A 115,343-nucleotide genomic window follows, 5' to 3' on the forward strand; every position below is an offset into this window, starting at 1 on the left:
TGTCGCGGAACTGCTTCAGGGTGACGGTCTTGCCGTCCTGGTCGGGCAGGGAAAACGCCGGTGCCAGATTACCAATCTTGGGAAATGCCATTGCCTGCTCTCCTTGTGCTTGCGACTGTGCCGACGTTCCGGGTCACTACCCGGGGGGCCGTCTGCGTTCGATTGCCGAAACCCTCACCGGAAACCGGCCGGTGACAACATCGGTGAAATACTCTTTCAGGGTTGCGTGGATCACCGGGAACGCGATCTCGTCCCAGGGGATCTCATCCTCGAGAAACAGGCCACTCTCGGTGCTCTCCGGGCCCACGCCATAGGCGCCGTCAATCAGCTCGCAGCGGTAGAACATGTAGACCTGGCTGATATGAGGCACATCGAAGATGCGATACAACTCGAGGTCACTCACCCGAGCCCTGGCTTCTTCCCAGGTTTCCCGTGCTGCACCCTGCACCGTGGTCTCGCCGTTTTCCATAAAGCCGGCGGGCAGGGTCCAGTAGTCGCGACGCGGTTCAATGGCGCGCTTGCACAGCAGGACCTTGCCCTGGTGGACCGGCAGGCAACCCACAATCACCCGCGGGTTGATGTAGTGGATTGCCTCACAGGAAATACAGACAAAGCGCTCGCGGTCATCCCCCTCCGGAATCCGCAGGCTTACCTCGGCGCCACAGCTGGTACAGAACTTCATCACATCCACTATCCGTTATCAGGCCAGTGCGCGATAGGCGCCACTGAAAAACACCAGTGGCTCCCCTTCCGGGCGTACGTGCATCGCGTCCACACGCCCGACGATGATGAGATGATCGCCACCGGGATGGGTGGCGTCCAGGCTGCACTCGAAACTTACCAGCGCGTCGTGAATAATCGGGGCCCCGCCATTCTCGCCCGGAGTAAAGTGCTCCGGGTCCAGCAGATGGTCACCCTTGCGCGCGTAGCGGGAGGACAGCTCCTGCTGGTTGCCCGCGAGGACATTGATCGCATAGTTTCTGGCGCCGGAATAGGCCCCAAACACCTCCGAATTGTTCTGCAGGTTCCACAGCACCAGCGGCGGGTCCAACGACACGGAGCTGAACGAATTGGCGGTGAGCGCCAGGGCTTCTCCCTCCTCGGTTACCGCGGTAATCAGACACACGCCGGTGGCGAAGCGCCCCAGGGCATTGCGCAGTTCACGTACATCCAACTCCATGTCTTACTCCCGTATAGATACTGTTATCGACAAAAATCGGTTCACCCGGCACCGTCTGTGGAGGGCTGCCAACGCGCTGCGCGCTCCTCGTCACTGCCGCGAGACTCTACCCAGGCCGCACCTGCGGGGCCGTGCTCCTTCTTCCAGAACGGCGCCCGGGTTTTGAGAAAATCCATGATAAAGTCACAGGCCGCAAAGGCCTCACCCCGGTGCGCAGCGCTGACCCCGACCCAGACAATGGGCTCCCCCGGCCCCAACCGACCCACCCGGTGTACCACCGCGGCTGCCAGCAGGGGCCAGCGCGCCGCTGCATCCTCCAGAATCGCCAGCAGGCTGCGCTCGGTCATGCCCGGGTAGTGTTCCAGTTCCAGGCAGGTCACGGCCGCTGCGCCCGCGCCACCGCGGACGTGACCGGTAAACGTCACCACGGCCCCGCTGTCAGCGCTCGCCAGCGCCTGCTGTAGCGCTCCGGGATCAAACGCCTGTTCCTGAACTTGTACGGTCAGCGCCGCAGTGGCCATTGCTCAGCCGCCGGTCACTGGTGGGAAAAATGCCACCTCGTCGCCCGCCTGCAGCCGGGCTGCGGAATCGGCAACGCGCTGGTTCACCGCGACCACCAGGTTGGGTTGGCCGAGGGCCGCCTGCCACTGCGGGCCGCGCTGACACAAACCGGACAGCAGCCCGTGCACCGTGGCGCGGTCTTCCGACCAGGGCAGCTCGAGGCTGTCGCAGCCGACCTGCTCGCGCACTCGCGCAAAAAACAGGACCCGCAGCATCAGGCCGCGCCATCCTCGCGCTGCCAGTCACCCGATTTGCCGCCGCGCTTCTCAGCCAGGCAGATATCGCGGATGACCATGCCCCGGTCGACGGCCTTGCACATATCATAAATGGTCAGGGCGGCCACCGAGGCAGCGGTCAGGGCCTCCATTTCCACCCCGGTCCGGCCCTCAAGCCGACAGCGCGCGGCGATGTGCACCACGCTGTTTTCCGCGTCCAGCGAGAAATCCACATCGATGCTGCTCAACATCAGGGGGTGGCACAGGGGAATCAGGTCCGCGCACTTCTTGGCGGCCTGAATGCCGGCGATACGGGCCACTGTCAGTACGTCGCCCTTGGCATGTGCGCCGGCTTGCAGCAGACGCATGGTCTCCGGCTGCATGCACACGCGCGCTGTCGCAACCGCTTCGCGCCGAGTTTCGGGCTTGCCCCCCACGTCCACCATGCGGGCCGTGCCCGACGCGTCCAGATGCGTCAGTTCCGCCATTGCCTGCTATTCCCATGTCGCCCATTACAGCGGCGAGAGTGTATCCAATCAGCTGCCAGATTAACACCGGCACTGAGCGCTTGTGCCAGCCAGCATGGCCGTTTTGGCGCCTTGCCGGCTCCCCATAATCGGTTAGAGTAGGCCCCAGTTAAACAATCCATACCCGCACAAGGATACGAGGCATGAGCAAACTCTCTCTGGGATTGCAGCTGGGCTACTGGGGCGCACAGCCGCCGCCAAATCTGGTGGCGCTGGCCCAGGAAGCGGAGCGGCTGGATTTTGACTCGGTGTGGGTGGCGGAGTCCTGGGGCAACGACTGCTTCACGCCGCTGGCCTGGATCGGCAGCCAGACCTCACGGATCCGCCTGGGCACGGCCGTGGCCCAGCTCTCCGCCCGCACCCCGACCGCCTGCGCCATGGCCGCACTGGCCCTGGATCACCTGTCTGGCGGGCGCATGATCCTGGGCCTGGGAGTCTCCGGCCCGCAGGTGGTCGAAGGCTGGTACGGGGCACCCTACAGCAAACCGGTAACCCGAACCCGCGACTACGTCGACATCATCCGCCAGGTGCTGGCGCGGCAGGCTCCGGTTACCAGTGATAGCGAGTTCTATCCCCTGCCCTACCAGGGCCCGGGTGCCTGGGGCATGGGCAAGCCCCTGAAGTCCATCGTCCACCCGCTGCGGGCCGACCTGCCGATATTCATCGGCGCCGAGGGGCCAAAGAATGTCGAGCAGACAGCGGAAATCGCCGATGGCTGGCTACCCCTGTACTACTCCCCCTACCGGCAGGAGGTCTATGCCGATCAGCTGCGCAATGCCAAACCCGGCTTCGAGATCCCCGCCCTGGTGTTGTGCAACATCAATGACAACCTCGATGAAGCACTCTACCCGGTCAAGGCCATGCTGGGGTTCTACATTGGCGGCATGGGCTCGAAGGCGCGCAACTTCCACAAGGAACTGATGGCGCGGATGGGCTTTGCCGATGAAGCCGAGCAGATCCAGGAGCTGTTCTTTGCCGGCAAACGCGACGAGGCCATCGCCCTGGTCCCGGACCAGTTTGCCGACGAGATCTCTCTCTGTGGCCCCCGGGACAGGATCCGGGAAAAAATCCGCGACTGGGAGAATTCGCCCGTCACCAGCCTGCTGATCAACGGCGACAGCACATTGCTGCGAAACATGGCGGAGCTCGTCCTTTGACCTGACCTGCACAGCGGTTATATTGGCGGGACATAAAAAACACAAGGAAGCCACACCGTGAGCCAGACGGCACAGGATTATTCGGCCGGTTACAAACGTTTTGTCCTGGTCATGCTGACCATTGTCTACGCCTTCAATTTCGTCGATCGCCAGATTCTGGTCATCCTGCAGGAGCCGATCAAGGCCGACATGGGCCTGTCTGACGCCCAGCTCGGGCTGCTCAGCGGCTTCAGTTTTGCCCTGATCTACGTGACCGCCGGCATTCCGATCGCCTACTGGGCCGATCGCGGCAACCGCCGCAACATCGTGTCCCTGGCTCTGGCGGTGTGGAGCGGCATGACCGCCCTTTCCGGCTTCGTGCAAAACTACGGCCAGCTGCTGGCGGCGCGCATCGGTGTCGGCCTCGGCGAGGCGGGCGGCAGCCCACCGGCCCACTCCATGATCAGCGACTACTTCCCCCCGGAACAGCGCGGGCGTGCCCTGTCGTTCTACTCCATGGGCATCTACATCGGCATCCTGTTTGGCTTTGCCTTCGGCGGCATGATTGCTGAAGCCTTTGGCTGGCGCACGGCCTTCCTGGTAGTGGGCATTCCCGGGGTGATTTTCGCCGTGGTGCTGCGGCTCACGGTGCAGGAGCCTATCCGGGGGCGCTGGGACACGGCGGCCGAGACCGCGCATCGGCCAAGCTTCGCCGAAACCATGGCGGTGCTGAAACAGCTGCCTTCGTTCTGGTACATCGCCGTGGGCTGTGCGCTCATGGCCTTTGTCGGTTATGGCGTCGGCAACTTCTTTCCCTCCTTCCTGATCCGCAACCATGGCCTCAGCATCGCCCAGGTTGGGGTGGTGCTTGCTCTGGTGTCCGGCATCGGCGGTGCGGTGGGCACCTATCTGGGCGGTTACCTGGGTGATCGCTTTGGCGCTCGCGACCCGCGCTGGTACCTTTGGGTCCCAATGTATGGCGCTCTCATCGCCTTTGGCCCGTACCTCTATGTGTTGCTCACAGACAACACCACGCACCTGCTGATCATTCTGGTTTTCACCAACATCCTCACCGCGCTGTACCTGGGCCCCTGCATCGCCATGTCCCACGCCCTGGTGCCGCCGTCAATGCGCGCCCTGACCTCCGCCATCCTGTTCTTCGTGTTGAACATGATCGGGCTTGGCCTCGGCCCCTTTCTCACCGGCCTGACCAGCGACCTGCTGGCCCCTCGCTTTGGCGACCAGAGCCTGCGCTATGCCATGGTCCTGGCCTCCATGACCGCGCTGGTTGCGATTGCGCTATTCTACCTGGGAGCCCGCAAGTTGCCGGCTGACCTGGCCAAGCGCAAGAGTGACCGGGATGCCCTGGCGGTGGTCTGAAGCTGCGCACCGGCGGCAGCGAACCGTGATTCTGTCGCCAAGCCGCGCGCGGATCCTGGCGTGACCGCGGCAGCTATTTCACAGGCAGCCCTGGACGCCGCGCGCCAGCGCAATCTGGGACACAGGCTGGTGGCGCTCGCCGATGACTTTTCCGGCAGAGTACTGGCGGCCTATCACCTGCAAGGCTACACCGAGATCCGCCCCGTACACGGGGCTGTCCTGCGCAATCTCGAACTCGGTGGCACCCGGCTCACCGTACTGGCCGCTCGCGCCGGCATCACCCACAGGGCCATGGCCAAACTGGTAGCACCTGTGATGGCCATGGGGCTGATCCAGCAGCGACCGGACCCGGAGGATGCACGCGCACGGCTGATCAGCTACACGCCGCGAGGTATCCAGCTGCTGCAACAGTCAAGCGCGATCATTGAAAGTATCTACCGGGTGTATTCCAGGGCCATCGGCGCCGAGGCCCTGCAAGCCCTCGAGCTGAGACTGTATGAATTCCTGACCGCGCTTGATATTGAGATCACGCTCAGTGGCCAGCAGGCCCTGCATTCGGTGCGGCCGGAAAAGCCCCGCAGCAACAGGAAAACCTATGTATCCCACAACATCGGCCGCTATCTGCAGCTGCTTGGGGATGATTATCACCGACGCTGCGCCCGCATCGTGGAGGCTGCGGGGCACACCGGTGTGCGCATCGACCATCTCGCCGTGGTCAGCCACCTGAGCCTGAGCGGCATGACCCTGTCGCAACTCTCCGAATCAGCGGGCATTACACTACAGGCTACGGGCAAGCAAGTTGCGTCACTGCAGCGTCTGGGGTATATCACTGTGGCGGTAGACTCCCGGGACAAGCGGGTGCGTCGGGTCGCTTTCAGCGCTCAAGGTCACGCTTTCATTGCCGCCTTGCTGGCTGCTTTCGCCAGCATCGAGGCAGACTACAGCAGCGTTGTCGGTCGGCGGAAGCTCCAGTACCTGCAGACAAGCCTGGCGCACGCCGCCAGCGCTCTCGGCCTCAGCGTGCCACTGTCCAGTCCGGCGAGGCTTTAACACGGAGATCATGAAATGAATATTGCCCCAATCGAGCGCAGGCACGGGAGCCACCCGGTTTTACGCCTGGTGCTCGCCTGCATGCTCCTGTGCGCTGCAGCCAACAACCTGGCAGCGGCGGCCGCAGATCCGGCACCGCAGGTCGAGGTCAGGCGAGCCCCGCCCGACGCACCCAACGTCGTGGTAATCCTGCTGGACGATGTGGGATTCGGTGCCGCAAGCACCTTTGGTGGCCCCGCCCAAACCCCTACGCTGGAACGACTCGCCCGCTCCGGCCTGCGCTACAACCGTTTTCACACGACGGCGCTGTGCTCGCCGACGCGAGCCTCCCTGCTCACCGGCCGCGACTCCCATGTCGCCAATGTCGGTGCAGTGATCAACTCTTCCAATGCCTACCCGGGCTATCAGGGAGTACTGCAACCCGAGACCGCGACCATCGCCGAAATACTGCGCAGCAGCGGCTACAGCACGGCGTTGTTTGGCAAATGGCATCTGGTACCCGACTGGGAAGCTTCGCCAATCGGGCCTTTCGACCGCTGGCCCGTGGGCCAGGGCTTCGAGAAGTTCTATGGCTTCCTGGGCGGCGAGACCGATCAGTTTGAACCCACGCTGTACGAGGGGACCACCGCGGTGCGCCGCCCGCCGGGAGAAAACTATCACCTGACCGAAGATCTGGCGGAACAGGCCGTACGCTGGATGAAGTTGCAAAACTCCCTGGCCCCCGAGCGGCCGTTTTTTCTCTACTTTGCGCCCGGCGCCACGCACGCACCGCTGCAGGTTCCGCAGTCGTGGATCAGCCGCTACCGCGGACAGTTCACCCAGGGTTGGGACACGCTGCGGGAGGACACATTCCAGCGCCAGAAGGCGCTCGGGGTCATTCCCGCCGATGCGCGCCTGACGCCGCGTCACGAGGGTATTCAGGCCTGGGATAGTCTTGGCTCAAAGGAGCAGATCGTGGCCGCCCGGATGATGGAAGCCTTCGCCGGTTTCCTGAGTCACACCGACGCCCAGGTCGGCCGGATAGTGGATACCCTGCAAGCGCTCGACCTGTTCGACAACACCCTGTTCATCTATGTGGTCGGCGACAACGGCGGCGAGGGCGCTGCCGGCAACAAGGGCAGTACCAATTATCTGGGCGCCCTGCAGGGCATGCAGGAACCGCTCTCGCGGCAGCTTGAGCAACTCGACGACATTGGCGGACCCAACAGCTTTGCCCTGTACCCGGCGGGGTGGGCCTGGGCGACCAACGCCCCCTTCCCCTGGGTCAAGCAGGTTGCCTCCCACCTCGGCGGAACCCGTACGCCAATGGTTGTAAGCTGGCCACAGCGTATCCGCGACCAGGGCGGGCTGCGCAGCCAGTTCTCCCATGTCAACGACATCACGCCCACCATTCTCGACGCTGTTGGCCTGTCGCAGCCTGAGATGGTTGACGGCGCCCGGCAGTTGCCCATGGATGGCGCCAGCCTCTTGCCCAGCTTTGCCGACCCCGAAGCGCCAGAGCACAAGCTTACCCAGTATTTCGAAGTCCACGGCCATCGCTCGATCTATCACGAAGGATGGCTGGCCTCGGCGCGCCACAGCATGCTGCCCTGGGATGTCGGCTTGCCGGTGTCTCCCACGCCTTTCGAGGACGACACCTGGGAGCTCTACCATCTGGAACAGGACTTCAGTCAAAGCAGGGATCTGGCGCAGGAAATGCCTGACAAGTTGCGCACACTGCAGGCGTTGTTTCACAGTGAAGCAGAGCGCGTCGGAATCCTGCCCCTGCGCAACGCGCTGGCGGTTCGCAGCAGCGCGCCACTGCCCAGCCTGCGCAGCAATCGCGAGCGCTTCACCTTTTACGAAGGCGCGGTCGCGATTCCCGAAAGCGGCGCGCCGGGCATGGTCAATCGTTCCTGGCAACTGCAGGCTGAAGTGGTGGTTGCCGCGAAAGGCAACAGACCGCCGCAGGGCGTCATTGCAGCGTTGGGCGCGACCGGCAGCGGCTGGTCCCTGTATCTGGATGGGGACAGCCGACCCGTGTTCGAGTACCGGGTGTTCGAGGTCGCCAGGATCAGGATCGCAGGGCAAGAGCCATTGCAGCCGGGTGAACAGCGCCTAACACTCGTATTCGACTATGACGGCGGCGGTTACGGCCGGGGCGGACAGTTCACTCTGATGCTGGGTGACGACACCCTGGGGCAGCAGCGGACACCCGCCACGCCGCCGGGATTCTTTTCCATTGATGAGACCTTCGATATTGGCGTAGACACCGGCTCGCCGGCGGGAAACTACCCTCCGGGCGCCACTGTCGGTTACCCGCTCGCCGGTGCCCGAATAGGTCGCGTTGAGATCGAACTGCGGTAACAGGCTGAACATCTGAACCGCCCTCAGCCGCCTGCCGACTCTACTTGCAATATACGATACCTGGTTTACTATCAGCGGGTGTGAGCGATGCCTGGTTTGGTGGTTGCCGGGGTATCTCACGACGATTCCCGTTTGACCCGAGCGACCGGAGACCGATGAGATGAATAATAGATATAACAAGCTCAAGCATACCCTGACCCTGGCCAGCTGCTGCCTCGCCGCAGCCCCCAGCCTGGCCCAACAAGACGCGACGGTACGCACCCAGGTACTGGAAGAAGTCGTTGTCACCGCACAGAAACGCCAGGAAAGCCTGCAGGAGACGCCGATTGCAGTCTCCGCCTTCGACATTGGTGCGCTGCAGCAAATAGGCGTCGGGGAGCCTGGCGATGTTGCCCTCTATACGCCCAACCTGGAGATCCGCAAACCGCCGGGCAGCTCCGATAATTACGGCTACAGCATGCGCGGCATGTCCTCCACCGACCCCTCCCTGTTGACCGAACCGACTGTGGGCCTGTACGCCGACGGTGTCTATATCGCGCGGATATCCGGAGCGTCGTTCGATACCGTCAACCTCGAGCGCATAGAGGTCCTGCGCGGTCCCCAGGGAACCCTGTACGGGCGCAACGCCATTGGTGGTGCCATCAATCTGGTAACACGCAAGCCCGGTGAAGAGTTTGGCTTCAGCCAGAAACTTTCTGTCGGCAACTATGACTACTTCCGCAGTGAAACCTCGGTCGATACGGGGATGTATGGGGACTTTGCCGCGACCCTGTCCTACACCCACTGGACCCGGGAAGGCTGGCTCGACAATTCCGAGGCAGACAACAAACTGGGGGAGACCAAAAAGTCCGAGGCGGCGCGGTTCGCTCTACGCTGGCAACCGAACGACGCCCTGACCGCGGACTATGTATTCGATTATTCGGATCGGGACAGCAACGGTGCCATTGTACAGCTGGTTCATATCCGGCCCTTCCAGGCAGGCCTGGGCGGCCCGATCTATGCCCAGGCCGCGGCGGTGGCTTCGCCGCGGCGCCAGAGCAGCCTGCCCATGCCGTTTTCGGATACGGCAGCCAACTGGTCAACCATCAGGGGCCATGCCCTCACCGTGGAATGGGCCAGCGACAGCTTCACCCTGAAGTCCATCACCGCCTATCGCGACTGGGATTCGGGAACAACAGAAAACGAATACGGCAGCTTCCCTTCAGACGGGGTAAACGTGCTCAACGGGATGGGCGGCGTTATTCCCGCAGGTGAGTATGTCCCGCTGTTTATCGCCAGCCGCGACAGCAAGCAGGACCAGTTCACCCAGGAGTTCCAGATGCTGGGCACGGCGCTGAATGAGCGCCTGCAATACACTCTGGGCCTGTATTACTTCGAGGAGGAAACCTACGAGGACAACCCACAGTCTTTCGTGCTACCCGCCATTTTTGCCTATGGTGGACTGGATCAGGGGACGCAATCCTTCCTCTGCCAGGACCCGACCTTTGCCGACCCACTGGCCTGTTTCGGCAAGGATACCTTGCTCGGAACGCCCGTGTTTGTCTACGGCGCTGACAACGACTCAGTGGCGGCCTACAGCCAGTTGACCTACGCTGCGACTGAACAGGTGGATGTCACCGTGGGCCTGCGCTATACCCGCGACAACAAGACCGCGTTCCTGCGCAATTCGAACATTCAGCGCAATGAAGGCATCGAAGAAGTCGTTGGCGATGACTCCTGGTCCAATGTGACCCCGGCTCTCACCGTCAGCTATGCACCGAGTGACACGCTTAACACCTATTTCACTCTCTCCCGGGGGTTCCGCTCAGGCGGCTTCAATGCCCGTGCCGCAAGCTCCAGCGCCTTCGCCACACCGTTCGACGAGGAGAACGTAACCTCCTACGAGTTGGGGGTGAAGTCCGACCTGTGGCAGCAAAAGCTGCGGCTCAACGCGGCCCTCTTCCACTATGTCTACGAAGACAAGCAGGTAACCCAGTTTGAGGCTGGCTCCGGTGGCGCCTCGTCCATTATCGCCAATGCCGGGAAAACGGAAGCCATGGGCGTGGAGCTCGAGGCCGCCCTGATTCCCGTCACCGGGCTGTTGCTGAAGGCCAGTTACGGCTTCATAGACAACGACATCAAGGAGTTCGACACCACGCCCAGCAATCCGGTGACCGGCGTCGGGAGTGGCACGGAAAACGTCGATATCTCCGACATAGCCGAGACGATCCATACACCGCGGCACAATGCCAGCCTGATCGCCGAGTACACCTTCGAGCCATTCTCTTTCGGCCAGCTGGTGTTGCAGGCGGATGCCTCCTACAACAGTGAGCGCTATTTTCACCCCATCAACAACCTGTACGACTCCGCGGGCAAGCAGACGCTGATCAACGCCCGCGCAAGCCTGACGAATATCGAGGTCGGCTCCGGTTCGCTGCGTGTCTCTGCCTGGGGCAAGAATCTGGCGGACAAGGGCTATCGGGAATGGGGCATTGATTTCGGAGCCCTCGGCTTCGCCACCGACTCGTTCATCTTGCCGCGCATGTACGGGCTGGATGTCGTCTACGAGTTTTAACCATACACCTACGGAGCGTAAAAATGCAGGGAAGCAACAATCCCATCAATACCCCGGAGCAGCGCCAGCATGAACTACTGGCGCTGAGCTATTATCAGCACCCGGACATCGTCGCCGCCCGGGAGCAGGTGCGCGAGTTCTGGCTTGAGCACGCGGCTCCCAGCGCAACCATGCGCAGCTGCTTCGACTGGGCCTTCGAGGAAGTGATGTTCGGTGCCACGGTGTGGGCGCTGAACCAGGACCCGCTGTACCCGAAGGTCATTACCATCAGTCGGCTGCCCCACCGGCTCGCTGGCCAGGACATTCCCGGCAGCCGCTGGGGGATCGACAACCCCGACTCTATCTACCGGGTAATACCGGTGAGCCACGAATATCGCTACCTGATCCGCGGCCGGGTCGCCGAGCAACGGCTGGTGGAAAACTACTTCACGCTGTGGGGGCCGGAGATGCAGACCCTCGGCCTGCTCGATGGCAAGGACCTGGTGGTCGACGCCGACGGGCGCTTCGAGGTGACCGTGGACGCCAGCGCCGCGGATGGACGCCGCAACCATGTGCAGACGCCCCCCGGTAGCCACGAGTTCTATATTCGCGATGTGATTGCCAACTGGGGCTCTGATCGGGCCAACGAACTGTCGATCGAATTGCTGGAGCCCGCGCCCCCGCGTCAGCCCTTCAGCGAGGCGGAGAACCTGGAGCGGGTCAAGACCTACATGCAGCGCTGGGCGGAATCCACCACCCGCTGGAACCGGCAGGCAATGGACGGCCCGGTCAACGCCTTCGAGTTCACCATCGACCGCGACAGCGACGGTGCCCTGCGCAACCAGATTTATATCATGGGTTATTTCCGGCTGCCCGACCCAGACACCGCCATGGTGCTGGACGTCAACCTCGGTGGCGCCGACTACTTTATCGCGCCCATCACCAATATCTGGGGTACCAGCAACCAGATCACCGACCGCACCGGCTGCCTGAACCGGCACCAGTCCCGCGCCAATCCGGACGGGACCTACACCTTCGTCCTCAGCCTGCGGGACCCGGGTGTGCATAACTGGCTGGATCCTTCGGATCTCGACGAGGGCATCCTGACCCTGCGCTGGGCAGAGTTCGCCGACGGCACGCCCGGCGCCGACCTTGGCGTGCGCCAGCGTCTGGTAGCGCTGAACCAGCTGCAACAAGAGCTGAGCGGAAAACATCACTGGCTGACACCCGGGGAGCGGCAACAGCAGTTGGAAAAAAGGGCACAGAGTTACGCCTGGCGGCTGGAGGAATAACATGCCGACGCTAAAAGACTCTGTCTGGCTCATCTCGGGCTGCTCCACCGGTTTTGGCCGGGAGATCGCGCTCGCTGCGCTGGAGGGCGGCGCCCTGGTCGCGGTAACCGCGCGCAACCCGACCTCGGTCGCGGACATCTGTGAACGTTTTCCCGAGCAGGCGATTGCCCTGCAACTTGATGTCGGGTCTACAGAGGACATTGCAGTCTGTGTCGCCGCCACGCTCGCCCGTTTTGGCCGCATCGACGCGCTGGTCAACAACGCGGGCTACGGCTATGTGGCAGCCATCGAGGAGGGTGAGGAAGACGCGGTGCGCGCCTTGTTCGATATCAACTTTTTCGGCGCCCTGGCACTGACCCGCGCCGTGCTGCCGGTGATGCGTCGCCAGGGCAGCGGCCACATCATCAACAATTCCTCCCAGGCCGGCATCATGGCCAACCCGGGTACCGGCTACTACAGTGCCTCCAAGTATGCCCTGGAAGGCTTGATGGAGGCACTGCAGAAAGAAGTGAGCCCCCTGGGCATCCGCGTCACCTCGGTGCAACCGGGCGCTTTCCGCACCGATTGGTCGGGCCGCTCCATGCAGCGCTCCGGGGTCAGCATCGATGACTACAAACATGTGCATAAGCGACTGGACATGATTGCGGCCATCGACGGCAAGCAGCCGGGCGATCCAGTGCGGGCGGCGCAGATTTTCGTCGACCTGTACACTATGCCGGAAGCACCGGCACAACTGGTGCTGGGGGCAGGAGCCCTGGCGACTTACCGGGATAAACTGAGGGACGTCAGCGCCGGGCTGGATCGGCTGGAAACGCTCACCACGGCGGCCGACTATCCCGCCGCTTAAGCCTGTAGCCTTACCGATAACAAGAGGAGTCACGATGCGACCGACCACACTGCGTCTGGGTACACTCGTTGCAGCAACCGCACTCGCTGCCGCAGGCGCGGCTGCTGAAGCCCCCGCCGACAATGCAAGCTATTCACCCTGGCAGGGCCAGGACTACCCCAACCAGGTATTCTGGGGCGACACTCACCTGCACACCTCGGTCTCCCTGGATGCCAACCTGTTTGGCGCCCGGGACCTCGGGCCCGAGCACGCCTACCGCTTTGCCCGCGGCGAAACCGTAACGGCTACCAACGGCATGCAGGCCAGGATCAACCGGCCGCTGGATTTCCTGGTGGTATCGGACCACGCCGAGTACCTGGGTATCATGCCCCTGATCCGCGCCGGCGAGCCCGCGATTCTCGAAAACGAAACCGCCCGGAATTGGCGCGAGGTGCTCACTGCCGGTGATGCTATCGGCTTCGGGCGCATGATGCTGGACATCGGTGCCTCGTATGCCGCGGGCAGCCCCCTGGTTACCCTTCCCGACTCGCTGCCCTCCCCCTGGGAGGAAAACAACCGCATTGCCGACGAGGCGAACACGCCCGGCATATTTACCGCCTTTGTCGGTTTCGAGTGGTCGTCGATGCCCGACGGCAATAACCTGCACCGGGTGGTCGTGCTGCGCGACGGCGCCGACCGGGCCAACCAGGTCACTCCGTTCTCCGCCTTCGACAGCGATGATCCGGAAGCGCTCTGGCGCTATCTGGCAGACTACGAAGACAGCACCGGCGGCCAGGCCCTGGCCATTCCCCACAACAGCAACCTGAGCGGCGGACTGATGTTCGCACCGAGCACCTCCAGCGGCGCAGCGATGAGTGCAGACTACGCCCGCGAGCGCATGCGCTGGGAGCCGCTGATTGAAGTCACCCAGATCAAGGGTGACAGCGAGGCCCACCCGCTGCTGTCGCCCACCGATGAATTTGCCGACTACGGCACCTGGGACCAGTTCAATATCGACATGAGTGACCCCCAGCAGGACAGCATGCAGCGCTACCAGTACGCACGCCCTGCCCTGCAGCTGGGGCTGCAACTGGAACAGCGGATCGGGGTGAATCCCTTCCAGTTCGGGATGATCGGCAGCAGCGACTCGCACACCGCGCTGGCCGCGGTAGAGGAAGACAACTACTGGGGCAAGATGGTGACCCATGAACCGTCACCGGATCGCGCCAGCAAACTCTGGGGTATCCCGGAAGCCGAAATGAACAGCGCCATGCAGCTCGCATCCGGCTACGCCGCCGTCTGGGCAATGGAGAACACGCGGGAGGCCCTGTTCGATGCCATGCGCCGGCGCGAGGTGTATGCCACCACCGGGCCGCGTATGCGGGTCCGCTTCTTCGGCGGCTGGGAGTACACGGCGGATGATCTCGCCGGGCCCCACCCTGCCCTGCGCGGTTACCAGAAAGGTGTCCCCATGGGCGGGGAACTGCCGTCGCCAGCCGCAGCCGGCAAGGCACCCGTGTTCATGCTCTCCGCGCTCAAGGAGCCGGACGGCGCCAACCTGGACCGGATCCAGGTGGTGAAGGGCTGGGTGGACCGCTGGGGTGAGCCCCGGGAAAAAATCTATGACGTCGTCTGGGCCGGTCAGCGCCGCAGGAATGAGGCGGGCAAGCTGGAAGCAGTTGGCGACACCGTCGACCTGGCCCGCGCCAGCTATGCCAACACGATTGGCGATGCCGAGCTGGCGACGGTGTGGACCGACCCCGATTTTGACCCCTCCCAGCCGGCCGTCTACTACGCGCGGGTACTGGAGATTCCAACCCCGCGCTGGACCCTGCACGATCAGGTGCGACTGGATGCCAACATCCCACCCGGCACCGAGCTGGTACACCAGGAGCGCGCCTACACCTCACCGATCTGGTACCGGCCTGCACCCTGACCCTGCCTGGCCGGCGCGGCGGGTGCCGGCCCAGGGCCTAACTCCTGGCAGCGGTCTCCAACTTGGCCAGCATATCGGCGTAGATGCCCTCCAGCATGGCCTGCCCATCGGCCTCTTCTATCCCCTCCGGCTTTGCCTCACAGCGCCAGTGAGCCAGGGTCCGTTCGCCGTTGTCCAGCGACTCGAGCGCAACCGAGGCGCGGTATTCGCTGACCGGCATCGGCATCTTCGGAATGGTGTAGCTGAATGAGCGGCTCGCGGCGTCCATGGATTGCAGAACCTCGTCGATCGGATCCATGCCGGTCATGTGAATGCGGCGGGTCATGCCGATGCCGCTGCCGATAACCTCGATCCTGTCCCAGCCAGGGTACCAGTCCAGATTGCCGAAATTCTCCAGCAGCTCCCAGACCTTGCTCACGGGGGCATCCAGCTCCTTTTCTATGTTGACCTTGATCATCAGACTGCTTCCTCACTTGGATAGTTGGTTTTACGGCTGGTTGGTTTGGCGGAGGCCGTTTGTTGCCCGGCGCGGATCAGCCGCCCCGGCAGGGCGCCGGTGGGGACGCCATCTGCCATGATGACTTCCCCGGAAACGATGGTGTAGCGGTAACCGCTGGCACCCTGGAATACGCGGCGGCCACCGGCCGGCAAATCGTAGATCACCGCAGGCGTGTCAATCGCCAGGTGCTCCAGGTCGATGACGTTGATATCCGCCTTCATTCCCGGCTCCAGCGTGCCGCGATCGGCCAGGCCCATGCAGCGCGCGGTGTCGTGCGTGTGCATCCGCACCGCCTGTTCGAGACCGATGCGGGCGCCGCGCGTGCGGTCGCGCACCAGGTAACTGAGCAGCCAGGTGGGGATACTGGCATCCGCCAACACGCCGCAATGGGCCCCGGTATCCGCCAGGCTGATCACCGCGTTCTGGTCCGCCAGCATCTGCATCTGCCGGTCCAGGTTGCGGTTGTCATAACCAAACAGCGGGCAGTACAGCATGCGCTTGCCGTTGTTCTCCAGCAGCGCGTCGTAGGCGAACTCGGCGGGGGTTACCCCGGCCTGTTGCGCCCGGTATTCAATGCTGTCCTCACGGGCGGGCTCATAATCGGGCTGGTCATCCAGCACGTACAAGTTGTCAAAACCGGTGGCGATCTTGTCCATGATGTCGTGGCCCAGGTGCGGCGGCGTTTCGCTGACGATGGCCTGGCGCACCGCCGGCTCGCGCAGCTGCTGCAGGCGCGCTTCCGGGTCCAGCCCTGCCAGCGGCGCGTAGGCCTGGTGGAACATGAACGGATTGACCGTGCCCTCCCAGCCCATGAGAATATTGACCGGGCGCGCACCGACATGGGGGATCAGACGCGCGCCCTCGGCACGGGCGTCCTGCACGTACTGCAACTGCTTGAGCACCCGCGGCCAGTCGTCCTCGGTGCGGTAGAACAGGACGAAGTTCACCTGACAGTTGTTGTCGATGGAGAGGCGCTTCATCCACGCCATCTCCTCTTCCCAGTTGCTGAAATCCGACACCAGGCCGTAGATGCCCTGGCCGGTCTCGCCGATCACCTTGCCGATGCCCAGCAGTTCGCTGGCGTCGGCGTAGGTGCCGGGCATGACTTCACCGTTGCGGGTGGTGTGCAGCTGGGTGCGCGACGTGGTGAAGCCTACCGCGCCCGCGGCCAGGCCGTCGCGGACAATAGCCGCCATCTGCCGGATGTCATCCCCGGTGGCGGGCTCATTGTTCACCCCCCGCTCGCCCATGACATAGGTTCGCACCGCACAGTGCGGCACCTGGGCACCGATATCGATGGCCCGGGGCATACGGTCCAGGGCATCCAGGTACTCGGGGAAACTCTCCCACTCCCAGGTGATCCCTTCCGCCAGGGCGGCGCCGGGGATATCTTCCACATCCTCCATCACCTCGATCATGCGCTGGCGTTCGGCAGCATCCGGCTTGCAGGGCGCGAAGCCGACGCCGCAGTTGCCCATCACCAGGGTAGTGATGCCGTGGTTGGAGGCCGGGCTGCAGTACGGGTCCCATGTGGCCTGGCCGTCCATGTGGGAATGCGTGTCCACCCAGCCGGGCGCCAGCAGCAGGCCGGCGGCATCGAGCACCCGGTGGGCCTCGCCGGATACTTCGCCCACGGCGGCGATGCACCCGTCGACAATGGCCACATTGCCCGTATAGGCGGGCCGGCCAGTGCCGTCAACAATTTTCCCGTTACAAATCAGCAGATCGTACAAAGGGCCATCCTCCAGTATTTGCTTATCCTTTTTGTGCTCACCAGACTAGTGCAATCATTGCCCGCTGGAAAGTTTCCCGGCCCGGGAAGCGTCGCCAGCGGCTGCGGAATCAGCCATTGGTCCAGCCAGTTAGCCTTGCCAAGGAGCACAATCCGACCATGCATCTGCTGCCATCTTACAGCGCCCTTCTCGCGGTGCTGGCCTGCGCCACCCTGCTCCCCGCCTGTGGCAGAGACACGCCCGCCACGGCGACGGTGGCGCTACCCGCAGCCCTGCTGGAAACTCACGGCGGCTGGCCGCACTATGGCGGCGATCTGGGAGGCACCCGCTTCTCGGCGCGGGAACAGATTACGCCAGCCAATGTAGACCAGTTGCAGCTTGCCTGGACCTATAACAGCGGCGACCTGGCGCCCGAGTCCTTCCCCGACAGCTTCAACAGCCCGGCGATGCAGGTAACACCCATCCTCGCCCAGGACACACTGTACCTGTGCTCCCCGCGCAACCGGATCATCGCCCTGGACCCGGCCACCGGCAGGGAGCGCTGGCACTACGCTGCCGACCCCGAGTTAAGCGGCCTGTACAGCGTGACCTGTCGCGGCGTGGCCTACCATGCCGATCAGGAGGCAGCGCCCGGGCAGGCCTGCGCTGCCCGCATCGTCGCCGGCACCCTGGACGGGCGCCTGCTGGCCCTGGATGCCAGCAGCGGCAAGCCCTGTGACGAATTCGGAATTGACGGGGAGGTCGACCTGAAGGCGGCGCTGGGCGATGTAGGCCCCGCGGAATACGCATTGACCTCCCCGCCGCTGGTGGTCAATGGCAGCATTGTGACCGGCGCCCACGTGGCTGACCTGCGCCGCGGCGGGGTCCCCAGCGGTGTCATCCGCGCATTCGACGCGCGCAGCGGCGCCCTGCTCTGGGACTGGGAGGCGGTATTGCCGGAGCAGCAGCTGGCGGATAGCTATACCCCCGGCAGCCCCAACGCCTGGGCGCCGCTCTCTGCCGACGCAGAAAGAGGCCTGGTGTTTATCCCCACGGGCAATCCAGCAGGAGACTATTACGGCGGCGAGCGGGACGGTATCGACGCCTTCGGCAGTTCGGTGGTGGCGCTGGACAGCAATACCGGGGAGCGGGTCTGGCACTTCCAGGCTGTGCACAATGACGTCTGGGACTACGACATGCCCTCACAGCCGGTGCTGTTCGATTTCCCGGGGCCGGATGGGCCCATCCCCGCACTGGTGCAGGCCACTAAAATGGGGTTGCTGTTCGTGCTGAATCGGGAAACTGGCGAGCCCCTGTTTCCAATCGAGGAGCGCGCGGTACCCCAGGGCGGGCCGGCGCCTGAGGCCCTGTCCCCGACCCAGCCCTGGCCGCTGCTGCCAGAGCCCCTGCACCCGACGGAGCTCACCGAGGAGGACATGTTCGGCTTTGCCTGGTTTGACAAGCGGGCCTGCATCAAACAGTTCCGCGAATTGAATTACGAGGGCCTTTACACCCCGATCAGCACCCGGCCGACCCTGGTGTACCCGGGCTTCATGGGCGGCAGCAACTGGGGCAGCGTGAGCTGGGACCCGGTGCGCAAGCTGCTGCTGGCCAACACGTCCCGGGTGCCCGCGATCATTGAACTGATACCGCGGGAGGTTGCCGAGTCGCCGGAGTTTGCCGAACGTGTGGAACCGCAGCTGGACACACCCTATGCCGTAAAGCGCCGCCCCTTCCTGTCGCCGCTGGGCGCTCCCTGCAACCGGCCACCCTGGGGCGTACTGACGGCCATCGACATGACCAGTGGCAAGAAAGCCTGGGAGGTTCCTTTGGGTAGCACCCGCGACCTGGCACCCTTCCCCCTCTGGCTGGACCTGGGAGTGCCGAACAGCGGCGGCTCCCTGGTCACCGCCAGTGGCCTGACCTTTATCGGCGCAGCTACCGACAGTTACCTGCGGGCCTTTGCGACCGAGACTGGCGCAGAACTGTGGAAAGCCCGGCTGCCGGCCGGCGGCCACGCCACACCGATGACCTACACTCTCGCCGATGGCAGCCAGTATGTGGTAATCGCCGCCGGCGGCAACCGCATGCTGGGCTCGAAGATGGGTGACGCGCTGGTGGCGTTTCGCCTGCCGTAGCGGGCGGCTATTTCTGGTCGAAGTCCACCACGATGCGCTCAGTGATGGGGTGCGCCTGGCAGGTAAGGATGAAGCCCTGCTCGATCTCGCCGGGCTCCAGGCCATGGGTGATGTCCATGTCCACCTCGCCTTCCACCAGCTTTGCCTTGCAGGTCGAGCAGACGCCGCCCTTGCAGGAGAACGGCAGATCCAGACCGTGGTTGAGACCGGCGTCGAGGACGTTCTCGCCATCGGCGGCCAGGCTGAACTGGCTGCCGCGGCCGTCCATGACGATGGTCACTTCGCTGGCCTTGCCGGCGTAGTCACGCGCCCGGGCATGGTGCTTGGCGATGACCGCCTCGGCATCCTCCGCCGAGGAGGCAAACAGTTCGTAGTGGATGTTTTCCTCGCTGACCCCGACGCTGCGCAAGCCGCGGGAAACCTCTGAAATCATCGACTCCGGGCCACAGATAAAGTACTCATCGTAACTTTTCAGGTTGATCAGGCGGCGGTTCAGCTCCCCGCCCTTGCGATTGTTCAGGCGGCCGTTGAGGATATCCGCGCCCTGGTCTTCCCGGCTGAGGATGTTCACCCAGTGCAAGCGGGTCAGGTAGCGATTCTTGAGAAAGCTCAGCGTCTCGCGGAACATGATGCTGTTGGCGCGCTGGTTGCCGTAGAGCAGCGTTACCCTGCTTTCCGGTTCCTCCGCCAGGATGGAGCGGATATTGGAAATCACCGGCGTAATGCCACTGCCAGAGGCAATGAACAAATAGTTGCGCGCCCGCCCGGCGTCCAGCGGCACAAAAAAGCTGCCCTGGGGCGGCATCACTTCCAGCGTGTCTCCGGGCTGCAGGGTATCGTTGGCATAGTTGGAGAACAGGCCGCCTTCGACGCGCTTGATCGCCACCTGGGGGGCAGGATCGTGGACGCCGGCGCAGATCGAGTAGGAGCGCCGCACGGGGACACCGTCCAGGTTTTGCTGCAGGGTCAGGTACTGGCCGGGCTGGAACTCAAAGCGCTCGCGCAGTTCTGCCGGAACCGCAAAGCTCACCTTGATGGCGAGATCGGTCTCGGGTTCGACACTGGTAACCTTCAGGGGAAAGAATTGCATGTCTGCCATGGGCTGTTCCTAAATGGGCTTGAAGTAGTCAAAGGGCTCGGCACAGCTGTTGCACTGATACAGCGCCTTGCAGGCCGTGGAACCGAATTCACTGAGCTTGCGCAGGTCTTCCGAGCCGCAGCGCGGGCAGCGGATCACCGCCGCCACATCGGCGCTGCCGCAGCCCGGCGGTGCTATGCCCCACGCTCGCAACTTCTCCTGCGCGGCGTCAGTCATCCAGGTGGTGGACCAGGCCGGGGACAGCCGGGTCTCCACCCGCACCTGATCGTGGCCGGCGGCGTGCAACGCGGCGACCACGTCCTCTTCCATCACGCTCATTGCGGGGCAGCCGGAATAGGTCGGTGTAATGGTCACCACCACCGTCTCGTCGCGCTGCTCAATTTCCTGCAGCACGCCGAGTTCCCACAGGCTGATTACCGGGATTTCCGGGTCCTTGACCTCGTCCAGCAGGTCCCAGAGCTCCGGCACAGCCGACTCTACCCGGCGCTGCCGCCGTGCATACTCCTCGGCGGGCAACGCCGGTATGCGGTTATCCACCGTCACCACGCGCTCACCATTCCAGGCCGGGATAGGCGCGCTGCATGAACTGCAGGTCGCTTAGCATATGGCCCAGGGATTCCGTGTGAATCCCCTGCCGCCCGCCACGTACCGACCAGTCCGCCTGCGGCAGCTCAATGGTGGCTTCTTCCAGGGTGGCTCGCACCGCGGCTTCCCAGTCCGGTCTCAGTGCCGCGCTGTCGACGGCAACACCCGCTGCGACCAGAGAGGTTTCCAGCGCGTCCAGCTCGAACAGCTCCGGGGTATAGCCCCACAGATCATCCACCGCGGTTTGCAGGCGACAGTGGCTTTCCGCCGTGCCATCGCCGAGGCGCAGCATCCAGTCGCGGCTGCGGCGCAAATGGTATTTCGACTCTTTCACGGCCTTGGCAGCGATACCTGCCAGCCGCTCATCTTCGGACTCGAGCAGCGCCTGCATGAACGCCAGGGCGTACTCGTCCACCAGGTACTGGCGCGCCATGGTGAAGGCGAAGTCGCCCCGGGGCAGTTCGTGCAGCAGCAGGTTAGTGAACTCCCGGCAGTCGCGCAGGTAGGCAAAACTGTCCTCGCTGCGGCCGTCACCGCTCAGTTCCGCGGCGTAACTGTAGAACATCCGGGCGCGGCCAATATAGTCCAACGCGACATTGGTCAGCGCCAGATCTTCTTCCAGAAACGGGCCATTGCTGCACCACTCTGAAAGACGGTGGCCCAGCACCAGGGCATCGTCGCCGAGGCGAACAGCGTACTGCAGGACGGCTTCATTCGAATCGGTAGCGGTCATGTCAGCACCTCACATGTTGTTGACTTCGTCAGGCAACTGGTAATGCGTTGCATGACGATAGGGTTTGTCGTCCAGGGGGTCGTAAAAGCTTTCGCAATCGCCTTCCTGGGAGGCGACGATGTCCGAGGAGTTGACCACCCAGATGCTGACGCCTTCGCTGCGCCGGGTATAGACGTCGCGCGCATATTCCAGTGCCTGGGCGGGATCTTCCGCATGCAGGCTGCCGACGTGCTTGTGGTCCAGGCCGCGACGGGAACGGATAAAAACTTCATACAGTTTCATGTGTTCTGACATTGTCGTGCTCCCTATGCCGCCCGACGATCGGCGCGTTGACGTTTTTTGTCCTCGTAGGCCGTGATCGCGTCGCGGACCCACTGCCCCTCTTCGTGGGCCGTGACATGGTGCGCGAGACGCTGCCGGTTGCAGAGACCATCGCCCGCGATCACCCGATTGAACTCCTCCCAGTCGATTTCGCCGAAGTCGTAGTGACCCCGCTCCTCGTTCCATTTCAGGTCCGGGTCGGGCACGGTCAGGCCGATGACCTCGGCCTGCTTCACCGTCTGGTCGACAAATTTCTGCCGCAGCTCGTCGTTGCTCTGGCGCTTGATTTTCCATTTCATCGACTGCGCGGAGTGCGCAGACTCGGCATCGTGGGGGCCGAACATCATCAACGAAGGCCACCAGAACCGGTTCAGTGAATCCTGGGCCATGGCCTTCTGTTCTTCCGTACCGCCGGCGAGGGTCATCATGATGTGATAGCCCTGGCGCTGGTGGAAACTCTCTTCCTTGCAGATCCGCACCATGCCGCGGGCGTAGGGCCCGTAGGAAGTGCGCTGCAAGGAGACCTGGTTGACGATTGCCGCGCCATCCACCAGCCAGCCGATGGCGCCGATGTCGGCCCAGGTCAGGGCGGGATAGTTGAAGATGGAGGCATACTTGGCGCGCCCGGCGTGCAGGGCCTCTACCATTTCCTCGCGACTGGCACCCAGGGTTTCCGCGGCGCTGTACAGGTAGAGGCCATGGCCGCCCTCGTCCTGGACCTTGGCCAGCAGGATGCACTTGCGATGCAGGCTCGGCGCCCGCGTGATCCAGTTGCCCTCTGGCTGCATGCCGATCACCTCGGAGTGCGCATGCTGGGAAATCTGGCGAATCAGGTTCTGCCGATATTTCTCCGGCATCCAGTCCTTGGGCTCGATCTTTTCCTCGGCGTCAATGCGCGTCTGGAAGCGCTGTTCCACTTCCGCCGGACTCTGCTCTGTATGCTCTTTCGTCATAACCGATCTCCTCTCAACTTGCCGTCACACCCGTTCAATGACTATCGCGATACCCTGTCCGACGCCGATGCACATGGTGCACAGCGCATAGCGCCCCCCGCGACGCTGCAACTCGTACATCGCGGTGGTTACCAGACGCGCGCCACTCATACCCAGGGGGTGACCCAGGGCGATGGCGCCGCCGTTCGGATTGACCTGGGGAGCGTCGTCCGCCAGCCCCAGTCCTCGCAGCACGGCGAGCCCCTGGGCTGCAAAGGCCTCATTCAATTCGATGACATCCATCGCCGCGAGTTCCAGACCCGCCAGCCGCAGCACCTTGTGTGTCGCCTCCACCGGGCCGTAGCCCATGATACGGGGCTCCAGACCGCTGCTGGCCATGGCCAGCACCCGGGCACGCGGCGTCAGGCCCTGACTGCGCGCGGCCTCCGCCGAGGCAAGGATCAGCGCACAGGCGCCATCGTTCACCCCCGAGGCGTTGCCGGCCGTCACCGTGCCGTTGTCGCGGAACGGCGTAGCGAGCTTCGCCAGCGCCTCCAGCGTGGTATCGCGGGGGTGCTCGTCCTGACTGACCTGCACCGGATCGCCCTTGCGTTGGGGAATAGTGACCGGAGTAATTTCCTCGTCAAAGTAACCCGCCGCCTGCGCCGCCGCCGTGCGTTGCTGGCTGCGCAGGGCAAAGGCATCCTGGGCAGCCCGCTCAATGCCGAACTGCTCGGCGACGTTTTCGGCGGTCTCGGGCATGGAGTCGATACCGTATTGCTTCTGCATCAGGTGATTGACGAAGCGCCAGCCAATGGTCGTGTCGTAGATCTGCGCGTCGCGGCTGTAGGCTGCATTTGCCTTGCCCATGACAAACGGCGCCCGGGACATGGATTCGACGCCCCCGGCAATGGCCAACTGGGCTTCACCGCACTTGATCGCCCGGGCGGCACTGCCGATGGCATCCATGCCGGAACCGCAGAGCCGGTTCACGGTCACCCCGGGCACCGTCGCCGGCAAACCGGCCAGCAGGCTGCTCATCCGCGCCACGTTGCGGTTGTCTTCACCGGCCTGGTTGGCGCAGCCGAACCAGACATCGTCAACCTGCGCCCAGTCCACGCCCGGATTGCGCGCCAGCAAAGCGCGCAGGGGAATCGCACCGAGGTCGTCGGGGCGCACTGCCGCCAGGGCACCGCCATAACGGCCAATGGGGGTGCGCAGGGCATCACAGATAAAAGCATCTTGCATTATTCAATCTCTCCGGCTGAAGCTTCGACGAGGTGGCCACCAATGCGGTGGGAATTGCCTCGGAACAGGGCAATGGGCTGATGTGTCTGGTTGACCACGGTAACATCGTAGATGCCACTGCGCCGACCCTGCTGAACCTGGTGCGCCGATGCAGTCAGTTGATCGCCCAAACGGGCCGGGGCCAAAAATTCAATGCGGGCACCCGCGGCCACGGTGTTGAAATTCTCGCTGTTGCAGGCGTAGGCAAAGCAGCTGTCCGCCAGAGTAAAGATAAGACCGCCGTGGCAGAGATCGTGACCATTGACCATGTCGGGCTCTACCCGCATGGTCATGGTGGCTGTGCCCGGCGCAATCGACACCAGAGTTACCCCCAGCGCCCTGCAGGCCTGGTCGCCAACCCACAGGGCCTCACCACAGTCACGGGCCAGCTGTTCCGGCGTGCTCACTATTCGCCCTTATACTGCGGTGGGCGCTTTTCCAGAAACGCCGCGACGCCTTCACGGTAGTCCGCGGTCTTGCCCGCGGCCCGCATCAATTCCTTTTCCAGCTCGAGCTGTTGCTCAAGCGTGTTCGCCGCCGAGGCAGCAAACGCCTGTTTGGTAAAGGCGAAACCCCGGGTGGGCTGGGTGGCCATGGTTTCAGCCAGAGTCTGCGCAGTTGCCTGCAGCTCATCGTCCTCGACCACCTGCCAGATCATGCCCCAGGCCAGGGCCTGCTCCGCGGGCACTTTTGGCCCCAGCATGGCCAGGCCTTTGGCCCGGGCCATACCGACCAGACGCGGCAAGGTCCAGGTACCGCCGGAATCCGGAATCAAACCCAGCTTGGCGAAGGACTCGATAAAACTGGCGGAGCGCGCCGCAATCACAATGTCGCAGGCCAGCGCGATGTTGGCGCCCGCACCGGCGGCAACGCCATTCACCGCGCAGATCACCGGTTTTTCCATGCCGGTCAGCAGCCGTATCAGTGGGTTATAGTACTTTTCCACCGAGTCGCCCAGGTCCGGGGGTGCATCCCCGGCGGATACCGAGCGATCGTTTAGATCCTGGCCGGCACAGAACCCGCGTCCGGCACCGGTGAGCAGCACCGCCCGCACCTGCGGATCGCCGGCGGCGCGGGTCAGCACTTCCCGCACCTCCGCATGCATCGCTGCGGTAAAGCTGTTGAGCGAGTCGGGGCGGTTCAGCACCAGCCTCGCCACACCCTTGTCGATGGTGAACTCGATATTTTCCCAGGCCATGAGCAACTACCCTCCTCAGTCTTCCCGGCGTTCCACCAGAGTCAGAATATCGTAGATAGCCACCGGCTCGTCGGCCTGATTGGTCACCTCGATGGCCCACACCACAACGCCATTGGCTTTCTCCTCGCCGCGCCGGGCTTTCTTGATTTTCTTCTTCACCGTGAGCCGGGCGCGGATAGTATCTCCCGGTGCCACCGGCTCGATGAAGCGCAGGTTCTCCAGGCCGTAGTTCGCAATCACCGGGCCGGGGGCTGGGTGGACAAACATCCCCGCCGCTGCCGAAATTACAAAATAGCCGTGCGCGACGCGCTTGCCAAAGAATGAGTCCTTGGCGGCGATTTCATCAAAGTGGGCGTAGAAATGGTCACCGCTGAGACAGCCGAAATTGACGATATCGGCTTCCGTCACCGTGCGCCGGTGCGTCAGCAGGGACTCGCCCACCTGCAGGTCCTCGAAGTACTTTTTAAAGGGGTGCATCTCGTCGGAGTAAGTCCGGGCACCGGCGTGATACTCGGAGGTGATCGCCATCAGCGTGGTCGGTGACCCCTGCAGAGCGGTGCGCTGCATGTAGTGCTTGACCGCACGCAGGCCACCGAGCTCTTCGCCGCCACCGGCGCGACCCGGGCCGCCGTGTACCAGCGGTGCCAGCGGCGAGCCGTGGCCGGTTGACTCCGCCGCACAATCGCGGTTGATGATCAACATGCGACCGTGCCAAGGGGCCGTGCCCAGGATAATGTTTCTCGCCTCGGTGTCGTCGTAGGTGAACAGGGAACCGACCAGGCTGCCCTTGCCGAGGCGGGCAATGGCAATCGCATCGTCGATATCCCGATAGGGCATCAAGGTGCTTACCGGGCCGAAGGCTTCCACCTCATGCGCAAGAGTCTTGCCGTGGGGGTCATCACAGCGCAACAGGGTGGGCGGGAAGAAGGCGCCGCTGCTGTTGTCGGCGCCGGTGAGCGGAAAGGTTTCCTGCCCCCCGTAAATCACTTCGCATTCGCTCGCCAGACGCTCGACGCTGGCGCGGACATCCAGCGCCTGGTCGCGGCCCACCAGCGGCCCCATGCGCACACCCTCCGCGCCCGGGTCGCCGACGGTGGTTTTTTCCAGGCGCGCCTGCAGCGCATTGGCCACCGCCTCCAGAAGCGCGGCGGGCACGATAACACGACGGATGGCGGTGCACTTCTGCCCCGCCTTGGCCGTCATCTCCCGCGCGACTTCCTTGATAAACAGTTCGAATTCCGGGTCGTCCGCGGCGACACTTGCGCCGAGTATGGCGCAGTTCAGCGAGTCGGCCTCCATGGTGAACGGCACCGAGTTGGTCACCAGGTTGGGATGGGTACGCAGTTTGCGTCCGGTTGTCGCCGAACCGGTAAAGGTGACCACATCCTGCTCGAGGAGGTGCTCCAGCAGGTCGCCGGTCGAACCGCAGATGAGCTGGATCGCGCCCTCCGGAAAGAAACCGCCGGCGATCATTTCCCGCACCATGGCCTCGGTGAGAAAGGCGGTCGGCGTAGCCGGCTTCACGATCACCGGAACCCCGGCGGCGAGGCTGGGGGCGATCTTCTCCAGCATGCCCCAGCAGGGAAAGTTGAAGGCGTTGATGTGTACCGACACGCCGGGCTTGGAGGTGAGCACATGCCGGCCGAGAAAGCTGCCGCCCTTGGACAGCCGCTCCACATCACCTTCCACCATGATGACATCGTTGGGCATTTCCCGGCTGACCAGGCTGGCGTACGTAAACACCGTGCCGATGCCGCCCTCGATGTCGACCCAGCCGTCTGCGCGGGTGGCTCCGGTGCGTGCCGACAGGGTGTAGAAGTCTTCCTTGCGCTCCATCAAGTGCTTGGCCATGGCCTTGAGGGCTGCGGCGCGCTCGTGGAAGGTCATGGCGCGCAGGGCAGGACCACCGACGTCGCGCCCGTGGCGCACCATCGCCGCAAAGTCCACGCCCTCGCTGCCGACCTCGCAAACAGGTTTACCGGTGACCGCGTCATTCACTGTGACACCGCTGCCCGTCCCTTCCTGCCACTGGCCGCTGACATAGCTCTGCAACTTCATGAAGCGCTTCTCCTGTATTATGCGTGTTGGGTGCCGTGGCCCGGCTACCGCTCCGGGCCGCCATTTATGATACACAATGATTACATGCTGTAAAGCTTTATGTAATACTTTGAGGCTGTGACCAACAGCCTTCAGGCCGCCACTACAGCAAGGAGAACACATGCAGGACGTCTCTGTTCACTACGAACTGAATAATACCCTGGGTATCATTCGTATCGACAATCCGCCGGTCAACGCCCTGTCCCAGGCAGTCCGGGCGGGTATCATTGAAGCGCTGGAACAGGCGCGGAGTGACAGCAGCCAGATGCTGCTGGTGCTCTGTGCCGGCAGGACCTTCATTGCCGGCGCGGATATCACGGAGTTCGGCAAAACGCCGCAACCGCCCAGCCTCCCCGATGTCATCGCCGCGCTGGAAGGCTTTCCCAAACCGGTTGTTGCGGCCCTGCACGGCACCGCGCTGGGTGGCGGCCTGGAGCTGGCGATGGCCTGCCACTACCGGGCAGCACTGCCCGATACCCGGCTGGGGCTCCCCGAGGTCAAGCTGGGCCTGCTGCCCGGCGCCGGCGGCACCCAGCGCCTGCCACGGCTGGTCGGCCCCGAACTGGCCCTGGAGATGATCAGCAGCGGCGCGCCGATAACTGCCAACAAAGCCCTGGAAGCGGGCCTGATTGACCAGATTCTTGAAGGTGAACTGGAGCCGGCGGCAATCCGCTGGGCCCTAACCTTGCTGGCAGACTCGGCGCCGGTGCGCCCCACGGGCGAGCGCCCGGTAGCTGCCCCTGCCGATACCGATTTTCTGGCACGCCACTTAAAGCAAAACGCGCGCAAGCACCGCGGCCAGTTGGCACCGGGCTATATTGCCGAACTGGTGGAACTGGCACAGAACGCCAGCCTGGAAGAAGGCCTGAAGCGCGAGCGCGAGTGTTTCCTGGCCTGCAAAAATTCCCCCCAGTCCGCGGCCCTGCGTCACGTCTTCTTCGCCGAGCGGGCCACCGGCAAGCTGCCCGACATCCCGGCAGATACCCCCTTGCGCCCGATTAAGCGCGTCGCCGTCATCGGCGCCGGCACCATGGGCGGCGGCATCGCCATGTGCTTCGCCAGCGCGGGTATTCCGGTAATTCTGGTGGAAACGGCCCAGGACTACCTGGACAACGGGCTGGACAAAATCCGCCAGAACTACGCCAATTCGGTCAAGCGCGGCCGGTTCAGTGCCGAGGCCGTTGCCGGCTGGCTGGACAACATCAGTGGCACCCTGGACTACGCCGATCTCGCGGAAGTCGACCTGGTCATCGAGGCGGTGTTCGAGAACATGGCGGTAAAGAAAGAGGTATTTGGCAAACTTGATGCCGCCTGCAAACCTGGCTGCATCCTCGCAACCAACACCTCCTACCTCGACGTCAACGCCATTGCCGCCGCCACCAGGCGGCCAGCGGACGTTATCGGCGCGCACTTTTTCAGCCCCGCCAACGTGATGAAGCTGCTGGAGGTGGTACGCGCGGAAAAAACCGCTGCCGACGTAGTGCAGACCTTCATGAAGCTGGCTCGCACCATCGGCAAGATCCCGGTCGCGGTGGGGGTCTGCCATGGCTTTGTCGGCAATCGCATGCTGCGCGCCTATGCGCGCCAGGCGCAGTTGCTGCTGCTCGAAGGTGCCACGCCCTCACAGGTTGATAAGGCGATGGAAAACTGGGGCATGGCCATGGGGCCGCTGGCGGTCGGCGACCTGGCCGGGCTCGACATCGGCTACCGCTCGCGCCGCGATCAGGGCATCGAGCCCCGCTCGGTGCTGGAGTCCGCGCTGGCGGACACCCTGGTGGACATGGACCGGCTGGGGCAAAAGTCCGGTGCGGGCTACTACCGCTACGACCCCGAAACCCGGGCACGCCAGGCCGACCCTGAAGTGGACAAGTTGCTGCGCGATATCGCAGACGAGTGGCAGGTACCCCAGCGGGAGATCGGCGACGAGGAAATTGTTGATCGGCTGATTCTCGCCCTGGTCAATGAGGGTGCCGCGATTCTGCAGGAAGGTATCGCGGCCCGGCCCAGTGATGTGGACATCGTCTATATCAATGGCTATGGGTTTCCCAGCTGGCGCGGCGGGCCGATGTTCTACGCCGACAGCCTGGGGCTCGACACCGTGGTCGCCCGGCTGCGGGAATTGCGCGAGCTCACCGGCGATGACGGCTGGGAGCCGGCACCGCTGCTGCTGGAACTGGCAGCTGCAGGCAACAGCCTCGCGTCGCTCAACGGCCGGGTCTGAGCCCGGCGCCGCGGATCAGCGGCGCTTGTCGAACACGCGCTTGGCCTTGCCCTCGGAGCGGGGGATGACGCCAGGCGCGTGCGGCTTCACCGCCGTGGATATCCCGATCATGGACTTGATGCGGTGCTGCAGGGCCTGGGCCGCGCGCTGCATGTCGCCGGCGTTGACTTCACTGGCCATCTCCACGTGCACCTCCATCGCATCCAGGTGCCCCTCCTTGGTCACTTCGATAAAGTAGTGCGGCGCCAGCCCCTCCACCGCGAGCAGCTGCTCTTCAATCTGGGACGGGAACACATTGACCCCACGGATAATCAGCATGTCATCGCTGCGGCCGGTGATCTTGGCCATACGCCGCATGGTGCGTGAGGTACCGGGCAGCAGGCGGGTGAGATCCCGGGTGCGATAGCGGATAACCGGCATGGCCTCCTTGGTCAGGCTGGTAAACACCAGTTCCCCCTCCTCCCCATCCGGCAGGACTTCCCCGGTGTCGGGATTGACGATCTCGGGGAAGAAATGGTCTTCCCAGATGGTCGGCCCGTCCTTGCTCTCCAGGCACTCCTGGGCGACACCGGGGCCCATCACCTCGGACAGGCCATAGATGTCGACGGCGTCGAGGTCGAGCCGCTGCTCCATCTCCCGACGCATGGCATCGGTCCAGGGCTCGGCGCCGAAGATGCCCACGCGCAGTGACAGTTTGCGGGTGTCGACATTCTGCCGATCCATCTCATCCGCGATGTTCATCATGTAGCTGGGCGTCACCATGATGATGTCCGGGTCGAAATCAACAATCAGCTGGACCTGTTTTTCGGTCTGGCCACCGGACATCGGTATCACCGTACAACCGAGCCGCTCGGCGCCATAGTGGGCACCCAGCCCCCCGGTAAACAGGCCGTAGCCGTAGGAGACATGGACTTTGTCGGCGGCGCGGCCGCCGGCGGCGCGTATGGAACGGGCCACCACATCCGCCCATACGTCGATATCACCCTGGGTATAACCCACCACTGTCGGCTTGCCGGTGGTACCGCTGGAAGCGTGAACTCGCACCACCTTGTCCATGGGCACGGCAAACATGCCGAACGGGTAGTTGTCGCGCAGGTCGGTCTTGCTGGTGAAGGGAAATTTGGCCAGGTCTTCAAGGGTCTGCAGATCGTCGGGATGCACCCCGTGCTGGTCGAACTTCGCCCGATACACCGGCGAGTTGTCATAGGCGTGGTGAAGGGACTGGCGCAGACGCTGCAGCTGCAGATTGCGCAGTTCATCGACACTTGCGGTTTCTATGGGATGCAGTGGCTCAAGACAGGGGTTGTGGCTCATGGAGGCTCCGTAGTGGCGGATCACGCGGATTATTGTGCTCGCAATATAATACGTTTTTAGTTGATTCAGCAATATTTATGTATCATTTTTGACGGTGCGTCACAGCTGGGTTATCCACTGCAGGCGCTGTATCATGCGACTCCGGGCTGCGGCATAGAGTCGACCCTGACCGTCAATGAACTAGAGAGGTAGACCCGTGGCACAGCCGCCGGCCGTCAAGCGCCTGCTGGACACCTTCAGGGCCCGCAAACCGATGCGCAGCACGTCGCTGATCATCACCCTGTTTGGCGATACTGTGTCCCAGCACGGGCACACCCTCTGGCTGGGAAGCCTGGTGCATGCGCTGGCCCCCCTCGGAGTAAATGAACGGCTGGTCCGGACCTCCGTATTCCGTCTGGTCAAGGAGGGTTGGCTGGAGGCCGACAGGGTCGGGCGCCGCAGCTACTATCGCTTCACCGCCCATGGCAATGCCGAGTACGAACGTGCCGCCCGCCGTATCTACGCCACCGAGGATACCACCTGGGAGGGACACTGGCAGATCCTGATCCCCCTTGCGATTACCGAACGCGACCGCGACGACTTTCGTCGCAGTCTCAATTGGCAGGGCTTCCGCACGATTGCGCCCGGCACCTTTGCCAAGCCCGGCAGCCCGGGGCAAGCCCTGCGGGAAACCCTGGAGGAATTCGATGCCAGCGACAAGGTCATGCTGTTCGACGCCACCAGCTCCACGCTGGGCTCGGCCAAACGTCTGCGCAGACTGGTGCACGAGAGTTGGCAACTCGATGCCACCGCAGCGGCCTACCGCGCTTTCCTGGAGAACTTCCGGCCCCTGCAACGCTGGGCGTCACGGCAGCGGCAGCTGGACCCGGAAGCCGCCTTTATCGTGCGCATCCTGCTGATTCACGATTTCCGCCGGGCCCTGCTGCACGACACCCCGCTCCCGGAAGAGCTGCTGCCGCCGGGCTGGCCGGGCGCGGAAGCCCTCGTCCTTACCGGTAGCCTGTACCGGGCCCTGGCCGCGGCTTCCACCGAGTACATAACAGACAACCTGGAGGGCGGTAACGGCGGCTTGCCTGCGGCTGGTGCCAGCTTCGCCGCCCGCTTCCCCAACATCAGGCGCAGCTGAACTGCCCCACTTGTAGGAGCCCGCTCCGCGGGCGATCGCTCACAGAGTGAGCTCCTACAGGTAGGAGCCCGCTGGCCCAGGCCACCTTCTCTGTCCGCTACGCGGCCATTCACCTTGTCCGCGGGCGAAAGGCACACGAATCGCTCACAGAGTGAGCTCCCACAGATAGGAGCACGCTCCGCGGGCGAAAGGCACACGAATCGCTCACGGAGTGCGCTCCCACAGGGGTGCCAGCAGCCGGCGCTTGCCATCCTGACTCAGGGCAATACCGGGTTCGTCAAGATCCTTGCGGTCCCACAGCTCACAGGTGACCTGCTTGTGTTTCTGGTCCAGCCCCTCGCAGTAATTGCTGTAGCGACAGACGATGACCTCGGCACCGTGGCCGGTCCTGACCTTCTCGAACCAGTCCGGATCCGCCAGGGCCTGGCGTGCGAGACCAATAATATCGGCCTGGCCGCTCTGCAATATGTCCTCTGCGGCCTTGAAGCCGAAAATGCCCCCCGCCACTACCAACGGCGTCGTCAGGCCGGATGCCCGCAGGTGCTGGCGAATGCTCTCGACCGGGCCTATATTGCGCCCGAAGGGTCCCTGCTCATCCGAAATGTAACCCGGCATGCACTCGTAGCCGCTCTTGCCGGTGTAGGGGTAAGCGGCCCACCCCACTTTCGGTTGCTTGGCGTCATCGAACTTGCCGCCCCGTGACAGGGACAGGAAATCCATGCCCGCGTCCGCGAACCGATGGGCGAAATAGCGCGCATCCGCGAGACCGCTGCCGCCCTCAATAATCTCGTCACTGAGAAAGCGGCACCCGACCGCAAACTCGGGGCCAGTTGCCTCACGCACGGCCTGATAGACCTCCAGCGGCACCCTGACACGCTGCTCCCGGCTGCCACCATAACCATCATCGCGAGTATTCGTGGCGGAGAGGAATGACGCCATGGTGTAGGCGTGAGCGTAGTGCAGTTCAACGCCATCGAACCCCGCCTGCTGTGCTCTGGACGCGGCCCGGGCAAACAGGCCGGGCAGTGTGGCCGGCAATTCCGCGATTGCCGGCACCTGGGTGTCGGTCACCCGCTCCCGGTAGCCGTACTGCATGTCTTCCCACTCCTTGACGCTGAGCACCGACTGCAGGGCCTCGGGGTCGAGGCTGCGCAGATGTTCGCGCACGCTGTCCTCCGGCGCATCCTCAAGCTCGAGGGCCCGGCGATGTGCCGGGGTAATCTGCAGAAAGCGGTCGAGAAATTTCTCCGGTTGCGGGCGCCGGCGGATGGTCAGGAAGTCGATGAGCTGGATCAGCAGCCGGGTCTTGCCGCCGCTGGCCCTGTGCACGGTTTCGGCCAGTTTGGCCAGTCCGGGGATATAGCGATCGTCGCCTATACGCAATAGCGGACCGCTGGGGACATCCCGGATGCCGGTGGCCTCCACCACGATAACGCCGGGCCTGCCCCGGGCAAAACGTTCATACCACTGCAGGACATCCTCGGTAACTTCCCCCGCCTCGTTCGAGCGCCAGGGCACCATCGCCGGCACCCAGGTACGCTGCACCAGGCTGAGCGGACCCACCCGCAGCGGAGAGAACAACAGGCTGGCTGCAGCCTCGCTGCGGTCCGGCCAATCATCTTCAACGGCGGTGTACTTGATTCTCTCGGGCGGCTTCCACATGCGGCAGGCTCCAGTTTGCAACTGGAAAACATTTTAGGTCTAAAATGTTTTCGGTGCAAGATCCCCGGTTCGGGCTTACTGCGGACCCTGCTTCACCCGGTCCAGCAGGGCCATGAGCTGGTCCACCTCGCGTGACTCGAGATGCCCCAACAGGCCGATGATCCATTGCTCGTGGCGCAGTGCCATGCGGGCGAAGGCCTTGCGCCCTTTCGGGGTCAGCTTCACCATGAAAGTACGCCGGTTGTCCGGCAGCGGGCTGCGATCCACCAGCCCCTCACTTACCAGCTGCGCCGCTATTCCGGAGACATTACCGCCGGAAACCATCAGGCGGCGGGACAGCTCCCCCATGGTGAGGCCCTCCGGCACCCGCTCCAGCTGCGCCAGGAAATCGAACCGTGGCAAGGTGGTATCGAATTCCTCGCGCAAAGCACCGCGCAGGCGTGTTTCAATGAAGCTGGAACAGGTCAGCAAACGCAGCCAGAGCTTGATCGAATGGTGATCATCTTCGTGCAGGCGGGTTTCATGATTCAGCCGCGGGGCGCTGCCAGACTCATTGATCACGGTACTGTCCATATATTTTAAGCATAAAATGTTTGCGCTATACCGGGGATTCGCTTTAAGCTTAAACTATTGTCATCAACCTGGCGAGCAATCGCCCCGTTCTCACGAACGAGTTGGAGAGTATTATGAAAATAGTCTGTCTGGGCGGCGGCCCCTCTGGCCTGTATCTGGCAATCTGCATGAAGCTGCAGGATCCCTCGCATGAGGTCGCGGTGTACGAGCGCAATCGCCCCGATGATACCTTTGGCTGGGGCGTTGTGTTCTCCGACCAGACTGTCGACAACCTGCTGCAGACCGACCCGGTCAGCGGCCAGCGCATTGTCGAAGAGTTTATCCGCTGGGACATGATCGACTGCCACTTCAAAGGTCAGGTCCAGCGCTCTGACGGCCACGGTTTTATCGGCCTGGGGCGCAAGCGCATGTTGCAAATGCTGCATGAACGCTGCCACGAACTGGGCGTGGACCTGCACTTCGAAACCGAGTTTTCCCCCGAGGACGTCAACACCCGATTCGCCGATGCGGATGTGATCGTGGCCTCCGATGGTCTCAACTCAAAAATCCGCAACAGCGATCTCGAGACTTTCGAATGCAATATTGATGTGCGCAGCAACAAGTTCGTGTGGCTCGGCACCAAACAGACGTTCCGCGACGCGTTTACCTTTATTTTCGAAGAAACTGAACATGGCTGGATCTGGGCTCACGCCTATCAGTTTGACCAGGAAACCTCGACCTTTATCGTCGAATGTAACCCGGATGTCTACGACGCCATTGGTTTCGAGCACATGAGTCACGAGGAAAGCGCGGAAACCTGCCGCCGCATCTTTGCCAACTATCTCGATGGTCACAAGCTGCTCACCAACTCCGCCCACATCCGCGGCTCGGCCTGGATCAACTTCCCTGCGGTTCTCTGCCGCAACTGGGTCAAGGATGATCGCATCGTACTGATCGGGGACGCTGCCCACACGGCGCACTTTTCGATCGGTTCCGGTACCAAGCTGGGGCTGGAAGATGCCATCGCGCTGGCGCAGCATCTGAATTCGGGAGCCCCGGTGCCGGAAGCGTTGCGCTCCTATCAAGAGGAGCGGGAAGTGGATGCCCTGCGGCTGCAGAACAGCGCCCGCAACGCCATGGTCTGGTTTGAAAACGTACCGCGCTACGCCCGGGCGCTGGAGCCGAAACAGTTTTTCTACTCCATGCTCACCCGCAGCCAGCGCGTCAGCCACGAAAACCTGCGCCTGCGCGACAAGGCGTGGCTTGAGGACATGGAGAAACACCTCGCCCGCCAGGTCCTGGGCGAGCAATGCGACGAAGCTATCCCGCCGATGTTCCTGCCCTGGGAATTGCGGGACATGAAGCTGATCAACCGGGTCGTGGTCTCGCCGATGTCCATGTACAGCGCTGTCGACGGCCTGCCCGATGATTGGCACCTGGTGCACTATGGCAGTCTTGCCAGGGGCGGTGCCGGACTCATCTACACCGAGATGACTGATGTGTCCGCCGAAGGTCGCATCACCCCCGGCTGCGCCGGTATCTGGAATGATGAGCAGGAGGCAGCCTGGACCCGGATCGTGAACTTTGTGCACGAGCACACCCAGGCCCGGTTCGCGATGCAGCTGGGCCACGCCGGCCCCAAGGGCGCCACCAAGGAACCCTGGAATTGGGATCCGGCCATTCTTGACGAACCCCTGCCCAAAGAACAGCAGTGGCCGCTGCTGTCCGCCAGCGCCCTGCCCTATGACAGCTACAGCCCGGTTCCCGCGGCCATCAACCGGCAACAGATGGACATGGTCAGGGAACAGTTTGTCGACGCCACCCGGCGCGCCGCCCGCGCGGGCTTTGACATGCTGGAACTGCACGCTGCCCACGGCTACCTGATTTCCGCGTTCATCACGCCGATTCTGAACAAGCGCGACGATGAGTACGGTGGGAGCCTGGAGAATCGCCTGCGCTACCCGCTGGAAGTGTTCCGCGCCATGCGCGAGGCGTGGCCCGCCGACAAACCCCTGTCAGTGCGTATTTCTGCCCATGACTGGATGGGTGAAGACGGCAACACCGACGACGACGCGGTCGCTATTGCCAGCGCCTTCCGCGACGCCGGGGCGGACATCATTGATGTGTCCAGCGGCCAGGTCTCCCACGCGGCGCAGCCCCTGCCCGGACGCATGTTCCAGACCCCCCTTTCCGACCGCATCCGCAACGAAGGCGGGATGGCCACCATGGCGGTGGGCAACATCTACGAACTGGACCACGTCAACAGCATCATTGCCGCGGGACGCGCGGACCTGGTGTGCCTGGCACGCCCGCACCTGGCGGACCCGAACTGGACCCTGCGCGCCGCGGCAGACATGGGCTACCGGGGCACCGGGGTGGTTGAACCCCACCAGTACTTCCTCGGCTTCCGCCAGCTGCACACCAATCTGCAGCGGGCCCGGGAAGCGGCGCCCCCGCTGTGAAGCACGCCCTGGTAACCGGGGCAGGCAGCGGCATCGGTGCCGCGACTGCCCGCAGCCTGCTGGATCAGGGGTATCGCGTCAGCCTGCTGGGCCGCCGCCTGGAGGCCCTCGAGGAAACGGTAGCGGACTACGCGGATGGGCACCACTGCGCTGCCTGCGATGTTACCGACCCGGCGCAGGTCAGCGCCGCATTCAATGCCGCGACCGACGCGCTCGGGGCCATCGACATTTTGGTCAACTGCGCCGGGGCGGCACCCACCAGCCCCTTCCACAAAATGCCCGCCGCGCAGTGGCAGCAGGTCATCGACGTCAACCTGAACGGGGTTTACCACTGTTGCGCCCAGGTGGTTGGCGACATGCGTGAGCGGGGCTGGGGGCGTATCATCAATATCGCCAGCACCGCCTCGCTGAAAGGCTACGCCTACGTCAGCGCCTACTGTGCGGCCAAGCACGGCGTGCTGGGGCTGACCCGTGCCCTGGCGCTGGAGCTGGCGCAGAAGGGCGTGACGGTCAATGCCGTTTGCCCCGGCTATACGAATACAGACATCATACGCACTGCCGTTGCCGGAATTGCCGACAAGACCGGACGCACGGAGGCCGAAGCGCTGCGGACCTTTACCGACACCAATCCCCAGGGTCGCCTGATCGAGCCACAGGAGATCGCTGATACGGTACTCTGGCTGTGCACCGACTCGGCGCGCTCGATCACCGGCCAGGCGCTGTCGATCAGCGGCGGCGAAACCGGCTGAGGCCGCAGACTACCCAACCAGACAGGAACCGACATGCAAACCACGCAACTCGCTGACTACAAAGCCACCCACTTTCTGTGGGAAGCCGCCGACGGGGTCGCAACCATTACCCTCAACCGGCCGGAACGCAAGAACCCGCTGACCTTTGATTCCTACGCCGAACTGCGCGACCTGTTCCGGGCCCTGGTCTACGCCGAGGACATTCACGCGGTGGTAATTCGAGGCTCCGGTGGCAACTTCTGTTCCGGCGGCGATGTCCACGAGATCATCGGCCCGCTGACCAAGATGAACATGCAACAGCTGCTGGCTTTCACCCGCATGACCGGGGACCTGGTCAAGGCGATGCGGGCCTGCCGCCAGCCGGTGATCAGCGCCGTGGAAGGCATTTGTGCCGGCGCCGGCGCGATTATCGCGATGAGCAGCGACCTGCGCTATGCAGCACCGGATGCCAAGGTGGCCTTTCTCTTCAACCGGGTCGGGCTGGCGGGCTGCGACATGGGCGCCTGCGCCATTTTGCCGCGCATCATCGGCCAGGGTCGCGCCAGCGAACTGCTCTACTCCGGGCGTTCACTGAAAGCCGACGAGGGGGAACGCTGGGGCTTTTTCAACACCGTCAGCGACGACCCCTTTGGCGCCGCCATGGCCATGGCCCAGGGGATTACCCGCGGCCCGACTTTCGCCAACGGCATCACCAAGACCCAGCTGCAGCAGGAATGGAACATGTCCGTGGACCAGGCCATCGAGGCCGAGGCCCAGGCCCAGGCCCTGTGCATGCAGACCGGCGATTTCGTTCGCGCCTACAACGCCTTCGTGGAGAAAAAGAGCCCGGTGTTCGAGGGCAACTGAGGAGATTCACCATGAGTGACAGCAGCTACCTGCAGTGGCCTTTCCTGGAACCCGCGCATCGGGAGCTGGCGGCGGAGATCGATGCCTGGGCCAGCGCCCGGATCCCGGCGCTGGTGGCGCGGGAACACGAGGACCTCGACGGCACCTGTATCGGCCTGGTCCGTGCCCTCGGCGAGGCCGGCTTTACCCGCTACGCGGTGCCCGCCAGTGGCGGCGGCAAACTGGACAAGCTCGATGTCCGCAGCCTCTGCCTGATCCGCGAGACCCTGGGCCGCCATCACGCGCTGGCGGATTTCGCCTTCGCCATGCAGGGCCTGGGCAGCGGCCCGGTGTCCCTGTTTGGCACCGCAGCCCAGCAACAGCGCTTCCTGCAACCGGTGGCGGCCGGCCAGGCCCTGGCGGCCTTTGCCCTGTCCGAGGCGGAGGCCGGCTCCGACGTCGCCGCCATGAGCTGCAGCGCCCGCCAGGACGGCGACAGCTACGTGCTCAACGGTGAGAAGACCTGGATTTCCAATGGCGGCATCGCCGATTTCTACACGGTGTTCGCCCGCACCGGGGAGGCACCCGGCGCCAAGGGCATCAGCTGCTTCGTGGTACCGGCGGACACCCCCGGGTTCGAGGTGGTGGAACGGATTGACCTGGTCGCGCCCCATCCCCTCGCCAGCCTGCGCTTCAGTGACTGCCGGGTGCCCGCGGAGAACCGGGTCGGCGAGCCCGGCCGCGGCTTCGGTATCGCCATGGCGACCCTGGACGTATTCCGCTCCACGGTCGCTGCCGCGGCCCTGGGCATGGCGCGCCGGGCCCTGGATGAAACCCTGGCTCATGTCACCACCCGCAAACTGTTTGGCGGCACTCTGAGTGAACTGCAACTGGTGCAGGGCAAGTTGTCGGACATGGCCCTGGCCATCGACAGCAGCGCCCTGCTGGTCTACCGCTCGGCCTGGACCAAGGACTGCATCGCCGACCGGGTCACCCGGGAAGCGGCCATGGCCAAGCTGCACGCCACCGAGTCGGCACAGCAGGTCATCGATGCCGCGGTGCAACTGCATGGCGGCAAAGGGGTGACCAAGGGCAATATTGTCGAGTCGCTGTATCGGGATATACGCGCCCTGCGCATCTACGAGGGCGCCTCCGAGGTACAGCAAACCATTATCGCGCGCCAGGCACTGGCTGCATTCGCCGCTGGCTGAGGCACGAAGGGTGGCTGATGGACGGCACCTGAGGGGATAGTTTATGGTAGCGGCGCTGGGTCCTGCGCTGCCACTCGCGAGGCCCGTTCCCACAGCCGCACAGGAAGGCGCCACCATGACCCGATACTGGCAGGATATCCAGCCCGGCGAGCAGTTTGAAACCGGGGAGCTCAAGCTCAGCAAGCAGGACATCCTGGAGTTCGCCGCCGAATTCGACCCCCAGCCCTACCACCTCGACAGCGACGCCGCGGCGGATTCCATCTTCGGTGGCCTGTGCGCCAGTGGCTGGCAGGTAGCCGCGCTGATGATGCGGCTGTTGACCGATGCCCTGCACCAGCAGGCCGTGCCGGTGGCCGGGCTTGCCGCGGTGCCGGCGATGCGCTGGAAAATGCCGGTATTCGTCGACGACACACTCTCGGCCCGGGTCATGGTCACCGGCAGCGAGGCGACATCCCGCCTCAGCGGCGCCGGCAGCCTGGACCTGGATGTCGTGGTGTTCAACCAGCACAGCAAACCCGTGATCGAACTCAGCACCCGCCTGCTGGTCGCCATGCAGGAGCCCGCCAATGCAGACTAGACCCTATATTCGCAGCCGCTGGTTCGAGGATATTCCCCTCGGCGAATTCCACGTATTTGGCTCCCACACTTTCAGCGAACTGGAAATCATCGAGTTCGGCCGCAAATACGATCCGGAGGTGTATCACACCGACCCGGAGGCGGCGCTGGACACGCCCTACCGCGGTCTGGTCGCTCCCGGCTGGCAGCTCACGGCCATGTGGATGAAGCTGATGGTCGGCTACATGGAGAACTTTGCCCGCGGTGTGCAGGACGGAAGACGCAACGGGGCCGGCATGGGCCTGCAGGACCTGGAGTGGTTCCTGCCGGTGCGGCCGGGGCATACCATCACCTATACCTACGAGGTCATCGACAAGCCCGACCGGGTGATTCGCGACTGCTGGGGCATCATCAAGAGCCGCAACGAGGCCTTCAACCAGTACAACGAGCGGGTAATGGGCTTTACCATCGACATCCTCGCGGAGCGCAACCCGGAAAGCCCGAAGTAAACGCGCCTAAGCAGCCAGGGCCAGGGAAAATGCCCGGCCCTCGTCATCCGCCAGCGCGGCATCGCGCAGGGACGCAACGGCAGCCGCGGATACCCCGCCACCTGCCGCATAAGCCAGTATTTCCTGCATTTGCGCCGTGGTCCGCGCCCGGGTATCCCCGTAGCCCTTGACCAGCCGGCCGCACTCCACCAGTTCCAGGGCCAGGGCATGATCGCTGCCAGCGGCGCGACGCACCGCCTGCAGCCAGCCCTGTATCAGGGCGTGCTCATGGCTGTAGCCCAGGCTCGCCCGGCGCCAGCGACGCATTCCCGCCAGCCCCCGCAGCAAAACAAAAACCGTGATGGTGTTGGTACGCAGGCGCTTGCCACCAGTGAACCAGCCCAGAACGCGCCGGCTGCCCGCTGAAGCCAGCAACCGCCGCCCCAGCGGCTTTGGTAACAGCGCACACATTTCTTCCACCCGGGGACGGAAAAATTCGGTCACCGAGAACAGTTGTTCCGGCTCTGCCTGAACCTCCGTGCGGATCTTCGCCATACGGGTGGGCCGGGTCTTGAGCTGGGCTACCCGGGGAATGTCCTCGTAGCACATCCACAGCACCAGGTAGCGACCGCATTCCCGCACCAGGCTGTAGTCATCAGCGCCGGAATCGAGCGCCAGCAGTGATTCCAGCTCGTCCAGATACTGGTGAGCGTAGGCATAGTCCTGGTAGTCCACCAGCTTCTGCAGCCCCAGGTAGAGGATTTCGTGGCAGCCCGCGGGAAATGCCCGCAGCCGCTGCAGCAACTTCTCGCCCTGCGCCGTGGTTGCCGCGGGCAGCTGAAACCGGTCCGGTCCGGCCGCCCCTGCTGGCGGCTGGAACTGTTCCACGCCCCGCGACCTGGCGCGCTGGTAGCTGGCCTCGAAGGCTGCCAGATTGCTCGCCACCGCCTTGCCGGTGGCGCTGATGACGGCACGGTAACTGTCCGTGGCAAAGGGCAGCACGCCGGCGCCGGCCAGGGCCCCGAGCAGCACTGCCGAAATGACCGTACCGTGTTCATTGGCCAGAGTCAGCATGTCGTAGTGGATGTAGTCCCGGGCATACTGGCCGGCCACGGTTTGCAGCACGCTCGCATCGACTATGCCGTCGGCGAGGTGCTCTTTTTCGGTTATGCCGTAAACTCTGTGGTCCGAGGCAATCAGAGTGGTGCGTTCGGGAGTGACAAAACCGCGCTGGACCATGCGCCCGGCCTCGGCAATCTCCGAGGCGATGGCAATATCGATGTCGCCCTGGGCGGGGAACAGCGACATTACCGGCAGGGCATTGCCCTCCAGGGCTTCCCGGGGAAACAGTTCCAGGTAGTAGATGGTGGCACCGGTACGCTGGGCAACGCCCGCCAGCGAGGTGGACTGACAGAGCCAGCCCTCGCGCTCGGCGACATCAATGACCCAGTTGGTGAGCACGCCGCCGCCCTCGCCCCCGAGCGCCGCGAGAATCAGGTTGATGGTTCCGGAGGCGGCGGTCACAGCGCGGTCTCCAGTTGCCGGCGCTCGGTGCGGGCCTGCAGCCAGCCAATGACCGAACCGCGCAGCCGCGCCGAAACCCGGTCGAGCCAGCGGGGATTGTAGATCAGGTCGACGCGGGCAAAAGACGGACACAGGATCGCCGCATGGGCGTTACTGCCGCAGACGCCGCAGCCGACGCAACTATTGTCGACATAGGTAACCGGATCCCGGCGCAGCGGGTCGGGATTGGGCTTGATGGTCAGTGATGGACAGCCGGAAATCCGAATACAGGCGTGGTCGCCGGTGCAGGTGTCGCTGTCGACCACAAAGCGTGCCCGCAGCGTGCGCTTGCCATCATTGATGGACTGCTTCATCAGGGGCTTGATGCGCCGCTGCCGGTTCAGCATGCATTCACCTTCCGCGACGATCACCTTCAGGCCCGGCTCCCGGGTGGTCAGCGCCTCACGCAGGGTGTCCATCATGGTATCGACGCTGTAGGTGCTCACCGTGCGCAGCCAGCGCACGCCGGCGCCGCGGCAGGCGTCTTCAATGGACTGGGCGTCGGTGCGGCTGGCGGAAGCGGCATCCATGGTGGTGGCGATGATCTGGTTCGGCTCGACCATCGAGGGAATATCCTGGCCGCCGGTGGCGGCGGCATAACCATTGTCGACAATCACCAGGATGCCGTCGTGCTTGTTGAAGACCGCGCTGGTCACTCCACTGGTCAGGCCGTTGTGCCAGAACCCGCCGTCTCCCATGATGCTGATGGATTTGTGCGGCAAGCTGTGGCGGATACCCGAGGAGCTCGCCAGCGACAGGCCGTAGCCCATGATGGTATTGCCCAGATTGAAGGGCGCCAGGGTGGCGAAGGAGTGGCAACCGATGTCCGAACTGATATGAAACGGGCCGAGTTCCTTTTGCACCTGCTTGATCGCGGAAAACAACGGCCGCTCGGGGCAGCCGGTACAGAGGCCCGACGGCCGCGGCGGCACATTCGTCAGCAGCGCCTGTTGGTCCTCTTCCGTGAGCGGGTTGCGCAGGGCCTCGACCTCTGTCGCCGTCAGCGCCAGGGTGAGGTCCGGCAGCGCCTGTTCGAGAAAGCGGGTTGTCCCCTCCAGGGTCACCTGGCCGGTATACTCGCCAGCCATGGGCATGATGTCCTTGCCGCGCACCCGGGTGTCGACTCCCGCCCGCCGCAACACGGTATGGATGCCCTGCTCCACGTATTCCGGCTGGCCCTCCTCGAGCACCAGCACCTGATCCTTGTCGCGACAGAATTCGACCAGCTCATCCGGAACCAGCGGGTAGGCCACGTTCATCACATAGAGCGGAATATCAGTGTTTCCAAACGGGTCTGCAAGACCCTGGCGCTGGAGGGCGCGAATAACCGTGTTGTAGGTGCCACCCTGGAGAATAATCCCGACCTGCTGGTGCTTGCCGGGAAAGAATTCATTGAGCTTGTGTTCCCGAATATAGGCCAGCGCCGCGGGCAGGCGCAGATTGATTTTCTCCCGCTCCTGGGCGTAGACATGCGGCGGCAGGATAATTTTTTCCGGCTCACGCTTCGGCTCTACGGGATTGCGGTCACTGAAGCCGGGCGCGACATTGTCGCGGGCCACAAACTCCCCGGTCACGTGGCAGCCGCGGATGCGCATCATGTAGAAAATGGGAGTATTGCTGGCCTCGGACAGGCCAAAACCGTGCTCCACCATATCGACGATGCTGGGCAGGTTGGGCCGCGGGTCCAGCAGCCACATCTGGGCCTTCATGGCGAAGGCGTAGGTGCGCTCCTGCATGATGCTGGAGCCTTCGCCGTAGTCCTCACCGACGATCACCATGGCGCCGCCGGTGACGCCGGACGAGGCGAGGTTGGACAGGGCGTCGGACGCGACATTGGTGCCCACCGTGGACTTCCAGGTCACGGCGCCGCGCAGCGGGTAGTTGACCGAGGCGCTGAGCATGGCCGCGGCAGTGGCCTCGCTGCCATTGGCCTCGAAGTGTACGCCAAGTTCCGCGAGTATCTCGCGGGCATCATTGAGCACATCCATCAGGTGGGAAATCGGCGAACCCTGATAGCCACCGACATAGGACACGCCGGACTGCAGCAATGCCTTGGTAATGGCGAGAATCCCCTCACCGCGGAAAACCTCGCCGTCACCGGCGCGCAGCTTGAGAACTTCCTTGGCAAACGAACGTTCAGCCATTGCGCGGTCAGCTCCCGGGGACCAGGGCCAGCACCCTGGCCGGGCTGCCTGAGCCCTCGCGAATCTTCAGCGGCGCCGCGATCAGGATGGCTCCGGTGGGCGGCAGCTGGTCGAGATTGCACAGGCTCGCCAGGCCGCACTTGTTGGCGCCGTGCATGAGATTGTGGCAGGGAAAGATGGGCTCCTGACTCGAGGCCTGGCCGCAGTCCGTGCCCACGGTCTCGACCCCGACGCCGATGATATCGCGCTCCTCGGCGAGGAATGCCACCGTCGCCGGCTCCCAGCCGGGGGTGTGGCAGCCATCCCCGTGCTGGTTGAGATATCCCTCAGTGCCGACTTTTTTCGACCAGTCAGTGCGATAAAGAACCCAGGCACCAGCAGGAATTTCGCCGTGGCGCGATTCCCAGTCGCGGATGAAATCCACGCTCATGAGGAAATCGGGGTTCGCCTCTGACTCGGCGACCGCGTCGATAACCACCGCGGGCGCGACAAAGCGCTCGGGTGGCAGTGTGTCGGTGGCATGGTTCTCGTGATCTTTCCCCGTCACCCAGTGAATGGGCGCGTCAAAGTGGGTGCCCGTGTGCTCGCCGCAGCGCAGGTTGTTCCAGTACCAGGCCGGGCCCTTTTCGTCGTAGCGGGAGATGGTCTCCATGCTGAAGGGCCAGGACTCGCCCCAACCGAACTCGGTGGGCAATGGCAGGGTGGGTGTCTCTGGCGAAAGAGTTGCGGTCAAGTCGACAATCCTGACCCCACCGGTCAACAGTGCCGAGGCAAAATCCTTGAGCAGGTCAGCGGTCATGAGTCTTCTCCCTGAGGTCTATGCCTGTCGTTTCCAGCCGGCAAAGATACTTGTGTATGTGGGTGGATTATATTTTAGGCTTAAAATATAATCCACCCCAACGCAGGAAAAATTACGGAGCGCAGGATATGCACACTACCCTACTGCCCGAGGGCTGGCCAAGACCACGAGGCTATGCCAATGGCATACTCGCAAGGGGCACCGACACCATTTATGTAGGCGGACAGATTGGCTGGAACTCGCAGTGCGTATTCGAGACCCACGACTTTATCGGCCAGGTGAAACAGACGCTGCTGAATGTGTGCGCGATACTGGAATCTGCGGGCGCTGGCCCCGAGCACATCACCCGCATGACCTGGTTCATTACCGACAAGCAGGCCTATGTCAGCCGCATCGCCGAACTCGGCCCGGTATACCGGGAAGTCATCGGCAAGCACTTCCCGGCGATGAGCGTGGTTGAGGTGTCGGCGCTGATAGAAGATGAGGCGATGGTGGAGATCGAGGTAACGGCGGTCAAGTGAGCCAGGGACAGGAACAGCTTGTGAACAGCGTCTACCAGGTTTTTGCGGCAACCGCCGCCAGCGCGGGTGAAAACCCTTTCCTGCACATACCGCTGCAGGCATCCCGGGCCTACGCCGACGGCCCGGTGGACCTGAGCTATGGAGAGGCACTGGCGAAGATAGACCGGCTCGCGGCGCATTACCGCGAGGCCGGTTACGGCTACCCGCTGCGGGTCGCGCTGATGCTGGACAACCGGGCCGAGTTCTTCCTCCACTGGCTGGCGCTCAACAGCCTCGGCTGCAGCGTGATTCCGGTGAGCAGGGACATGCAGGACGATGAGATCGCCTACTTCCTGAGCCACGGCGAGGCCTGCCTGCTGGTGGCCCTGCCGGATCTGCTGCCGCGCCTGGAAAGGCTCGGTGCAGGGCTGGACAAACCCGTAGCCGTGGTTGCTTGCGACCGGCCCGATACCCTGGCCGCGGCCACAGGCGCCGAGGCCGGAGGCGAGCGTCCCGCTGACCTGGAGTGTGCCCTGCTGTATACCTCGGGCAGTACCGGCAAGCCCAAGGCCTGCATTCTCAACAACAGCTATTTCCTCTATGCCGGCGAGTGGTACAACGCCCTCGATGGCCTGGTGTCCCTGCGCTACGGCCAGGAGCGGCTGCTGACCCCCCTGCCCCTCACCCACATGAACGCGATGGCGGTGTCGAGCATGGCGATGATCATGAGCGCCGGCTGCATCGTGCAGCTGGACCGCTTCCACCCCCGGGAATGGTGGCAGACCGTGCGCGACAGCCGCGCGACTGTCCTGCACTACCTCGGGGTATTGCCCGCCATATTGCTGGAGCTGCCCCCTGCGGCGGAAGATGACTGTGGCGGCCAGATCCGGTTCGGGTTTGGCGCCGGAGTCAATCCACGCCACCATGCAATCTTCGAGGAGCGTTTCGGCTTTCCCCTGCTGGAAGCCTGGGCAATGACTGAATCCGGGGTCGGCGGCAGCATCATTGCCCATCGCGAACCGCGCCATGTCGGCAGCTGCTGTTTTGGCCGGGCCCCGGACGCCCTGGAATACCAGCTGGTGGACGAAAACAGGCGCCCGGTAGCAATGGGCGAGCCAGGGGAGTTACGGGTGCGCGCTGCGGGGCCGGATCCGCGCCGGGGTTTCTTCTCCGGCTACCTGAAAAACCCGGAAGCCACCGCTGAAATCTGGCAGGACGGCTGGCTCAATACCGGTGATGTGGTGCGCGAAGGCCCCGATGGCAGCCTCTATTTTGTCGACCGGCGGAAGAACGTGATCCGCCGCTCCGGGGAGAACATTTCGGCACTGGAAGTTGAAGCGGCCCTGGTGTCGCACCCGGCTATCAGCCAGGTTGTGGTGACAGCGGTGCCCGACGACCTGCGGGGTGACGAAGTTGCCGCGGCCGTGGTCGTCAATGCACAGGCGGCAGACGCGGACACGCTTGCCGCGGATGTCGTTCGCCACTGCCTGGAGCAACTGGCCTACTACAAGGCACCGGGCTATGTGCTGCTGTGCGACAGCCTGCCGGTGACTGCCTCCAACAAACCGCGCCGGGGCGAGATCAAGACCCTGGTCCGCGAACGGGTCGTCGCGGGCGACTGTATCGACACACGCCCTCTCAAGAAGCGCCAGGTGGGGCCATGAAGGACTACGCCGGGGTTGCGCTGACCACACCGGTAAGCTTCGGCTACGCCAGACAGAGCCCACGGGGGGCCGCCTGGTTCATCGGCAGCACCCTGCGGCAGCTGCTGGCAGAGTCGGGCCTGGGCCCGGATGACATCGATGGACTGGCGGTCTCAAGTTTTTCCCTGGGCGCGGATTCGGCCATCACCCTGACCCAGCACTTGCAGCTGAGCCCGCGCTGGATCGAGCAAATGCCCTACGGCGGAGCTTCAGGCATCCTGGCCCTGCGCCGCGCCGCCCGCGCGATCCAGGCCGGGGACGCCGAGATCATTGCCTGCATCGGCGGGGACGGGGCCGCCCACCGCTCTTTCGAGGCTACCGCCGCCAATTTCAGCAATTTCACTATCGACGCGTCCTTTCCCTACGGCGGCGGCGGCCCCAACGCCGCATTCGCCATGATCACCCAGCGCTATATGGATGACTTCGGTGCCCGCCGCGAGGATTTCGGCGCCATCCCGGTCGCCCAGCGCTACAACGCCAACCACTACCCCGCCGCCCTGCTGGGCCACAAGACCCTGACCATGGAGCAGTACCTGGCGGCGCGCCCCATCGCCGCGCCCCTGCATCTGCTGGACTGTGTCATGCCCTGTGCCGGCGGCGAAGGTTTCCTGATGATGTCGGAGGAGCGAGCCCGCTCCCTGGGCCTGGACTGGTGCAGGATCCTGGCTGCGGATGAGCTCCACAACGCGCACCGGGATGATGACATCCAGCTGCGCGGGGGCTGGACGGAATACGCCGATCGGCTCTGGAACCGGGCCGCCCTGGGTCCTACCGAAATCGACATGCTGCAGACCTACGACGACTACCCGGTCATCAGCATGTTGCAGATGGAAGATCTCGGCTTTTGCGGCAAGGGCGAAGCGCCCGGCTGGGTACGGGATACCGACCTGCGCTTCGATGGCAGTGGCCCGCAAACACGCAAGCTGCCGCACAATACCTCCGGGGGCCAGCTCTCCGTAGGCCAGGCGGGTGCCGCAGCCGGCTACCTCGGCGTGGTGGAGAGCCTGCGCCAGCTGACTGGCAGCGCAGGAGCCAACCAGGTCGCGCAGGCACGCCACGCCATGATCAGCGGCTTCGGCATGATCAACTATGACCGCGGGCTGTGTTCCGCAGCGGCCATCCTCGGAAGGAGTGAGCGATGAGTACCACGCCCACCATGCAGAGCCGGCTCAAGCTGAACCGGCCCTCGCTGCGCAGGCTGGCGCGCCCGCCCAAGCAGCGCACTCCGTTGGGTACCGCTTTCAATGCCGCCAACCTCCCCGTGGCTTTGGCTCTGCAGCACTGTCGCGACTGCGGCAGCGTGCAGTATCCGCCCCGGGAACTGTGCCGACAGTGCCTGGGAGATGCCCTGGTGTGGCGCCCAACTTCCGGCAGCGGCCTCTTGGTCAGCAGGATCGAGCTGCACCACAGCCTGTGGGAATACTTCAAGCGGCGCCTGACCGAGAAGCCCTGGCCGGTGGCCAGTGTGCGCCTGGATTGCGGCGTTATCGCCTTTGCCCACCTGGCGCTCGAAACCTTTGGCTCCAGTTCGCCGGCGATCCTGGCAGCGGATACTCCGGTGCAGGTATTCACCCACACCGACTGTTCACTCAATGCGGTGATGATCGCCGTGGCGGCAGAGACCCCCATCGCCAGCCGCAGCCAGCGGCATGCGATCGCCGCCGGGCTCGGCCTGCTCGAACCCGCCATCAAACCCGAGGGCATCTGATATGCAGCCTGAGCACAAAACCCCTGCACACAAAACCATAGTGGTCACCGGGGGCAGCACCGGCATCGGCGCCGCTATCTGCCACGCCTTTCTCGACGCTGGCTACGAGGTGGTCAACCTGGCCCGCCGCCCGCTGGCACTGGACCACACGCGCCTGCACAACATCGAACTGGATCTCAGCGATCGCGCCGCCACCGCCGCGGTGGCGCAGCAGGTGGCCCGGGAGCACGAGGTCACCAGCCTGGTGCACAATGCCGGGCTGATCCGCCCCAACCTGCTGCCGGAGGTCAAACTGGAGGACTACGACTATTTGTCCCAGGTGCACATCGGCGCGGCCATCACCCTGAGCCAGGCGTTCCTGCCGGGCATGCAGGCCCGCCAGTTCGGCCGCATCATCCTCATTACCTCGCGCGCCGCCCTCGGCCTGCAGACCCGCACCAGCTATTCCGCGACCAAATCCGGAATGATGGGCATGGCGCGCACCTGGGCCCTGGAGCTGGGGGAATTCGGTATCACCGTCAACACCGTGGCACCGGGGCCCATCAGTGCTACGGAGATGTTCCACGAAGTCATCCCCGAAGACAGCCCGAAACTGGACAGCATGGCCCGCAGTATTCCGGTAAGGCGCCTGGGCGTGCCCGGGGATGTCGCCCGCGCCGTCAGCTTTTTCAACGATCCGGACAATGGTTTCGTGACCGGGCAGACCCTGATGGTCTGCGGCGGCGCCAGCCTGGGCTCATTGTCCCTGTAAACGGAGGCACATCATGACCACGCTTATCAGCAAGGAAGAAGTCGCCAGCCTGGTGCGCCCCACCCGGCTGCACAAGCGCCTGTACCTGGACCCGGACGTCTTCGAACTGGAGATGGAGCGGATCTGGGGTCAAGCCTGGATCTTCATCGGCCACGAATCCCAGGTGCCCAACCCCGGCGACTTCTTCACCACCAATATCACCCACAAAATTCCCGTAGTCATGGTGCGCGACAAGGGCGACAGCGTGCACGTGCTGCACAACCGCTGCGGCCACAAGGGCGCCAAACTGGTAGAGAGCCGCCAGGGCAACGTCCGCGGGGCCTTCCGCTGCCCCTACCACGGCTGGACCTTTCGCCACGACGGCGGCCTGCTGAAGGTTCCCAACGAGAGTGGTTACGACAGTACCGGCTTCGACAGCAGCGACCCCTGCTACAGCATGCAGTCCGTGGCCCAGGTCGAAAGCTACCGCGGCTTTGTGTTTGCCACCCTGTCCGCCGAAGCGCCGGACCTGAAGACCTGGCTCGGGGGCGCCATCGACTGCCTGGACAACCTCTGCGACCGCGCCCCGGAAGGTGAAGTGGAAGTAGCCGGCGGGGTCTTGCGCTACGAGCACCAGTGTAACTGGAAGTTCATTCTGGAAAACCTGAACGACACCATGCACCCGATGGTGGTGCACCAGTCCGTGGTTCAGGCGGCGGAGGACTACATCGCCACGCTGCCGGAGTCGGCGGTCGAGCAGCGCAGCGAGGCGGAAATCATTCCACCGTTTGGTTCCTCCTACGAAAAGTTCGAGGACTCGGGTATTACCGGGTTCCGCTACGGCCATCACTACGACGGCGGCAAGACCAGTATTCACGCGGATTACAAGGTGCTCCCCGCCTATCACGACGCCATGGTCAAGGCCTACGGCGAGGAACGGACCCGCGAGATCTATGCCTTCAATACCCACAACACGCTTTACTATCCCTCGCTGACCATCAAGAGCGCGGTGCAGAACATCCGCGTCGTCCGCCCCATCGCGGTGGATCGCTTCGTGGTCGAAACCTGGTCCTTCCGTCTCAAGGGCGCGCCGGACGAGATGCTGCAGCGCACCCTGCTCTATTCCCGGCTTATCAATTCCTCCTTCGGGATGGTCGGCCCCGACGACCACGAGGTCTACCGGCGGGCGCAGGAGGGGCTGGAGTCCAACGCCAGCGAATGGGTCGAATTTCATCGCCAGTACGGACGCGATCAGGTTCTGGAGGACCGCGTCATTGGCGGTGGCACCAGCGACCTGGATATGCGCACCCAGTACAAGGCCTGGCAGGAGTACATGACCGGGGAGGTGTTCCAATGAGCAATCCGGACCTGAAGCAGATCGAGCAATTTCTCTACCGGGAAGCGTCCCTGCTGGATCAACCGGACCTGGACCAATGGATGCAGCTGTTCACCGAGGACGGCAGCTACTGGATGCCGGCCATGGAGGGACAGTCCGACCCCCTGAACCACATCTCGCATATCTACGAGGACCGGGTGATGATGGAGATCCGGCGTCGCAACTTCGTCCACCCCCGCTCCGCCTCGAAAGAGTGGCCAGTTCGCTGTTCACACCTGCTGGGGAATATTCAGCTGCAGAACCAGACCGACAGCGGAGACCTGGTAGTGACCTGCAATTTTCACGTCATCGTGTGGTATCGCGAGGAGCAGCGCGTTTATGCGGGAACCTGCGAGCACCATCTGCTCGCCGAGGGCGATGACTACCGCATTCGCCACAAGCGAGTGGACTTGATCAACCCGGAGGCAGCCCAGCGGTCGATGGTTATCTACCTGTAGGCGCAGAAAGCTTCAATCATCATGTCGAGATAATCACAAAAACATCCATGTATCGACGAAATTCGGGGCATGGGAGGGGATTGAAAAATGCATAGAACAAATGATTTGGCTTTGGGCAACGGCATCGTTTTCAGGCTTCTACGCTGGCTCGGGATACTCGCCCTGGCAGGACTGACGGCCTGCGACAACGAGTCAACACAGCGCGTTGCGGCCAACCCTTCCCCGGACAAAGTCGTCCAGGTGGACGGCGCACGGGTCATTAACGCAGACAGCGAACCCGGCAACTGGCTCGTCCATGGTCGCACCTACGAAGAGCAGCGCTATTCTCCACTGGTGCAAATCAACCGCAATAATGTGTCCCGTCTTGGGCTGGCCTGGGAAGCGCCGATGGATTCCCACCGCGGCCTGGAAGCGACACCCATCGTTGTCGACGGCGTAATCTATACCACCAGTACCTGGTCCCGGGTGCGTGCACTTGATGCGCGATCGGGTGAGCTATTGTGGGAGCACGATCCCGGAGTGGATCGAGCCTGGGGTAAAAAACTCTGCTGTGACGTGGTTAATCGCGGAGTCGCTGTATGGCAGGGCAAAGTGTTTGTCGGCACCCTGGACGGGTATCTGGTGTCACTCAATGCTGCGAATGGCGAACAGCTCTGGCGCGTGGACACGCTAGTTGACCGCGACAAGTTCTATTCCATCACCGGTGCACCGCGTATCGTCAAGAACAGAGTCATTATCGGCAATGGCGGCGCTGAATTTGAAGTCCGCGGCTATATCAGTGCCTACGATGCCGACACCGGAAAACTGGACTGGCGCTTCTTTACCGTACCCGGCAGCGCTACCGGACCTTTTGAAAACCCCGAACTCGAGCTGGCTGCGGCCACCTGGTCACCCGACAGCAACTGGCAGGGCGGCGGCGGGACAGCATGGGACTCGATGGCCTATGACCCGGAACTCGACCTGCTCTATGTCGGTACCGGCAACGGAGGACCCTGGTCGCACTACACCCGCAGTCCGGGTGGCGGCGACAACCTGTACCTCGCCTCGATTCTCGCCCTGCGACCGGATAGTGGACACCTGGTCTGGCACTACCAGACCACCCCGGGCGATTCCTGGGACTATACGGCGACCCAGCACATGATTCTGGCCGACCTGATGATTGATGGCCGGCAACGCCAAGTGTTGATGCAGGCCCCCAAGAACGGGTTTTTCTATGTGCTGGATCGCAGCAATGGTGAGCTGATCTCGGCCGAAAAATATGTCTATGTCAACTGGGCCAGTCATGTCGACCCCGAATCGGGTCGCCCCGTTCTCACCGGTCTTGCAGATTACAGTGAACAGGCCAGGTATGTTTTCCCCTCAGCCGCAGGGGGCCACAATTGGCAGCCAATGTCCTACAGCCCTGACACCGGACTCGTGTACATACCGGCCCGAGACGCAGGCTGGGTACACAACCAGGCAGGCGACAAGTGGTTCGAGCTCGGGGTGGATAACCTTGGCGAGTTGGCCGAAGGCCAGGACATCCCTCCCTCACGAGGCTACTTGAAGGCCTGGGACCCGGTGACCCAGGAACTCGCATGGCAGAAGGAAACCGCCAACATCTGGAACGGAGGAGCACTCGCGACGGCGGGAGGCGTGGTTTTTCATGGTACCGCCACGGGCCACTTCTATGCGCTGAATGACCAAAGCGGCGAAGTTCTACTTGAGCTGCCAATTGGCACGGGCATGATAGCCCCCCCGATTAGCTACGCCGTTGACGGTCGGCAATACATTGCGGTTATGGCCGGCTGGGGTGGCCCCGCCTTCAACACCCTGGGGGGCGACGAGGCACTGCTGGCATTCGAGAATGCCGGCCGCTTGCTGGTGTTTGCGTTGGACGGGGCTGCAGTGCCACTGCCTCCGCCGGCAACGCCGCGGGGCCCGGTTCCACCCCAGCCCGGACTGTCCACAGACCCCGATACGCTGGAAAGGGGGCGATTGCTCTACGTCTACAATTGTGGAGGTTGCCACGGCATGTATGGCAGCACGCCGATGCTGCCCGATCTGAGGCTCATGACCCTGGAAAAACACGCGGTTTTTCAGGACATCGTGCTGGGAGGCCTGCTTGAGAATGCTGGCATGTCAAGTTTTGCGGATGTACTGAGCGAAGACGACAGTGAAGCAATACAGGCCTATATCGTGTCCATGGCCAATGCAAGCCGGGATGATTAGGCCTGCCTCAGTACAAGCGCGGTCCCGTCAGATGGCTGGCGCGCTGTTTAAAAGCAGCGAGATCAGGAACCGCCTTCAGTCCGGCAGCAACATATAGGTAGAGGTACCACTGGCGACCACGCGCTGGTCGCCGGCACCCCGCAGCGTCACTCCACCAAAGATCAGCTGGCGGCCAGACTTCAGCACACGGCCGCTGGCAATAATATTTTGGTCAGTAAACAGGGCCCGCATCTGGGCCACTGCCAGCTGGGCGCCGATGCAGAAGTGGGGGCCGTGGCCAAAGCTCAGGTGCGGGTTGGGGTCGCGGCGGATGTCAAAAACCGCGGGCTCACTGAATACCCGCTCATCGTGATTGGCCGACAGGAACGACAGCAATACCTTGTCGCCAGCCCCAACCCCGACGCGCCGCAGCAGTCGATGGTCATCTACCTGTAGGTACCCGCGTCAGTCCGGCAGCAACATATAGGTAGAGGTGCCGCTGGCGACCACGCGCTGGTCGTAATCGGTTACTCGGCAGACAGGCTCAAAGCGCCGGCGCGAACAGATTCGCTCCTCGGGATGCGAGACGAAACCAAAGCGGCATGTCGGCAACTGCGTTGTCGCCCATCTCGCGTGAGTTGGCGAAATCAACCTCGAACATCTGCTCGACTTCGCCGGCGAATGCGGTATCAGCGACCAGCGCCGTCAGTTCGAAATTCAGTCGGAACGAGCGGTTGTCGAGGTTCACCGTGCTGATGGCCGCACCGCGGTCGTCAATCAGAAACACCTTCGCGTGCATCATTCCCGGCTGGTAGCGGAAGATTCGGACGCCGGCAGCGCTCAGCGTGTCCATGTACTTGTACGCGGCCAGACCGGCCAGGCGGCTGTCGGTGTGTTCGGGGAGCAACAGACGCACGTCCAGCCCTCCCAGGGCGGCGAGCTTCAGCGCCCCCATCACGCCTTCGTCGGGGACAAAATACGGACTGGACATCCAGATCCGCTTCTCCGCGAGATGGATGAACTGCTGCACCATCAGGCTCGCGGTTTCGAAATGGTCGGCGGGTCCGGAAGGAAGAACCAGAACCGGTATCCCAACGCCGCCAACCGGCTGCGGCTGCCATGAGACGACAGGCAATTCGTCCGTAACCCAGCGCCAGTCCTCGAGAAACGACAGCTGCATGTTCAATACCGCCGGACCTTCGACCCGCACTTGCGCGTCTCGCCAGCCGTCGGATTCGTACTCGTCTCCAATGTTCAGGCCGCCAATCCATCCGACCTTGCCGTCGGCGACCACGAGCTTGCGGTGGTTACGAAAGTTCAGCCGGAAGCGGTCTATCCAGCTTTCATGTTGAAAAAACGAGCGAACTTCGACACCGGCTTCGGTGAGCTCGCTTATGTACGATCTGCTTAAATCGAGGCTGCCGATGCTGTCGAACAAGACGTAGACCCGCACTCCTTCCCGTGCTCGCCGGATCAACCGACGTTGCAGATCACGGCCCCGTTTGTCGTCACGAACGATGTAGAACTGTACCAGCAGGTAGTCCTCGGCGGCATCGATGCCGTCGAAGATGCTTTCGAAAATTGCGTTGCCGTCAATCAGCAGCTCGGCCCGGTTACCGTCGACAAACGGGATGCCAGCCAACTGCTCGACTGCGCGGAACGTCGGATCGCGGTCGCTCCACTCCGTCCGGAATGGCGGCAGCTCCGCCAAGTGGGACTCCAAAGAGCGGTTCAACGAAGTCACGCGCTGGCGCCGCAGCTGGATATAATCATCAATTTTGTCCCGCCCGAATATCCAGTAGGCGGGTACGGCCAGGTAGGGGGTCGCGTTTAGCGATACGATCCAGGCAACAGTGCCCGGCGCGGTGCGGGTGTCCATCAGTGCATGCAGCGATGTCGCGAAACCGATCAAGTGCGCGATCAGCACGATCGCGGAGACTGTTACCATTCGCCTGAGTTTTCCATGCATGCTCATGCGATATTGTCGCATGGGTCGCTCTGGATCCTCTGTACGATGTCGAACAGAGCGAGCCAGGTGCGGCTTTGCCTATATGGCTAGGGATCCTTGCGCTGCAAGTGGACTAGCGGACGCACCAGCGCACAGGCAGCGTCTTCACGCCTCGCTGGAAATTGGAGCGCAGGAAAGTCGGGGTGCCCACCAGTTCGAACTGTTCGAACCTGCGCCCGAGCTCGGTAAACAGGGCCCGCATCTGGGCCACTGCCAGCTGGGCGCCGATGCAGAAGTGGGGGCCGTGACCAAAGCTCAGGTGCGGGTTGGGGTCGCGGCGGATGTCAAAAACCGCGGGCTCACTGAATACCCGCTCATCGTGATTGGCCGACAGGAACGACAGCAATACCTTGTCGCCTTCCCGGATGTTCACACCACCCAGCGTTGTATCCTCGGCCGCGGTGCGACGGAAGTTCATCACCGGTGTCCACCAGCGCAGCATTTCTTCCACCGCTCCCGGCATCAGCTCGGGGGCTTCCTGCAAATCGCGCCAGGCCGACGGGTGTTGCAGCAATGCCAGCATGCCACCGGGGATGGCGTTGCGCAGGGTCTCGTTGCCGGCGACCGCAAACAGCCAGAACATGTTCTCGAATTCAGCAATGGTGAGCTTGCCGCCCTCCTCGTCGATCTGCGCCAGCAGGATCGACATCACATCGTCGCCCGGGTGCTCACGCTTGTATTCCGCCAACAGGTGCGCGTAGCGATAGAGGTCGTCCATGCCGTGCCGTGAGCGCGGGTCGGGGAGCTTGCCTTCAGCGTCGGGAACCGGGCGCAGCTTGAGCGCCTCCCTCGCCATGGGGGTGCCGCGGGATACATCAAACCGCGAGGAGCCGGCGTATTCTGGATCCTGGTAACCGATTACCCGGTTCGCCCAGTCAAACATCAGGTAGCGATCCTCGCTGGGCAGGCCAAAGATGTCCGCCAGGCACAGCAGGGGCATGTCGGAAGCAATGTCCTTGACAAAATCGCACTCGCCGGACTGCTTGCCCGCCGTGACCCGGTCGACGATATCAGCGGCGTGCTGACGAATCCTGTCCTCAAGCTGCCTGATTGCGCGCGAGGTAAAGGCGTTGATCAGCATGCGGCGCAAGCGAGTGTGATCAGGCGGATCCATATTCAGCATCATTTGCTGGACATAGGCGAGATCGTCAGGCGACGCCGGATCGCGCAGCTGGGTGCCGCCAACCTGGGAGGAAAAGATTTTTGCGCTCTTCAGCGCCTGCTGACACTCCGCGTGGCGCGTCACCAACCAGAACCCCTTGCCACCCGGCCACTGAGACAGGCGATGCTCATCTACCCACACCACCGGCCCCTGCGCACGCAGGGCTGCCAGCGCCGTAAAGGGTATCCCCTGTTCGTATACCAGAGGATCGTAGACGAACTCCAGCTGTGACTGATCCAATGCCATCATTCGGGTGGTTCCTGTTCCATTATCGTTGCCCGCTGGCGCAACTTGCCCAGCAGATACATGAAATCGCGGTATTCGCTCACTGACAGGCAGTCCAGCAACTCCCCTTCCCAGGCCAGCGCGTGGGGCACAAGATCTCCGTACAGCGCCAGGCCGGCCGCCGTCAGGGCGAGATCCCGTGCCCTGTTGTCCTCTTCCTTGCGGCGCTGGAGGATCAGGCCGCGCGCGGTCAGGTTCTTCACCGCCCGGGATACCTTGCTCTTTTCCATGCCGGTGGTACTGACAATCTGCTTGGCATTGAGCACGCCGTGTTCGGCCAGATTGGCAAGCACGCGCCATTCCGGAATGCTCAGGCCATACTCGCCGTCATAGATGCGTGACAGGCCGGTACTGATCCGGTCTGCCAGATTATTGACCAGATAGGGCAGGAAGCCCTCTAGTTGCAGCTCCCGCCTCGCCGGTTCAGCTACCTGCCGCCTCGCCATATCGCGGCGTCAGTCCTGTAACTGGTCCCAGACCTCCTGGTCGCGCTCCGCGGTCCAGATACGCGGCCAGTCGACCCCATCGAACTCGTCCCACAGGCGCTGCACATCGAACGGCAGGCAATGCTCGAAAATCGGCCAGCGGCCGAATTTCGGCTCGAGGTGGGCGTGGGTGGCCTCGAAGGCTTCTTTCAAAGTCCCACCACCGCGATGGACTTCGCCGACCTTGGCGATCATGCCCTCGAGGAAGCCGCGCGTCTGCTCGATGGCCGCTTCCACCGCGGCCCGTCCTTGCGCCGTGGCGCCGCGGCCACCGATCAGGGTCTCGGCACCAAAGGCCTTGACCTGGTCCAGCGTCCCCTTGGACCAGTCAAAGTGGAACGCGTCACCCGTGTACAGCGCCGCTTCAGCTTCCACCAGATCACCGGCAAACAGGATCTTGTGTTTTGGTAGCCAGGCGCAGATATCGCCCGCCGTGTGGCCACGCCCACAGTACTGCAGCACCAGATCGCCGCGGTCACCGCCCAGGGGAATCTCCAGCCTGTCGTTGAACACGATGTCCGGATGCGTCAGGCCGGGAATACCCTCGGGCTCGCGAAACAGCCGCGGCATGCGCCCGAACTCACTGTCCCAGTCCTGCTGCCCGCGCTCGTTGATCAGGAACCGGGTTTGCTCGTGGGCGATGATCGATTCCGCTTCGAAAGCGGAGGCACCGAGTACACGGACCGCGTGGTAGTGGGACAGGACCAGGTACTTGACCGGCTTGTCGGTGTACTCACGCAGCTTGGCCAGCCAGTCCCGGGCCGCCTTGGGAGTGGCTCGCGCTTCGAACGCGACCACAAAATCCTCGCCTTCAATTGCGCCGATATTGGGGTCACCCTCCGCGGTCAGCGCGTACACGCCCTCCGCGAGGACTTCCAGGGTTTCCACTTTTTCGCCGAGGTCGGCAGAAGATGCAAACGGTTTCTTGGCCATGGATCTGTTCATCCTGTGAGTCAAATAATACATCAAACATACCACAGACTAGTTGCATCGCCAACTTTAATCACAGAGAAATCACGACCTTTGGGCCGCATATATGTTATGTATTACGCGACAAAGCCTGTTGTAAGCGGGAACGCGATACGCTATATTTATTCTCGTTTGCAACTATAAACAGGGCCCAGCTCCCGGAGGAAGCGCGATATGGCAAGCACCTATACCAACCCGGAGTACCCCTACCGCAGAAGCCCCGACCAGGATGCCACCCAGCCGGTACACCACCAGGTCATTATTGTCGGCGGCGGCCCCGCAGGCCTGGCGGCAGCGATGGATCTCGCCCTCCATGGCATCGACTCAGTGGTGCTGGATGACAACAACACGGTTAGCGTCGGCTCCCGTGCCATCTGTATCGCCAAGCGTACGCTGGAAATCTGCGATCGCTATGGCTGCGCCCAACCAATGATCGACAAGGGCGTGATCTGGAAGCACGGCCGGGTGTACTTCGGTGAAGAACAGATTTACGAGTTCGACCTGCTCCCCGAGCAACACCACAAGATCCCTGCATTCATCAACCTGCAGCAGTACTACTTCGAGGAGTACATGGTGGACCGCTGCATGGAAATGCCGCAGATTGACCTGCGCTGGCTGCACAAGGTGGCCGAGGTTGCCAGCACTGCCAATCGGGCCGAGATTGTGGTGGACACCCAGGATGGCCCCTACCGGCTGAGTTGCGACTACCTGCTGGTGGCCGACGGCGCCAACAGTCCAATCCGCGACTCCCTGGGCCTGGAGAGCAAGGGGCAGATCTTCGAGGACCGCTTCCTCATCGCCGACATCGTCATGCAAGCGGATTTTCCGGCGGAACGCCGGTTCTGGTTTGATGCACCCTTTCACCCCAACCAGTCCACCCTGCTGCACAAGCAGGCGGACAACGTCTGGCGCATTGACTTCCAGCTGGGCTGGGATGCGGATCCGGAAGAGGAAAAGAAAATCGACAACATCCGGCCACGGGTCGAAGCCATGTTGGGCGAGGACCAGCAATGGGAGCTGGAATGGGCCAGTGTCTACACCTTCCGCTGTCGCAAGATGGACTCCTATATTCACCAGCGGGTGATCTTCATGGGCGACGCCGCCCATCAGGTCTCCCCCTTTGGCGCCCGCGGTGCCAACGGCGCCCTCCAGGGCGTGGAGAACCTGTGCTGGAAACTGGCGGCGGTTCTCGACGGACGCGCGCCGGCATCGCTGCTGGACACCTACGATACAGAACGCCAGCACGGGGCGCGGGAAAATATCCTGCACTCCACGCGGGCGACCGATTTCATGACCCCGAAGAATGCGGTGACCCGCCTGTTCCGGGATACCGCACTGGACCTTGCCCGGGACTACCCCTTTGCCCGCAGCCTGGTGAACAGTGGCCGGTTGTCGACACCCTGCACCTATGATGACACTCCGCTCAGCACACCTGATAGGGCCGAGTTCAGTGAGCGCATGCGCCCGGGCTCGACCTGTCTGGATGCACCGATTGCCGGTCCTGAAGGCCGGCAGGAGTGGCTGCTGGAACGACTGGGCAACCGCTTCACGCTGCTGCTCTTCGGTGAAGTCGCCGCCGATGCGCGCCAGCAACTGGAAGCGGCCCTGGCCAGTCTTGATCGGGAGGGCCACCACACTCGTGCGCTGTGGGTTCTTCCCCAGGGTCAGCACGCGGGCAGGGACAATGAGGTGGTGGATACCGAGGGGGTTTTGGCGCAGCGCTACGACCTGCGACAGGGCGGCGTCTACCTGATACGCCCCGACCAGCATGTCTGCGCACGCTGGCGCACACTGGACCCGGATGCCGTGGCACAGGCCGTGCACCGGGCCCTGGGAAAAACCCTGGCAGAGGAGCAGGCGGCATGAGCACACTGATCACCGACAGCAACTTTACCGATGCCGACGCGTTCTACGCCGCACTAGCCGATGTCCATCGCGACCGCAGCGATGCCGAGAGCGCGGCGATCAATGCCCGGCTGATTCTGTTACTGGCGAATCAGGTTGGCAACCAACAGATCCTGGAACAGGCGCTGGCGATCGCCGGCCAGGTCCATATTAAAGAGTGATGCCCCATGACAGCGAAAGCACAAACTACCGAACTTAGCTATCTCACCGGTTTTGGCAACGAGCACGAAACCGAGGCTCTCGAAGGCGCCCTGCCCATCGGGCGGTTCAGTCCACAGCGAGTCAACCACGGATTGTATGCGGAGCAGTTCAGCAGCACCGCGTTCACTGCACCCCGCGCGGCCAATCGCCGCACCTGGCTCTACCGCATACGCCCCTCCGTGCTACAGGGTGACTACGAACCCTGCACCAACAGCGGCCGGGGAATCCACACGGGGCCGCTGGCGGGACCGACACCGCCGAACATGCTGCGCTGGGACCCGCTCCCCCTGCCCGGTGCCGGCGTCGATCTGCTGGACGGACTGACCACCATTGCCACCTGCGGCGATGCGCTGGCCCAGACCGGCCTTGGCATTCACCTGTACGCGGCCAGCGAGTCCATGCAGCAGCGCTATTTCTACTCGGCGGATGGCGAGTGGTTGTTCATCCCGGAGCAGGGAGAACTGCTGCTGCGAACCGAGTGCGGGCGCCTGCACCTCAAGCCCGGTGACATCGCCGTGGTGCCACGGGGGATGAAGTTCGCGGTCGATCTTCCGGCCGGCCCGGTCAGGGGCTATGTCTGTGAAAATTACGGCGCTCCCCTCACCCTGCCCGAGCGCGGCCCGGTCGGTGCCAACGGTTTCGCCAACGACCGCGATTTCCAGTATCCGGTAGCGGCCTACGAGGACATTGAGGGCGAGTTCGAACTGCTGTGCAAGTTCGGCGGCCACTTGTACCGCGCCGCCCTCGGCCACTCGCCACTGGACGTGGTGGCCTGGACCGGCAACTCGGCACCCTACAAATACCAGCTGTCGCGGTTCAACGTCATGGGCTCGGTGAGCTACGATCATCCCGACCCCAGTATTTACACGGTCCTGACTTCGCCCTCGGACACGGCCGGCGTGGCCAATCTCGACTTCGTGATTTTTCCCCCGCGCTGGATGGTGGCGGAAAACACCTTCCGTCCGCCCTGGTTCCACCGCAACATCATGAGCGAGTACATGGGGCTTATTGAAGGTGTTTACGATGCCAAGGAGGAAGGTTTCGTGCCGGGTGGCAGCAGCCTGCACAACTGCATGTCGCCGCATGGTCCGGAAGCCGCGGTGTTCGAAAAGGCGAGCTCGGCGGAGCTGGTACCGGACCGTTACCAGAATACCCTCGCCTTCATGCTGGAGTCCCGCTACCTGTTCCAGCCCACGCCCTGGGCGCTGGAGACGGAACTGCGGCAGCGGGACTACGCCCGTTGCTGGGACGGACTGCGCAAAGAGTTCAAGGCCTGAGCGCGGTGGCAACTGCCTCCCGGATGCGGTCGACATCCGGGATCTGCTGCGCCAGCAGCATTGCCAGTTTCGCCAGGAACAGGGCCTCCTGTTCCGGTCCGGCCTCATCGATGGCCTCCGCCAGCAGATCGTAGACCTGTTCCAGTTCGGCGAATTCAAGCGTCTCTTTCATGCGGGTCTCCCAGCGCGCGGTGCAGGGCAGCGGTAACGGTGCTCTCCTCCAGGTGCCGCCAGCGCCCGGCAATATGGCGGTCGGGTCGCACCAGGTAAAGGGTACCCGGCCCGGCGCCATAGCAGTCGGCGAGGTGGCGGCCGGGGTCCGCAATGGATTCGTCGCCCGCAATGGGATCAGAGCCCGCCTCTCCCACCACCAGCACTCGCAGGCGGGGATCAACCTTGCGCAGAGTGGGCAGCAGGTTAGCGGCCGCGGCGTCGAGGTCGGCGTTGCCGGCGAAGTAAAGCAGCGTGAAGCCCGGCCCGATGTAGTCCAGCAGGAAATCACGTTCGCCCAGGCGGGTGTTCTGCAGGGGCGCTCCGGGTGGCGGGCCGGCCGGGAACACCTCCCCCTGACTTGCGGTGCTGGTCAGCGGACTGTCGTCGTAAATCCAGGGTTGTACCTGCCGCGGATCGGCAAATGGCCGCACGAACTTCTCGCTCAACGCCAACTCCAACACCGCCTTGCGCATGAGGCTGTAGCCCCGCGTGGGAGGCGTCATGAACCGTGAGCTTTTGCCGGCATTACGGAATACATCCAGGGTGGCGCCCCGCCGTTCGGGAGTAAAACTGTCCAACAGACCCTCGGCAGCCCCGTGTTGCAGGGTGTAGGCGAGTTTCCAGGCGGCATTGGCGGCATCGGCAATGCCATTGTTGAGCCCGCGAACACCGAAAATTGGCACGATATGGCCCGAATCTCCGATGAACAGGACCCGGCCATGGCGGTAGTCGTCCAGGCACAGGGTGTTGGCAGTGTAGATACTCCACCACTCCAGCTCCCAGTCGCCCCGGTGACCAATCATGGCGAGAATCGCCGCCACCCTGTCACGCACGGTATTTTCGGCTACCGCCTCTTCCGGATCCGCGCCCGCAGGCAGCTGCCAGTCCACCCGCCAGATATTGTCCGGCTGGCGGTGAATGAGAATGGTGGCCTCGGGGTTGGCGGACGACTCGAAAAAGGAGCGGCGCTCGGTGGGAAAATCGTGCTCCATGCGAATATCGGCGATCACGTAGTTGCCCGGCAGGTTGCGGCCATTGAGGCGCAGGCCCAGCAGATTGCGCACCTCACTGCGGGCACCGTCCGCAGCGAGCAGGTATTGCCCGCGCAACGGGTAGTTACCCTGCGGCGTGGCTATACCGAGCTCGACACCCGCTTCATCCTGCGTGACGGCCGTCACCTCTGACAGCCAGCGGATATCAATCAGCCCGGGACAGTCCGCGGCGGCATCGATGAGGTACTGTTCGATGTACTGTTGCTGGAGGTTGTACATCGGCAAGAAGCGCTCGTCCGCCGAATGCGGCATGGAAAACTGATAGATAAGCTGGTCGCGGAAATAGCAGCGGCCGCTGGTCCAGCCCAGGCCCTTGGCCTCGAAACGCGCGACCACACCGAGCTGCTGCAGGGTCTCGAAACTGTAGCGGGAAATGCAGATTGCCCTGCTGCCGTCATTGACGGTGTTTTTCCTGTCCACCACGACCGAAGCCACCCCCAGTTGTGCCAGCGCCAGGGCGGCGGTCAAACCAACGGGGCCGGCCCCGGCAATGATCACCGGGTGCCGGGGGCTGGCACCGCCGAGTTCCGCAGGCGCGCGGAAGGGATACTCGGGATAATCAAAATACAGCGATTCCAGCTCGCCCCGGCCGGCAGGTCTCATGACAACGGTTACACCCGGTTACAGTGATTCAAACAACTTGGCCACAATATGCCACTGGCCATCGATCTCGAGCAACTGGAAGTGGTTCACGAAATCCATCCCCAGATACCCTGTCTCCCGCAATACTGCGGTGGCAATGCGGCCATCCATGTGGACAGTATCAATGCGTGCATCGTAGCGCAAACCCGAGGCAACCGGTGCCGGATTAGCGCCTACCGCAGTGAAAAAAGGCTCCGGGCTGCCGGTAACGAGTTCACCCGCCAGGTAGCCGCTCATTATGGCCGAGGGATGGAACAGCGCACGCAGTGCCAATACGTCGCCCCGGCCGCAGGCATCCACGTAGGACTGGATCACCACCTGCACCGCCGCCAGATGCTCTGAACGCGCCATCAGCGTGGCCCTCCCGATATAGCCCTCACGAGCGGCACGGCAGCGTGTGCAGCAGGGCCTCCGCCAGGGCGATGGCCTCGGCCTGATGCGGCTGCAGGTCCTGCCCACCGAGCGCCCCATGCATCTCCAGGAAAGGATCGACGGTACCGGTTACGGCGCCACTCAGCTCCTCCATGACCGCAAGCCCGAAGAAGGGCACGGTCCAGGTGTTGTAGCCGCCCTCGTGACACATCAGCAGGCGGCCGCCGCAGTGACGCTCGGCAGCCTGACGCAATTTGCGGGCAAGACTGCGGTAGCCATCGCTGTGCATCTGCATGCGTCCGAGCGGATCGTAGGCACCGGCATCGAACCCCGAGGGCACGATGATCAGCTGCGGCTGGAAGCGGTCGAGCGCGGGGATCACCACCCGATCCCAGGCCTCCTCATAGGCACCCACGCCGGATCCGGGAGGCAGCGGCACATTGATGTTAAAACCGGCGCCTGCACCTTCACCATTCTCGTGCCGGTAGCCGGAATCGGGCGGAAAGCAGTTGTCCTGATGCACGGAAATGGTCAGCGCCCGCGGGTCATCGTAGAACGCGCTCTGGGTACCATTGCCGTGATGCACATCCCAGTCGACAAAGGCGATACGCTCGAGCCCGAAATGCTCAAAGGCATGCAAGCCGGCGATCGCCGCATTACCGAACAGGCAGAAGCCCATACCCATATCCGCCAGGGCATGGTGACCCGGAGGCCGCACCAGGGCATAGGCATTATCGACCTCCCCCGCCATCAGCGCCTCCAGCGCCGCGAGTACCCCGCCCGCCGACAGCATGGCAATCTCATAGCTGCCCCGCCCCAGAGGAGTGAAGGGGCCTGCGTCGCCACCTACACCCGCGCTCAACGTCCTGACTTTTTCCAGGTGCTCACGGGTATGAAAGCGAAGGATTTCCTCCTCCGTGGCCTCCCTTGGCACAATGACGTGGAGCTGTGGGGTCAGGCCCGCCACTTCCAGCAGGTTGCGGAAGCGGCGTTTGGTTTCCGGATTTTCCGCATGCGTGTCTGGCTGCACCGGATTGCCATAGGGCATCGGCCCGGCGTAATTGCCGGTGTTGTGCCACATGTAAAGCTCGTGGGCGACAAAGCCCGTCTTGCGCGTAGCGGCCTGCATGCCGTTACCTCCGTGTTTGGGATTTGAATTGGTCCGCGATCAGCGGCCAGGGCTGCGCCTGTTCCAGGCTTGCGGCCAGGGCCAGCAGCAGGTCTTCACGACCCTGGCTGGCGGCAAACTGAATACCGAACGGCAGCCCACTTTCGCTGCGTCCCAGGGGCAGGGAAATGGCCGGTTGCCCGGTGACGTTGAACACGGCGGTAAACGGGGCGTCGCGAAAGACCTGATCGGTCCAGCTGCGGGCTGTGTAATTGCCGCCGGCAGATGCATGCTCACCCACAGGCCAGGGCAACTGGGCCACCGTTGGTGTCACCAGAATATCGTGGCGGGTAAAAAAGTGACCGAAGTCGCGACTGACCAGATTGAAATAGTCCTCCACGTGCAGCAGATCCACTGCCGACAGGTGCATGCCGTGTTCGTAAATTGCCAGCGTTGCCTGCTCCAGACTGTTGCTATTGACCTCGCGCCCGGTGGCGGCGCAGATGTCCATCACCCAGTGGGCGATATGGGCAGACCAGAGATCCGTGTTGGCCTGGGCAAAACGGCCTCCATCAAGTGCCGGCGCGCCTTCCTGCACCTGGTGCCCCATGCCTGCCAGCAGACTTGCGGTAGCCTCGAGCGCAGCGCGAATGGTGGGATCCACCGGCACACCCGACCAGGGCTCGGTGCTAAAAGCAATGCGCAGGCCGCCAGGCAGCTTTAGGGGCTCTGTATAGGGTCGATCCGGTGGCGCGATAACATAGGGGTCACCGATGCCCGGGCCCTGCACCGCGTCCAGCATGGCCGCGCAGTCGCGCACTGTGCGCGTTAACACGAATTCGATACCCAGACCGCCGAGCCCGTCAGCGGCGCCCGGACCGATGGGAACCCGTCCGCGACCCGGCTTGAGCCCCACCAGTCCGCAACAGGAGGCGGGAATGCGGATCGAGCCGCCACCATCATTGGCATGGGCCACCGGCACGATGCCCGCGGCCACCGCCGCGGCGCTGCCACCGCTGGAACCACCGGGACTGCGCGACACATCCCAGGGGTTGCGGGTCGCGCCAAAGGCAACAGTCTCGGTTGCACAGTTGTACCCCATCTCCGGAACCGCGGTCCGCCCCAGGGTCACAAGCCCTGCCTGCCGAAAGCGGGCCATCAGATCGGAGTCAGCAGGCGCAACCAGGCCCCGAGCAAGCCGGGAGCCCATCTCCGAGCACCGGCCCTGGGCCTGCAATACCAGATCCTTGATCAGAAATGGTACCCCGGCAAAGGTCGCTCCCGGCGGTATCGCCGCCAGATCGGCATCGATGTCGTCGAAAACCTCTACCAGGGCATTGATCCGGGGATTCCAATCTTCCGCCAGGGCGAGCGCACAGTCCGCGAGCTCCGTCGCAGTGACTTCGCGGCTACGGACCAGCTCCGCGAGCCCCAAAGCGTCGTACTGCAGGTACTCCGTTACATCCATGCGCCTGCGTCCTATTGCCCGAAGTTGTAGTTCAGCGTTATCCCGACGGTTCGGGGCATGCCATAGCTACGCACAAAGGGACCATTGCCACCCGTGTAGGCGGCGGGATAATAGTCCTCGTCGGTGAGATTTCGCGTCCACACCAGGGCCCGCCACTGGCCATCGGCAGAGCCAACGCCGAGCCGGGCGTTGAACAGGGTGTAGTCTTCGGTCGCATCCTCCGGGGATACGCCACCGGTGGTGTCATCGGTAAAGCTGACATCGCCGGCCACTTCCAGCACCAGGCCGTTGGCCAGGGGCCATTCGTAGCTGACCAGGCCAGCGTAGGACCACTCCGGCGCCTGTGCCAGCTCAATACCCGAGACATCGCGCCGCACCGTCACCGGCCAGCTGCTCTGTACCGGGTCTACCGCGTTCCATTTGGTGACCTCGGTATCCAGCCAGGCAACGCCCAGGTTGACGTTGAGGCCGGTCACCGGTTGCCACTTGAGATCAACTTCGGCGCCGGTGATTTCAGACTCGGGCACATTGGTCAGGCCGGAGATGTTGCCGACAAAAGTTACGGCCGTGTCCTGCTCCTGCTTGTCTTCGTAGTCGTAGAAGAAGGTGGCGGCATTGAGCTGCATCCGGCCCTCCAACAATGTGGCCTTCATCCCCACTTCATAGGAGGTGAGCTTCTCCTCGTCGTAGGGGGTCAGCTGCTGGGTGGTATTGGAGTTGGCACCGTTGAAGCCGCCGGACTTGAAGCCCACCGAGACCATGCCGTACATCAGGAGGTCATCGTTGAGCGAGTAATCGAGGCCCACCTTGCCCATCCAGCGATCGGTACTGATGGAGTCTTCATAGACCTGAAACGCATCGTTTACCCGGGGCGTGCCGATAACTGCAAAAATGTAATCGGGCGAGGTCGGGTCATCATTGATGGTGCCGCAGTCTCCCGGGCCGAGGTTGGCACCGAAGTTTGCGTTGAGGAAATTGCCCAGGCTGCCGTCCTCGGCGACGAAAGTACAGCCAGCCCAATCCCTGTCTTCCTCGGTGTAGCGCGCCCCCAACGTCAACCGCCAGGCGTCGGTAAACTGCCACTCCACATGACCAAATACAGCGGCGGATTCAGTTTCCTGACTGTACTTGGTATCCAGCTCCAAAATCGGGGTCGCCGCAAACAGGTCTACACCCCAGGGAATGGAGCCAAATCCGAATACCGAGTCGGACATGAAGTAATGGTAGTACTCGTCCATCTCATCCTTGGCATAGTAAAGCCCCCCGACCCAGTTTACCGGTCCGGTATCACCCGAGAGACGCAGCTCCTGCGAAAACACCTCCAGGTCCGTGGTATTGATATTGCTGGAATCGTTGTAGAAGCCTCCATCCCAGTCATTGGCTTCCTCGCGCTCAAATTCGTTGTAGCCGGTGACCGAGGTCAGAGTCATGGAGCCGATATCCCACTCCAGGCGGGCGGCGAAACCGGTCAGTTCATTGTCGCGCCGGGGCCTGATGTTAAAGGTCTTGCCGGTGATGGGACTGGTATAATTGTTGGTCCAGTCAGCAACTTCGTTGTCACCCGTGGAATACCAGGGCGGGGTCTCGCCGAAATTGCTGCCAGTGGGCAGCAGGTACTCGTCCAGAGGCGTATAGGGGTTGGTAAACTCGCCCAGCCCGAAAGGGGTTCCACCGTAGGCGGTGTTCGCCTTGTTCTCCGAGTCGTCCTTGACATAATGGGTGCTCAACATCAGGCGCACAGTGTCGCTGATATCCAAATTCACGATCCCGCGCAGTGCGGTCGCATCCTTCTCGCCCAGCTTGTCGTCGCGGGTTGCGCTCTTCTGCCACCCTTTGCTGGACTGGATGGTCTTGAAGGCCAGTCGGCCCTGGGCCAGGTCGTTGCCGCCGGTTACGAAACCCTCCAGGTCCCAGGTGGAATAGCTGCCGTAACTCGCGGTGGCACCGGCGCCGAACTCCCGGGTGGGCTTGTTGCTGATGAAATTGATCTGGCCCGCGGTGGTGTTGCGGCCATAGAGATCGCCCTGGGGGCCCTTCAGGACTTCAACCCGCTCGGTGTCAAAGACCAGGCCCCGGGTCATGACCGTGTAGGGCATGGCGACTTCGTCAAAGTAAATACCGACTGTGGACGACGCCGCAGTGGAGTAGTCCTGGAAGCCCACACCGCGGATGGTATACAGGGGCACGCCAGTAGCCGCGGTCTCATTCACCGTAAGACCGGGTGTGAGCATGGCGATATCTTCCGCCGTCAGCACACCGAAGTCCCGCAGCTGGTCGCCGGTAAAGGCATTGATAGTGATGCCTACGTCATTGGCGCTCTGGGCCCGCTTCTGAGCTGTTACAACCACTTCTTCAAGCTGGGCGTGGGCAACCGTGGCGCCTGTGGCCAGCGTTGCCAGAAGTACCGCAGCGCTGAGCTGGCGGCGTTGTAATCCTGTAGCAGGGTGTATAGGTGCCATGATCATTCCCCTCGATAATTGGTCATTGAATGCGTGCGTTGCTTTGCGGCGCGGACTACTGGACCGTGCCGCTTGTTGCATAGACGGTGTTGCCGGCAAACAAGGTGCGCAGGATCCGGGTTTCGCTGATGTCCTGCGGCTCAATGGCAAAAAGATCCCGATCCAGCACGATCATGTCCGCGGACTTGCCGATCTCGATCGAGCCTGTTGTGTGTTCAAGACGCATTGCCCTGGCCCCCTCCAGGGTCATGATCCGCAGCGCATCGCCCAGGCTGATGGCTTCCTCGGGCCAGAAGCTGCCGGGGAACTGCCCGCGCGGATCCTGCCGGGTCACCAGGGCCTCGATACCCAGCCAGGGGTCGATGGTTTCCACCGCGGCGGGCCAGTCAGAACCCGCCAGCACCGGAGCATTCGCCTTGAGAAGGCTCCTGACGGGGAAATACTGCTCACCCCTTGGCGAGCCTACGGCGCCTACTACGGAATCAATGATTGGTGAGGGATGCCAGAGATAGGGAGAAAGGTCGGCCACCGCGTTCAGCTCGGCAAACCGTGGCAGGTCCTGCGGATCGATATAGCCGGCATGTGCCAGTTCGTGACGCAGGCCAGAATCGCCGTTGGCGACACGCGCGGCCTCGATGGCATCCAGCGCCACGCGCACCGCCCGGTCACCGGCGGTGTGGATCTTGACCGTGTAGCCGCGCTTGTCCAGCTCGATCAGATCCCGTGTCAGCAGTTCGGGATCCAGGTGCAGCATTCCCCGATGCGACTCGGCATCGGCGTGCTCTGGCGTGTAGGGCTCCAGCATCGCGGCGGTACGCGACGCGGTGGGGACTCCGTCCATAAACAGCTTCACAAACGCGGTGTGCAGCCCGGCACTGGCGTAGCGGTCGCGCTGCTCGTCGATTGCCGCGTAGTCCAGCGGCTCGCTGCGATGACCGTAGGGAGTCTGGACCCCCAGGGCCAGGTGCGCGCTCAGATCGCCCGCAACTTCAAGCGCCTGGAAGGCGGCCATGGCGCGGGGCTCGGAGTAGGCTTCCTTGAGGCCGGTGATACCAAAGCTGTTGGCGATGCGCAGGGCCTCCCGGGCGCCGGCTCGCAACTCTTCCTCACTCCACTCCGGTAGCTGATCCGACACTCGTTTCTTGACACCTTCCAGCAGGAGGCCATTGGGCTCACCGGTCACCGGATCACGGACAATGGTGCCGTCCGCGGGGTCCGGGGTGTCCCGGTCGATACCGGCAAGCTCCAGGGCGCGGCTGTTGAGCCAGCCATTGTGGTTGCTGTCATCACTCAGCAACACGGCCTTGTCACCCGAGACTACATCCAGAAACGCCCGGGGCGACTCGATCTGGTGAGTATCGAAAAAACCGCTGTCCCACTGCCCGCCGCGTATCCACACGGCGTCGGGGTTATCGGCCACGCACTCGGCCACCCGCCGGGCAATCTGTTCCGGCGTGGACGAGAACGGGAAGTTGCACTCATAGAGGCTCTTCACACCGCCGCGCTGGGCATGCACGTGGGCATCATTGATACCGGGCATGACCATGGCACCCTGCAGGTCGACCACTGTCGTGGCCGGCCCGCGATAAGCCTCCGCGCCGGCACGATCGCCAACGTGCACAAAGTGCCCATCCCGGATCGCGACGGCGTCGGCCCAGGGCTGGTCGGGGTTTACGGTATAGATACGCGCATTGAGATAGATCGCATCCGCAGCGGTGGACGCCGGGTCAGCGGCGGAGAATTGCGCGACCAGGACCAACAGGCTTCCTGCAATCGCGTTCGCCCAATTTGTTATCGGTCGTTGCATGACGGGCTCCGGGTATGTGTTCGGAGCCTCTGATATTAGTGCCGGCGCTGCTATCGCTTATTGACAGAAGTGGACAAAAGCTTGACCAAATACCACGTGGGAGCGCAGTCCCTGCGCGATTCAGGCCCAGACAACATCGCCCGCGGACAAGGTGAATGGCCGCGTAGCGGACAGAGAAGGTGGCCTGGGCCAGCGGGCTCCCACCCTGTAGGAGCGCACTCTGTGCGCGATCGCCCGCGGAGCGGGCTCCCACAGGAGAGTTTATTCGCCGGCCAGGGGTCCAGCCTGCTCGCGATAGACTTGCGGGGCCTGCCCCACCCAGGAGCGGAAGGCACGACTGAAAGCGCTGAGCTCGGAAAAGCCCAGTTCATAGGCGATTTCCGCGATAGGCATGGCAGTACGGCGCAGATAGTATTTGGCGCGCTTGGCGCGGGCCAGGTTTTTGACCTCCTGAAAACTGCGACCTTCGCTGGATAGCCTTCGGCGCAGGGTCCTCGGGGATATCGCCAGCCGTTCCGCAATCTTCTCAAGGGTAGCCGATTCGTCCGCGCCACAGCGGATGATTTCACGACAAAGGATATCCACAAACCCGTTGCCCGCCTGCTCGGAAACGAAATAGGTCTTCATCGCGTTGACCAGGATTTCGTGCAGCAGGTTGTGACTGGTATGAAAGCGTTCCTGCAGATAGCTCCGATCAAAAAAAAGCCGGTTGTCGGCGCAGGAAAACTTCACCGGCGCCTGAAAAAAATCCTGCAGCGCGCGCGCGTTCTGGTCGCTGTCGTGGCTGAAGCAGACCTGCTTTACTGGCACCGGTATCCGCGTTGCCGTGTTCAGGGCCTGCACCAGGAAACCCAGCAGATACTCGTTCAACTGGTTGGTGGGTACACCTTCGGGAATGATCACCCGAAAGCTGAACTCGGCAAGCGACTTGCAGAAATCGAAGTCGATCGCTATCGCGGTGTCGACATAGCGGTCGTAATGAGAGAGGCAGCGAATTCCATCGCCCACGGAGGGGGCAGCCAGTACGGCCAGAATCAGCAGGCTCGCGGACTCGTAGTGGTAGCGCTGGGCCATGTGCAGGCCCATGCAGGGGTTGTTACTGTACCTGGCTGCCAACTCGAGCAACGTGGTGATCTGCCGTGCGGGCACCGCCGCGTCCAGCTCCTCGCAGCGGCTGGACACAATGCCGCACTCACGGAACACCGGTTCCGGATCGACGCCGTGATCCAGCAGATAGTCACGTACATAGGCGACAAAACGGGGGGAAAGCGATGGCTCCAGTTCGCCCTGTGCCGGCCCGCACAGCGGCTCCCCGGCGGAGGTCTCAGCCTCCGGCCGATTCATTGCGCCCCGGCGTTGGCATTCAGCGCTGCAGCTGGCTGTAATAGGAGGCCAGGGCTTCGAATTCCTTTTCCGCCACACCCGCCAGCGCCGCCTGCATAAAGGGGTGGATCCGCACGTCGTGCTTGTAGGCCAACAGCTGGGCCTGCAGGTAGGCGGCGTGCTGGCCCGCCAGGATTGGCCATGCGTCAGCTACCGGCTTGCCGGCGTACCCGTGACAGGCGGTACAGCCGCCGGAGAGTTGCCTGCCCCGCTCCACCAGATCGGCATCGCCATTGGCCGCGGTGGCGAGTTCCTGCGCCGCATACCATGCCGCGAGGACTTTGATATCTTCATCGCTAAGACCGCGCACAAACGGGGCCATCAGCGGGTTGCTGCGCTCGCCGGAGCGCATGGCCACCAGCTGCTGGGCCAGATAGGTCTCATGTTGCCCCGCCAGGTTGGGCCAGGCAGGGTTGCTGGACACGCCGTTGCTGCCGTGGCAGGCGACACAGGCCTGGGCCTGCGCCGGCGGCTGGGCCTGCACCGTGCCGGTGACCAAGGCCGCAAGGAGGGCGGCACCAAGAATCAAATGCTTTTTCATAAAGGTTTACTCTCTCGCATCCGCGCCGGCGATAGCGCGTAAAACATGTTGCCGGTAGTCGTCGACTTCGTTCAGCGGATGCTTGCGCAAGGGCGCGACCTCCGCTGCGGTATAAGGCGTAAACGGTGACTGCAGGCTGTCGCCAGCGAACTCATACACTATCCAGTTCAGTACCGCGGCCAGGCGCTCGTCACTCAGGGCCGAAGTCGCCGAACCGGGCACCCGCACCAGATATTCACGCCCGGCCTGACTCTGCAGAAACACGCCGACGTGTCCTTGCATGGCCGGTACACTGCCGGCACCGGCGCCATCCGGCGTGTGGCAGCCCTGGCAGTTCATCTGGTAGTCGAACACTACCCGGCCACTGTCGTCGGATGCAGCCAGTGCGGCGGCGGACCAGAGCAGAACGGGCAGTAGTAAAAGCCTGACCATCAGTCGTCGAACGCCACGCCGACAACGATAGCGGTTGAACAGTGATAGGTGACGCTGGAGGTGCCCAGACACCAGTTGAGGTCATTGGTCTTGTCGGGCCGGTAGACCGGGCGATCGCCCTCGTCACGCATGCACAGGCAGGCGCCGCAGGAGGATTTGCCGCAGCAGTCATTGTAGGAAATCACGTAATTGCGGCCGTCCGCCGGGTTGTGGCAGGTGCCTATCCAGGTGACCGGTGACATTTCGGTCCCGGGGGGGCAGGTGTTGGCACTGCCGCCACAGCAGTCGCAGAGAAAGCCGTCTATGGCACAGTAACGCCAGTAGTCACAGCTGCTGGGATCGCCCTCTTCCACCGGCCGACCCGCGCCTTCGGCTCCGGCAGCGCGGGCAACCGGCAGCAAGGGAATACTGGCGCCGCCGACCAGCATGGCGCCCAGGCCTTTCAGCAGGCCGCGACGGGAACTGCGTTGGGCCAGCTGTCTGCTGCGCTGCTCAAATACCTTGTCAAAGAAGTTCATGCCTTGTCTGCCTCCACATAATGCACAGCTTCGCGCTTGCTCATATAGTCCTGTATCGACGCGACCTTCCGTTCCTTGGCTTCAAACAGGCTATCCAGGTGTTCGCGTGAATTGATGATGCCCATTGAGGCGATCGTGCCGTGCTCGTCGATCAACACGCCGTAGGGCAGCTTGGAGACGCCGAAGGCCTTGCCCGCGATTTCCGATACCGCGTAGGGAAACCCTGCCAGCTCCTTGCGCTTCACGTAACCCGCGTGATCCTGCTCGTCACCGTCACTGACCAGCACCAGGTCGACCCAGTCGGCCTCGGCCCGGGCCGCGGATTTCAGCGCCGGCGTAAGTTCATTGCAGATCGGGCAGTCCGGCGACAGGAAAAACAGCAGCTGGGATTTGCCCCTCCCCGCGCCACCGACCTGTTCATTGCGCCCATCAAGCGTCGCCAGTGCGAGCTCGGGTGCTGGAGACCCCACCTTCAGCTTCTGGTTCAGCATCAAGGCACCGGCTGGTGCCACCCGCTCATAGAGAACGCCGATCTGTCGTGCCAGCGCCAGGTTAACCAGAATCATGGCGACGAACCCCAGCCAGAGAACAATGTTCGAGATTACCAATAATTCCATCTTCCTACCTGCTCCTGGCCATGTGCTGGCCATTGCTTATCAGTTGTTCGGCGCCCAGGTACAGGCCGATGAAAAATCCGGCCATACCCAGCGCCAACATCAGGCCAGCGACCGACAAGGTCATTGGCCCCGGAGGCAGCGCCAACAGCAGCGCCAGGCCTGCCGTCAGCAGATTGCGCAGAACCAGTGCCGGGCTCACCAGCACATCCGAAGCCGGGCCGGCACAGCCACAACGCAGGTCGCGACGCCCCTGCAGCAGTTGCCAGGCCATCATCAAGGCGTAGCTGGCCAGCAGCGCTGCCGCCGTCAGCGCTGCCACGCCCCGGCTCTGTGGCAGCAACAGGGCAAGCGCCATGGCAACCTCCAGGACGCCGAGCGGATACACCAGCCCGTCCCGCCACAGCGGCCGCAGCGGCACCGGCAGATACTGTGCCGCGAGCTCGCTGAACTGGGCCGGGTAGCGCAGCTTGTGCACACCAGCCACCACAAAGAGCCAGGCAAGAAAGCCTGCCAGAGCGATGCCCACTACTTCCGGCAGCGCCATGCTACCGGGCACCAAACAGCATCAGTGGCGTGTTCTGCCCCAGATCGGGGATGGTTTTGAGGAAATCACCGCTCTGCGCATCGTAGAGTTCCAGGCTCATGTTCACCGGATTGGTCACCAGCAGTTTTGGCTCTGGACCCCGGCTCACCGCAAGTGACAGCCCCCACTCCCGCAGCGCGATGCGGGCAACCCTCGTTTGCTTCTCGGGGTTATAGATCCAGACTTCGGCACCACCGCCGTTGTGACTGCCATCGGTCGCATCGGGATGCATCAACACATAAAAGCGGCCGAGATCGTCCTCCCCGGTGATACCAATGCCACCGGGAGCCCAGCCCTGCTCGCGCTCGGCTTCGGGCACCAGGTGCCAGGGCTCTCCCACGCGGGCGACCTTGCCGCTGACGTCCACCGGAATCACCTCACCGGCGAAGGTGGGGAAATAGGCCATATCGCCAACATAGGCAGGGCGCTCGAAAATCGGCGAATCGTCGGAGTCGAAGAAAGCGTCGGTGCGAACCTGCGCCACCACGCTGCCATCCTCGGCCAACTCGGTGCTGAGGAAGCGGCCGTCGGCGCAGAGCGAGCTGAAGCCGCGCTTGCCGGCGGGATAGGTCAAAACACAGCCCGGGGTGCCGATATCGCCAATGATCTTGCGTTCCTCGAGATCCACCAGGGTCACCGAAGCGGCCGGACTGAAGTTGGCCACGGCCAGCCAGCGATCATCATTCAACAACAGCAGCGCATCGCGTTCCGGCAGGCCCATGAAACGCTTGCCCTGGGGCAGTACCACTTCTGCCACCGGACTCAGGTTCTCCTGATCCCAGATGGTCAGGACGTCGATGCGCTCGCCGCGGGTACCGCGGGTCTGGAAAGTTTCTGTGGCATAGATCTCGGCGCGACTGGGGGACTGCTGGATATTGCCGATCATCGACACATTGAAAGTGCCCTGGACCTGCCGGGCTACAGTGTCCTCCGCGGTATCCAGCACCCACACCTTGCCGTCGGACATGTGGAAGAAGGCTGCATCGTGCACCAGGAACCAGCTCGCGGGGTATTCCCGCGGCAGGGTCTCGACGATCCCGATCGGTTCCACCGGCAGCGGCGGCGGCAACGGCTTGTCCGCGGCCAGGGCCTGTCCCGCCCCCATCAAGCCGCAGAGGACAGCTGCTACTGCGCGCGTTTCAGATCCATTCCACATAGTCGCTTTTCCTGTTTCAGGTCTTGCTGATATACACCGTCTGGATGTTGGTGTACTCCTCCAGGCCGTAGCGCCCGAATTCTACCCCGATGCCGGACTCTTTGGAGCCCCCGAAGGGGGCGTCAGGCTGAATCATGGCATGGGTGTTGACCCAGGCGGTACCGCACTCGAGGCGGCTGGCGAGCGCCGCCGCTTTCTGCGGGTCGCCGGACCACACCGAGCCGCCGAGCCCGCTGGGGCTGTCATTGGCGCGGCGCAGGGCATCTTCCACGTCGCTGAACTTCATTACCGGCAGAATCGGCCCAAAGGGTTCTTCCCGCACCAGCCGGGTATCATCATCGATATCTGCCACTATAGTAACCGGATAGAAGTAACCCGGACCAGGCATGGGCTCACCGCCGGTGAGGAAACGGGCGCCACTCGCCCTGGCTTCGTCTGCCATGGCACAGACCTTGGCGAACTGGGCCTTGTTCTGGACCGGTCCAAAGTCGGGATCGGTGCTGCCGTCCGCTGTCGTGACGCTGTTGGCCAGCGCCACCAGCGCATCGCACATCTCCTCGTAGATGTCTTCATGCACATACAGGCGTTTGAGGGCGGCGCAGGTCTGGCCATTGTTGAACATGGCCGTGGCAAAGACCTTGGGTGCAATCGCCGCCACATCGACATCCGGCAGCACAATGGCGGCGTCATTACCACCCAGTTCCAGGGTCAGGCGCTTGAGGTTCACCGACGCATTCTGCATGATCTTCTTGCCGGTCGCAGTGGAGCCGGTGAAAACAATCTTGTTGATGTCTGGGTGGTTGGTCATTGCCGCCCCCAGACCGCCGTCACCGGTGACCACGTTGAACACGCCCGGCGGCAACAGGTCATTGATGATTTCGGCAAACCGCAGGGTGGTCAGCGGCGTGTACTCGGAAGGTTTCAGGACCACAGTATTGCCGCTGCGCAGCGCGGGCATGACATGCCATATCGCAATCATGAGCGGGAAATTCCAGGGCGTGATCGAACCCACCACGCCCAGCGGCTTGCGATGCACCTCGATGCGCGCTTCGTCGTTGTCCTGGATCACTTCCACCGGCAGCTCCAGGTCGGCGGCGGCGTGGCACCAGGCCAGCGTGCCCCCGATTTCGAAGGCCGCGCCCATCCCCGCAAACCCGGTGCCGGGCTTGCCCTGCTCCAGGGTCAACAGGGAGACCAGTTCCGCCTGGTGCTCCTCAATCGCCTTCCCTATCTCATGAATGATGGCCCCGCGCTCGGCACCCGGCCGCGCACTCCAGGCGGGAAACGCCGCCCTGGCCGCTGCAACCGCCTGGTCCAGGTGGGCCTCGGTGGCCTTCGGGCACTGGGCAGCAACCTCCTCGGTGGCGGGATTGATGACCGGAAAGGTGGCGTCGGACGCCACCTTCTGGCCGTTGATTATCATCTGATACTCGCTCATGGAAACTCCGTCGATTCTTGTCCGCGTGCTAGAAGTTGTACGTCAGGGTGGCGCCGTACCAGCGTGGCGGTGCAAAGACCTCCTCACTGATTCCCAGCAGGCCGAGATCCAGGTTGTACAGACGATACTCTTCGTCACCGGCATTCTTCACCCAGCCGGCCACTTCCCAGGTGTCGCCGGCGCTGGCCCAGGACAGGCGCGCATTCCAGACCAGATAGGAATCCTCGGCGGAGATATTGGAGTTGGTGGCTTCGATGAACTGGTCGTCATTCCAGACCCCATCCACCTGTGCCGCCATCGTGCCGCCCAGCGCATCCCACTCGTAGCGCGCCAGGGCATTGAAGCTCCACTTCGGCGCATTGGGGAACTCAGCCTCCACCGTGCCGCCGAAGACATCGGGTACCGCGTCGACGGTCGAGTCGATATAGGCTGCACCGAACAGGAGATCCAGCCCGGCCATGGGATACAGGGTCAGCTCCAGCTCACCGCCGCGGGAGTCCGCGTCCGAGTTGGTCACCTGGGGCGTCAGGCCCAGAATCGAGAACGCCTGATAATCCTCGTAGTCATAGTAGTAAATCGCGGCGTTGAACCGCGCCCAGTCCGTCAGATCGGTTTTGACCCCCAGCTCCCAGGAAGTCAGGACTTCCTCATCGTGCTTGAGGTTGCCCGGTTCAATGGCAGCGACCGTGCCCAGCGGATCGATGGACCAGTTGCCCCCCTTGATCCCGCGGTTCCAGGAGCCGTAAAACAGAGCCCCGTTGTCGGTGACATAGTTCAACTGCACCCGCGCGGCAACGTCGTCGTACTCGATTTCATCGAGGCCGGCAATCGGCACAGCGGAGATGTCAAAGATCTGCGCCAGGGGGATGCCGGCATCAGGCTCGGCGTAGTGCTGCAGAAACTCCAGGTCCTTGCTGTCATCGGAGTAGCGCACACCGGCAATCAGGGTCAACTGCTGGGTGAAATCGAACTCCATCTGGCCGAACACCGACCAGTTGCTGGAGTCGAGCTTGTAATCGGTGAACTGCACCGCGGAATCGGAGATCGCCCCGGACCCCTCGAGGATGGCGGCCCCGCGCACGCTGGAATTATTCTCCGTGGTCATGTCGAGGTAGTAGAGGCCGGTCTGCCAGCGCAGGCGGTCGCTGCCCCCGGACAGGCGGAATTCCTGCGAGAAGGTGTCGAATTCGGTGTTGTTCTCGTAGGGGAAGAAAAACAGGCCGCCCCCGGCGTCTTCCAGGTAATCCTTGTCCAGTTCCATGTAATTGGTAATGGACACCAATTCCAGGTCCGTGGACAGGTTCCAGGTCAGGGTCGAGGTGACATTGTTGGAATCGCGACTGTAGCTGCCCTCAATGGAGGAAGCGTGCTCGAGCCCGTCGGTAAGTCGCCCGGGCACGTCGACCCCAAGGCCGGTCTCGGGGTCAAAGTCGGCGAAGTTGATGGAATAGGTGCCGGAGGGCACGTCATCGTCTTTGGAGTTGGTCAGCCGCAGGTCGAACAGCAGATCGTCGGTGAGATCCACTTGCAGCGAGCCGCGCAAGGTGTAGCCATCGGCGCCGTGAGCATCGCGGATACCGGGTACCACGGATTCCGTGTAGCCGTCGTTTTCCTCCCAGCGGCCCGCCAGGCGCCCGCGTACGGTGTCACTGATGCCGCCACCGATGGCGCCCTCCAGCGCGCGCATGCCAAACTCGCCGCCCTGCACACGCAGATAGCCATTCAGCTCCTGGTCCCTGGCGCCATTGGTCAGGTAGTGCACCAGGCCGCCGGTGGTATTGCGCCCGAACAGGGTCCCCTGCGGGCCGCGCAGCACCTCTACCCGGTCGACATCGAACAGCTGTCCGGCGATCGCATTCATGCTGGGAACGTAGGCGCCGTCCACGTAGACCGCGACCGGGGCCTCAAGGTTGTCCTGGAAATTGTTCTGGGAAATGCCGCGCAGGTTGATAATGGTGAAGGCCGGGGTAAACGTCTGCAGCTGCATGGCGGGCACCTGCTGGGTGATATCCACCGAACTGGTCATGCCCAGGGCATCCAGCTGGTTGCCGTCGAACGCGGTGACAGAAATGCCCACGTCCTGCAGGTTCTGCTCCCGCTTCTGCGCGGTGACGGTTACTTCCTCCAGCACCTGCGACTGCGCCGTGCCTGCCAGCAGGCAGAGGGCGGTGCCACTTGCGATGAGCGACAGGGCCTTTGCGATGGGTCGTCTGGTAGTGTTCATATGATACTTCTCCACGTAATTGTTATGCAGTCCTGTAACACATCATTTAAACAGACCTGCCGCGAAAGCGTTTGCGCACCAGCGAACTCGTGGCTTGACTGTGAGCGAAGCCTGTTCAGCCGGCACCGTGCTCGCGCCGGAACTGGATTGGCGAGAGGCCAAATTCCGCCTTGAACGCGCGGCTGAAGTGGGATGCATCCTTGAAACCGAAGTGGTAGGCCACCTCGGCAATCGTAAATCGGGAAAAAGCGTTGTCTGCCAATGCCTGGCTGCAGCCCTGCAGGCGCAGCTGCTGGATGTAGCGACAAATCGACACACTCTCTGCCTCGAACAGCATATGCAGGTAACGCGTGGAAATGTTGTGCGCGGCGGCTATCCAGTCGGGATTCAGGCGCTGGTCACCGAGGTGCTTGCGAATGAACTGGCGGATCCTGTTGAGGTATTCCTGCTTGACCCCATTGCACAGGAGATCGCGGCGCTGGACTTCCCCGGTGTAGCTGAGGGTGGTGGCCAGCAGGTCAATCACATTGGCCTCCAGGCGCTGCGCCAGGACGCCATCCATGTCATCCAGCTTCTGCGCGATGGAGGTCACGAACTGCGAGAACAGGCCGTTGGCCCCGTTCTGGGCAGCCATGCGCACACCCAGGTGTCGCTCGGGCTGGTGCACACATTCCTCCATCAGCGGCGAGGGAATGGCCAGCACCACCTGGGAGTACTCGCTGGCGAAATGCAGCTCGTAGGGTTCTGAACTGAGGCACAGGGTGAAGTCCCCGGGCTGCAGGTGTGCCTCCCGCCCGCGCTGGATCACCTGGCTCTCACCCGCCACCTGCACCTTGACCAGATAGATGGAATCCGTCACCTGGCCGATATGGTGGCGACGCCGGTAGACGTCCAGGGGGGTGCTTTTGACCGCGGCAAATCCAAGCTGGCCGAGCTGGCGTGAATTCAGCAGACCGCTAAATTCGCCGGGATAACCCCGCGCCAGCTCGCAGTCCATGGGAAAAAAGGTCTCCCGGACCTGGTCATCGAAGCTTTCCAGAGATGCGGTCGTCGTCAGCATTGCCTCTCCGACTCTTGTTGCGCTGCCCAACGGCTGCTCAGTGTCTCGCCACCGGCGGGGGCCGGCCAGTCTCACCGAATTCCGAGCGCACCAGCAGTGAATGGTAATTGCTCCGATCGATAACCGCTCGCTCGGAGTTATCGAGCCACGATACTACAGACATTACCAGTACCGCCAGCGGCAGGGTGAACAGGGCCGGGTAGTCGTAGGGGAACAGGGCCCGCTCAAACCCGAGCACGGATACCCACACCTGGGGACCAACCACGATCAGCGCCACGGACGACACCAGCCCGACCAGGGCGCCGGCAATCGCGCCCCGGGTGGTGAGCCCCGACCAATAGAGGGAGAGAAACAGGATGGGGAAGTTGACGGACGCTGCCACCACCATGGGCATGGTGGCAATAAAGGCCACATTCTCGTTCTGGAACAGGATACCCAGGATAATGGCGATGACGCCGATAACAACGGTCGTGATTCGGGTGAGCTGCAATTCCCTGCGGGGATCCGGCGCGCCCTTGCACAGTAGCTCCGCATAGAGGTCGTGGGATATCGCCGCGGCGCCGGACACGGTGAGACCGGCCACCACTGCCAGAATGGTGGCGAAGGTCACCGCCGACATGAACCCGGTCAGCAGGTTGCCGCCTACCGCGGTTGCGAGGTGGATCGCCGCCATGTTGCTGCCGCCGATCAACTGGCCATCGCCGGCAAAAAACACCGGGTTGCCGTAGAGGAAGGCTACCGCGCCGAAGCCGACGATCACCAGTGCCAGGTAAAAATAGCCCATGAACAGGGATGCGTAGAAAGCCGACTTCTTGGCTTCGTGCATGTCGGGCACCGTGAACAGGCGCATCAGTATATGGGGCAGCCCCAGGGTTCCGAACAACATGGATACCAGGATCGTTGCCACCTGTACCGGCGAATCGAACAACACGCCCGGAGCCAGAATGCGCTCACCCTGGGGGTGCTTTGCCACCGCGGTCGCAAACAGGGTCTCCAGGCTGAAGCCGCTCAGGTACATGACCATGAACGCCGTGATCGTGACCCCGGTCATCAACAGGATTGCCTTGATGATCTGCACCCAGGTAGTGGCCAACATGCCGCCGAAGGTCACATAGGCCAGTACCAGCACGCTGATGCCAATGACCGCCACTTCATAGGGCAAGCCGAACAGCAGCTGGATCAGGGTGCCGGCACCCACCATCTGCGCTATCAGGTACAGCACCACCACCACAATGGTGCCGCCCACCGCAACCAGGCGTATCCGGGTTCGCTCCAGGCGCTGGGAGACAACGTCGACAAAGGTAAAGCTGCCCAGATTGCGCACCCGTCGCGCCAGCAGGAACAGCAGCAGCGGCCAGGCGGCAAACGCGCCCAGAGCCAGCACCAGGCCGTCGAAACCGCCCAGGAACATCAGCCCGGTGATCCCCAGGAACGAGGCTGCGGACATAAAGTCGCCGGCGATAGCCGTGCCATTCTGGAGCCCGGTGATCTGGCCGCCCGCAGTATAGAAATCCTGGCTGCTGTGGGTGCGCCGGGATGCCCAGTAGCTGATGCACAGCGTCGCCACCACAAACGCCAGGAACATGCCTATGGCGACAGGATTCACCTAAGACTCCTCCCCGGAACGGGTGGTGGCCTGGTTGAGGACCAGGAACACCAGTTCCAGCAGGATGAAGAAGATCACCAGCGAGACAAACATGAGCAGGGATCCGGTGACATGCGACGCCCCCAAACGCTCCGCAAGGCTGTCGCCGACAGCGGTCCAGTTGAGGACAAAAGAAAAGTACAGTACCAGGGTAATCCCGGTGAACACGAAGCGACGCCGCGTTCTTGCCCTGATCACCCGGAGTTTGGCGGCTTCGTCCATGCGTCTTCCCGGAGGTTTATAGTTTTGTGGCTGGGTCGGCCACGGACTATACCAGCGCAGCCCCGGCAGCCGTCAACGATTCGCGGTAGCAAATGTCCATTCAGCGCTTGATCTGGCTCTCCAGCATTTTGGCGATCTTCTCACCGTAGGGCGGCAGGGTTCCGGCCAGCTTGGCAATATTCACCCAGCCTTCCTCATAGACGCCGCGGGCGTGACTGAAGGTGCGGAAGCCGTCGCGGCCGCGGTAGTTGCCCATGCCGCTGTGGCCGATACCGCCGAAGGGCAGGTCGTCACAACCTACCTGGGTGGCGATCGCGTTCACCGCCACGCCACCGGAACTGGTCCGGCCCAGCACGCGCTCCTTTTCCGCCTTGTCGGTACCGAAGTAGTACAGGGCCAGCGGCTTTTCCCGCGCATTGATGTAGTCGATCACCTCCTCGATGGCGCTGTAGGTCTTGATGCACAGCAGCGGGCCGAAAATCTCCTGGGTCATGCAGGCGAGGTCCTCCGCGGGGTCGATCAACAGATGCAGGGCAATCGTGTGCGCGGCCGGATCGGAAATGTCTTCCCCCGGCGGGCACAGCGGCACCACCCGCACACCCTGGTCGCGCGCTTCCTCGATATAGCCGCTGATGCGGCCAAAGTGGCGCTCGTTGACGCAGGCGACAAAGTCCGGGTTGCCCTGGATGGTGGGAAACATCCCGGCAATGACCGCCTGGCATTGGCGTACGAACGCCTCCAGCTGATGCCTGGGGACGAAGCAGTAGTCCGGGCTGACACAGAGTTGACCGCCGTTCATGGCCTTCCCGGTGATAATGGTTTCAGCGGCCTTGCGCAGATCCCCCTGCGCCGACACTATCACCGGCGACTTGCCGCCCAGTTCCAGGGTCACCGGCACCAGGTTTTCCGCCGCGGCCCGCATGACATGGCGGCCAATACCGGTGGCACCGGTAAAGATCAGGTGGTCGAAACGCAGGCTGCTGAAGGCCGCGCCCACCTCTGGCCCGCCAGTCACCATGCAAATCTCCGAGGGCTCAAAATATTCGGCAAACAGGCGCTGCATCAGTTCGGCCGTGGCCGGCGTGAACTCGGACGGCTTGATCATGGCGCGGTTGCCGGCCCCCAGCACATCCGCCAGCGGGCTGAAGATCATGTTGATCGGCACATTCCAGGGCGTCATGATCCCGACCACACCCTTGGGCTGGTACTGTACGTAGGCTTTGGCACCGAGGAAATTCATCGGCATCAGCGGTGTGCGGCGTTCGGGCTTCATCCATTTTTTCAGGTTTTTTTTCACATGCTTGAGGCTGCCGACGGAGTTCATCACATCCATCATCAGTGTGACGTAGCGCGAGCGACAACCAAAATCCCGTTCCACCGCCTCGCAAATCGCATCCTTGTGATCCACCAGCAGCGCAATGCAGCGGTCGAGCCGGTCGATGCGGGTGGCGAGGGTGACTTCGCCTTCGGCGCGAAACGCCGTGCGCTGGTTGTCCAGCAGAGCCGCAAGCGGCGCGGCAACCGGTTTCGGGGCAAGGGCCTGGTTCATGATGCGAATTCCTCAGCGACAGTGGCTTGTACATGGGTGAGCACCCCCGCATCCTCCAGAACCATGTCCGCGGCTTTCTCGGCAATCATGATGGTGGGGGCGTTGGTATTGCCGGAGACAATGGTGGGCATGATCGATGCGTCTACCACCCGCAGGCCATCGACGCCGCGCACCCGCAAACGTTCGTCCACCACCGCCAGCGGGTCACTGCCCATTTTGCAGGTGCCGACCGGGTGGTACACGGACTCGGCAATCTCGGCTATATAGGCGAGAATCTCGGTGTCGGTCTGCACCCGCTCGCCGGGCAGATACTCCCGGTCGCGGTAGCCGTTGAAGGTGGCGGCGGCGAAGATCTCCCGCACTTTCCTTACCGCGGCAATGATGGCCTGACGGTCGTGTTCCGTGTCCAGGTAGCGGGCGATGATGGCCGGCGCCATCTCCGGCAGACCGCTGCGGATGTGCACGCTGCCACGGCTGGTCGGGTGCAGGTGGCAGACCGTGGCGGTAGTGCCCGGAAGGGTCTTCATCACCCCGCTGGCGTCGGGCTCGCCGGCGGCGGGAGTAAAGTGAATCTGGGCATCGGGGCGCGCCTGCGCCGCCGAGGTGCGGAAAAACGCGCCTACCTGGGAGGCCGGATGCGCCAGCAGGCCGCGGCCAGTGGCAAAGTACTTTGCAATGTTGCCCGCCAGCGCCAGCGGCCGGCTCTCCTCGTAAAAGGTCCTGACCCCCTGCAAACCCTGGATCACGTTAACGGTGAGATGATCCTGCAGGTTCTCCCCCACTCCGGGCAGATCCTGCACCACCTTGATATTAAGCGCGTCCAGACGTTTGCCGTCGCCGATGCCGGACAGTTCCAGCAACTGCGGGCTGTTGATGACGCCGCCACAGAGCAGCACCTCCCGCCGGCTGTGTGCACGGTGGGTCTGCTCTTTTTTGCGCTGCCGGGTTTTATACTCCACCCCCACCGCGCGGCCGTCTTCGAGCAACACCCGCTGTACCCGGGCACCGGTCACCAGGGTAAGGTTGGGGCGCGAGCGGCACAGGGCCAGGTAGGTCTTGCTGGTACTCTGGCGCCGGCCCTTGCGGGTATTGAGCTGGTAGTAGCCTGCGCCTTCCTGCTGCGGTCCGTTGAAGTCCGCATTGAAGGGTAGCCCCGTTTCCATCGCCGCCTGCACGAACATGTCCGCGGGCAGCATTTTGTCTTGCGCGGCAACTTCCTCCACCCACAGCGGCCCGCCGGTGCCATGCAGCGCGTTGCCGCCCTCGGCCTTGTGCTCGGCGCGACGAAAATAAGGCAGCACGCTGTCGAAGTCCCAGCCCTCGCCGCCGGCATTGGCCCAGCCATCGTAGTCCTCGCGCTGGCCGCGCACATAGATCATGCCGTTGATGGAGCTGGTGCCGCCCAGAACCTTGCCGCGAGGCCAGGCGATACGGCGGTTGCCCAGGTGCTGCTCCGGGTCGGTTTCATAGCACCAGTTCACCGCGGGATTCTTCATCAGGAAAGCGAATCCCAGCGGGATCTGGATCATGGGGTTGCGGTCGGGGCCGCCGGCTTCCAGCAGCAGTACCTTGCGGCTGGCTTCCCGCGACAGGCGGCAGGCCAGGGCGCAGCCGGCCGACCCGGCGCCAACAATGATGTAGTCGTACTGCTCTACTGACACCGGTTCAGCCCTCCGGATCGAAGCGAATATGCATGTCTTTCATGCCATTCACGAAAAACGACTGCACGTAGCGCGGCGGCGCCACAAACTGCGGATTGCGCAGGCGCGGGATGATCTCCTCCAGCATGATGCGCAACTCCAGCCGGGCCAGGTGCGAGCCGATGCAGAAGTGCTGGCCAATGCCGAAGGAGCGTAACTGGTTGGCAAGATCCGGCTGGCGCTCGGCGCGGCGCACGTCAAAGCGGGTGGCGTCATCCCCGAACACGTCCTCGTCGTGGTTGATAGTGTGGTAGTGAAGCACGAGCTTGTCGCCCTTGCGCACCTGCTGGCCGCCGATATCCACATCCTCCATGGCGGTGCGGCGCATGGCGGTAAAGGCGGTGTTATAGCGCAGAATTTCCTCACAGGCATCCGGGATACGCTCCGGGTTGTCGACCAGGTATTGCAGCTGTTCCGGGTGCTCTATCAACAGGCGCATGCCGTGGGAAAGCACCGTGCGGGTAGACTCATTGCCCCCCACCAGGATCAGGATGAACATCCAGCCGAACTCTTCCTCGGTGATGGTGCGCCCCTTCACCTCGCCTTCCAGCAGGTCCTGCAGCAGTCCCGGCTGCGGGTTTTTGCGGTGCTTTTCCGCCAGCTGCATGGCGTAACCGATTACCTCCGCGGAGGCGATCTGCCCAGCCTCCTCGGACACCGACATCTCCGGGTCATCGGCGAAGATCATGGTGTTGGTCCAGGTGAAAAACTCCTTGCGGTCCTCAATCGGGACGCCAAGCAGCTCGAGGATCGCTATCAGCGGCAGCTCGGCCGCGACCTCCTCGACAAATTCGCACTCCCCGCGACTCGCAACCGCATCGACAATCCGTTTGGCGTGCTCGCGCAGGCTGGGTTCGTAGGCCATGATCTTGGCCGGGGTGAACGCGGCGCGAACGATGCGGCGCACGATCTGGTGCTCCGGCGGGTCCATGCCGATGATGGTACGGCGATGCACTTCCGCGACCAGCCAGTCATCATACTCCGTGGGGAACGGTGAACGCTCGGCAGAAGAAAACCGTTGCGGGTTCTTGCAGATCTCGTCCAGCTCCCGCTGCCGGGTCACCACCCAGTAGGGCACCCCGGTGAGGGGATCATCCAGCTTTACCAGCGGGCCCGCCTCCCGGATCCGGGCCAGTTCCGCATAGGGCATGCCCTCAACATAGGTGGTGGGGTCGAGCAAATTGGCAAAGGGACAGCCTGACATGGGGAGCTCCGTTCCTGGAAAGTGGTGGCACCACGACAATGCGACATAATTGCACATTTGTATAGTCTTGTGGAGTGTTCTGCTTGTCAAACCGGGTGTTTTAAGCCGGCCTTAAGCTGGCGGGGCTAGGCTGTCCACAGCCGCAACCAACCCTGGAGACAACTTGTTGTTACCATCTGCGCCACCCGCTATCCGCATGTTGCTGAACGCGTTTTTACTGGGGCTTTTGCTCCTGCTCACGGCCCGGCTGGGCCTGGTGCTATGGCACCTGGACCGCGTTAGCGCGTCTGGCCTGCTGCCGCAGGTTTTTCTGCACGGGCTGCGGGCCGACAGCATCATGATGAGCCTGCTACTGCTGCCACCGGCGCTGCTGCTGCCACTGGCCTGGTGGCGACGGAGCTGGCCCCTCTGGCGCCTGCTGGCGGCGGCGTGGCTGGCGCTCTGCCTCCTGTTGCTGGTATTCATGGAGGCCTCAACTCCGGCCTTCCTGGGGCAGTACGAGGCACGCCCCAATCGCCTGTTCTTCGAATACCTGGCGTGGCCCGGCGAGACCCTGCGGATGCTCTGGGGCGGCTTCCGGCTGCAACTGCTGGCCAGTAGCGGGCTCATTGCCCTGGCGGCACTGGTGGCGGCCCTGTGGCTGCGACGGACGGTCGTCGAGCTTCCGTTCCAGAAACCCGCATGGCATACGGTGGCCGCCTGGCCGCTGCTGCTGCTTGCGCTGGTCATGGGCGTTCGCTCCACCCTGGACCACCGCCCGCTCAACCCGTCCTGGTTCGCCTTTGCCAGCGATAACCTGGTGAACCAGTTGATGCTCAACTCCACCTGGTCCCTGGCCCACGCGGTGTACAACCTGCGCCACGAATCCCATGCCGGGGAGCGCTACGGCAAAATGACTGAGGCGGAGATACTGCAGACGGTAAAAACCACGGCTGCGGACTACGGCATCACCGATTTTGCCGACCATACCGGGCTGCCCACACTGCGCCACCAGAGCAGCACCCGTACCGACGAGCGCCACCTGAACCTGGTCATTATCCTGGAGGAAAGTCTGGGGGCGACATATGTGGGTGCACTGGGTGGCATTGAGGGTCTAACCCCTAATCTGCAGCGACTGGGCGAGCAAGGCTGGTGGTTCGAAAACCTCTATGCCACCGGAACGCGCTCCGTGCGCGGCATCGAGGCCGTGACCACCGGGTTCCTGCCGACACCGGCCAGGGCCGTGGTCAAGCTGCTGGGGTCGCGTGGCGGCTTTTTCACCCTGGCGGCCCTGCTCGGGCGCGAGGGCTACCACAGCGAATTCATCTACGGTGGCGAGGGGCATTTCGACAATATGGCGGGGTTCTTCCTCGCCAACGGCTTTGACCAGGTTATCGACGAGCGGGACTACGAGAGCCCGGTATTCGAGGGCAGCTGGGGCGTTTCCGACGAGGACCTGTTCGCCAAGACCGATGAGCGCCTGCAGCAGCACCACGCTACCGGCCAGCCGTCCTTCAGCCTGGTGTTCACCTCATCCAACCATACCCCCTTCGACTACCCCGAGGGCCGCATCGAACTGTATGAAGAACCGGCCGCCACGGAAAACAACGCCATCCGCTACGCCGATTACGCCCTCGGCCAGTTTTTCGCCAGGGCCCGTAGCCGCGACTACTGGCAGGACACGGTGTTTGTGGTGGTCGCCGATCACGACAACCAGGTGGTGGGCGACAACCTGGTGCCGGTAGAGCGGTTTCACATTCCGGGACTGATCCTGGGCGCCGACATCGACCCACGGCGTATCAAAACCGTCGCCAGCCAGATCGATCTGCCAACCACGGCCCTGTCGCTAATCGGCATCAGCGCCAACCATCCCATGCTGGGGCGCGACTTCAGCACGGTCGGTGACCAGGAGGATGGGCGCGCCATGATGCAATTCGGTGACCGCTTCGTGTGGATGGAAAACAGCAGACTGGTGATTCTCGCACCGGAGCAGGCACCGGTGTTCGCACATTACGATTCCGCTAAAAAGCAGGTGACGCCCGTTGCTGGACTGCCACCCGAGGCACACCGACGCGCCCTGGCCCATGCCCTGCTCCCATCCTGGCTCTACCGCTCCGGGGGCTACAGCCTGGAACCGGTCCCGGTCGCAGCCCCGAAACAGGTCGACGCTGGCTGAAGCACTCGCCACCAGCAACAGGCGCAGGGATTCACGCCAGCAGAATCCGCAGCCCGATCAAGACCAGTACCACACCGCCCACCAGCTCGGCCTTGCTCTCCAGCCAGGTGCCACTGCGTATACCGATGTACACCCCGGCCCAGCTAAACAAGGCCGTTGCCACACCGATCATCAGGCAGGCCAGCAGCGGCCCCACTTCCAGCAGGGTCAGGGCGAAGCCCGCGGCCATGGCGTCGATGCTGGTCGCCAGCGCCAACAGCAACATCACCCGCTGGCTGATGCGACGGATGTCCTCCTCCACGCCCTCGCCGAAGGATTCGACAATCATTTTGCCACCGATAAAGGCAAGCAGCAGGAAAGCGATCCAGGGCGCATACACTTCCACCCAGCCCAGCACGCTGGTACCGGCGAGATAGCCAATCAGCGGCATCAACCCCTGGAAGGCGCCGAAATAGACTGCGCACAGCAACGCCAGCCGCCGCGAACTTTCGTGGGGCTTGGAGCCGAGACCGATGGATACGGCGAATGCATCCATGCTCAGTGCGATGGCGAGTAACAGGACTTCGATCACGAGCCTGTCCTATGGCGTCAGGAGGGCGCAATTATAGGCAAGCGGTGACGACTGCGCCATGGCACGGACACGATTGCAGCCGTTATCATTACGCCACTGAAGAGAAGCTGCGAGACGTCAATGCAATTGCCCGACACCTGCCCGGAATTGACTGCGCTTGAGTTGGCGAACCCGCAAGTGCGCGACCTGGCATGGGCCTGCTTTGGCCCTCCCCTGCTGCAGATGGAAATACTGGCACCCGGCAGCGGGGTCACCACCGCCGGCCTGTCCCTGACCGCCTCCCGGGCCGCCTGGTTGCAGCATCTGGACAGAGAACCCGAGCCGCTTGTCGCGTGGCTGGAGGCCGGAGCTGCCAGCCGCCTGGGCCTGTATTTTGAGCAGCTGTGGCAGTTCTTCCTGACTGCCGACAGCGAGACCGAACTACTCGCGCACAACCTGCCGGTGCGCAATAATGGCCGGACCCTCGGAGAATTTGACTGCCTGTACTACTGCCACCAACGCGCGCGGCCGGTACATCTGGAGCTCGCGGTGAAATACTACCTCGGCTGGCGCTGTACATCCGCGGGGCCAGACCCGAGTGCGGCAAGGGAGTGGCTGGGACCCAACACGGTGGACCGCCTGGACCTGAAACTGGAGCGCCTGCTACAGCACCAGAGCAGACTGTCGCTTGATCCAGCGGGCCGTGCACTACTGGCGAGCCATGGACTGGAGCATCCGCTGCGCGAAATCGCCCTGCGCGGAGCCCTGTTCCAACCGGCCGGGGACAGACTGTCGCCGCCGGCCGGTTACAACCCAGCCCTGCCCCTGCTGCGCTGGTATACGCTGGCGGCCTGGCGGGCCCTGGTGCCGGCGGAAGCGCGCTTCGCCGTACTGCCGCGGCTGCACTGGCTGTCACCACTGCGGCACGGGACCAATACCCTGGCGCCGGAAGATCTCAGCGCGCAGCTGGAACAGCGCTTCGCCCGCGGCGGCCGGCCCCAGTTAATTGCCCGGGTGGATGGACAGGGCTGCGAAACCCAGCGCTTTTTCCTGACCGATGGCGACTGGCCGGGCTAGTCGGGCTGACCCTGCAGATCGGCCACGTGCCGTCCCGCCAGCCGACCGAAGAAACTCCCGTCCCCCAGCGATATCCCGGAACAATAGCCCTCGCCCCAGCGCGGCAGGCCACAGCTGGTGCGGCCGGCCGCGTACAAGCCGGGCACCGGCCCGCCATCGGCATTCAGGACTTCGCCATTGGGCCGCGTCAGCAGCCCTCCGAGGGTGAAGCCGGTTGCGGGGTAGTCGTCGGCACCAAAACTCAGGGCGGCAAAGGGCGGTTCCACCAGGGGCTGCATCCACTTCGCGTCCTTGTGGAATACCGGGTCCACGCCGGCGGCCGCGTAGCGGTTGTAGGACTCCACGGTATGCACCAGCTCGCCGCCAGGCAGGCCCAGCTCCGCCTCCACCTCCGCCCAGGTTTCCCCCACCGCAGCGATGTGGATATCCGGGTTGAAATCCGGGCGTGCGAAAATCGCGTTGTCCATCAACAGCCAGGCGCGACCATTGGGCTGGCGCATCAGGTAGCGGGTGGCGCGCCCGTGGTACACATCCTCATTGATGAAGCGCTGGCCGCGCTCGTTGACAAAAATGCCAAATACCAGGTTATCCGGTGGAAAAGAGGGCTTGGTGGCAAAGAACTCCTCCATATGGCTGACCGCGCCACCGACTGACATACCCATGCGGATGCCGGAGCCGTCGTCATTGCCAGCAGTGGTCGGGTACCCCGCGGCCTCCAGCGCCGCGGGCGCGAATCGACGCAGCATCTCCGTGTTACAGATGAAACCGCCCGCACACAGGATCACCCCCTTGCGGGCGCGCAGATAGCGCACTTCCCCATCGATACGGGCTACCACCCCGTGCACCGCATCCACCCCGTCTGCCACCAGGCACAGGGTACGGGCGTTGAAGTGCGCCTCAGCGCCCGCCTCCAGGGCCCGGGCTGCGAACGCATCCATCACTATGCGGCCGGCACCCATGCCCTCCATCTGCGCTGCGTGGGCCCGCGGTGCCGGTTTGGCCGCCGCGGAAAAAGGCCAGGCGGCCTCGCTCCCGGACCAGATCAGGGTGTCGTCCGTGACCGGTTCCAGCCACTTGCCGGGCAGGAAGGTGCCCTTGAACGGAATACCCTGGGCGCGGATCCACGCGAAGTGGTCGACCGCGCCGTCTGCGTACAGACGCACTTTCTCCGCATCCACGCCGGGGCCGCCGCTCAGCAGCAGGTAATTGAACAGTTCTTCGGCGTTGTCGTCGAAGCCGGCGGCGCGCTGCACGGAAGTACCCCCCCCGAGGTAAAACTCGCCACCGGACAGGGCCGCACTGCCACCGTGGGTGCCGGCAACTTCCAGAATGGTGACCTGCGCCCCGGCGCTGGCCGCTTCAATGGCGGCGCAGGCGCCGGCGATGCCGAAGCCAACAATGATGACATCCGTTTCAATATCCCATTGCGGCACCTGGTCAAGGCGGCAGGGCGTGGCGGCGGAGAATCGGGGAGACACAGGCGCATTCCTTTCATTACGGGCGAGGGTGGAGGGCAATATGGCGTCAAAGCCCGGTATTTGCAAAGTCACGCGGCAACCGGCTGGCAACGGTTCAATATGTGATTCCGGAAGGCTGCTACGGCGCTAGCGCCGCCCTCGAAATACCTGCTTGCCGATATGTATCAGGCCCCGGGCCTGGGCCAGTAACTGCGGCAGAGCCGGGCCACGACTGCCCGCCGCTTCCAGGCGCTGGCGATTGAGCTGAGCCGAGCGCGCCTGCCCCGCTGCTTCCAGCAGCAATTCCTGCAGCACCTCGATATTCCAGGTCGGCTGCGCCGGCGGCAGGGCAATGGCCAGAGCGGGCTCCTCCGCCTCGAACCCGACTGCCTGGTGACTGTATTCCAGGGCGTCCAGTATGGCTGTGGCCTTGGGATCGTCCTCTGCAGCCAGATCGTAGGGCGGCTGCCAATCCCCCCGGGGAGGCAGCAGATCATTGTGGGTTGTCACCAGCAGCAGCGGCGGCGGCCGCCGCCGGGGGTTGGCAGCACACCACTCACGCCAGCGCAGCATGAAATGATGGTCCAGCGCCTTGGCCGGTTTGTTGGCTGCGTTCACCCACAACAACAGGTCGGCCTGGAGGGCGGCCGCCAGCAGATTGTCACTGGCCGCATCACTGCCGTCCAGGCCCGGGCTGTCAACCAATACCAGCTCGGTGCCGTTGACCAACTCCAGGGGGTAGCGCCGAAATCCGTCAGTGCTGGGCAGGCTGTCCACCTCCGCCACTGCACCCGCGCGTAACGTGTTCACCAGAGAGGACTTGCCCGCGTTGACCTGCCCCAATACCAACACGGTCAATGGCTGCAGGACCTCCGGCTCCGGCGCTTCCTGTTGCAGGCGCCAGGCAGACAGCTCCCGCTCGGATAACTGCAGGTGGCCGCTGTAGAGGTCGATAGCAACCTGGATGACCTGCTCCAGCAGGTTGAGCTTGAGATTCTGCTGTACCTGCGTGCTCAACTCACCGAGCATACTCCCGGCCAGTCGTGAACCGAGCTCCCGCAGGATCCCCTGTGCGGGATTGAGGCCGATACCGGCCAGGCGCAGCCAGGGCGAGCTGCGCTGGTAGAGGCGATGCGCCTGCTCACCCCGGCGCCAATACCGGCGCAGGTCCGATATTCGCAGGCGCCGCGCCATGGGCAGCTGTGCCAGCACGTCGGCGCGATAGCGATGGGCGCAGGTTTCCAGCATCAACAGGAACTCGGGCGCGCTGAAGGCGTACTCCGCCTCGGCGTCGTCGGCATGGTAGCAGCGCGCGACGAAAAACAGCTGGTCCATGGCCAGCGCGGGCATCTCTTCCCAGGCCACTGCCGCCAGGTCCAGTTGCACAATGCGCTGCCGAGCCCGGTCCCAGACCGCCTCATCCTGGGCTGCCCATTCCGGCCGCGGCGGGAGGTGCGTGACTGCGGCTGTAGCAGACGGCGCGGCCCCCTTCCCGGGACGCAGCAGCCGGCGCCCCCCCAGCGTGAGCAGAGCCAGCAGGAAAAGCCCGCCGCTGAACCACAGCATCCAGCCCTGCTGCCACAACCAGACCAGCCCCAGCACCAGCAGCGCGAGGGCGGGCAGCAGCCAGAGCAACAAGGCGGCGAGGTAGAGCTCCGCGCGGCGCTCACCCAGCTGGGCCCACACTGTGCGCAACCAGTTACTTTTCATGCCGGGCCTGTTCCGCCACCGCCGCACCCTGTTGCCGGCCACTGCCCAGGGCATCACGGTACAGCGCCCGCATTGCCTGCGGGTCCGGTGCCAGGCCGTGCTCGCGCTGGTACAGGTAATAGCAGGCAGCCCGCCCGATTGCCCAGGTGCTGGCGTAGCTCACGGACATCGACAGGGCGGTGCCCACGAGTTGACCGTAGCCGGGGACCAGCTTGCCCAACTGGCGGGCACCGTGGCCCAGCGCGTACTTGAGGGCAACGCTGGATCCCAGGGCGCCGGCAAATTCAGAAAAGCTGCGCCGGTCCCAGACGGTACCGTAGCGCCGCGCCAGGCTGTGCAACAGTTTGCCCTGTACCAGCGGCACGGAGGCCAGTCCGACGACCGGCACCGCGTCGCTCGCAGCCGCGGTGGCGGCGTACCAATGTACTTCCGCACGCAGGCGCTGGAAATTGGTCTGCTCCTTGCTGTCGGCCCGCTGTTGCTGCAACCACAAGCCCAGTTGCGGCAATTTATCCGCTAGCAGCGCGCGCAGTTCGGCGGCGCCGTTGTCCGCCGCAAAATCCTCACCGACTAAGCTGAAATCCACCAGACAGTTGGCCACAGGGTTACCCCAGGCCGCCTCCAGTGCGGCCTGCTGATGCGTCAGCGTGCGCAGGCGTCCGGCCTCACCCGCCACCAGGTCGCGGCCGGTATATACGGCCAGAATGGCGTCGGCACCAATATGCGGGAAACGCTTGCGCATCGCCTGCAACAACTGCAGGACAACGCTCTGCTCCGGATCGTCCAGGCGAATCACGACCAGCAGGGCATGGCTGCCCGTTCCCAGCTCAGCGACATCTGCTTCCGGGTCATACTCCGCCTCGCCCAGGCCGCGGGTATCTATAAACCGCACTATGGGGTGGTCAACCGGGAAATCGTAGGCTCCCGAAGTCGAGGTGCAGGGCCGGAAACCATTGCCGATAGCGGCGCTGCTGTCTCCAGTCAGCTGCCGGATCACCGACGTTTTGCCGGCCCCGGTCTTGCCGAGCAGCCAGATGACCGGCAGCGGCAGGACGTCGTGCACGGCCTCCAGGGTTTCATCCGCTGGCGGGTTGACGACAGCGGCGTAGAGACGCTCGGCAAAACCCTTCAAGGCAGCGACGTCCCTGCTGCGAGCAGGGCCTCCAGGTGCGCCTGCGCACTGTCCGCCAGCGCCTGCAGGTCGTAACCGCCCTCAAGGCAGGACAGCACCCTGCCGCCAGCACTACTGTTGGCCTGCTCCGCAAGCTGTGCGGTCACCCAGCTGAAGTCCGCTGCTTCCAGCGCCATACCCGCCAGCGGGTCAGCCCTGTGGGCGTCAAACCCGGCGGAGATCAGCAGCAGCTCAGGCGCAAAGCTCGCCAGGCGGGGCAGGCACTGTTCCAGCATCACCGCCCGGAAGCCCTCGCCATTACAACCCGCCGGCAGCGGCAGGTTGATGACATTGGCGGCCGCCGGGCCGGTACCCGAATAGGGGTACAGCGGGTGCTGGAACGTGGAGCAGAACAGGATGCGCTCATCCCCCGCGACTACGTCCTCGGTACCGTTACCGTGGTGGACATCGAAGTCGACAATGGCTACCCGCTGCAGGCCCCAATGTTCCAGCGCATACAGCGCGGCGATGGCAACCGAACTGAACAGGCAGAAGCCCATGGCGCGCTGGCGTTCGGCGTGGTGCCCCGGCGGGCGCACGGCACAGAACGCGGCGCGGGCCTCACCACGCAACAACAGATCTACCCCCAGCACTGCCGCACCGGCAGCCCGCCGGGCGGGCGGCCAGGGAATGGGGATTCATGTGCGTATCGGCATCCAGCGGATACAGTCCCGAGGCCGGGCTGCGGGCCTCCAGCCGGCGCACATAGGCCTCTGGATGGGCAAGGAGAAGCTGCGCATCGGTGGCCAGGGGGGCGGCGACCTGGTGCAGGCGGGGGAGCAGCCCACTTTCCTGCAGACGTGTGTGGATGGCCCGCAAACGGGCGGGCTGCTCGGGATGACCACTGCCCATATCGTGCAGCAGGCAATCATCGTGGGTTAGATACGCTACAGTCAAATCGGCGCCCTCCCTCCGTCCCGGTACAAGTTGAAAACCTCCCCCTGGCGATGCTCGATGTCGCTGAAGACCTGTCCCGCGATCTGAGCGTAGTAACTGGTCAGTTCCTGCTTGCGGGCGGTCTTGTACTGATCGAGAGCCTCCAGCAAGTCGTCGCGCATACGGGCCCGGTTGAGCGCTTCATCAACCTCGTTCAGTGCCTTGTCTGTTGCCAGCCAGACAGTGCCGGCCAGGGCCGGAATACAGGCCCAGGCCATGGGACCGCAGAGCGCCCCGGTACCGCCGGCCTGCCCGGCTGTCGCCGCCCTGGCGCCCGCCCGCGTCGCCACCCCGGCCATGACGCGCCGCATGCCCACACGGCTGACGGCCATCGCCCCCAGGCCCGCGGCGGCACGCCTGGCGACAAGGCCCGCGACCGCACCGCCGCCAACCCAGGACTTCTCCGCCAGCCCCGCAAAGCTGGCGTCGGGGCCTGGCGGCACCAGGCAATGCGTACCCGCCAACCCGGCCCTGACAAAAGCCTCGTGCTCCGCATAAGCCGCCAGCACCCGGCTCTGCAGTTCCACTTGCATTCTGGCATCGGCCGCGGCAAGTTCAAGCGCCACGGCCTCGTGCACAAACATTTCCACCCGCCTGCCGATCTGGTCGGCCGCGGAGACGTCGCTCACCTGGGCCGCCAGCAACCAGCCCAGTTGCTGGTACTGTCCAATGATGCTGAAGTTCCAGTCGAGGAAACGTTCGACCCCCTGATCAGCGAAAGTGTAGGCGGCCTCGAAGTTGCTATCGACCAGACTATTCATGGCGCCACTGAAAGCCTGTTCTTCCGCGAGTAGGCGGGCATTGGCGTCGGCGACAAGCCTGGCCTGCTCCGCCTCGCCCACCACCCGACAGGGGTCGACGAGCGCGGCAAACTGGCGCAGGTCAATGCGGGTAAAGCCGAGATAGCCAATGCCGAGGGACGCCACGACCAGCGCGAACGCGGCAAGGGTAGCGCTGTCACTCGACACCTGCCGGGGCCGCGCCTGCAAGCGTACTGCCAGGGTAACCGCCCCCAGCAGTACCGCCCAGAGGGCGGCCACCTTGAGCGCGCTCCAGAGCAGCACGCCCGCCCAGGCCGCCAGGAAAACCCAGCGGTTGGCGCCGGCGACCGTGGTCGTCACCTGCATCAGGTGCCAGATGCCGGCGTCCAGCGCATAGGCGATGCCCAGGGCCTGTCCCACCAGCGGCATCGCGGTGGCCGCCGCGCCGCGTTGGAAACCGCTGCCCAGCACCTCCGGCAGCGTGGCCTGATAGCTTGCCGGGACTTCCAGCCAGACCACCTGCCACAGCGTCAGTGCGATGACCAGCAGTCCGAGGGTGGTCCAGCAGGCCCAGCGCAGGGTGAGCGGAAAATGATAGGGCGTGGCAAGCTGCGTGCGCAGCAGGCGTGAGGCGAACGCAAAGACAGCCAGGAAGACCGGCACGCTGGCCAGCACGACAAGCCACTCCTCGGGCCGGATCGTCGCCCCAAAAAGCAATGCAATTACGGCAGCCGCCAGCGCCGTTACCACCAGCCTCACACGCAGCAGAAAGCCCCGCCAGAACCAGCGTCTGACCCAGCTCTCCTGCCTGGTCAGCGCGGTCAGATAGGCGTGCCGCTGCAGCAGGCGCAACGGTTCCAGGTACTGGTAGACAACCCAGCCAAGCATCAGCACCGTCAGCGGCAGGGTCCACGACGTCATTTTCTGCAGTGGATAGACATAGAGGAACGTGAGGGCAGCGACCATGGCCAGCACAGCGGAGGGCGACAAAATTTGCCTGCCCGGAGCGTCAGCTTCTGGCAATGCATGCCTCATTGCAGCTTGTCCTCGGGCGCCCGGTACCATTGCGCCGGGTCCACCCGGTAGTAGCGCCGCAGCAGTGAAAACAGTTCGGGATGCTGCGCACTCAGTTGGTCCGGCAGCTCAAAGAACGTTTCCGTTATCACGGCGAAAAACTCCGCCGGGGCGCTGGCTCCATAAGGATCGAGCAAGGTCTCTTCCTCCCGTTCGGCCGCGGTCGCTAGGCCCTCATACTCCCGTGTCATCACTCGCACCCACTCATCTGAATCGCTGGCAGACAGTACCGGGGTGCCGTTCTCGCTGCCGCTCTCGCTGTCGAGTTGATGAGCGAACTCGTGGAGCACGACATTGAACCCATCACCGAAGTGGTCCAGATCGCGGTCGACGTCCTCCCAGGAGAGGATCACTTTGCCGGCGTCCCAGGATTCGCCCAGCAGTTCGCTGCTGACTTCACTGACGGTGCCGTCCTCATGCCACTCTTCGCCTTCGCGTACAAACGCACCGGGGTACACCAGAATGTGTTGCAGCCCCGGGAAAATCCGGCTGCTCCGGTTGAGCAGCAGGAGGCACGCCTGGGCGGCGATCAAAACCCGCATCTCTTCCGTGACATCGAGCCCGCCACAACCGTGGAACTGCTTGTCCGCGAGAAACAGACGCACAAGATCCTGCAACTGCCGCCGCTCCGCCTTCTCCAGCCCGGCATAGGGCTCCAGTCGCCGCGCCAGCAGGGCGTCCCAGGCAGCGGGAAAAGGCGCGGCCAGGGCGCGACGACGACGTCGCGCCGGCAGGACGAAAAGCAACAGCGTAGCCAGCGCCACAATCAGCAGCGCTGCCAACAGGCTCATGTAGCCGCGGCTCCGGCCACATCCCTGCCCTGCTCAGTAGCCGGCATTGACATCGACCCGCCCCGCCAGCGGCTCGTCGCGCAGAAAACGCTCCAGGTTGGCAAAAAACAGCGCCAGCACGCGCTCCATCGCATCCGGCTCACACCAGGAAATGTGCGGGCTGAGGCTCACGCCGGGATGCGTGTACAGCCAGTGGCCCGCCGGTACCGGCTCCGGCTCCGCGGTATCCAGGTAGGCATGGGCCACGATGCCTTCGTCCAGCGCCCAGCGCAGGGCGTCGTGGTCGACCAGGCTGCCGCGAGCGACGTTGACCAGCCGCAATCCGGGCCTGGCTTGGGCCAGGCGCGCGCGGTCGAGCAGGTGCTGGGTGGCTGCCGTGGCGGGCGCCGCCAGCACCAGGTAGTCACTGCCCGCCAGCAGGGCCTCGATATCATCGGCGCGCTGAATACCTGCCGGCAGCGTCCTCGGAGAGCGCACCAGGGCGCTGACGGACATCTCAAAGGCCTGGGCCCGACGCGCTACGGCGCTACCGATGGCGCCCAGCCCCACCAGCCCCAGCTGCTTGCCCGCCAGAACCTGGAGCGAAGCGAAGTACCAGTGCGCCGGGGGGCTGTCGACCCAGCTGGCCGGCAACTGCTTGGCATCTGCGAGCAGCATTGCCAGTACCCACTCGGCAATGGCAGTCGCGGTGGAGCCGCGGGAACAGGTCAGCTCGCGATCGCCGACCAAATGCAGGGGGAAACCGTCGACACCGGTACCGTACAGGTGTATCCAGCGCACGCCGACCTCGGGCGCCAGCAGCGCCTCGAGGTGGGGCCCCGGAATAGCCGTGGTAAACAGGGCATCGCCGCGCAGGCCATCTGGTACGCCGGCCTTGGCATCAATCTGGACGATCTCGAGGCCCGGGGCACAAGCGGCAATCCGCGCATGCAGGTCCGGCAGGCGCAGGTCGGTGAGCAATCGCATGGGGCTGGTTTCTCCTTCATTTCCCGCGCCCAGTGTAGCGCAAGCGACGCCTGACGTGCCGACTCGTCACCAGGCTGAGTGAGTGTTAATGTTGCCGCATCTGGAGCCACTACCCGGAATGAGGAAACGCCTGTGAACCAACGCCTGTCGAGACTATCTCTGCTCGCCGCAATACTGCTGGTTGCCGCCTGCGCCAAAGAGCAACCGCCGGTCGCGTCCGAAACTGTAACCGCCGCCGAAACCGCCACCGTTGAGCCTGCCCGGATTGATGCCCAGCGCCTGTCCGAGCAGGTAAAGGTACTGGCGTCGGACGAGTTCGGGGGTCGCGCCCCCGGTACAGCCGGTGAGAGCAAAACTGTCGAATACCTGATCGAGCAGTTCGAGACCATCGGTATCGAACCCGGGGGCCCGGACGGCAGCTGGACCCAGACGGTGCCCATGATCCACACCCTGCTCGGTGACGCGGGCAGCCTGACGATTACCCAGGGCGGAGACAGCTCGGCGCTGCTGCAGGCCGAAGATATCGAGGTCAGCACCGTGCGCCCCGCTACCGCCATCGTGATCGATGAGGCTCCGGTGGCCTTCGTCGGCTTCGGCGTTTCCGCGCCGGAACGCGACTGGGACGATTTCGGCGACCTCGACCTGACCGGCAAGATCGCCCTGTTCCTGGTCAATGACCCGGACTTCGCCGCGGCAGCGGAGGAACCGGTCGCCGGCCGTTTCGGCAACCGCCGGATGACCTACTATGGCCGCTGGAGTTACAAATTCGAGGAGGCCGCCCGACGCGGCGCCCTGGGAGCACTGGTCATTCATGAAACCGAGGCCGCAGGCTACGGCTGGAGCGTGGCCTCCTCGTCCCCCGGTGAAAACTACGCCCTGGCAGACGCCGACGCACAGCCGGTGGCGCTGCAGGGCTGGATGCACGGCGATACCGCGGCACGGCTGCTGGCCGCCGCCGGGCATGATCTGGCACAGCTGCGGGTCGCTGCACGCCACCCCGACTTCGAAGCCTTTGAGTTGGAGGACACCAGCTTCAGCGCCGATTTACAGGTGCAGGTGAAGGAAATCGACAGCGCGAACGTGCTTGGCCTGCTGCCGGGCAGTACCCATCCCGACGAAATCCTGATGGCTTCTGCGCACTGGGATTCCTACGGCGAGGGCGCGCCTGACGCCGAGGGCCGGACCGTGCGCCCCGGCGCCAATGATGATGCCCTGGGAACCGCCGGCGTACTGGAGCTGGCCCGTGTCCTCAAGGCCGGCCCGCCGCTGCAGCGCAGCGTAGTCTTTGCCCTGTGGACGGCAGAGGAAAGTGGCCTGCTGGGGTCCAAGGCGTACGCCGACGACCCCGTCTATCCACTGGAGACTACCGTCGCCAATTTCACCCTCGATATCCTGCAAACCGCCGGCCTGGCCCGCGACGTGATCCTGGTCGGCAAAGGCCAGAGTGAACTGGAGGATGATCTGGCGCGGGTTGCCGCCACCCAGGACCGGGTAGTCACGCCAGAAAATCTGCCGGAAAACGGTCTGTTCTACCGCGCGGATCACTTCTCCATGGCGCGCGGCGGCGTTCCGGTGCTGCTGCTCATGGCCATCGCCGGCGGCAATGATCTGGTAGAGGGTGGCCGCGCCGCCGGCAACCAGTGGGTCGCCGACTATGTCGGCAATTGCTATCACCAGACCTGCGACGCCTGGGATCCGGACTGGAACCTGGCCGGTGCGGTGCAGGACATCGAGCTGTTCCAGATGCTGATTGAGGACCTCGGCAACTCGCGGCGCTGGCCCGAGTGGAAAGCCGGGTCGGAGTTCAAGGCGCTGCGGGACACAAGCAGCTCTGCAAGACTATAACGACCCGCGCTTTTCTCGCGAAAGCTGGTCGCGCTTTGCAGCAACGGAAAAATGGGTACAGACTGCAGTGAATGGGGGTAATAGCCATGAACGAAATCAATCATCTTGCGGTCATTGTCGCGGTATTATCGGCATTTCTCATTGGCGGTCTTTGGTATTCGCCGCTCTTGTTTGCGAAACCCTGGATGGCTGCTGCGGGTATAAGTGAGGAACAGGCAAGACAGGCCAAAATGGCCAAAGTGTTTGGGATTTCCTTCATCTGGGTGTTGCTGGGAGCATACGTTTTCGCGATGTTTCTGGGACCGGATGCGTCCCTGGGGTTGGGGGCGGGTGCCGGATTCGCCGCAGGGTTGTTCTGGGTGGCCGGCTCCTTCGCTGTCAACTATCAGTTCGAGCAGCGACCCCTGCGTCTGCTGTTAATCAATGGCGGCTACCATACCGTGCAGTACACGGTAATCGGACTGATTCTGGCAGCCTGGCCGTGAATTCGCCTTTCCCCGCCGTCAGCTACGCTGACATGCAGGGCAAGGTCGCCCTGGTCACCGGCGCCGCCTCCGGCATCGGCGAGGCCTGTGCCCGCCAGTTCGCCGCCCAGGGCTGCCGCCTGGTGCTGTTCGACCGGAATAGCGACAGCGTGGAGGCACTGGCGGTGGAACTCGGCGCCCACGCGATCGCCGGCGATGTCACTGAGGAGCGAGCGGTCGCGGACGCCGTGGCCGCCTGTCAGACCCACTTCGGCGGCCTGGACTACGCGGTCAACAGCGCCGGGGTGGCGGGCAAGCCGGCGGCGCTTGAGGACACCACCATGGAAGAGTGGCTGCGGGTAACGGGCATCAACCTCACCGGCATATTCCTCTGCCTCAAACACCAGCTCAAAGTAATGAAAGCGGCCGGCAGCGGCGCCATTGTCAGCATCTCCTCGGGAGCGGGCCTGATCGGCACGCCTTACCTGGCGCCCTACTGCGCCAGCAAGCACGCGGTGCTGGGCCTGACCAAGACCGCCGCCATGGAAGTGGCGCCCTCCGGGGTACGGGTCAACGCTGTGCTCCCGGGCTCTACCCGCACGCCCATGCTGGAGGACTCCATGCGCCAGGGCCCGGAGTTGGAGACCATGATTCTCAACAGCATCCCCTGCGGGCGGCTCGGAACTGCGGATGAAATTGCCGCGGCAGTGCTGTGGCTGTGCAGCGCGCAGGCTTCCTATGTCAACGGCCACTCCCTGGTGGTGGATGGCGCCACCATCTCCCGCTGAATCTGCCATCACACCAGCCCAGGGAGCCGCCGTGACCCAGTTCAACTACATAACGCCCCGCCGCTACAGGCCTTATTGGAGAACACGCAAATGAATGCCCAGGCAGACGCCCTGCAGACACTGTGCCCCCATTGCGGCACCATCAACCGAATTGAGCGATCCCGTCTGGGGCAGAAACCAAACTGCGGACGCTGCCACAAGGCACTGTTCACCGGCACTCCGTTGGCCGCGGATGACGCCCTTTTCAGTCGCTTGCTGGCCAAAGAGGAGCTGCCGCTGGTGGTGGACTTCTGGGCCGAGTGGTGCGGGCCCTGCAAGATGATGACCCCGGTATTTGCAGCCACCGCCGCAACCCTGGAACCGCAGGCCCGGTTCGTGAAAGTGGACACAGAGGTGGCACCGCGCACGGCAGCCTCGTTCAACATACGAAGTATCCCGACCCTGGCGATATTTCACCGCGGCAAGCAGCTCGTGCAGCAGGCAGGCGCCCTGCCCCAGCAGCAGTTCAACGCCTGGGTACAGCGGAACCTGCCGCGCTGAGTCCCGCCCCTTGTGCTCACACACCGGCGAGGGCGATGCCCAGCGTCAGTGCCAACCCCAGAACAAAAAAGCCGAAATGCGTCACCGCAGCACGGCAGCTGGTCAGCAACTTGATCTCTGGAACCAGATCGGACGCGGCAATATAGATGAAATTCCCGGCACCAAACAACACCAGCGCTGCCACCTCGAAATGCCGCGAGGCCGCATAGGCGATGAGAGCACCAGCGGGAAAGGTCAATGCCGAAACAAGGTTCAGGAACAGGGCCCGGCGACGCGGAAAACCACCGTGCACAAGAATACCGAAATCGCCCAGTTCCTGGGGCACCTCGTGCGCTACCGCTGCGATCCACGCCACAAATCCGGCCTGCGGATTGATCAGAAAGGTACTGGCGATTCCGAGACCACCGATGAAATTGTGAATGGCATCACCGATCAGGATCAGATACGCCGACGGCCTGCGGAACTGTGCCGAGGCCTTGTGCGACTGATGCCAGTGCAGAAACTGTTCCAGCCCGAGAAAGGTCGTGAAGCCCGCCACAACCCACACCGCCGCCGCGATTGGATCCAGTGCCGCGGTGGCCTCCGGAATCATGTGAAAGAAAGCGCCACCGAGCAGCGTCCCCGCAGCCAGCGACACCACGGGCAGCAGCAGCTTCTCCAGCGTTTCCGCGCGAATCAAGGTGGTCAAACCACCCACCAGCGCGATCGCGCTCATCAGAAAACCACCGACTACGATCCACCAGAAACTGCTGATAGGCTCACCCCTTCCCGAGACCACCCTCACAAAGCCAGCGGGCAGATTAATGATCTTGCAGATTATAGCCTCGACCGCTTCCTTTGCCCTGCCTTTCTCAAGGCCCTCGAATACCCCGCTTGCAGCAAGCCCCAGGCAAGCACGCCCTGGTTGCAGCATCCCGGTTGATTAACACCTAGTGCTGGCGTTTTTGGCATCCATCGCGGTAGTTTTCATAGTGCATGGCTCGCTCCACGGAATGTACGTCCTTCAGCAGGTCGTTGGCCATCCGGTGCCGCAGATCATAGGGGTGTATACCAATGCGTAATGGCAGCCCGGTGCAGGCAGCGCGATAACGCTGGTACTGGTTGAAACGACGCAGGAATATGGCCCGCGACGGCGAATCGGCTTCATAACCTGTCAGCGGGAGCCTGTCAAACGAATCACCGTCGCTGTGATAAACCCCGCTCAAGGTCTCATACTGGCCGAACGGCAGCGCCTGCAGCCGTGGTTTAGCCACATTACCCATCGCCCAGGCCGGCGGGACATAGAGCGTTGGACTGTTCAGGCCCTGATCGGCAAACCACCCATAACAGCGTGCTACAAGTTCGTTAATCTGTGAACGCGACAGCGACAGATGCTCAGCCGCTCTGCGGGACAGGAAAAGACTGTGCAGCCGGTGATATAGGCTTTGCGGTGCGTCGCAACAATGCATCCAGCCATGGCCGGCAAGTCTATAGCCCAGGTCTTGGTGTTCGTGCAGCCAATCAATGTCCGCCTGTTGCCAGCGGCGACCAGGGACAACCAGCAGGGTGACACTTGCTGGCGGTATCTCACCAAGCGCGTTTAAAAGATGGCCGACTGCTGTGAGCGTTTCGGGCATGACATCATGAACTGATATCACGGCGGTATGGATAGTGCGTTGCTCCGACATTTTTGTTCGCTTGCTGTCAGTCTGCGGCAAGCTTTCGCAACAGGGCAAATGTGGTTGAGCGCGCCGGCTTGGGCAGGTGATGCTTTTGCAGAGCGGTGGAGCGCAGAACATTCAACCATTGCTGGATAGCATCCCCATTCAGCCGGCACGCGGCGTTGCGGGCATGCTCGGCAGTCATTTGTCGTTCGCTGTGCGGCAGGGCTTCAATGCGTTGCAGGGCGCTGGACAATGTTTCATCCGGGGCCAGTGTATACAAGCCGCTTGCCAGTTCAGGCCATTGATTTATGCCGCAGACGGGCGTGGTCAGAACCAGACGCTGACGGGCCATGGCTTCCAGCGCCACCGTGCCGAAGGCCTCTACAGAAGACGGCAGTATCAACAGGTCGTTGTCATTGAGGTGATGCACCACCTGATCGCGACTCAACCAGCCGGTGAACACCAGATTGGGCAGTTCGTCAGCTTTCTGCCTGACAAGCCAGCGTAGTGGCCCGTCGCCAACGATCTCGAAAACAAGATCCGGCCGTTGTTCTGCCAGCGCCAAAAAATGCCCGATATTTTTCTCCGCAGCCAGGCGGCCGACAAACAGTACACGTTGAATTTTCGGCCGAATTGCCGTGACAGGCTGGCAAACAAAGCCGTGAGCCACCGGGGTGGGCACCAGGCGCGGATTGATGGCGCCGATGCTGCGGGCGTGCTCAACCATGGACTGACTAATGGTAATGACTGATGAACTGCCGCGGAACATCCGTATGTTGAGCAACTGCAGCAGGTTACCGACAATACCCGCAATCAGCGGTCGCCAGTACAGCCTTACCATCGCACGATAATCACTCTGGTGAGTGACGCAGACGGGAATGCCCAGTTTTTTGCCAATCCAGTAGCCGGCCAGGGAGAAAAAACCCGGGCCGGGGACGATGATGACATCCGGCTGCATCTCCAGCACCAGCTGTGTGAGGGCGCGCAATCTTGGCAGGTAAAGCCGCTGGGTGGCGTCTCCAGGCATAGGGATGGATCTGCCCTGGCAGGGGTGTGGCTGTTCGATGCCTGGGGCTACCAGTTCAACACGGCCAACCATTTCGTGGTTTTCAAGGTGTGCCGCCAGATCCTGAAAATAGGTTCCGACACCATTGCGACCGCGAATGGCATCAACTACAAATAGCAGTCGCAACTTGTCGGGTGTCATAAACGGCCCCCAGGTGGACAGGTCGGGTCCGGGTAGGCAAAGCGTTGGTAGATGAAACCAAACGCCTGCAGCAGACGCTCCCGTGAAATGCCCAGCCTGTCGACGGAATAGTCATGACGGCTGCGATAGTTTCGGGCCTTGTCCTCTTCCCGTGTCAGCGCTTGCCGGTAGGTATCGTTAAAAGGCAACTGAAAACGTTGGTAGAGTTGCTCAATAGTAGCCAGCGGTGCCTGCGACAACGTTTCCATCGTTACAATGGCCTGTTGACTGGACGACATCTCCGGAAGCGTATCAAGCAGATGACGGCAATAGAATTGCAATAGTTCGGTCAAGCGGTCCCGCCAATAACCGGTATCCGCATGAGGGTCAATCAGAAGCGCTGCGTTGACCATAGAGCTTACCTGTGAGGGCACGGCGTCGGTCGGGTTGCGAAAACTGGCGATAAACCGGGCGTCGGGAAATGTGCGCGCGAGACCTTTGACCATCGGACTGAAGGAGGGATTTTTGCTGAGGTAGGTCTTGCCCCGGCCATGACAATACAGGTGCCGTTGCACCAAGCCGTGATAAAAGCGCAATATCCGCGCCTGCTCCGCGCCCGTGAGATCACGATCGAAGTAAGCCAGCCGCCACAGTTGCTGCTGTGGGAACAGCAGGACCAGCAAAAAGCAGCCGCCTGTGGGCAGCAGACCAAGAAAGTCTTCTTCGGGCGCTTGCAGACCGGTTTTGTGCACGTCGTCCAGCCAGGACAGCAACAGGCGTTCCGCGCCGAATATCAAGCGACCGAACGGGCGGCCTACCAGTGCATCGAGGCGCCCCAGGCCGCGCCAAAACCGCCTCTGGATAATGGACGGTGCGAAAATCAGCTCCCACAGCGCGGTGGTGGTGAAACGTTGCCCGTCAAGCGCCAGCAGGTGGTGCAGAAATGTGGTACCGCTGCGCGGCATGCCGACGATAAAAACAGGCTGTTTGACTACGACTCGCCGGTAGCCCGAAAACAGCCAGTTGTCGAGTTGCAGGCAGGTGGCGTTGACGCCTTGCAGCAGGACGAACAGGGGCCAGAACAGCCCCAATAGCAACCAGCGTCGCAGCCCGGGACCCTGCCGCTGGGCACTGTCTGCACGGCACCAACCGGTCAGAAACAGGGAAAGATAAAAGCTCAGGGCGTATATCACGTGGGTGGTTTAGTCCCTTTATGAATTACCCGCGGAGAGTAATGCTTGAATGTGACAGAAACGTGACTGCCGGCTGGCGCCCTGAGGGGTCTTGCAGTAATTGTCGGCGTGGTCAGCCTTGCGCTGCATAACGGGTGCGGTCAGTCGGCGCACACGTGCAGGGTTTCGGTCGAATAGGCAATGAGCATGGGGCAATCGGCCATGAATGCCGCGCCCACCAGCATGGCGGGTGCCCCCGCGATGCCGAGAACCTCGAAGACCGGAAGGTCTGCGATCTTGACATCCATCGCCGGATAACACCGCGCCCCGAGACAGATATCGCTCACCGGGGCGGCGTAACTTGCCGTGCCCCGTCCATCGATACCTCGCGACCCGCCGTTCTTGACCGTGACGGCTTCACTGTTTGCAGACAGTCCGGCGAGACCGGCCGCGTGCCAGTTCAGGGTGCCGATCCGGGCCGCGCTGTCGAGCACGGCGGCGACGGGCTCGCCTTCCAGCATCACAGTGAACTGGACGAAACCAGGCTGGACTACGGCATGAAAGTCGAGGCCGGCTTCGGTAACGCCCAGGTCCGAGTACGAAGCCGGGTCCTGGAAGAGGGTGACCGCCGCGCCGGGCACATCGATTGCCACGTCGTAGCGCGAAAGTACATCGACCCCGAGAATGCCCTCGACCTGGCGACCGTCATACTCGCGGAAAGCACTGAGATCAGCGACCACGGCACTCACATCATCCTGGACGAGACCACCGAGGGACAGTCCCGGCAGGGTGGCGACCTCCATCGTGATCGCGCCGGTCGCTCCCTGGACCTCGAGCTGATCGATGTCCTCGGGCGCAAGGTCCAGCCCGGCGCGCAGATCGGCGGAGATCACCGATCGGCCCGCGGCGGTGTCCAGAATGAAATAGCGCTCTCCAATCCCGGCGATCTGAACGGGGACGAGGATCCGTTCCTCCAGATAGCTGATTGGAAGGCGTGCCGGCTCGGCCGTGATGGCGAGGGCAGGCGTGGACAGGAAGAAAGCGCTGGACAACAAACCGGCCAAGCAACGCAAGATCATGGGCTGGGCACTCCGGTAAGATCAGAAAAAAGTTGGATGACACAGGTTAGCGTTTCGCTGAGCCTGCTCAACCTAAGTATAGGCATATGCACGCTGGTGCGGAATGAACGCTGGCCGAGTCAGTGCTCCAGGAACGCCCGCGCGCCCTCTACCACTTCCATAGTTTCGCCGATCTGATTTGCCAGCACGACGATGATATCGCCGGTTTTAGTCTCAAACCCGAAGAAGTCGACAGTTCCTGGCCCGCCACCGGTATGTCCGACCCAGTCACCCCAGAAGAGTTGAGCGCCGAAGCCATACGCCTCCGACCCCAGCTCCGGTTTCGGTGACAACATTAGCTGCACTGTCTCTGGACTCAGGAGCTGCCCCTGCAACAGAGCACGTGCGAAACGTGCCATGTCATCGAGCGTTGAGAAACCACCACCCGCCGGCGTACCTTTTACAACCTGCTCGTAACGGTCACTCATAAAACCATCTGCCGGATCATCAGAGACCGGTGTGTAGGTGCTGGCGAGGTTCTGTGGGACACGGTCCAGTTCGGGCCACCCGGTATCGAGCATCCCTGCCGGCTGCAGGACATGAGTCTGAATATAAGTCCCGTATTCCTCACCCGTAACTGCCTCCAACAGTGCCCCCAATACCAGGAAACCAGTGTTCGAATAACCCCACCTCGATCCGGGTTCGAAAGCAAGCTTGTCATCAGCGAGCATCGGCAAGTAATCCGCAATTACGCGGAACATAGCCCGGTTCATCCGCTCCATTTCCGGTGTGAACAAAAAGTCACCAAGCCCGGACGTATGCGACAACAAATGTCGTATCTGCACACGACGCGCGACGCTGTCCGAAAGCACACCGGGAAGATGGTCGATCACTGCGTCGTCGAGTTCCAGCTCGCCTGCTTCCACAAGCTGCAAAACTGCCACTGCCGTGAAAATCTNACGACGCGCGACGCTGTCCGAAAGCACACCGGGAAGATGGTCGATCACTGCGTCGTCGAGTTCCAGCTCGCCTGCTTCCACAAGCTGCAAAACTGCCACTGCCGTGAAAATCTTGTTTATCGACCCAAGAATGTAACGAGTATCGGCCGTATTAGGCACCCCGAATTCCCGGCTGGCTTCCCCGTATGCCTGCCGAAGCAGAACCTCACCGTCGCCACGTACAATCAGCACGCCACCGCTAAACAGGTCCGCTGCCGCAAGTTCGCGCGCCCGTTGGTCTAGTGCCTCCATAGCATCCAGTGCCGGGGCTCCCGAAACCGCCGTTCTTGCTCCCGGGTCTTGGGTCTCCGGCGCGGCCTGTGCGCATAACGCCACCGACATCAACACCAGTGCAACTTTCAGCCTCATCATCATACGCACTCCTGTTTCATACTATCATCTGTGCTCACTTCTGCGGCGCGGGAAGTGAGCCGGAAACCGGCCAGATCTGATCCAAGGTCTCGGCATCGTAAATAGTGCCATCCTTGATGACGGTGGACAGTGACCGCGTCTGGAAGATGTCCAACATGGGATCCTCCTCCAGTACCACCAGATCAGCGACTTTACCGATTTCTACGGTGCCGAGATCATCGGAATAACCGATCGCTTCCGCACCCATCCGGGTAGCCGCCTGTAACGCGAGGTCGGCATCGAGACCGGTAGCCATCGCCCAAATCTCCCAGTGATAACCTGTACCGAGAAATTCACCGTGCTCACCCAGCGCAACCGTACCGCCGGCGTCAACGAACTGGCGCATACCTCTGGCAAAACGGGTAATCGTGTGTTCCGCCTGCGGTACCGCCAGATTAGTACGCAACTTCCGCAGCAACGCCGCCCGCATCCAGAATCGCCTGGCTTTGGGGTCGGACAGTAGCTGCTGATCAACAGTAGCGAGATACTGCGAAAATGGCTTTGCACCAGCATTATTCCAGCCCACATAGGCAGGCTGCATGTGGAGCACCGTACCGGCACGCGCGATAAATTGGCGCATGTCATCGTAAAACACAGGCAATGCCACAGAATGCGCCAGACCACCGATGCCATCGGTAATACTACTCAGGTCTCGGGCAAAATGCAGCCCTTCACTCACCACTGATTGGGAGAGAGTATCAGCGGCCTGAACCACCCATTGCTGTTGCAAGCGGTTGCCGGCTACATAGTATTTGGTGAGTGGGGTATGCCAGAACCGTCGGTCACGCCACACCGCCGATTCCGCTTCGCTGTGGCTACGCACAACTTCATTCCACTTCAAACCTCGTCCTGTCGTGAGCAACCTCGCACCAGTCGATTGACCGGCATCGATCAGATCTGCAAGCTCGAGTTGTTGCTGGTGAGCATAGACGTCAACACAGGTTGTCACTCCGTAGGCAAGGTAGTTTCTCAGCTGCCAAGAGTCCGCTGCACTCGCAGCGGGTCCTGTGGTGCGCGATACTGTTTCGTGGCAATGCGTGTTGATGAACCCTGGCAGTATAAATTTCCCACCAAGATCAAATATCGTGGCATTGTCAGGAATTGCAACTTCACCCCTCTTCCCTACAGCGACAATCCGACGCCCCCGGATTAGCAAATCGCCGTTTTCAATGACATCACCACCCGCCATCGTCAGAATCCTGGCACCGCGCAATGCCGCTACGTTATCTGAGCGCGGACGGGGCAGCGTAAGTTTAACCGTCAGCGGGCTCATCGCAGGCTGCCGGGTCAGATCGAGAACAGAGCTTTCGTTGCCGATGGAATCCGGGGCGACCGCCGCGTACCGGAATATTGTCGTGCCGGTGGAAAAGACGGCAGCGCCGTCGTGTGGCGACCAGCTGGGATAAAGTCCACCATAACGAGACAACCGCTCCATGGCAGGACCTGAGCCGGAGTATCCCAACGTGAGGGGCTGTCCGGTGCATTTCGTCAGGTCAATATCCGTCAGGTCGATACGGTAAATTTGACGCGCGATCCGCATCAGCGCCTGCGACAGTGACGCATCGGGAACAAACTCATAGCCCACGCCCGTATCCGGAGCATAATCATGTCCTTCGATGACCGGGTCCAGCGCAAAGTGGTTGCACCGTTCTCCGGTTTCAATATTTATCGAAGCGACACCTTGGGAGGGATCAGTAAACCAGACACGCTCCGGATTACCTGATACATGCAATACGGTGGTCTCGCCGAACATCGGGCGATCATGAGGCCGCGCAACAGATGTTAGATGACGTTCAGCGCCACCCTCTGCAGGAAGTGCGACGATGTCGTAACGGCGAATTCTATCGGTATCGGAAAGAACCCCAACTTTGGATACGATCAGATGGCGTCCATCGGTCGTGTAGACCGGAAAAACATATTCTCCCGAATGTTGCGCCAGTCCGGTAACAGTCCCGGAACCAGGCAGCGTTCGAACCAACCTGCCGCCCGACTCGGGAGACCATGAGGAAAATACAATATTGGCGCCATCGGGTGACCATGTGGCATAACGCTCAATAACATCTCGGCCGGTATTCGTGAGCCGCCTGGGATTCCCTCCCGCTAGATCCATGATCCAGACCTTGCTGAGGGCTGTAAATACCACCGTCATGCCATCCGGGGAGACGCGAGGATACCTGATATGTCTGATCTGCACAGGGCCGTCTGGGAGCTTGTTCGGGTAGCGCTGCAATGGGCCGAGTTCGCGTTGGACATCGACCTGAAAAGGAATCTCCTCGCGCTCACCTGATGGTACATCCACACGCCAGATCTTGCCAGCAAAGGCAATTACCAGTGCGCTTGCATCGGGTGTAAAAGCATAGGCCGGCAAGGTGCCATTGAAGCTGTTGCCGTCCTGGATGTCACGTTCGATGGGGACGATCAGCCAGCGTTCTTCCCCGGATTGAAGATCGCGGATACGTAAACCTGTATCTGCAACACGTCGGCTGGCGTAGACCAGCCAACGTCCATCTGGAGAGACCTGCGGCCGCATACCGCCACCTTCCCGGTCACTCACCACCGATTGTTGCCCGCTGACCAGGTCCAGCACCTGCACCTGAGAACAAGGCGGTACAAATGCATATGCGACCTTTGCTGCACAGTTGCGAGACAGCTCAAAGTAGACAGATCGACCATCGGGACTGTACGCCGGACTTAGTGCGCCCGACCCCGGTGGACCTTGCACTGAAATGGTTCTGCCGGTGTCGTCCACGACAGATTGCGAAACCAATGCCGGCGCAGCCTGGGGCCGGAATATCTGCATACGCGTAGATATCACTGAGCTGCCATCGGGATGCCAGGCAGGATTAATCACCTCCCGTGTTGGTCTCTCCGATGGCTGCTGGGCAGCAGGACGGCTAGTGCGACCGGAGTCAATGTCGATCAGCCAGAGATCGCTGGTACCGCTGCGATCACTGATAAACGCCACCTGACCTCCATCTGGCGAGAATCTGGGATGCTGGTCGATCGCCATACCCGAGGTCAACGGCATTGCCGCACCACCACCGACGGGAAGCAGATAGAGATCCCCCAACAAATCGAAGACCAGAGATCTCCCGTCCGGAGAGATGTCTACCGACATCCATGTCCCTTCCGTAGTGCTGAATTCTATGCTGCGCGCAGGGGAAAGGGGGTACGCCGTTATACTCTGCAACAACAGCAGCAGTACAAGCCACTTTCCCGGTCCGGTGCCCATCATCTTAGAAACTGTACTTCAGGTCGACGCCGGCGGTCCGGGGTGCAGACCAGGAGCGCAGGGTGGCGCCGTGAAACAGCGTCACGTTGTCCTCCACGGCAGGGTTATAATCCACCAGCAAATCCTCGTCGGACAGGTTTCGGCCCCAGACACCGAGCTCCCAGTTCCCGTTTGCACTGATCCAGGCAGCACGGGCATGAAACATGTTCGATGATCCCTGCGAGCCACGCTCCCTGTTGCTGGGCTCCGAATAATAGCTGCCCTGGTGAACCCACTCGCCCTGGACGTACCACGTCCCGGCGGCACCAAGGTCAAAATCGTGGCGGCTGCGCAGACTCAGGTTCAGGTCCGGCGCGAAGGGCAAGCTATTGCCCGAATAATCAGCGCCATCGACATTAACAAACCGGGTAAATTCCGCATCCAGGTACCCGGCACTGAAGAACAGCTCCCAATCTGGCGCTGGCAATGCGGTGACTTCCAGTTCCAGACCTTGACTTTCCGCCTGTCCTGCATTTTCGATTTGTGAAACGATCTGGCCTTGCTCATTGATGACTCGGCCCTCAACTTGCAGATCGTCGTAACTCATGAAGAACGCCGTTGCGTTTACCGTGAGTCGCCCGTCCAGCCACTTCGAACGCAAGCCGAGCTCGTGGTTGGCCACTTCCTCGGGGCCAAAAAATGGCAGGAGCAAGTCCGGGGCCGTGACGAACGAACGGTTGAAACCGCCACTTTTGTAGCCCTCGGAATATGTGGCGTAGACCATGACATCGTCACTGACGTGGTATTTCAGGCCCAGCATACCGGTAAATACCGTATCTTCGAACTGGTCGAGTTTTAGCGGTTCCCCTAAAGGAATATCGAGTAGAGTCTCGTCATTTTCGCCAAGAAACACGGCGCCATTGGCAAAGGCGAAATCCTTGGTCTCTTCAGTTATACGAAAGCCCGCCTGCAGTGCCAACCGGGGAGTTATATCAAAACTGCCCTGACCAAAGGCCGCATAGGATTCCGTACTACTCGCCACACGTTCACGCTCCAGTAGCGCCGATGCTCCAAACGGTAACTGAAGCCCCAGCGTATCGACGATATAACTGCCGACTTTCACGCTGCGTTCGGTGTCGAACTCCCGGTCGAAATAGTACAGACCGAGCGTAAACTCCGTGGTATTCCACAATCGAGGGGAAACCAGGCGCAACTCCTGGGAAAAAATATCGCTTGCGTCGGGATCATGGTCGATACCGTAAGCAGTTAAACCGTAAATTGCCTCCGCGAGGTCCAGGCCCGAGCCCTCATCATCAATGTGGGCGCTACTCTCAGCAGACTGATACCCGGTTACCGAGGTCAATTCATAGTCAGCCAGGTTCCAGGTAACGATTGATGTCAGTCCGAACAATTCGCTGGTGACGTTGGAAGGCCCGTTTGTCCTCCCTACCCTCTTGCCGTGGACACTGCCCACATTGAGTTCCGGGGGACCCTCATAGCCGGGCCCTGCGGACCAGGTGGGAATATTGTCCACACCTTCAGACTCCAGGTATTGGCCAATCAACAATATATCGAGTTCATCAGTGGGCAGGAAATGCAACTGGGCACGCACGGCATCCTGGTCCTGGGTACCGAAGCTGCCTCCGTCGAGATCATCAATGTACCCATCCCGTTCATAATGCATACCGGCAACACGAAACAATAGTTTGTCACCCGCCAGTGGTCCTGAAACCGCGCCCTCAAACGCGGAGAGATCATAATCCCCCGCCTGGACGT

Annotated in this window: 101 protein-coding genes (2 of these 101 cut by a window edge); 34 read left to right on the plus strand and 67 right to left on the minus strand. The window is 62.9% G+C overall.

Annotated elements, in window-relative coordinates; genetic code table 11:
* The 6 genes in view from bcp to moaC are tightly spaced (at most 45 nt apart) and all read right to left on the minus strand, a layout consistent with a single transcriptional unit that may run on beyond the window.
* Nucleotides 1-91: the 5' end (the start) of a thioredoxin-dependent thiol peroxidase gene (gene bcp, locus Q6D67_RS09290; RefSeq protein ID WP_304705326.1), read on the minus strand. Its footprint begins 386 nt before the window's first position; the window shows 91 of its 477 coding nt (coding positions 1-91); it begins with the start codon at nucleotides 89-91; the stop codon falls past the left edge of the window.
* 45 nt (nucleotides 92-136) lie between these two features.
* Nucleotides 137-682, minus strand: a complete 546-nt coding sequence (locus Q6D67_RS09295; RefSeq protein WP_304705432.1) for an NUDIX hydrolase — start codon at nucleotides 680-682, stop codon at nucleotides 137-139.
* Between the two features lie 18 nt (nucleotides 683-700).
* Nucleotides 701-1,180 (minus strand): flavin reductase family protein, encoded by a 480-nt coding sequence (locus tag Q6D67_RS09300; protein ID WP_304705327.1) that lies wholly within the window; start codon nucleotides 1,178-1,180, stop codon nucleotides 701-703.
* 41 nt (nucleotides 1,181-1,221) lie between these two features.
* Complete coding sequence (gene moaE, locus Q6D67_RS09305) at nucleotides 1,222-1,701, minus strand: molybdopterin synthase catalytic subunit MoaE (protein ID WP_304705328.1); 480 nt, start codon at nucleotides 1,699-1,701, stop codon at nucleotides 1,222-1,224.
* Between the two features lie 3 nt (nucleotides 1,702-1,704).
* A complete protein-coding gene (gene moaD / locus Q6D67_RS09310; protein WP_304705329.1) occupies nucleotides 1,705-1,956 on the minus strand; it encodes a molybdopterin converting factor subunit 1 in 252 nt (83 codons plus the stop codon).
* On the minus strand, nucleotides 1,956-2,444 hold the full coding sequence (gene moaC / locus Q6D67_RS09315) for a cyclic pyranopterin monophosphate synthase MoaC (RefSeq protein ID WP_304705330.1): 489 nt from the start codon (nucleotides 2,442-2,444) through the stop codon (nucleotides 1,956-1,958). Before moaC ends, moaD begins: the two co-directional genes overlap by 1 nt.
* A gap of 182 nt (nucleotides 2,445-2,626) precedes the next feature.
* Here moaC and Q6D67_RS09320 point away from each other — a divergent pair, with 182 nt between their 5' ends.
* From Q6D67_RS09320 to Q6D67_RS09355, 8 genes are all read left to right on the plus strand, one after another.
* Nucleotides 2,627-3,640: an LLM class F420-dependent oxidoreductase gene (locus tag Q6D67_RS09320; protein ID WP_304705331.1), complete on the plus strand. Its 1,014-nt coding sequence runs from the start codon at nucleotides 2,627-2,629 to the stop codon at nucleotides 3,638-3,640.
* 57 nt (nucleotides 3,641-3,697) lie between these two features.
* Nucleotides 3,698-4,999 (plus strand): MFS transporter, encoded by a 1,302-nt coding sequence (locus Q6D67_RS09325; RefSeq protein ID WP_304705332.1) that lies wholly within the window; start codon nucleotides 3,698-3,700, stop codon nucleotides 4,997-4,999.
* A 60-nt stretch (nucleotides 5,000-5,059) separates the two neighbouring features.
* Nucleotides 5,060-6,049, plus strand: coding sequence for a MarR family transcriptional regulator (locus tag Q6D67_RS09330; RefSeq protein WP_304705333.1), 990 nt, complete (start codon nucleotides 5,060-5,062; stop codon nucleotides 6,047-6,049).
* A 15-nt stretch (nucleotides 6,050-6,064) separates the two neighbouring features.
* Nucleotides 6,065-8,395, plus strand: a complete 2,331-nt coding sequence (locus Q6D67_RS09335; RefSeq protein ID WP_304705334.1) for an arylsulfatase — start codon at nucleotides 6,065-6,067, stop codon at nucleotides 8,393-8,395.
* A 160-nt stretch (nucleotides 8,396-8,555) separates the two neighbouring features.
* Nucleotides 8,556-10,949, plus strand: coding sequence for a TonB-dependent receptor (locus Q6D67_RS09340; RefSeq protein WP_304705335.1), 2,394 nt, complete (start codon nucleotides 8,556-8,558; stop codon nucleotides 10,947-10,949).
* Between the two features lie 23 nt (nucleotides 10,950-10,972).
* Nucleotides 10,973-12,220, plus strand: a complete 1,248-nt coding sequence (locus tag Q6D67_RS09345) for a hypothetical protein (RefSeq protein WP_304705336.1) — start codon at nucleotides 10,973-10,975, stop codon at nucleotides 12,218-12,220.
* 1 nt (nucleotide 12,221) lies between these two features.
* A complete protein-coding gene (locus Q6D67_RS09350) occupies nucleotides 12,222-13,067 on the plus strand; it encodes an oxidoreductase (protein ID WP_304705337.1) in 846 nt (281 codons plus the stop codon).
* 34 nt (nucleotides 13,068-13,101) lie between these two features.
* Nucleotides 13,102-14,982 (plus strand): DUF3604 domain-containing protein, encoded by a 1,881-nt coding sequence (locus tag Q6D67_RS09355; protein WP_304705338.1) that lies wholly within the window; start codon nucleotides 13,102-13,104, stop codon nucleotides 14,980-14,982.
* A 37-nt stretch (nucleotides 14,983-15,019) separates the two neighbouring features.
* Here the strand turns inward: Q6D67_RS09355 and Q6D67_RS09360 are convergent, their stop codons facing one another.
* Nucleotides 15,020-15,439: an SRPBCC family protein gene (locus Q6D67_RS09360; RefSeq protein WP_304705339.1), complete on the minus strand. Its 420-nt coding sequence runs from the start codon at nucleotides 15,437-15,439 to the stop codon at nucleotides 15,020-15,022.
* Nucleotides 15,439-17,214, minus strand: a complete 1,776-nt coding sequence (locus Q6D67_RS09365) for an amidohydrolase family protein (protein WP_304705340.1) — start codon at nucleotides 17,212-17,214, stop codon at nucleotides 15,439-15,441. Before Q6D67_RS09365 ends, Q6D67_RS09360 begins: the two co-directional genes overlap by 1 nt.
* 158 nt (nucleotides 17,215-17,372) lie before the next feature.
* Between Q6D67_RS09365 and Q6D67_RS09370 the strand changes: the two genes are divergently transcribed.
* Nucleotides 17,373-19,331 carry a pyrroloquinoline quinone-dependent dehydrogenase gene (locus tag Q6D67_RS09370; protein WP_304705341.1) on the plus strand — a complete coding sequence of 653 codons (1,959 nt, stop codon included), beginning with the start codon at nucleotides 17,373-17,375 and terminating at the stop codon, nucleotides 19,329-19,331.
* A gap of 7 nt (nucleotides 19,332-19,338) precedes the next feature.
* Here the strand turns inward: Q6D67_RS09370 and paaE are convergent, their stop codons facing one another.
* From paaE to paaZ, 9 genes are read right to left on the minus strand one after another with little or no spacing between them, the layout of a single operon-like run.
* A complete protein-coding gene (paaE, locus tag Q6D67_RS09375) occupies nucleotides 19,339-20,430 on the minus strand; it encodes a 1,2-phenylacetyl-CoA epoxidase subunit PaaE (protein ID WP_304705342.1) in 1,092 nt (363 codons plus the stop codon).
* Nucleotides 20,431-20,439: 9 nt separating this feature from the next.
* A complete protein-coding gene (paaD, locus tag Q6D67_RS09380; protein ID WP_304705343.1) occupies nucleotides 20,440-20,976 on the minus strand; it encodes a 1,2-phenylacetyl-CoA epoxidase subunit PaaD in 537 nt (178 codons plus the stop codon).
* 4 nt (nucleotides 20,977-20,980) lie between these two features.
* Nucleotides 20,981-21,748: a 1,2-phenylacetyl-CoA epoxidase subunit PaaC gene (paaC, locus tag Q6D67_RS09385; RefSeq protein ID WP_304705344.1), complete on the minus strand. Its 768-nt coding sequence runs from the start codon at nucleotides 21,746-21,748 to the stop codon at nucleotides 20,981-20,983.
* Nucleotides 21,749-21,757: 9 nt separating this feature from the next.
* Nucleotides 21,758-22,042 (minus strand): 1,2-phenylacetyl-CoA epoxidase subunit PaaB, encoded by a 285-nt coding sequence (paaB, locus tag Q6D67_RS09390; RefSeq protein ID WP_304705345.1) that lies wholly within the window; start codon nucleotides 22,040-22,042, stop codon nucleotides 21,758-21,760.
* An 11-nt stretch (nucleotides 22,043-22,053) separates the two neighbouring features.
* Nucleotides 22,054-23,022, minus strand: a complete 969-nt coding sequence (gene paaA / locus Q6D67_RS09395; protein WP_304705346.1) for a 1,2-phenylacetyl-CoA epoxidase subunit PaaA — start codon at nucleotides 23,020-23,022, stop codon at nucleotides 22,054-22,056.
* A gap of 24 nt (nucleotides 23,023-23,046) precedes the next feature.
* A complete protein-coding gene (pcaF, locus tag Q6D67_RS09400) occupies nucleotides 23,047-24,249 on the minus strand; it encodes a 3-oxoadipyl-CoA thiolase (RefSeq protein ID WP_304705347.1) in 1,203 nt (400 codons plus the stop codon).
* Nucleotides 24,249-24,695 (minus strand): hydroxyphenylacetyl-CoA thioesterase PaaI, encoded by a 447-nt coding sequence (gene paaI / locus Q6D67_RS09405; RefSeq protein WP_304705348.1) that lies wholly within the window; start codon nucleotides 24,693-24,695, stop codon nucleotides 24,249-24,251. The genes pcaF and paaI overlap by 1 nt, the downstream gene beginning before the upstream one ends.
* The gene (paaG, locus tag Q6D67_RS09410) at nucleotides 24,695-25,486 is read right to left on the minus strand and encodes a 2-(1,2-epoxy-1,2-dihydrophenyl)acetyl-CoA isomerase PaaG (RefSeq protein ID WP_304705349.1); all 792 of its coding nucleotides are present in this window, start codon (nucleotides 25,484-25,486) and stop codon (nucleotides 24,695-24,697) included. Before paaG ends, paaI begins: the two co-directional genes overlap by 1 nt.
* A 15-nt stretch (nucleotides 25,487-25,501) precedes the next feature.
* Complete coding sequence (gene paaZ / locus Q6D67_RS09415; RefSeq protein WP_304705350.1) at nucleotides 25,502-27,544, minus strand: phenylacetic acid degradation bifunctional protein PaaZ; 2,043 nt, start codon at nucleotides 27,542-27,544, stop codon at nucleotides 25,502-25,504.
* Nucleotides 27,545-27,704: 160 nt separating this feature from the next.
* Between paaZ and Q6D67_RS09420 the strand changes: the two genes are divergently transcribed.
* Nucleotides 27,705-29,804, plus strand: a complete 2,100-nt coding sequence (locus Q6D67_RS09420; protein ID WP_304705351.1) for a 3-hydroxyacyl-CoA dehydrogenase NAD-binding domain-containing protein — start codon at nucleotides 27,705-27,707, stop codon at nucleotides 29,802-29,804.
* Between the two features lie 15 nt (nucleotides 29,805-29,819).
* Here Q6D67_RS09420 and paaK read toward each other — a convergent pair whose 3' ends face one another.
* Nucleotides 29,820-31,118 (minus strand): phenylacetate--CoA ligase PaaK, encoded by a 1,299-nt coding sequence (gene paaK / locus Q6D67_RS09425; protein ID WP_304705352.1) that lies wholly within the window; start codon nucleotides 31,116-31,118, stop codon nucleotides 29,820-29,822.
* A gap of 196 nt (nucleotides 31,119-31,314) precedes the next feature.
* Between paaK and paaX the strand changes: the two genes are divergently transcribed.
* Nucleotides 31,315-32,244 (plus strand): phenylacetic acid degradation operon negative regulatory protein PaaX, encoded by a 930-nt coding sequence (gene paaX / locus Q6D67_RS09430; protein ID WP_304705353.1) that lies wholly within the window; start codon nucleotides 31,315-31,317, stop codon nucleotides 32,242-32,244.
* A gap of 204 nt (nucleotides 32,245-32,448) precedes the next feature.
* On the opposite strand, the gene Q6D67_RS09435 is transcribed toward paaX, so the two are convergent.
* Complete coding sequence (locus Q6D67_RS09435) at nucleotides 32,449-33,906, minus strand: NADH:flavin oxidoreductase (protein ID WP_304705354.1); 1,458 nt, start codon at nucleotides 33,904-33,906, stop codon at nucleotides 32,449-32,451.
* 75 nt (nucleotides 33,907-33,981) lie between these two features.
* Nucleotides 33,982-34,467, minus strand: a complete 486-nt coding sequence (locus Q6D67_RS09440) for a MarR family winged helix-turn-helix transcriptional regulator (RefSeq protein ID WP_304705355.1) — start codon at nucleotides 34,465-34,467, stop codon at nucleotides 33,982-33,984.
* Between the two features lie 125 nt (nucleotides 34,468-34,592).
* Here Q6D67_RS09440 and Q6D67_RS09445 point away from each other — a divergent pair, with 125 nt between their 5' ends.
* From Q6D67_RS09445 to Q6D67_RS09470, 6 genes are all read left to right on the plus strand, one after another.
* Nucleotides 34,593-36,920: a bifunctional salicylyl-CoA 5-hydroxylase/oxidoreductase gene (locus Q6D67_RS09445; protein WP_304705356.1), complete on the plus strand. Its 2,328-nt coding sequence runs from the start codon at nucleotides 34,593-34,595 to the stop codon at nucleotides 36,918-36,920.
* Nucleotides 36,917-37,669 carry an SDR family NAD(P)-dependent oxidoreductase gene (locus Q6D67_RS09450; RefSeq protein WP_304705357.1) on the plus strand — a complete coding sequence of 251 codons (753 nt, stop codon included), beginning with the start codon at nucleotides 36,917-36,919 and terminating at the stop codon, nucleotides 37,667-37,669. The genes Q6D67_RS09445 and Q6D67_RS09450 overlap by 4 nt, the downstream gene beginning before the upstream one ends.
* Nucleotides 37,670-37,702: 33 nt before the next feature.
* A complete protein-coding gene (locus Q6D67_RS09455) occupies nucleotides 37,703-38,515 on the plus strand; it encodes an enoyl-CoA hydratase family protein (protein ID WP_304705358.1) in 813 nt (270 codons plus the stop codon).
* Between the two features lie 11 nt (nucleotides 38,516-38,526).
* Nucleotides 38,527-39,705 (plus strand): acyl-CoA dehydrogenase family protein, encoded by a 1,179-nt coding sequence (locus Q6D67_RS09460; RefSeq protein WP_304705359.1) that lies wholly within the window; start codon nucleotides 38,527-38,529, stop codon nucleotides 39,703-39,705.
* A gap of 115 nt (nucleotides 39,706-39,820) precedes the next feature.
* Complete coding sequence (locus tag Q6D67_RS09465; protein ID WP_304705360.1) at nucleotides 39,821-40,282, plus strand: MaoC/PaaZ C-terminal domain-containing protein; 462 nt, start codon at nucleotides 39,821-39,823, stop codon at nucleotides 40,280-40,282.
* The gene (locus tag Q6D67_RS09470) at nucleotides 40,272-40,769 is read left to right on the plus strand and encodes a MaoC family dehydratase N-terminal domain-containing protein (protein ID WP_304705361.1); all 498 of its coding nucleotides are present in this window, start codon (nucleotides 40,272-40,274) and stop codon (nucleotides 40,767-40,769) included. The genes Q6D67_RS09465 and Q6D67_RS09470 overlap by 11 nt, the downstream gene beginning before the upstream one ends.
* Nucleotides 40,770-40,775: 6 nt before the next feature.
* Here the strand turns inward: Q6D67_RS09470 and Q6D67_RS09475 are convergent, their stop codons facing one another.
* Genes Q6D67_RS09475 through Q6D67_RS09485 form a run of 3 tightly spaced genes read right to left on the minus strand, consistent with a single transcriptional unit; the run spans nucleotide 40,776 to nucleotide 45,254 of the window.
* The gene (locus Q6D67_RS09475) at nucleotides 40,776-42,272 is read right to left on the minus strand and encodes an indolepyruvate oxidoreductase subunit beta family protein (protein ID WP_304705362.1); all 1,497 of its coding nucleotides are present in this window, start codon (nucleotides 42,270-42,272) and stop codon (nucleotides 40,776-40,778) included.
* A complete protein-coding gene (locus tag Q6D67_RS09480) occupies nucleotides 42,269-44,455 on the minus strand; it encodes an indolepyruvate ferredoxin oxidoreductase subunit alpha (protein ID WP_304705363.1) in 2,187 nt (728 codons plus the stop codon). Before Q6D67_RS09480 ends, Q6D67_RS09475 begins: the two co-directional genes overlap by 4 nt.
* A gap of 7 nt (nucleotides 44,456-44,462) precedes the next feature.
* Nucleotides 44,463-45,254 (minus strand): cyclase family protein, encoded by a 792-nt coding sequence (locus Q6D67_RS09485; protein ID WP_304705364.1) that lies wholly within the window; start codon nucleotides 45,252-45,254, stop codon nucleotides 44,463-44,465.
* A 128-nt stretch (nucleotides 45,255-45,382) separates the two neighbouring features.
* On the opposite strand from Q6D67_RS09485, the gene Q6D67_RS09490 reads away from it, so the two are divergent.
* From Q6D67_RS09490 to Q6D67_RS09525, 8 genes are all read left to right on the plus strand, one after another.
* Nucleotides 45,383-45,775 (plus strand): RidA family protein, encoded by a 393-nt coding sequence (locus tag Q6D67_RS09490; RefSeq protein WP_304705365.1) that lies wholly within the window; start codon nucleotides 45,383-45,385, stop codon nucleotides 45,773-45,775.
* Between the two features lie 20 nt (nucleotides 45,776-45,795).
* Nucleotides 45,796-47,418 carry an AMP-binding protein gene (locus Q6D67_RS09495; protein WP_304705366.1) on the plus strand — a complete coding sequence of 541 codons (1,623 nt, stop codon included), beginning with the start codon at nucleotides 45,796-45,798 and terminating at the stop codon, nucleotides 47,416-47,418.
* Nucleotides 47,415-48,599, plus strand: coding sequence for a thiolase family protein (locus tag Q6D67_RS09500; protein WP_304705367.1), 1,185 nt, complete (start codon nucleotides 47,415-47,417; stop codon nucleotides 48,597-48,599). The genes Q6D67_RS09495 and Q6D67_RS09500 overlap by 4 nt, the downstream gene beginning before the upstream one ends.
* On the plus strand, nucleotides 48,596-49,165 hold the full coding sequence (locus tag Q6D67_RS09505; protein WP_304705368.1) for a Zn-ribbon domain-containing OB-fold protein: 570 nt from the start codon (nucleotides 48,596-48,598) through the stop codon (nucleotides 49,163-49,165). Before Q6D67_RS09500 ends, Q6D67_RS09505 begins: the two co-directional genes overlap by 4 nt.
* A 1-nt stretch (nucleotide 49,166) precedes the next feature.
* Nucleotides 49,167-49,916 (plus strand): SDR family NAD(P)-dependent oxidoreductase, encoded by a 750-nt coding sequence (locus Q6D67_RS09510; RefSeq protein ID WP_304705369.1) that lies wholly within the window; start codon nucleotides 49,167-49,169, stop codon nucleotides 49,914-49,916.
* 13 nt (nucleotides 49,917-49,929) lie between these two features.
* Complete coding sequence (locus Q6D67_RS09515; RefSeq protein ID WP_304705370.1) at nucleotides 49,930-51,252, plus strand: aromatic ring-hydroxylating dioxygenase subunit alpha; 1,323 nt, start codon at nucleotides 49,930-49,932, stop codon at nucleotides 51,250-51,252.
* Entirely contained in the window at nucleotides 51,249-51,728 is a 480-nt protein-coding gene (locus Q6D67_RS09520; RefSeq protein WP_304705371.1) for an aromatic-ring-hydroxylating dioxygenase subunit beta, read from the plus strand. Before Q6D67_RS09515 ends, Q6D67_RS09520 begins: the two co-directional genes overlap by 4 nt.
* Nucleotides 51,729-51,815: 87 nt before the next feature.
* Nucleotides 51,816-53,939 (plus strand): PQQ-dependent dehydrogenase, methanol/ethanol family, encoded by a 2,124-nt coding sequence (locus Q6D67_RS09525; RefSeq protein WP_304705372.1) that lies wholly within the window; start codon nucleotides 51,816-51,818, stop codon nucleotides 53,937-53,939.
* Nucleotides 53,940-54,014: 75 nt separating this feature from the next.
* Here Q6D67_RS09525 and Q6D67_RS09530 read toward each other — a convergent pair whose 3' ends face one another.
* From Q6D67_RS09530 to Q6D67_RS09550, 5 genes are all read right to left on the minus strand, one after another.
* Nucleotides 54,015-54,353, minus strand: a complete 339-nt coding sequence (locus tag Q6D67_RS09530; RefSeq protein WP_370551942.1) for a cytochrome P450 — start codon at nucleotides 54,351-54,353, stop codon at nucleotides 54,015-54,017.
* Nucleotides 54,354-54,462: 109 nt separating this feature from the next.
* On the minus strand, nucleotides 54,463-55,866 hold the full coding sequence (gene cls, locus Q6D67_RS09535) for a cardiolipin synthase (RefSeq protein WP_304705373.1): 1,404 nt from the start codon (nucleotides 55,864-55,866) through the stop codon (nucleotides 54,463-54,465).
* A 133-nt stretch (nucleotides 55,867-55,999) separates the two neighbouring features.
* Entirely contained in the window at nucleotides 56,000-57,337 is a 1,338-nt protein-coding gene (locus Q6D67_RS09540) for a cytochrome P450 (protein WP_304705374.1), read from the minus strand.
* Nucleotides 57,334-57,819, minus strand: coding sequence for a MarR family winged helix-turn-helix transcriptional regulator (locus Q6D67_RS09545; protein ID WP_304705375.1), 486 nt, complete (start codon nucleotides 57,817-57,819; stop codon nucleotides 57,334-57,336). Before Q6D67_RS09545 ends, Q6D67_RS09540 begins: the two co-directional genes overlap by 4 nt.
* A 9-nt stretch (nucleotides 57,820-57,828) precedes the next feature.
* Nucleotides 57,829-58,791: an MBL fold metallo-hydrolase gene (locus tag Q6D67_RS09550; RefSeq protein WP_304705376.1), complete on the minus strand. Its 963-nt coding sequence runs from the start codon at nucleotides 58,789-58,791 to the stop codon at nucleotides 57,829-57,831.
* A 210-nt stretch (nucleotides 58,792-59,001) separates the two neighbouring features.
* On the opposite strand from Q6D67_RS09550, the gene Q6D67_RS09555 reads away from it, so the two are divergent.
* From Q6D67_RS09555 to hmgA, 3 genes are read left to right on the plus strand one after another with little or no spacing between them, the layout of a single operon-like run.
* Nucleotides 59,002-60,693, plus strand: coding sequence for an FAD-dependent oxidoreductase (locus Q6D67_RS09555; RefSeq protein WP_304705377.1), 1,692 nt, complete (start codon nucleotides 59,002-59,004; stop codon nucleotides 60,691-60,693).
* On the plus strand, nucleotides 60,690-60,893 hold the full coding sequence (locus tag Q6D67_RS09560) for a DUF2783 domain-containing protein (RefSeq protein WP_304705378.1): 204 nt from the start codon (nucleotides 60,690-60,692) through the stop codon (nucleotides 60,891-60,893). The genes Q6D67_RS09555 and Q6D67_RS09560 overlap by 4 nt, the downstream gene beginning before the upstream one ends.
* Nucleotides 60,894-60,899: 6 nt before the next feature.
* Nucleotides 60,900-62,210: a homogentisate 1,2-dioxygenase gene (gene hmgA, locus Q6D67_RS09565; protein WP_304705379.1), complete on the plus strand. Its 1,311-nt coding sequence runs from the start codon at nucleotides 60,900-60,902 to the stop codon at nucleotides 62,208-62,210.
* Here hmgA and Q6D67_RS09570 read toward each other — a convergent pair.
* The 22 genes from Q6D67_RS09570 to Q6D67_RS09675 form a co-directional block, all read right to left on the minus strand.
* Nucleotides 62,200-62,382: a DUF2783 domain-containing protein gene (locus Q6D67_RS09570; protein WP_304705380.1), complete on the minus strand. Its 183-nt coding sequence runs from the start codon at nucleotides 62,380-62,382 to the stop codon at nucleotides 62,200-62,202. The two genes, hmgA and Q6D67_RS09570, sit on opposite strands and share 11 nt — an antisense overlap.
* A complete protein-coding gene (locus tag Q6D67_RS09575; protein ID WP_304705381.1) occupies nucleotides 62,366-64,078 on the minus strand; it encodes an FAD-dependent monooxygenase in 1,713 nt (570 codons plus the stop codon). Before Q6D67_RS09575 ends, Q6D67_RS09570 begins: the two co-directional genes overlap by 17 nt.
* A gap of 18 nt (nucleotides 64,079-64,096) precedes the next feature.
* A complete protein-coding gene (locus Q6D67_RS09580) occupies nucleotides 64,097-64,468 on the minus strand; it encodes a nuclear transport factor 2 family protein (protein ID WP_304705382.1) in 372 nt (123 codons plus the stop codon).
* 25 nt (nucleotides 64,469-64,493) lie between these two features.
* On the minus strand, nucleotides 64,494-65,618 hold the full coding sequence (locus Q6D67_RS09585; protein ID WP_304705383.1) for a class II histone deacetylase: 1,125 nt from the start codon (nucleotides 65,616-65,618) through the stop codon (nucleotides 64,494-64,496).
* A 4-nt stretch (nucleotides 65,619-65,622) separates the two neighbouring features.
* Nucleotides 65,623-67,065 carry an amidase gene (locus tag Q6D67_RS09590; RefSeq protein WP_304705384.1) on the minus strand — a complete coding sequence of 481 codons (1,443 nt, stop codon included), beginning with the start codon at nucleotides 67,063-67,065 and terminating at the stop codon, nucleotides 65,623-65,625.
* Between the two features lie 11 nt (nucleotides 67,066-67,076).
* Entirely contained in the window at nucleotides 67,077-69,524 is a 2,448-nt protein-coding gene (locus Q6D67_RS09595) for a TonB-dependent receptor (RefSeq protein ID WP_304705385.1), read from the minus strand.
* Nucleotides 69,525-69,579: 55 nt separating this feature from the next.
* Nucleotides 69,580-71,283: an amidohydrolase gene (locus Q6D67_RS09600; RefSeq protein ID WP_304705386.1), complete on the minus strand. Its 1,704-nt coding sequence runs from the start codon at nucleotides 71,281-71,283 to the stop codon at nucleotides 69,580-69,582.
* Between the two features lie 309 nt (nucleotides 71,284-71,592).
* Nucleotides 71,593-72,675 (minus strand): AraC family transcriptional regulator, encoded by a 1,083-nt coding sequence (locus tag Q6D67_RS09605; RefSeq protein WP_304705387.1) that lies wholly within the window; start codon nucleotides 72,673-72,675, stop codon nucleotides 71,593-71,595.
* A gap of 19 nt (nucleotides 72,676-72,694) precedes the next feature.
* A complete protein-coding gene (locus Q6D67_RS09610; protein WP_304705388.1) occupies nucleotides 72,695-73,255 on the minus strand; it encodes a cytochrome c in 561 nt (186 codons plus the stop codon).
* 6 nt (nucleotides 73,256-73,261) lie between these two features.
* Nucleotides 73,262-73,687 (minus strand): cytochrome c, class I, encoded by a 426-nt coding sequence (locus tag Q6D67_RS09615; RefSeq protein WP_304705389.1) that lies wholly within the window; start codon nucleotides 73,685-73,687, stop codon nucleotides 73,262-73,264.
* Nucleotides 73,687-74,205: a methylamine dehydrogenase light chain gene (locus Q6D67_RS09620; RefSeq protein WP_304705390.1), complete on the minus strand. Its 519-nt coding sequence runs from the start codon at nucleotides 74,203-74,205 to the stop codon at nucleotides 73,687-73,689. Before Q6D67_RS09620 ends, Q6D67_RS09615 begins: the two co-directional genes overlap by 1 nt.
* On the minus strand, nucleotides 74,202-74,822 hold the full coding sequence (locus Q6D67_RS09625) for a redoxin domain-containing protein (RefSeq protein ID WP_304705391.1): 621 nt from the start codon (nucleotides 74,820-74,822) through the stop codon (nucleotides 74,202-74,204). Before Q6D67_RS09625 ends, Q6D67_RS09620 begins: the two co-directional genes overlap by 4 nt.
* Before the next feature lie 4 nt (nucleotides 74,823-74,826).
* A complete protein-coding gene (locus Q6D67_RS09630) occupies nucleotides 74,827-75,366 on the minus strand; it encodes a MauE/DoxX family redox-associated membrane protein (RefSeq protein ID WP_304705392.1) in 540 nt (179 codons plus the stop codon).
* 1 nt (nucleotide 75,367) lies between these two features.
* Nucleotides 75,368-76,561 carry an amine dehydrogenase large subunit gene (locus tag Q6D67_RS09635; protein WP_304705393.1) on the minus strand — a complete coding sequence of 398 codons (1,194 nt, stop codon included), beginning with the start codon at nucleotides 76,559-76,561 and terminating at the stop codon, nucleotides 75,368-75,370.
* A 16-nt stretch (nucleotides 76,562-76,577) separates the two neighbouring features.
* On the minus strand, nucleotides 76,578-77,999 hold the full coding sequence (locus tag Q6D67_RS09640; protein WP_304705394.1) for an aldehyde dehydrogenase family protein: 1,422 nt from the start codon (nucleotides 77,997-77,999) through the stop codon (nucleotides 76,578-76,580).
* A gap of 28 nt (nucleotides 78,000-78,027) precedes the next feature.
* Nucleotides 78,028-80,223 carry a TonB-dependent receptor gene (locus Q6D67_RS09645; RefSeq protein WP_304705395.1) on the minus strand — a complete coding sequence of 732 codons (2,196 nt, stop codon included), beginning with the start codon at nucleotides 80,221-80,223 and terminating at the stop codon, nucleotides 78,028-78,030.
* 115 nt (nucleotides 80,224-80,338) lie between these two features.
* Nucleotides 80,339-81,283 carry a helix-turn-helix domain-containing protein gene (locus tag Q6D67_RS09650; RefSeq protein ID WP_304705396.1) on the minus strand — a complete coding sequence of 315 codons (945 nt, stop codon included), beginning with the start codon at nucleotides 81,281-81,283 and terminating at the stop codon, nucleotides 80,339-80,341.
* 37 nt (nucleotides 81,284-81,320) lie between these two features.
* Nucleotides 81,321-82,889 (minus strand): cation acetate symporter, encoded by a 1,569-nt coding sequence (gene actP / locus Q6D67_RS09655; RefSeq protein ID WP_304705397.1) that lies wholly within the window; start codon nucleotides 82,887-82,889, stop codon nucleotides 81,321-81,323.
* Nucleotides 82,890-83,150 carry a hypothetical protein gene (locus tag Q6D67_RS09660; RefSeq protein WP_304705398.1) on the minus strand — a complete coding sequence of 87 codons (261 nt, stop codon included), beginning with the start codon at nucleotides 83,148-83,150 and terminating at the stop codon, nucleotides 82,890-82,892.
* Between the two features lie 100 nt (nucleotides 83,151-83,250).
* Entirely contained in the window at nucleotides 83,251-84,699 is a 1,449-nt protein-coding gene (locus Q6D67_RS09665) for a coniferyl aldehyde dehydrogenase (RefSeq protein WP_304705399.1), read from the minus strand.
* Nucleotides 84,696-86,360 carry a GMC family oxidoreductase gene (locus Q6D67_RS09670; RefSeq protein ID WP_304705400.1) on the minus strand — a complete coding sequence of 555 codons (1,665 nt, stop codon included), beginning with the start codon at nucleotides 86,358-86,360 and terminating at the stop codon, nucleotides 84,696-84,698. The genes Q6D67_RS09665 and Q6D67_RS09670 overlap by 4 nt, the downstream gene beginning before the upstream one ends.
* Nucleotides 86,361-86,364: 4 nt before the next feature.
* Entirely contained in the window at nucleotides 86,365-87,603 is a 1,239-nt protein-coding gene (locus Q6D67_RS09675; protein WP_304705401.1) for a cytochrome P450, read from the minus strand.
* 163 nt (nucleotides 87,604-87,766) lie between these two features.
* On the opposite strand from Q6D67_RS09675, the gene Q6D67_RS09680 reads away from it, so the two are divergent.
* On the plus strand, nucleotides 87,767-89,758 hold the full coding sequence (locus tag Q6D67_RS09680; RefSeq protein ID WP_304705402.1) for an LTA synthase family protein: 1,992 nt from the start codon (nucleotides 87,767-87,769) through the stop codon (nucleotides 89,756-89,758).
* A gap of 31 nt (nucleotides 89,759-89,789) precedes the next feature.
* On the opposite strand, the gene Q6D67_RS09685 is transcribed toward Q6D67_RS09680, so the two are convergent.
* On the minus strand, nucleotides 89,790-90,329 hold the full coding sequence (locus Q6D67_RS09685; RefSeq protein ID WP_304705403.1) for a manganese efflux pump MntP family protein: 540 nt from the start codon (nucleotides 90,327-90,329) through the stop codon (nucleotides 89,790-89,792).
* Nucleotides 90,330-90,449: 120 nt separating this feature from the next.
* Here Q6D67_RS09685 and Q6D67_RS09690 point away from each other — a divergent pair, with 120 nt between their 5' ends.
* A complete protein-coding gene (locus Q6D67_RS09690) occupies nucleotides 90,450-91,385 on the plus strand; it encodes a DUF1853 family protein (protein ID WP_304705404.1) in 936 nt (311 codons plus the stop codon).
* Here Q6D67_RS09690 and Q6D67_RS09695 read toward each other — a convergent pair.
* The 8 genes from Q6D67_RS09695 to Q6D67_RS09730 all read right to left on the minus strand — a co-directional run bounded on the left by Q6D67_RS09695 (nucleotide 91,382) and on the right by Q6D67_RS09730 (nucleotide 100,251).
* On the minus strand, nucleotides 91,382-92,863 hold the full coding sequence (locus tag Q6D67_RS09695) for an FAD-dependent oxidoreductase (RefSeq protein WP_304705405.1): 1,482 nt from the start codon (nucleotides 92,861-92,863) through the stop codon (nucleotides 91,382-91,384). The genes Q6D67_RS09690 and Q6D67_RS09695 overlap by 4 nt on opposite strands.
* 126 nt (nucleotides 92,864-92,989) lie before the next feature.
* On the minus strand, nucleotides 92,990-94,552 hold the full coding sequence (locus Q6D67_RS09700) for a GTPase family protein (RefSeq protein ID WP_304705406.1): 1,563 nt from the start codon (nucleotides 94,550-94,552) through the stop codon (nucleotides 92,990-92,992).
* Nucleotides 94,542-95,684, minus strand: coding sequence for a YcjF family protein (locus tag Q6D67_RS09705; protein ID WP_304705407.1), 1,143 nt, complete (start codon nucleotides 95,682-95,684; stop codon nucleotides 94,542-94,544). Before Q6D67_RS09705 ends, Q6D67_RS09700 begins: the two co-directional genes overlap by 11 nt.
* Nucleotides 95,681-96,316: a histone deacetylase family protein gene (locus Q6D67_RS09710; protein ID WP_304705408.1), complete on the minus strand. Its 636-nt coding sequence runs from the start codon at nucleotides 96,314-96,316 to the stop codon at nucleotides 95,681-95,683. Before Q6D67_RS09710 ends, Q6D67_RS09705 begins: the two co-directional genes overlap by 4 nt.
* On the minus strand, nucleotides 96,285-96,575 hold the full coding sequence (locus tag Q6D67_RS21790) for a hypothetical protein (RefSeq protein ID WP_370551943.1): 291 nt from the start codon (nucleotides 96,573-96,575) through the stop codon (nucleotides 96,285-96,287). The genes Q6D67_RS09710 and Q6D67_RS21790 overlap by 32 nt, the downstream gene beginning before the upstream one ends.
* Nucleotides 96,576-96,616: 41 nt before the next feature.
* The gene (locus Q6D67_RS09720; RefSeq protein WP_304705410.1) at nucleotides 96,617-98,410 is read right to left on the minus strand and encodes a hypothetical protein; all 1,794 of its coding nucleotides are present in this window, start codon (nucleotides 98,408-98,410) and stop codon (nucleotides 96,617-96,619) included.
* A 41-nt stretch (nucleotides 98,411-98,451) separates the two neighbouring features.
* A complete protein-coding gene (locus tag Q6D67_RS09725; protein ID WP_304705411.1) occupies nucleotides 98,452-99,285 on the minus strand; it encodes a zinc-dependent peptidase in 834 nt (277 codons plus the stop codon).
* 33 nt (nucleotides 99,286-99,318) lie between these two features.
* The gene (locus tag Q6D67_RS09730) at nucleotides 99,319-100,251 is read right to left on the minus strand and encodes an NAD(P)-dependent oxidoreductase (RefSeq protein WP_304705412.1); all 933 of its coding nucleotides are present in this window, start codon (nucleotides 100,249-100,251) and stop codon (nucleotides 99,319-99,321) included.
* A gap of 132 nt (nucleotides 100,252-100,383) precedes the next feature.
* On the opposite strand from Q6D67_RS09730, the gene Q6D67_RS09735 reads away from it, so the two are divergent.
* The 4 genes from Q6D67_RS09735 (at nucleotide 100,384) to trxC (ending at nucleotide 103,888) form a co-directional block, all read left to right on the plus strand.
* On the plus strand, nucleotides 100,384-102,096 hold the full coding sequence (locus Q6D67_RS09735; protein ID WP_304705413.1) for a M20/M25/M40 family metallo-hydrolase: 1,713 nt from the start codon (nucleotides 100,384-100,386) through the stop codon (nucleotides 102,094-102,096).
* A gap of 86 nt (nucleotides 102,097-102,182) precedes the next feature.
* The gene (locus tag Q6D67_RS09740; RefSeq protein WP_304705414.1) at nucleotides 102,183-102,581 is read left to right on the plus strand and encodes a DUF1761 domain-containing protein; all 399 of its coding nucleotides are present in this window, start codon (nucleotides 102,183-102,185) and stop codon (nucleotides 102,579-102,581) included.
* The gene (locus Q6D67_RS09745) at nucleotides 102,578-103,348 is read left to right on the plus strand and encodes an SDR family NAD(P)-dependent oxidoreductase (protein ID WP_304705415.1); all 771 of its coding nucleotides are present in this window, start codon (nucleotides 102,578-102,580) and stop codon (nucleotides 103,346-103,348) included. Before Q6D67_RS09740 ends, Q6D67_RS09745 begins: the two co-directional genes overlap by 4 nt.
* 90 nt (nucleotides 103,349-103,438) lie before the next feature.
* Nucleotides 103,439-103,888 carry a thioredoxin TrxC gene (gene trxC / locus Q6D67_RS09750; protein ID WP_304705416.1) on the plus strand — a complete coding sequence of 150 codons (450 nt, stop codon included), beginning with the start codon at nucleotides 103,439-103,441 and terminating at the stop codon, nucleotides 103,886-103,888.
* A 16-nt stretch (nucleotides 103,889-103,904) separates the two neighbouring features.
* On the opposite strand, the gene Q6D67_RS09755 is transcribed toward trxC, so the two are convergent.
* From Q6D67_RS09755 to Q6D67_RS09790, 8 genes are all read right to left on the minus strand, one after another.
* Nucleotides 103,905-104,801: a ZIP family metal transporter gene (locus tag Q6D67_RS09755; protein ID WP_304705417.1), complete on the minus strand. Its 897-nt coding sequence runs from the start codon at nucleotides 104,799-104,801 to the stop codon at nucleotides 103,905-103,907.
* Nucleotides 104,802-104,817: 16 nt separating this feature from the next.
* Nucleotides 104,818-105,555, minus strand: a complete 738-nt coding sequence (locus tag Q6D67_RS09760; RefSeq protein ID WP_304705418.1) for a polysaccharide deacetylase family protein — start codon at nucleotides 105,553-105,555, stop codon at nucleotides 104,818-104,820.
* Between the two features lie 16 nt (nucleotides 105,556-105,571).
* Nucleotides 105,572-106,738: a glycosyltransferase gene (locus Q6D67_RS09765; protein WP_304705419.1), complete on the minus strand. Its 1,167-nt coding sequence runs from the start codon at nucleotides 106,736-106,738 to the stop codon at nucleotides 105,572-105,574.
* Nucleotides 106,735-107,808 (minus strand): sulfotransferase, encoded by a 1,074-nt coding sequence (locus Q6D67_RS09770; RefSeq protein ID WP_304705420.1) that lies wholly within the window; start codon nucleotides 107,806-107,808, stop codon nucleotides 106,735-106,737. The genes Q6D67_RS09765 and Q6D67_RS09770 overlap by 4 nt, the downstream gene beginning before the upstream one ends.
* Before the next feature lie 242 nt (nucleotides 107,809-108,050).
* Nucleotides 108,051-108,968, minus strand: coding sequence for a retropepsin-like aspartic protease (locus Q6D67_RS09775; RefSeq protein ID WP_304705421.1), 918 nt, complete (start codon nucleotides 108,966-108,968; stop codon nucleotides 108,051-108,053).
* Nucleotides 108,969-109,087: 119 nt separating this feature from the next.
* Nucleotides 109,088-110,320: a serine hydrolase gene (locus Q6D67_RS09780; protein WP_304705422.1), complete on the minus strand. Its 1,233-nt coding sequence runs from the start codon at nucleotides 110,318-110,320 to the stop codon at nucleotides 109,088-109,090.
* 31 nt (nucleotides 110,321-110,351) lie between these two features.
* Nucleotides 110,352-113,474 (minus strand): amidohydrolase family protein, encoded by a 3,123-nt coding sequence (locus Q6D67_RS09785; protein WP_304705423.1) that lies wholly within the window; start codon nucleotides 113,472-113,474, stop codon nucleotides 110,352-110,354.
* Nucleotides 113,475-113,592: 118 nt separating this feature from the next.
* A protein-coding gene (locus Q6D67_RS09790; RefSeq protein ID WP_304705424.1) for a TonB-dependent receptor crosses the window boundary here: on the minus strand, nucleotides 113,593-115,343 show its 3' portion. It continues 538 nt past the right edge of the window; the window shows 1,751 of its 2,289 coding nt (coding positions 539-2,289); the start codon falls outside the window, past its right edge; it ends in the stop codon at nucleotides 113,593-113,595.

The sequence above is a fragment of the Haliea sp. E1-2-M8 genome (assembly GCF_030649675.1).
In the GTDB taxonomy this organism is placed as follows: Bacteria; Pseudomonadota; Gammaproteobacteria; order Pseudomonadales; family Halieaceae; genus Haliea.

Excerpts from the sequence above, each read along its gene's own strand:
- moaD (WP_304705329.1), bottom strand. The coding sequence starts at position 1,956 with ATGCTGCGGGTCCTGTTTTTTGCGCGAGTGCGCGAGCAGGTCGGCTGC.
- Q6D67_RS09540 (WP_304705374.1), bottom strand. The coding sequence starts at position 57,337 with ATGATGGCATTGGATCAGTCACAGCTGGAGTTCGTCTACGATCCTCTG.
- Q6D67_RS09630 (WP_304705392.1), bottom strand. The coding sequence starts at position 75,366 with ATGGCGCTGCCGGAAGTAGTGGGCATCGCTCTGGCAGGCTTTCTTGCC.
- Q6D67_RS09445 (WP_304705356.1), top strand. The coding sequence starts at position 34,593 with ATGAAAATAGTCTGTCTGGGCGGCGGCCCCTCTGGCCTGTATCTGGCA.
- pcaF (WP_304705347.1), bottom strand. The coding sequence starts at position 24,249 with ATGCAAGATGCTTTTATCTGTGATGCCCTGCGCACCCCCATTGGCCGT.
- paaA (WP_304705346.1), bottom strand. The coding sequence starts at position 23,022 with ATGACGAAAGAGCATACAGAGCAGAGTCCGGCGGAAGTGGAACAGCGC.
- Q6D67_RS09595 (WP_304705385.1), bottom strand. The coding sequence starts at position 69,524 with ATGGCACCTATACACCCTGCTACAGGATTACAACGCCGCCAGCTCAGC.
- Q6D67_RS09340 (WP_304705335.1), top strand. The coding sequence starts at position 8,556 with ATGAATAATAGATATAACAAGCTCAAGCATACCCTGACCCTGGCCAGC.
- Q6D67_RS09465 (WP_304705360.1), top strand. The coding sequence starts at position 39,821 with ATGACCCGATACTGGCAGGATATCCAGCCCGGCGAGCAGTTTGAAACC.
- Q6D67_RS09555 (WP_304705377.1), top strand. The coding sequence starts at position 59,002 with ATGGCAAGCACCTATACCAACCCGGAGTACCCCTACCGCAGAAGCCCC.
- Q6D67_RS09615 (WP_304705389.1), bottom strand. The coding sequence starts at position 73,687 with ATGGTCAGGCTTTTACTACTGCCCGTTCTGCTCTGGTCCGCCGCCGCA.
- Q6D67_RS09700 (WP_304705406.1), bottom strand. The coding sequence starts at position 94,552 with ATGAAAAGTAACTGGTTGCGCACAGTGTGGGCCCAGCTGGGTGAGCGC.
- Q6D67_RS09360 (WP_304705339.1), bottom strand. The coding sequence starts at position 15,439 with ATGATCAAGGTCAACATAGAAAAGGAGCTGGATGCCCCCGTGAGCAAG.
- Q6D67_RS09490 (WP_304705365.1), top strand. The coding sequence starts at position 45,383 with ATGCACACTACCCTACTGCCCGAGGGCTGGCCAAGACCACGAGGCTAT.
- paaE (WP_304705342.1), bottom strand. The coding sequence starts at position 20,430 with ATGGCAGACATGCAATTCTTTCCCCTGAAGGTTACCAGTGTCGAACCC.
- Q6D67_RS09725 (WP_304705411.1), bottom strand. The coding sequence starts at position 99,285 with ATGAGCCTGTTGGCAGCGCTGCTGATTGTGGCGCTGGCTACGCTGTTG.
- Q6D67_RS09320 (WP_304705331.1), top strand. The coding sequence starts at position 2,627 with ATGAGCAAACTCTCTCTGGGATTGCAGCTGGGCTACTGGGGCGCACAG.
- Q6D67_RS09660 (WP_304705398.1), bottom strand. The coding sequence starts at position 83,150 with ATGGACGAAGCCGCCAAACTCCGGGTGATCAGGGCAAGAACGCGGCGT.
- Q6D67_RS09355 (WP_304705338.1), top strand. The coding sequence starts at position 13,102 with ATGCGACCGACCACACTGCGTCTGGGTACACTCGTTGCAGCAACCGCA.
- Q6D67_RS09485 (WP_304705364.1), bottom strand. The coding sequence starts at position 45,254 with ATGACCGCTGACCTGCTCAAGGATTTTGCCTCGGCACTGTTGACCGGT.
- Q6D67_RS09775 (WP_304705421.1), bottom strand. The coding sequence starts at position 108,968 with ATGATCTTGCGTTGCTTGGCCGGTTTGTTGTCCAGCGCTTTCTTCCTG.
- Q6D67_RS21790 (WP_370551943.1), bottom strand. The coding sequence starts at position 96,575 with ATGGGCAGTGGTCATCCCGAGCAGCCCGCCCGTTTGCGGGCCATCCAC.
- Q6D67_RS09550 (WP_304705376.1), bottom strand. The coding sequence starts at position 58,791 with ATGGCCAAGAAACCGTTTGCATCTTCTGCCGACCTCGGCGAAAAAGTG.
- Q6D67_RS09350 (WP_304705337.1), top strand. The coding sequence starts at position 12,222 with ATGCCGACGCTAAAAGACTCTGTCTGGCTCATCTCGGGCTGCTCCACC.
- Q6D67_RS09575 (WP_304705381.1), bottom strand. The coding sequence starts at position 64,078 with ATGAGACCTGCCGGCCGGGGCGAGCTGGAATCGCTGTATTTTGATTAT.
- moaC (WP_304705330.1), bottom strand. The coding sequence starts at position 2,444 with ATGGCGGAACTGACGCATCTGGACGCGTCGGGCACGGCCCGCATGGTG.
- paaK (WP_304705352.1), bottom strand. The coding sequence starts at position 31,118 with ATGAGCCACAACCCCTGTCTTGAGCCACTGCATCCCATAGAAACCGCA.
- paaC (WP_304705344.1), bottom strand. The coding sequence starts at position 21,748 with ATGACCGCTACCGATTCGAATGAAGCCGTCCTGCAGTACGCTGTTCGC.
- Q6D67_RS09525 (WP_304705372.1), top strand. The coding sequence starts at position 51,816 with ATGCATAGAACAAATGATTTGGCTTTGGGCAACGGCATCGTTTTCAGG.
- Q6D67_RS09460 (WP_304705359.1), top strand. The coding sequence starts at position 38,527 with ATGAGTGACAGCAGCTACCTGCAGTGGCCTTTCCTGGAACCCGCGCAT.
- Q6D67_RS09345 (WP_304705336.1), top strand. The coding sequence starts at position 10,973 with ATGCAGGGAAGCAACAATCCCATCAATACCCCGGAGCAGCGCCAGCAT.
- Q6D67_RS09560 (WP_304705378.1), top strand. The coding sequence starts at position 60,690 with ATGAGCACACTGATCACCGACAGCAACTTTACCGATGCCGACGCGTTC.
- Q6D67_RS09500 (WP_304705367.1), top strand. The coding sequence starts at position 47,415 with ATGAAGGACTACGCCGGGGTTGCGCTGACCACACCGGTAAGCTTCGGC.
- Q6D67_RS09755 (WP_304705417.1), bottom strand. The coding sequence starts at position 104,801 with ATGCTGCAACCAGGGCGTGCTTGCCTGGGGCTTGCTGCAAGCGGGGTA.
- Q6D67_RS09570 (WP_304705380.1), bottom strand. The coding sequence starts at position 62,382 with ATGAAAGAGACGCTTGAATTCGCCGAACTGGAACAGGTCTACGATCTG.
- Q6D67_RS09765 (WP_304705419.1), bottom strand. The coding sequence starts at position 106,738 with ATGACACCCGACAAGTTGCGACTGCTATTTGTAGTTGATGCCATTCGC.
- Q6D67_RS09480 (WP_304705363.1), bottom strand. The coding sequence starts at position 44,455 with ATGGCTGAACGTTCGTTTGCCAAGGAAGTTCTCAAGCTGCGCGCCGGT.
- paaB (WP_304705345.1), bottom strand. The coding sequence starts at position 22,042 with ATGTCAGAACACATGAAACTGTATGAAGTTTTTATCCGTTCCCGTCGC.
- Q6D67_RS09580 (WP_304705382.1), bottom strand. The coding sequence starts at position 64,468 with ATGGCGCGTTCAGAGCATCTGGCGGCGGTGCAGGTGGTGATCCAGTCC.
- Q6D67_RS09760 (WP_304705418.1), bottom strand. The coding sequence starts at position 105,555 with ATGTCGGAGCAACGCACTATCCATACCGCCGTGATATCAGTTCATGAT.
- cls (WP_304705373.1), bottom strand. The coding sequence starts at position 55,866 with ATGGTAACAGTCTCCGCGATCGTGCTGATCGCGCACTTGATCGGTTTC.
- Q6D67_RS09435 (WP_304705354.1), bottom strand. The coding sequence starts at position 33,906 with ATGTGGAAGCCGCCCGAGAGAATCAAGTACACCGCCGTTGAAGATGAT.
- Q6D67_RS09420 (WP_304705351.1), top strand. The coding sequence starts at position 27,705 with ATGCAGGACGTCTCTGTTCACTACGAACTGAATAATACCCTGGGTATC.
- Q6D67_RS09675 (WP_304705401.1), bottom strand. The coding sequence starts at position 87,603 with ATGTCAGGCTGTCCCTTTGCCAATTTGCTCGACCCCACCACCTATGTT.
- paaZ (WP_304705350.1), bottom strand. The coding sequence starts at position 27,544 with ATGAAGTTGCAGAGCTATGTCAGCGGCCAGTGGCAGGAAGGGACGGGC.
- Q6D67_RS09505 (WP_304705368.1), top strand. The coding sequence starts at position 48,596 with ATGAGTACCACGCCCACCATGCAGAGCCGGCTCAAGCTGAACCGGCCC.
- Q6D67_RS09640 (WP_304705394.1), bottom strand. The coding sequence starts at position 77,999 with ATGAGCGAGTATCAGATGATAATCAACGGCCAGAAGGTGGCGTCCGAC.
- Q6D67_RS09620 (WP_304705390.1), bottom strand. The coding sequence starts at position 74,205 with ATGAACTTCTTTGACAAGGTATTTGAGCAGCGCAGCAGACAGCTGGCC.
- hmgA (WP_304705379.1), top strand. The coding sequence starts at position 60,900 with ATGACAGCGAAAGCACAAACTACCGAACTTAGCTATCTCACCGGTTTT.
- Q6D67_RS09295 (WP_304705432.1), bottom strand. The coding sequence starts at position 682 with ATGAAGTTCTGTACCAGCTGTGGCGCCGAGGTAAGCCTGCGGATTCCG.
- Q6D67_RS09510 (WP_304705369.1), top strand. The coding sequence starts at position 49,167 with ATGCAGCCTGAGCACAAAACCCCTGCACACAAAACCATAGTGGTCACC.
- Q6D67_RS09730 (WP_304705412.1), bottom strand. The coding sequence starts at position 100,251 with ATGCGATTGCTCACCGACCTGCGCCTGCCGGACCTGCATGCGCGGATT.
- Q6D67_RS09520 (WP_304705371.1), top strand. The coding sequence starts at position 51,249 with ATGAGCAATCCGGACCTGAAGCAGATCGAGCAATTTCTCTACCGGGAA.
- paaG (WP_304705349.1), bottom strand. The coding sequence starts at position 25,486 with ATGGCCTGGGAAAATATCGAGTTCACCATCGACAAGGGTGTGGCGAGG.
- Q6D67_RS09605 (WP_304705387.1), bottom strand. The coding sequence starts at position 72,675 with ATGAATCGGCCGGAGGCTGAGACCTCCGCCGGGGAGCCGCTGTGCGGG.
- Q6D67_RS09590 (WP_304705384.1), bottom strand. The coding sequence starts at position 67,065 with ATGGATGTAACGGAGTACCTGCAGTACGACGCTTTGGGGCTCGCGGAG.
- Q6D67_RS09370 (WP_304705341.1), top strand. The coding sequence starts at position 17,373 with ATGCATCTGCTGCCATCTTACAGCGCCCTTCTCGCGGTGCTGGCCTGC.
- Q6D67_RS09610 (WP_304705388.1), bottom strand. The coding sequence starts at position 73,255 with ATGAAAAAGCATTTGATTCTTGGTGCCGCCCTCCTTGCGGCCTTGGTC.
- trxC (WP_304705416.1), top strand. The coding sequence starts at position 103,439 with ATGAATGCCCAGGCAGACGCCCTGCAGACACTGTGCCCCCATTGCGGC.
- Q6D67_RS09515 (WP_304705370.1), top strand. The coding sequence starts at position 49,930 with ATGACCACGCTTATCAGCAAGGAAGAAGTCGCCAGCCTGGTGCGCCCC.
- Q6D67_RS09650 (WP_304705396.1), bottom strand. The coding sequence starts at position 81,283 with ATGCTGACGACGACCGCATCTCTGGAAAGCTTCGATGACCAGGTCCGG.
- Q6D67_RS09690 (WP_304705404.1), top strand. The coding sequence starts at position 90,450 with ATGCAATTGCCCGACACCTGCCCGGAATTGACTGCGCTTGAGTTGGCG.
- Q6D67_RS09785 (WP_304705423.1), bottom strand. The coding sequence starts at position 113,474 with ATGTCGGTAGACATCTCTCCGGACGGGAGATCTCTGGTCTTCGATTTG.
- Q6D67_RS09300 (WP_304705327.1), bottom strand. The coding sequence starts at position 1,180 with ATGGAGTTGGATGTACGTGAACTGCGCAATGCCCTGGGGCGCTTCGCC.
- Q6D67_RS09645 (WP_304705395.1), bottom strand. The coding sequence starts at position 80,223 with ATGAACACTACCAGACGACCCATCGCAAAGGCCCTGTCGCTCATCGCA.
- Q6D67_RS09625 (WP_304705391.1), bottom strand. The coding sequence starts at position 74,822 with ATGGAATTATTGGTAATCTCGAACATTGTTCTCTGGCTGGGGTTCGTC.
- Q6D67_RS09740 (WP_304705414.1), top strand. The coding sequence starts at position 102,183 with ATGAACGAAATCAATCATCTTGCGGTCATTGTCGCGGTATTATCGGCA.
- Q6D67_RS09635 (WP_304705393.1), bottom strand. The coding sequence starts at position 76,561 with ATGTGGAATGGATCTGAAACGCGCGCAGTAGCAGCTGTCCTCTGCGGC.
- Q6D67_RS09545 (WP_304705375.1), bottom strand. The coding sequence starts at position 57,819 with ATGGCGAGGCGGCAGGTAGCTGAACCGGCGAGGCGGGAGCTGCAACTA.
- Q6D67_RS09470 (WP_304705361.1), top strand. The coding sequence starts at position 40,272 with ATGCAGACTAGACCCTATATTCGCAGCCGCTGGTTCGAGGATATTCCC.
- Q6D67_RS09335 (WP_304705334.1), top strand. The coding sequence starts at position 6,065 with ATGAATATTGCCCCAATCGAGCGCAGGCACGGGAGCCACCCGGTTTTA.
- Q6D67_RS09665 (WP_304705399.1), bottom strand. The coding sequence starts at position 84,699 with ATGAACCAGGCCCTTGCCCCGAAACCGGTTGCCGCGCCGCTTGCGGCT.
- Q6D67_RS09455 (WP_304705358.1), top strand. The coding sequence starts at position 37,703 with ATGCAAACCACGCAACTCGCTGACTACAAAGCCACCCACTTTCTGTGG.
- moaE (WP_304705328.1), bottom strand. The coding sequence starts at position 1,701 with ATGGCCACTGCGGCGCTGACCGTACAAGTTCAGGAACAGGCGTTTGAT.
- Q6D67_RS09585 (WP_304705383.1), bottom strand. The coding sequence starts at position 65,618 with ATGCAGGCCGCTACGCGCAAGACGGGCTTTGTCGCCCACGAGCTTTAC.